Origin of the sequence: Frondihabitans sp. PhB161, from assembly GCF_003814635.1 — a bacterium.
Lineage (GTDB): Bacteria > Actinomycetota > Actinomycetes > Actinomycetales > Microbacteriaceae > Frondihabitans.
On record NZ_RKQW01000003.1, the window covers coordinates 286,532 to 401,874 of the forward strand.

The 115,343-nt window shown below is 67.8% G+C and carries 104 protein-coding genes, 5 tRNA genes and 1 pseudogene (2 of these 110 running past the window's edge); 28 read left to right on the forward strand and 82 right to left on the reverse strand.

Going from position 1 to position 115,343, the window contains the following annotated elements; translation table 11 throughout:
- The 4 genes from rpsA to polA form a co-directional block, all read right to left on the reverse strand.
- A protein-coding gene (gene rpsA / locus EDF39_RS13335) for a 30S ribosomal protein S1 (protein WP_055957825.1) crosses the window boundary here: on the reverse strand, window positions 1-966 show its 5' portion. 486 nt of this gene lie to the left of the window's left edge; 966 of the gene's 1,452 nt are visible here — the first part of the coding sequence; the start codon lies at window positions 964-966; its stop codon lies off the left edge, out of view.
- Between the two features lie 216 nt (window positions 967-1,182).
- Window positions 1,183-2,886 carry a DUF885 domain-containing protein gene (locus EDF39_RS13340; protein ID WP_123943842.1) on the reverse strand — a complete coding sequence of 568 codons (1,704 nt, stop codon included), beginning with the start codon at window positions 2,884-2,886 and terminating at the stop codon, window positions 1,183-1,185.
- A gap of 36 nt (window positions 2,887-2,922) precedes the next feature.
- Window positions 2,923-3,234, reverse strand: coding sequence for a PTS lactose transporter subunit IIB (locus EDF39_RS13345; protein WP_055957831.1), 312 nt, complete (start codon window positions 3,232-3,234; stop codon window positions 2,923-2,925).
- Between the two features lie 133 nt (window positions 3,235-3,367).
- Window positions 3,368-6,055 carry a DNA polymerase I gene (gene polA, locus EDF39_RS13350; protein ID WP_123943844.1) on the reverse strand — a complete coding sequence of 896 codons (2,688 nt, stop codon included), beginning with the start codon at window positions 6,053-6,055 and terminating at the stop codon, window positions 3,368-3,370.
- Between the two features lie 158 nt (window positions 6,056-6,213).
- Here polA and EDF39_RS13355 point away from each other — a divergent pair, with 158 nt between their 5' ends.
- Complete coding sequence (locus EDF39_RS13355) at window positions 6,214-6,567, forward strand: hotdog fold thioesterase (RefSeq protein ID WP_123944235.1); 354 nt, start codon at window positions 6,214-6,216, stop codon at window positions 6,565-6,567.
- Between the two features lie 200 nt (window positions 6,568-6,767).
- Here EDF39_RS13355 and EDF39_RS13360 read toward each other — a convergent pair whose 3' ends face one another.
- Both EDF39_RS13360 and EDF39_RS13365 read right to left on the reverse strand, forming a co-directional pair.
- Window positions 6,768-7,373 carry an ANTAR domain-containing response regulator gene (locus EDF39_RS13360; RefSeq protein WP_123943846.1) on the reverse strand — a complete coding sequence of 202 codons (606 nt, stop codon included), beginning with the start codon at window positions 7,371-7,373 and terminating at the stop codon, window positions 6,768-6,770.
- Window positions 7,374-7,458: 85 nt separating this feature from the next.
- Window positions 7,459-7,540: transfer RNA gene (locus EDF39_RS13365), tRNA-Leu, on the reverse strand.
- Between the two features lie 323 nt (window positions 7,541-7,863).
- Between EDF39_RS13365 and EDF39_RS13370 the strand changes: the two genes are divergently transcribed.
- Window positions 7,864-8,067 (forward strand): cold-shock protein, encoded by a 204-nt coding sequence (locus EDF39_RS13370; protein WP_055957839.1) that lies wholly within the window; start codon window positions 7,864-7,866, stop codon window positions 8,065-8,067.
- Window positions 8,068-8,174: 107 nt separating this feature from the next.
- Here EDF39_RS13370 and EDF39_RS13375 read toward each other — a convergent pair whose 3' ends face one another.
- The 22 genes from EDF39_RS13375 to EDF39_RS13475 form a co-directional block, all read right to left on the reverse strand.
- Window positions 8,175-8,798, reverse strand: coding sequence for a hypothetical protein (locus EDF39_RS13375; protein ID WP_123943848.1), 624 nt, complete (start codon window positions 8,796-8,798; stop codon window positions 8,175-8,177).
- Window positions 8,799-8,927: 129 nt separating this feature from the next.
- The gene (pyk, locus tag EDF39_RS13380; RefSeq protein ID WP_055957844.1) at window positions 8,928-10,373 is read right to left on the reverse strand and encodes a pyruvate kinase; all 1,446 of its coding nucleotides are present in this window, start codon (window positions 10,371-10,373) and stop codon (window positions 8,928-8,930) included.
- A 132-nt stretch (window positions 10,374-10,505) separates the two neighbouring features.
- A complete protein-coding gene (locus EDF39_RS13385) occupies window positions 10,506-11,963 on the reverse strand; it encodes a glutamate synthase subunit beta (RefSeq protein WP_123943850.1) in 1,458 nt (485 codons plus the stop codon).
- Complete coding sequence (gene gltB, locus EDF39_RS13390) at window positions 11,956-16,527, reverse strand: glutamate synthase large subunit (protein WP_123943852.1); 4,572 nt, start codon at window positions 16,525-16,527, stop codon at window positions 11,956-11,958. Before gltB ends, EDF39_RS13385 begins: the two co-directional genes overlap by 8 nt.
- A gap of 350 nt (window positions 16,528-16,877) precedes the next feature.
- Window positions 16,878-17,894 (reverse strand): prolipoprotein diacylglyceryl transferase, encoded by a 1,017-nt coding sequence (lgt, locus tag EDF39_RS13395; protein WP_370275188.1) that lies wholly within the window; start codon window positions 17,892-17,894, stop codon window positions 16,878-16,880.
- Window positions 17,895-17,993: 99 nt separating this feature from the next.
- Window positions 17,994-18,794 carry a tryptophan synthase subunit alpha gene (trpA, locus tag EDF39_RS17630; protein WP_055957852.1) on the reverse strand — a complete coding sequence of 267 codons (801 nt, stop codon included), beginning with the start codon at window positions 18,792-18,794 and terminating at the stop codon, window positions 17,994-17,996.
- Window positions 18,791-20,020 carry a tryptophan synthase subunit beta gene (gene trpB / locus EDF39_RS17635; protein WP_199726212.1) on the reverse strand — a complete coding sequence of 410 codons (1,230 nt, stop codon included), beginning with the start codon at window positions 20,018-20,020 and terminating at the stop codon, window positions 18,791-18,793. Before trpB ends, trpA begins: the two co-directional genes overlap by 4 nt.
- The gene (trpC, locus tag EDF39_RS13405; RefSeq protein ID WP_123943854.1) at window positions 20,020-20,793 is read right to left on the reverse strand and encodes an indole-3-glycerol phosphate synthase TrpC; all 774 of its coding nucleotides are present in this window, start codon (window positions 20,791-20,793) and stop codon (window positions 20,020-20,022) included. Before trpC ends, trpB begins: the two co-directional genes overlap by 1 nt.
- Window positions 20,794-21,060 (reverse strand): DUF6704 family protein, encoded by a 267-nt coding sequence (locus tag EDF39_RS13410; protein ID WP_055961830.1) that lies wholly within the window; start codon window positions 21,058-21,060, stop codon window positions 20,794-20,796.
- A 61-nt stretch (window positions 21,061-21,121) separates the two neighbouring features.
- Window positions 21,122-21,754 carry a Trp biosynthesis-associated membrane protein gene (locus EDF39_RS13415; RefSeq protein WP_055957863.1) on the reverse strand — a complete coding sequence of 211 codons (633 nt, stop codon included), beginning with the start codon at window positions 21,752-21,754 and terminating at the stop codon, window positions 21,122-21,124.
- A 41-nt stretch (window positions 21,755-21,795) separates the two neighbouring features.
- Window positions 21,796-23,337, reverse strand: coding sequence for an anthranilate synthase component I (locus EDF39_RS13420; RefSeq protein ID WP_123943856.1), 1,542 nt, complete (start codon window positions 23,335-23,337; stop codon window positions 21,796-21,798).
- On the reverse strand, window positions 23,330-23,722 hold the full coding sequence (gene hisI, locus EDF39_RS13425) for a phosphoribosyl-AMP cyclohydrolase (RefSeq protein WP_055957868.1): 393 nt from the start codon (window positions 23,720-23,722) through the stop codon (window positions 23,330-23,332). Before hisI ends, EDF39_RS13420 begins: the two co-directional genes overlap by 8 nt.
- A 45-nt stretch (window positions 23,723-23,767) precedes the next feature.
- Window positions 23,768-24,559, reverse strand: coding sequence for an imidazole glycerol phosphate synthase subunit HisF (gene hisF, locus EDF39_RS13430; protein ID WP_233573127.1), 792 nt, complete (start codon window positions 24,557-24,559; stop codon window positions 23,768-23,770).
- Window positions 24,560-24,572: 13 nt separating this feature from the next.
- Window positions 24,573-25,412 carry an ATP phosphoribosyltransferase gene (hisG, locus tag EDF39_RS13435; protein WP_123943860.1) on the reverse strand — a complete coding sequence of 280 codons (840 nt, stop codon included), beginning with the start codon at window positions 25,410-25,412 and terminating at the stop codon, window positions 24,573-24,575.
- Window positions 25,413-25,469: 57 nt separating this feature from the next.
- Window positions 25,470-25,733, reverse strand: coding sequence for a phosphoribosyl-ATP diphosphatase (locus EDF39_RS13440; protein ID WP_055957877.1), 264 nt, complete (start codon window positions 25,731-25,733; stop codon window positions 25,470-25,472).
- Window positions 25,734-25,738: 5 nt separating this feature from the next.
- Window positions 25,739-26,419 carry a ribulose-phosphate 3-epimerase gene (gene rpe, locus EDF39_RS13445; RefSeq protein WP_123943862.1) on the reverse strand — a complete coding sequence of 227 codons (681 nt, stop codon included), beginning with the start codon at window positions 26,417-26,419 and terminating at the stop codon, window positions 25,739-25,741.
- A 110-nt stretch (window positions 26,420-26,529) separates the two neighbouring features.
- Window positions 26,530-28,095, reverse strand: a complete 1,566-nt coding sequence (locus EDF39_RS13450; protein ID WP_123943864.1) for an RsmB/NOP family class I SAM-dependent RNA methyltransferase — start codon at window positions 28,093-28,095, stop codon at window positions 26,530-26,532.
- The gene (gene fmt, locus EDF39_RS13455; RefSeq protein WP_123943866.1) at window positions 28,092-29,051 is read right to left on the reverse strand and encodes a methionyl-tRNA formyltransferase; all 960 of its coding nucleotides are present in this window, start codon (window positions 29,049-29,051) and stop codon (window positions 28,092-28,094) included. The genes EDF39_RS13450 and fmt overlap by 4 nt, the downstream gene beginning before the upstream one ends.
- Before the next feature lie 45 nt (window positions 29,052-29,096).
- A complete protein-coding gene (locus EDF39_RS13460) occupies window positions 29,097-31,196 on the reverse strand; it encodes a primosomal protein N' (protein WP_123943868.1) in 2,100 nt (699 codons plus the stop codon).
- A 26-nt stretch (window positions 31,197-31,222) separates the two neighbouring features.
- Window positions 31,223-32,452, reverse strand: a complete 1,230-nt coding sequence (gene metK / locus EDF39_RS13465) for a methionine adenosyltransferase (protein WP_123943870.1) — start codon at window positions 32,450-32,452, stop codon at window positions 31,223-31,225.
- A gap of 232 nt (window positions 32,453-32,684) precedes the next feature.
- Window positions 32,685-33,671, reverse strand: a complete 987-nt coding sequence (locus tag EDF39_RS13470; RefSeq protein WP_123943872.1) for an aldo/keto reductase — start codon at window positions 33,669-33,671, stop codon at window positions 32,685-32,687.
- A gap of 194 nt (window positions 33,672-33,865) precedes the next feature.
- Window positions 33,866-34,327, reverse strand: coding sequence for a MerR family transcriptional regulator (locus EDF39_RS13475; RefSeq protein WP_370275189.1), 462 nt, complete (start codon window positions 34,325-34,327; stop codon window positions 33,866-33,868).
- A gap of 176 nt (window positions 34,328-34,503) precedes the next feature.
- Between EDF39_RS13475 and EDF39_RS13480 the strand changes: the two genes are divergently transcribed.
- Entirely contained in the window at window positions 34,504-36,006 is a 1,503-nt protein-coding gene (locus EDF39_RS13480) for a SulP family inorganic anion transporter (RefSeq protein ID WP_123943874.1), read from the forward strand.
- On the opposite strand, the gene EDF39_RS13485 is transcribed toward EDF39_RS13480, so the two are convergent.
- Window positions 36,003-36,401, reverse strand: coding sequence for a hypothetical protein (locus EDF39_RS13485; RefSeq protein ID WP_055957905.1), 399 nt, complete (start codon window positions 36,399-36,401; stop codon window positions 36,003-36,005). The two genes, EDF39_RS13480 and EDF39_RS13485, sit on opposite strands and share 4 nt — an antisense overlap.
- A gap of 141 nt (window positions 36,402-36,542) precedes the next feature.
- On the opposite strand from EDF39_RS13485, the gene EDF39_RS13490 reads away from it, so the two are divergent.
- Entirely contained in the window at window positions 36,543-36,848 is a 306-nt protein-coding gene (locus EDF39_RS13490; RefSeq protein WP_123943876.1) for a hypothetical protein, read from the forward strand.
- Between the two features lie 57 nt (window positions 36,849-36,905).
- Window positions 36,906-37,199, forward strand: a complete 294-nt coding sequence (locus EDF39_RS13495) for a hypothetical protein (RefSeq protein WP_123943878.1) — start codon at window positions 36,906-36,908, stop codon at window positions 37,197-37,199.
- 112 nt (window positions 37,200-37,311) lie between these two features.
- On the opposite strand, the gene rpoZ is transcribed toward EDF39_RS13495, so the two are convergent.
- The 9 genes from rpoZ to pyrR are packed head-to-tail and all read right to left on the reverse strand — an operon-like array spanning window position 37,312 to window position 47,235.
- Complete coding sequence (gene rpoZ, locus EDF39_RS13500; protein WP_055957913.1) at window positions 37,312-37,578, reverse strand: DNA-directed RNA polymerase subunit omega; 267 nt, start codon at window positions 37,576-37,578, stop codon at window positions 37,312-37,314.
- An 8-nt stretch (window positions 37,579-37,586) separates the two neighbouring features.
- Window positions 37,587-38,510, reverse strand: coding sequence for a guanylate kinase (gene gmk, locus EDF39_RS13505; protein ID WP_055957916.1), 924 nt, complete (start codon window positions 38,508-38,510; stop codon window positions 37,587-37,589).
- Window positions 38,498-39,382 carry an orotidine-5'-phosphate decarboxylase gene (gene pyrF / locus EDF39_RS13510; protein WP_123943880.1) on the reverse strand — a complete coding sequence of 295 codons (885 nt, stop codon included), beginning with the start codon at window positions 39,380-39,382 and terminating at the stop codon, window positions 38,498-38,500. The genes gmk and pyrF overlap by 13 nt, the downstream gene beginning before the upstream one ends.
- The gene (carB, locus tag EDF39_RS13515) at window positions 39,379-42,672 is read right to left on the reverse strand and encodes a carbamoyl-phosphate synthase large subunit (RefSeq protein ID WP_123943882.1); all 3,294 of its coding nucleotides are present in this window, start codon (window positions 42,670-42,672) and stop codon (window positions 39,379-39,381) included. The genes pyrF and carB overlap by 4 nt, the downstream gene beginning before the upstream one ends.
- Window positions 42,672-43,853: a glutamine-hydrolyzing carbamoyl-phosphate synthase small subunit gene (gene carA, locus EDF39_RS13520; RefSeq protein ID WP_123943884.1), complete on the reverse strand. Its 1,182-nt coding sequence runs from the start codon at window positions 43,851-43,853 to the stop codon at window positions 42,672-42,674. Before carA ends, carB begins: the two co-directional genes overlap by 1 nt.
- Window positions 43,850-44,353 carry a hypothetical protein gene (locus EDF39_RS13525; RefSeq protein WP_123943886.1) on the reverse strand — a complete coding sequence of 168 codons (504 nt, stop codon included), beginning with the start codon at window positions 44,351-44,353 and terminating at the stop codon, window positions 43,850-43,852. The genes carA and EDF39_RS13525 overlap by 4 nt, the downstream gene beginning before the upstream one ends.
- The gene (locus tag EDF39_RS13530) at window positions 44,350-45,708 is read right to left on the reverse strand and encodes a dihydroorotase (RefSeq protein WP_123943888.1); all 1,359 of its coding nucleotides are present in this window, start codon (window positions 45,706-45,708) and stop codon (window positions 44,350-44,352) included. The genes EDF39_RS13525 and EDF39_RS13530 overlap by 4 nt, the downstream gene beginning before the upstream one ends.
- Window positions 45,709-45,721: 13 nt before the next feature.
- Entirely contained in the window at window positions 45,722-46,672 is a 951-nt protein-coding gene (locus EDF39_RS13535) for an aspartate carbamoyltransferase catalytic subunit (protein WP_123943890.1), read from the reverse strand.
- A complete protein-coding gene (gene pyrR / locus EDF39_RS13540) occupies window positions 46,669-47,235 on the reverse strand; it encodes a bifunctional pyr operon transcriptional regulator/uracil phosphoribosyltransferase PyrR (RefSeq protein ID WP_123943892.1) in 567 nt (188 codons plus the stop codon). The genes EDF39_RS13535 and pyrR overlap by 4 nt, the downstream gene beginning before the upstream one ends.
- A gap of 111 nt (window positions 47,236-47,346) precedes the next feature.
- Between pyrR and EDF39_RS13545 the strand changes: the two genes are divergently transcribed.
- Entirely contained in the window at window positions 47,347-47,976 is a 630-nt protein-coding gene (locus tag EDF39_RS13545) for a hypothetical protein (RefSeq protein ID WP_123943893.1), read from the forward strand.
- 120 nt (window positions 47,977-48,096) lie between these two features.
- Here the strand turns inward: EDF39_RS13545 and EDF39_RS13550 are convergent, their stop codons facing one another.
- From EDF39_RS13550 to EDF39_RS13580, 7 genes are all read right to left on the reverse strand, one after another.
- Window positions 48,097-48,666 carry a suppressor of fused domain protein gene (locus tag EDF39_RS13550; RefSeq protein ID WP_123943895.1) on the reverse strand — a complete coding sequence of 190 codons (570 nt, stop codon included), beginning with the start codon at window positions 48,664-48,666 and terminating at the stop codon, window positions 48,097-48,099.
- Window positions 48,663-49,004 (reverse strand): DUF2185 domain-containing protein, encoded by a 342-nt coding sequence (locus tag EDF39_RS13555; protein WP_055957939.1) that lies wholly within the window; start codon window positions 49,002-49,004, stop codon window positions 48,663-48,665. The genes EDF39_RS13550 and EDF39_RS13555 overlap by 4 nt, the downstream gene beginning before the upstream one ends.
- Before the next feature lie 186 nt (window positions 49,005-49,190).
- Entirely contained in the window at window positions 49,191-49,634 is a 444-nt protein-coding gene (locus EDF39_RS13560; RefSeq protein ID WP_055957942.1) for an OsmC family peroxiredoxin, read from the reverse strand.
- 43 nt (window positions 49,635-49,677) lie between these two features.
- Window positions 49,678-50,118, reverse strand: a complete 441-nt coding sequence (locus EDF39_RS13565; RefSeq protein WP_123943897.1) for a MarR family winged helix-turn-helix transcriptional regulator — start codon at window positions 50,116-50,118, stop codon at window positions 49,678-49,680.
- 135 nt (window positions 50,119-50,253) lie between these two features.
- Window positions 50,254-50,670: a transcription antitermination factor NusB gene (nusB, locus tag EDF39_RS13570; protein WP_055957945.1), complete on the reverse strand. Its 417-nt coding sequence runs from the start codon at window positions 50,668-50,670 to the stop codon at window positions 50,254-50,256.
- A 14-nt stretch (window positions 50,671-50,684) separates the two neighbouring features.
- Window positions 50,685-51,248 (reverse strand): elongation factor P, encoded by a 564-nt coding sequence (gene efp, locus EDF39_RS13575; RefSeq protein WP_055957947.1) that lies wholly within the window; start codon window positions 51,246-51,248, stop codon window positions 50,685-50,687.
- Window positions 51,249-51,388: 140 nt separating this feature from the next.
- Window positions 51,389-52,195 (reverse strand): dienelactone hydrolase family protein, encoded by an 807-nt coding sequence (locus tag EDF39_RS13580; protein ID WP_123943899.1) that lies wholly within the window; start codon window positions 52,193-52,195, stop codon window positions 51,389-51,391.
- Window positions 52,196-52,248: 53 nt separating this feature from the next.
- Between EDF39_RS13580 and EDF39_RS13585 the strand changes: the two genes are divergently transcribed.
- Complete coding sequence (locus EDF39_RS13585) at window positions 52,249-52,755, forward strand: hypothetical protein (protein ID WP_123943901.1); 507 nt, start codon at window positions 52,249-52,251, stop codon at window positions 52,753-52,755.
- Between the two features lie 28 nt (window positions 52,756-52,783).
- Here EDF39_RS13585 and EDF39_RS13590 read toward each other — a convergent pair whose 3' ends face one another.
- The 10 genes from EDF39_RS13590 to EDF39_RS13635 form a co-directional block, all read right to left on the reverse strand.
- Window positions 52,784-53,350, reverse strand: a complete 567-nt coding sequence (locus EDF39_RS13590) for a type II 3-dehydroquinate dehydratase (RefSeq protein WP_055957957.1) — start codon at window positions 53,348-53,350, stop codon at window positions 52,784-52,786.
- Entirely contained in the window at window positions 53,347-54,474 is a 1,128-nt protein-coding gene (gene aroB / locus EDF39_RS13595; RefSeq protein WP_123943903.1) for a 3-dehydroquinate synthase, read from the reverse strand. The genes EDF39_RS13590 and aroB overlap by 4 nt, the downstream gene beginning before the upstream one ends.
- Entirely contained in the window at window positions 54,471-54,986 is a 516-nt protein-coding gene (locus tag EDF39_RS13600) for a shikimate kinase (RefSeq protein WP_123943905.1), read from the reverse strand. Before EDF39_RS13600 ends, aroB begins: the two co-directional genes overlap by 4 nt.
- Window positions 54,986-56,203: a chorismate synthase gene (aroC, locus tag EDF39_RS13605; RefSeq protein ID WP_123943907.1), complete on the reverse strand. Its 1,218-nt coding sequence runs from the start codon at window positions 56,201-56,203 to the stop codon at window positions 54,986-54,988. The genes EDF39_RS13600 and aroC overlap by 1 nt, the downstream gene beginning before the upstream one ends.
- Window positions 56,204-56,254: 51 nt before the next feature.
- Complete coding sequence (gene mltG, locus EDF39_RS13610) at window positions 56,255-57,682, reverse strand: endolytic transglycosylase MltG (protein ID WP_123943909.1); 1,428 nt, start codon at window positions 57,680-57,682, stop codon at window positions 56,255-56,257.
- A 3-nt stretch (window positions 57,683-57,685) separates the two neighbouring features.
- Complete coding sequence (gene ruvX, locus EDF39_RS13615) at window positions 57,686-58,201, reverse strand: Holliday junction resolvase RuvX (RefSeq protein ID WP_123943911.1); 516 nt, start codon at window positions 58,199-58,201, stop codon at window positions 57,686-57,688.
- Window positions 58,202-58,203: 2 nt separating this feature from the next.
- Window positions 58,204-60,864: an alanine--tRNA ligase gene (gene alaS / locus EDF39_RS13620; RefSeq protein WP_123943913.1), complete on the reverse strand. Its 2,661-nt coding sequence runs from the start codon at window positions 60,862-60,864 to the stop codon at window positions 58,204-58,206.
- 61 nt (window positions 60,865-60,925) lie between these two features.
- Window positions 60,926-61,108 carry a hypothetical protein gene (locus tag EDF39_RS13625; protein WP_123943915.1) on the reverse strand — a complete coding sequence of 61 codons (183 nt, stop codon included), beginning with the start codon at window positions 61,106-61,108 and terminating at the stop codon, window positions 60,926-60,928.
- A 136-nt stretch (window positions 61,109-61,244) separates the two neighbouring features.
- Complete coding sequence (gene rpsD / locus EDF39_RS13630; protein ID WP_055957982.1) at window positions 61,245-61,874, reverse strand: 30S ribosomal protein S4; 630 nt, start codon at window positions 61,872-61,874, stop codon at window positions 61,245-61,247.
- Window positions 61,875-62,079: 205 nt separating this feature from the next.
- Window positions 62,080-63,534: a replication-associated recombination protein A gene (locus EDF39_RS13635; protein WP_123943917.1), complete on the reverse strand. Its 1,455-nt coding sequence runs from the start codon at window positions 63,532-63,534 to the stop codon at window positions 62,080-62,082.
- A 123-nt stretch (window positions 63,535-63,657) separates the two neighbouring features.
- Between EDF39_RS13635 and EDF39_RS13640 the strand changes: the two genes are divergently transcribed.
- From EDF39_RS13640 to EDF39_RS13650, 3 genes are all read left to right on the forward strand, one after another.
- Window positions 63,658-64,437: a peptidylprolyl isomerase gene (locus EDF39_RS13640; RefSeq protein WP_123943919.1), complete on the forward strand. Its 780-nt coding sequence runs from the start codon at window positions 63,658-63,660 to the stop codon at window positions 64,435-64,437.
- Window positions 64,438-64,543: 106 nt separating this feature from the next.
- Window positions 64,544-65,773, forward strand: a complete 1,230-nt coding sequence (locus EDF39_RS13645; RefSeq protein ID WP_055957990.1) for a DUF349 domain-containing protein — start codon at window positions 64,544-64,546, stop codon at window positions 65,771-65,773.
- Window positions 65,774-66,062: 289 nt separating this feature from the next.
- Window positions 66,063-66,587, forward strand: coding sequence for a hypothetical protein (locus tag EDF39_RS13650; protein ID WP_123943921.1), 525 nt, complete (start codon window positions 66,063-66,065; stop codon window positions 66,585-66,587).
- 265 nt (window positions 66,588-66,852) lie between these two features.
- Here the strand turns inward: EDF39_RS13650 and EDF39_RS13655 are convergent, their stop codons facing one another.
- The 15 genes from EDF39_RS13655 to EDF39_RS13725 form a co-directional block, all read right to left on the reverse strand.
- Complete coding sequence (locus EDF39_RS13655) at window positions 66,853-69,174, reverse strand: bifunctional (p)ppGpp synthetase/guanosine-3',5'-bis(diphosphate) 3'-pyrophosphohydrolase (RefSeq protein WP_084815866.1); 2,322 nt, start codon at window positions 69,172-69,174, stop codon at window positions 66,853-66,855.
- 113 nt (window positions 69,175-69,287) lie between these two features.
- Window positions 69,288-69,641, reverse strand: a complete 354-nt coding sequence (locus tag EDF39_RS13660) for a rhodanese-like domain-containing protein (protein ID WP_123943923.1) — start codon at window positions 69,639-69,641, stop codon at window positions 69,288-69,290.
- Window positions 69,638-70,618, reverse strand: coding sequence for a protein translocase subunit SecF (gene secF / locus EDF39_RS13665; RefSeq protein WP_055957999.1), 981 nt, complete (start codon window positions 70,616-70,618; stop codon window positions 69,638-69,640). The genes EDF39_RS13660 and secF overlap by 4 nt, the downstream gene beginning before the upstream one ends.
- Window positions 70,618-72,432, reverse strand: coding sequence for a protein translocase subunit SecD (gene secD / locus EDF39_RS13670; RefSeq protein WP_123943925.1), 1,815 nt, complete (start codon window positions 72,430-72,432; stop codon window positions 70,618-70,620). Before secD ends, secF begins: the two co-directional genes overlap by 1 nt.
- 91 nt (window positions 72,433-72,523) lie before the next feature.
- On the reverse strand, window positions 72,524-72,952 hold the full coding sequence (gene yajC / locus EDF39_RS13675; RefSeq protein ID WP_055958002.1) for a preprotein translocase subunit YajC: 429 nt from the start codon (window positions 72,950-72,952) through the stop codon (window positions 72,524-72,526).
- Between the two features lie 81 nt (window positions 72,953-73,033).
- On the reverse strand, window positions 73,034-74,056 hold the full coding sequence (gene ruvB, locus EDF39_RS13680; protein WP_123943927.1) for a Holliday junction branch migration DNA helicase RuvB: 1,023 nt from the start codon (window positions 74,054-74,056) through the stop codon (window positions 73,034-73,036).
- A gap of 8 nt (window positions 74,057-74,064) precedes the next feature.
- Window positions 74,065-74,676 carry a Holliday junction branch migration protein RuvA gene (gene ruvA, locus EDF39_RS13685; RefSeq protein WP_055958010.1) on the reverse strand — a complete coding sequence of 204 codons (612 nt, stop codon included), beginning with the start codon at window positions 74,674-74,676 and terminating at the stop codon, window positions 74,065-74,067.
- A complete protein-coding gene (gene ruvC / locus EDF39_RS13690) occupies window positions 74,673-75,293 on the reverse strand; it encodes a crossover junction endodeoxyribonuclease RuvC (RefSeq protein WP_055958013.1) in 621 nt (206 codons plus the stop codon). The genes ruvA and ruvC overlap by 4 nt, the downstream gene beginning before the upstream one ends.
- A gap of 48 nt (window positions 75,294-75,341) precedes the next feature.
- Complete coding sequence (locus EDF39_RS13695) at window positions 75,342-76,103, reverse strand: YebC/PmpR family DNA-binding transcriptional regulator (RefSeq protein WP_055958016.1); 762 nt, start codon at window positions 76,101-76,103, stop codon at window positions 75,342-75,344.
- Window positions 76,104-76,178: 75 nt separating this feature from the next.
- Window positions 76,179-76,817 carry a pyridoxal 5'-phosphate synthase glutaminase subunit PdxT gene (pdxT, locus tag EDF39_RS13700; protein ID WP_233573129.1) on the reverse strand — a complete coding sequence of 213 codons (639 nt, stop codon included), beginning with the start codon at window positions 76,815-76,817 and terminating at the stop codon, window positions 76,179-76,181.
- A complete protein-coding gene (pdxS, locus tag EDF39_RS13705) occupies window positions 76,807-77,709 on the reverse strand; it encodes a pyridoxal 5'-phosphate synthase lyase subunit PdxS (RefSeq protein ID WP_055958023.1) in 903 nt (300 codons plus the stop codon). The genes pdxT and pdxS overlap by 11 nt, the downstream gene beginning before the upstream one ends.
- Window positions 77,710-77,729: 20 nt before the next feature.
- Window positions 77,730-78,299, reverse strand: coding sequence for an HIT domain-containing protein (locus EDF39_RS13710; protein ID WP_233573130.1), 570 nt, complete (start codon window positions 78,297-78,299; stop codon window positions 77,730-77,732).
- A 2-nt stretch (window positions 78,300-78,301) separates the two neighbouring features.
- Window positions 78,302-80,299 carry a threonine--tRNA ligase gene (gene thrS / locus EDF39_RS13715; RefSeq protein WP_123943929.1) on the reverse strand — a complete coding sequence of 666 codons (1,998 nt, stop codon included), beginning with the start codon at window positions 80,297-80,299 and terminating at the stop codon, window positions 78,302-78,304.
- 56 nt (window positions 80,300-80,355) lie between these two features.
- Window positions 80,356-81,447 carry a sorbosone dehydrogenase family protein gene (locus tag EDF39_RS13720; RefSeq protein ID WP_123943930.1) on the reverse strand — a complete coding sequence of 364 codons (1,092 nt, stop codon included), beginning with the start codon at window positions 81,445-81,447 and terminating at the stop codon, window positions 80,356-80,358.
- Between the two features lie 146 nt (window positions 81,448-81,593).
- The gene (locus tag EDF39_RS13725) at window positions 81,594-82,964 is read right to left on the reverse strand and encodes a M23 family metallopeptidase (RefSeq protein WP_123943933.1); all 1,371 of its coding nucleotides are present in this window, start codon (window positions 82,962-82,964) and stop codon (window positions 81,594-81,596) included.
- A 90-nt stretch (window positions 82,965-83,054) separates the two neighbouring features.
- Here EDF39_RS13725 and EDF39_RS13730 point away from each other — a divergent pair, with 90 nt between their 5' ends.
- Window positions 83,055-83,351, forward strand: coding sequence for a hypothetical protein (locus EDF39_RS13730; RefSeq protein ID WP_123943935.1), 297 nt, complete (start codon window positions 83,055-83,057; stop codon window positions 83,349-83,351).
- Between the two features lie 188 nt (window positions 83,352-83,539).
- On the forward strand, window positions 83,540-86,983 hold the full coding sequence (locus EDF39_RS13735) for a BTAD domain-containing putative transcriptional regulator (protein WP_123943936.1): 3,444 nt from the start codon (window positions 83,540-83,542) through the stop codon (window positions 86,981-86,983).
- On the opposite strand, the gene EDF39_RS13740 is transcribed toward EDF39_RS13735, so the two are convergent.
- Complete coding sequence (locus EDF39_RS13740; protein WP_123943937.1) at window positions 86,980-87,408, reverse strand: hypothetical protein; 429 nt, start codon at window positions 87,406-87,408, stop codon at window positions 86,980-86,982. The genes EDF39_RS13735 and EDF39_RS13740 overlap by 4 nt on opposite strands.
- 259 nt (window positions 87,409-87,667) lie before the next feature.
- Here EDF39_RS13740 and EDF39_RS13745 point away from each other — a divergent pair, with 259 nt between their 5' ends.
- Window positions 87,668-89,719, forward strand: coding sequence for an acyl-CoA dehydrogenase (locus EDF39_RS13745; RefSeq protein ID WP_123943938.1), 2,052 nt, complete (start codon window positions 87,668-87,670; stop codon window positions 89,717-89,719).
- Between the two features lie 26 nt (window positions 89,720-89,745).
- On the opposite strand, the pseudogene EDF39_RS13750 reads toward EDF39_RS13745, so the two are convergent.
- The 3 genes and pseudogenes from EDF39_RS13750 to EDF39_RS13760 form a co-directional block, all read right to left on the reverse strand.
- Window positions 89,746-90,580, reverse strand: a pseudogene (locus EDF39_RS13750) (ABC transporter permease).
- Window positions 90,577-91,593, reverse strand: a complete 1,017-nt coding sequence (locus EDF39_RS13755; protein ID WP_123943939.1) for an ATP-binding cassette domain-containing protein — start codon at window positions 91,591-91,593, stop codon at window positions 90,577-90,579. The pseudogene EDF39_RS13750 and the gene EDF39_RS13755 overlap by 4 nt, the downstream one beginning before the upstream one ends.
- Before the next feature lie 158 nt (window positions 91,594-91,751).
- Window positions 91,752-92,048: a DUF4193 family protein gene (locus EDF39_RS13760; protein WP_055958050.1), complete on the reverse strand. Its 297-nt coding sequence runs from the start codon at window positions 92,046-92,048 to the stop codon at window positions 91,752-91,754.
- Window positions 92,049-92,210: 162 nt separating this feature from the next.
- Between EDF39_RS13760 and EDF39_RS13765 the strand changes: the two genes are divergently transcribed.
- Together EDF39_RS13765 and EDF39_RS13770 are read left to right on the forward strand one after the other, a co-directional pair.
- Window positions 92,211-93,641: a serine hydrolase gene (locus tag EDF39_RS13765; RefSeq protein WP_123943940.1), complete on the forward strand. Its 1,431-nt coding sequence runs from the start codon at window positions 92,211-92,213 to the stop codon at window positions 93,639-93,641.
- A 38-nt stretch (window positions 93,642-93,679) separates the two neighbouring features.
- Window positions 93,680-94,792 carry a glycosyltransferase family 4 protein gene (locus EDF39_RS13770; protein ID WP_123943941.1) on the forward strand — a complete coding sequence of 371 codons (1,113 nt, stop codon included), beginning with the start codon at window positions 93,680-93,682 and terminating at the stop codon, window positions 94,790-94,792.
- Between the two features lie 191 nt (window positions 94,793-94,983).
- Here the strand turns inward: EDF39_RS13770 and EDF39_RS13775 are convergent.
- The 3 genes from EDF39_RS13775 to EDF39_RS13785 form a co-directional block, all read right to left on the reverse strand.
- Window positions 94,984-95,058: transfer RNA gene (locus tag EDF39_RS13775), tRNA-Val, on the reverse strand.
- 53 nt (window positions 95,059-95,111) lie between these two features.
- Window positions 95,112-95,185: transfer RNA gene (locus tag EDF39_RS13780), tRNA-Cys, on the reverse strand.
- A 23-nt stretch (window positions 95,186-95,208) separates the two neighbouring features.
- A tRNA-Gly gene (locus tag EDF39_RS13785) sits at window positions 95,209-95,280 on the reverse strand.
- A 179-nt stretch (window positions 95,281-95,459) separates the two neighbouring features.
- Between EDF39_RS13785 and EDF39_RS13790 the strand changes: the two genes are divergently transcribed.
- From EDF39_RS13790 to EDF39_RS13810, 5 genes are all read left to right on the forward strand, one after another.
- Window positions 95,460-95,532, forward strand: a tRNA-Val gene (locus EDF39_RS13790).
- A 294-nt stretch (window positions 95,533-95,826) separates the two neighbouring features.
- Window positions 95,827-96,903 carry a methionine ABC transporter ATP-binding protein gene (locus EDF39_RS13795; protein WP_123943943.1) on the forward strand — a complete coding sequence of 359 codons (1,077 nt, stop codon included), beginning with the start codon at window positions 95,827-95,829 and terminating at the stop codon, window positions 96,901-96,903.
- A complete protein-coding gene (locus tag EDF39_RS13800) occupies window positions 96,900-97,637 on the forward strand; it encodes a methionine ABC transporter permease (protein ID WP_233573131.1) in 738 nt (245 codons plus the stop codon). The genes EDF39_RS13795 and EDF39_RS13800 overlap by 4 nt, the downstream gene beginning before the upstream one ends.
- Before the next feature lie 42 nt (window positions 97,638-97,679).
- Window positions 97,680-98,597 (forward strand): MetQ/NlpA family ABC transporter substrate-binding protein, encoded by a 918-nt coding sequence (locus EDF39_RS13805; protein WP_123943945.1) that lies wholly within the window; start codon window positions 97,680-97,682, stop codon window positions 98,595-98,597.
- A 70-nt stretch (window positions 98,598-98,667) separates the two neighbouring features.
- Complete coding sequence (locus EDF39_RS13810) at window positions 98,668-100,092, forward strand: LLM class flavin-dependent oxidoreductase (RefSeq protein WP_123943947.1); 1,425 nt, start codon at window positions 98,668-98,670, stop codon at window positions 100,090-100,092.
- A 143-nt stretch (window positions 100,093-100,235) separates the two neighbouring features.
- Here EDF39_RS13810 and EDF39_RS13815 read toward each other — a convergent pair whose 3' ends face one another.
- Complete coding sequence (locus EDF39_RS13815; protein WP_123943949.1) at window positions 100,236-101,231, reverse strand: NADP-dependent oxidoreductase; 996 nt, start codon at window positions 101,229-101,231, stop codon at window positions 100,236-100,238.
- Between the two features lie 629 nt (window positions 101,232-101,860).
- Between EDF39_RS13815 and EDF39_RS13820 the strand changes: the two genes are divergently transcribed.
- The gene (locus EDF39_RS13820) at window positions 101,861-102,370 is read left to right on the forward strand and encodes a hypothetical protein (protein ID WP_123943951.1); all 510 of its coding nucleotides are present in this window, start codon (window positions 101,861-101,863) and stop codon (window positions 102,368-102,370) included.
- Window positions 102,371-102,496: 126 nt separating this feature from the next.
- Here the strand turns inward: EDF39_RS13820 and EDF39_RS13825 are convergent, their stop codons facing one another.
- Both EDF39_RS13825 and zapE read right to left on the reverse strand, forming a co-directional pair.
- Window positions 102,497-103,771, reverse strand: coding sequence for an ammonium transporter (locus tag EDF39_RS13825; protein WP_123943953.1), 1,275 nt, complete (start codon window positions 103,769-103,771; stop codon window positions 102,497-102,499).
- A gap of 251 nt (window positions 103,772-104,022) precedes the next feature.
- Entirely contained in the window at window positions 104,023-105,078 is a 1,056-nt protein-coding gene (zapE, locus tag EDF39_RS13830) for a cell division protein ZapE (RefSeq protein ID WP_123943955.1), read from the reverse strand.
- A 192-nt stretch (window positions 105,079-105,270) separates the two neighbouring features.
- Here zapE and EDF39_RS13835 point away from each other — a divergent pair, with 192 nt between their 5' ends.
- The 7 genes from EDF39_RS13835 (at window position 105,271) to EDF39_RS13865 (ending at window position 112,847) form a co-directional block, all read left to right on the forward strand.
- On the forward strand, window positions 105,271-106,194 hold the full coding sequence (locus tag EDF39_RS13835) for a sulfurtransferase (RefSeq protein WP_123943957.1): 924 nt from the start codon (window positions 105,271-105,273) through the stop codon (window positions 106,192-106,194).
- Window positions 106,191-106,658 (forward strand): SufE family protein, encoded by a 468-nt coding sequence (locus EDF39_RS13840; protein WP_055958077.1) that lies wholly within the window; start codon window positions 106,191-106,193, stop codon window positions 106,656-106,658. Before EDF39_RS13835 ends, EDF39_RS13840 begins: the two co-directional genes overlap by 4 nt.
- A complete protein-coding gene (locus tag EDF39_RS13845) occupies window positions 106,655-107,401 on the forward strand; it encodes a dihydrofolate reductase family protein (RefSeq protein ID WP_055958081.1) in 747 nt (248 codons plus the stop codon). Before EDF39_RS13840 ends, EDF39_RS13845 begins: the two co-directional genes overlap by 4 nt.
- A gap of 169 nt (window positions 107,402-107,570) precedes the next feature.
- Entirely contained in the window at window positions 107,571-108,149 is a 579-nt protein-coding gene (locus EDF39_RS13850) for a DUF3000 domain-containing protein (RefSeq protein ID WP_233573132.1), read from the forward strand.
- Window positions 108,139-109,413 (forward strand): HRDC domain-containing protein, encoded by a 1,275-nt coding sequence (locus EDF39_RS13855; RefSeq protein WP_370275190.1) that lies wholly within the window; start codon window positions 108,139-108,141, stop codon window positions 109,411-109,413. The genes EDF39_RS13850 and EDF39_RS13855 overlap by 11 nt, the downstream gene beginning before the upstream one ends.
- 90 nt (window positions 109,414-109,503) lie before the next feature.
- Window positions 109,504-110,709: a thiolase family protein gene (locus tag EDF39_RS13860; protein ID WP_123943959.1), complete on the forward strand. Its 1,206-nt coding sequence runs from the start codon at window positions 109,504-109,506 to the stop codon at window positions 110,707-110,709.
- Window positions 110,706-112,847 carry a 3-hydroxyacyl-CoA dehydrogenase NAD-binding domain-containing protein gene (locus EDF39_RS13865; protein ID WP_123943962.1) on the forward strand — a complete coding sequence of 714 codons (2,142 nt, stop codon included), beginning with the start codon at window positions 110,706-110,708 and terminating at the stop codon, window positions 112,845-112,847. Before EDF39_RS13860 ends, EDF39_RS13865 begins: the two co-directional genes overlap by 4 nt.
- An 83-nt stretch (window positions 112,848-112,930) precedes the next feature.
- On the opposite strand, the gene dxs is transcribed toward EDF39_RS13865, so the two are convergent.
- The gene (gene dxs / locus EDF39_RS13870) at window positions 112,931-114,901 is read right to left on the reverse strand and encodes a 1-deoxy-D-xylulose-5-phosphate synthase (protein ID WP_123943963.1); all 1,971 of its coding nucleotides are present in this window, start codon (window positions 114,899-114,901) and stop codon (window positions 112,931-112,933) included.
- 128 nt (window positions 114,902-115,029) lie between these two features.
- A protein-coding gene (acnA, locus tag EDF39_RS13875) for an aconitate hydratase AcnA (RefSeq protein ID WP_055958097.1) crosses the window boundary here: on the reverse strand, window positions 115,030-115,343 show its 3' portion. Its footprint extends 2,509 nt past the window's final position; the window shows 314 of its 2,823 coding nt (coding positions 2,510-2,823); its start codon lies beyond the right edge, outside the window; its stop codon occupies window positions 115,030-115,032.

The following is a 115,343-nucleotide window of genomic DNA, read 5'->3' on the forward strand; positions in this document are numbered from 1 at the left end:
GACGAGACCCTCGATGCCGTCGGCGACGCGAACGAACGCACCGAACGGAACGAGCTTCGTGACCTTGCCGGGAGCAACCTGACCGATGGCGTGCGTACGAGCGAAGACCTGCCACGGGTCTTCCTGGGTGGCCTTGAGCGACAGCGACACGCGCTCGCGCTCGAGGTCGACCTCGAGGATCTCGACGGTGACCTCTTGGCCCACCTCGACGACCTCGGAGGCGTGCTCGATGTGCTTCCAGGAGAGCTCGGAGACGTGGACGAGACCGTCGACGCCGCCCAGGTCGACGAACGCACCGAAGTTGACGATCGACGACACGATGCCCTTGCGGACCTGGCCCTTGTGGAGGTTGTTGAGGAACGAGGTGCGGCTCTCGGACTGCGTCTGCTCGAGCAGCGCGCGACGCGACAGGACCACGTTGTTGCGGTTCTTGTCGAGCTCGAGGATCTTGGCCTCGATCTCCTGGCCGAGGTACGGCGTGAGGTCGCGCACGCGGCGAAGCTCGATGAGCGACGCGGGCAGGAAGCCTCGGAGACCGATGTCGACGATGAGACCGCCCTTGACGACCTCGATGACCGTTCCGGTGACGACGCCGTCGGCGTCTTTGATCTTCTCGACGTCTCCCCAGGCACGCTCGTACTGAGCACGCTTCTTGGAGAGGATCAGGCGGCCTTCTTTGTCTTCCTTCTGGAGGACGAGGGCTTCGACCGTGTCGCCGACGTTGACGACCTCGGTGGGGTCGACGTCGTGCTTGATCGAGAGTTCGCGAGAGGGGATGACACCCTCGGTCTTGTACCCGACGTCGAGGAGAACCTCGTCGCGGTCGATCTTGACGACGGTGCCCTCGATGAGGTCTCCGTCGTTGAAGAACTTGAGAGTCTTTTCGACCGCGGCAAGGAAGTCTTCAGCAGATCCGATGTCGTTGATGGCGACCTGCTTGGGTGCCTTGGTCGTTACGATTGTCATGTAGTGGTTGCTCCGTTTTGGGCATTTCTCGGGCCGCATCTCGCTGACATGGATCGACCGGAGTCGGCGTGCCAGGGGTGTGTGAGAGTGCAGCGTGCGGATGATTCGACGCAGTTTGCGCCCAGCGAGTCTAACGGCTAGTCGGCCCCTCGATCAACCTGCGGCGCGCGGGATGTCAGTGAGCGCCGTGAGAAGTGGCCGAGCGCGCGCCCGACGTCAGCCGAGGAGCGCTCGGCGCAGCGTGTCGAGGCCTACTCCCCCGAGTGCGAGGGCCTCGGAGTGGAATCGACGAACGTCGAACGAGTCGCCCTCGCGCCGTGCCCGCTCGGCCCGCAGATCTTCCCAGACCCTCTGGCCGACTTTGTATGAGGGAGCCTGCCCCGGCCAGCCGAGATAGCGGTCGATCTCGAATCGCAGGGTCGCTTCGGCCTCGTGCGCGTTGTCCATCAGGAATGCGAGGGCCTTGGCGTGGTCCCACACGCCGCCGGCCTCGCGAGATGGTGTGCCCGGGAACTCCTTGCCGAGGTGCACACCGAGGTCGATCACGACTCGTGCGGCCCGCATGCGCTGGCCGTCGAGCATACCCAGCCGGTCGGCGGGGTCGGCGAGGTAGCCGAGTTCGTCCATGAGGCGCTCCGCGTAGAGCGCCCAGCCCTCGGCATGGCCCGAGGTGCCGGCGATCGATCGACGGTAGGTGTTGAGCGACGCTCTGTTGTAGACGGCTTGGCCGAGCTGCAGGTGATGTCCCGGCACGCCCTCGTGGTAGACCGTCGTCTTCTCCCGCCAGGTCGTGAATCGCGTCGTGCCGACGGGAACCGACCACCACATGCGGCCGGGCCTCGAGAAATCGTCACTCGGGCTGGTGTAGTAGACGCCGCCGTCTTTGGTCGGGGCGATGCGGCACTCGAGCGTGCGAATGGCCTCGGGAATGTCGAAGTGGGTCCGGCCCAGTTCGTCGACCGCCCTGTCGCTCGTCTCTTGCATCCAGCTCTGCAGAGCAGCGGTGCCGTGCAGGCTGCGGGAGTCGTCAGCGTCGAGCACTTCGATGGCGCGCTCGACCGTGGCCCCCGGCTCGATCATCTGGGCGATCGCCTCCTGCTCGGCGGTCATGCGCGCCAGTTCGACTCGACCCCACTCGTAGGTCTCGTCGAGGTCGACGGTGGCACCGAGGAAGCGTCGCGAGTGGAGCTCGTAGGCCTCGCGACCGACTCCGTCGTGCTCGGTGGCAGCCGGAAGCAACTGCTCGACGAGGAATGCGCGGAAGCGGAGGTAGGCAGCCGCCGCACTGGCGGCGTTCGCCGAGAGCTCGTCGCGCAGCGCCTCCGACACCGGCTCTCCCGATTCGAAACGAGGATCCGCGGCGAAAGTCGAGAAGAAGCCGTCCGGGGCCGTGTTGCGCACGCACTGCTCCGCCACCGCCTCGACCTGGCGCTTGGCGGGGACGACGCCCTCGTCGATGCCGTGCACGAGCGTGATCGTATAGCCGTGGAGGGCTGTCTCGACCTCGGCCAGGCGACCGGCGACGGCCTTCCAGTGGGCCTCGGTCGCCGTGGGCATCAGGTCGAAGACGTCGCGGATGCCCTGCGCCGGGGACGCGATGACATTGAGGTCGCGAAGCTGCAGGCGTCGCTCGTCGTACTCGAGGTCAAGTTGGAGCGAGGCGGTGAGATCGTCTTTGGTCACTCGGTCGACATCATCGGCGGGCTCGGTCGCCCCGAGTTCGGCGAGAGTTTCACGGACGGCCGCTACATACCGAGCCTGGCCTTCTGGTGAGTAGTCGGCGTAGCGGTTGGGCCCGCCCTCGCGCCCGAGCCAAATGGCCCAGTCGGGACTGAGGTCGACCAGAGTGTCGACCCATCGCTCGGCGATGGCATCGATGGGGGTACTCGAACGGACGGGGGCGGTGGCGTCGGTGCTCATGTACCGAGCCTAGCCAGGGCCTCCCCCATCGGCTCTCTACAGCTCGATCGACGAGCCCGACTGGATGGCCTCGACCAGGCGGGTGACGGCCGGATCGCCCATGAACAGTTGGAATGGGACGACGGGAGTGCCCTCGGGAGCAGCCTGTCGGGCGCGTGCGGCGAGGTTGTTCTGCGTGACGACGACGTCGGTGTCAGCGGGGATCTCATGAACGGCGGAGTGCGAGACCTCGACACCGCTCTTCTTCAACTGCTTCTTGAGCGTGGTCGCGAGCATGATGCTCGAGCCCATGCCGGCGTCGCAGGCGACCACCAATTTCTTGACGTGTGCTCCATCGAGGGTGGCCACGGTAGCTCCTAGGTCGGCGGCGGGGATTACCCAATGATGCTCCGCGCGAGGGTGTGGTGCCCACGAGGCCGGAGGCACGTCGGTCGAGACGCACGGAGCAGTGCCCGAGCCCCTGGGCTCGGGCAGCGGTCAGTCAGTGCGCGGCGGCATCCCAGCTCTCGCCGAGGCCGACCGAGACGTCGAGGGGAACACGGAGCTCGGCCGCCGACCCCATCCGGCGCCGAACGACGTCTTCGACTATCTCGGCCTCCCCCTCGGCGACCTCGACGATGAGTTCGTCGTGCACCTGGAGCAGCACCCGCGACTGCAGCTCGCGCTGGTCGATCTCAGAGCGGACGCCGAGCATGGCGCGCTTCATGATGTCGGCGGCGGAGCCTTGGATCGGTGCGTTCAAAGCGGCGCGCTCGGCGTTCTCACGCAGCACGCGGTTCGACGACTTCAGGTCGGCGAACGGGCGCCGACGCCCGAAGATCGTCTCGGTGTAGCCGTCGTCGCGGGCCTGCTCGACGACGTTGCGGAGGTACTCGCGCACCGCCCCGAATCGCGAGAAGTAGTCGGTCATCAACTGCTTCGCCTCGGCGGTCTCGATACGCAGCTGCTTCGACAGCCCGAAGGCGCTCAGCCCATAGGCGAGGCCGTACGACATGGCCTTGACCTTGGTGCGCATCGCGGGGCTGACTTCAGAGGGCTCGACGCCGAAGATGCGGGCCCCGACGAAGCGGTGCAGGTCTTCACCCTCGGTGAACGCGGTGATGAGGCCTTCGTCGCCCGAGAGGTGCGCCATGATGCGCATCTCGATCTGCGAGTAGTCGGCCGTCAGGAGCGTCTGGTAGTCGGGACCATGCTGGAACGTGGCCCGGATCTCGTGGCCGACCGCGGTCTTGACCGGGATGTTCTGCAGGTTGGGGTCGATCGACGAGATTCGGCCGGTGGTCGTGCCCGTCTGGTCGTAGGTCGTGTGGATGCGGCCGTTGTCGTCGATCGCCTTGTCGAGGGTGTCGATGATCTGGCGCAGCTTCGTGGCGTCGCGATGCTTGAGCAGCAGCCCCAGGAAGGGATGGGGGTGCTTTTCTTGCAGGTCGGCGAGGGAAGCGGCATCGGTCGAGTAGCCGGTCTTCATCGAGCGGGTCTTCGGCATGTCGAGCTGTTCGAACAGCACCTCTTGCAGCTGCTTGGGCGAGCCGAGGTTGACCTCACGGCCGATGACCTCGAATGCCTCGGCCGCGAGCGTCGCCGCCGTGTCGGCGAGGCGTGCAGAGAGGGCTCGAAGAGCGGGGCGGTCGGTCGCCACGCCCGTGAGCTCCATATCGCCGAGCACCGGAACGAGCGGAAGCTCGAGGTCGCGCAACACGCCCCGGGAGCCCTCGTCGAGCAGCTCGTCGAGCTCCGCGGAGACACGCAGGGCGAACCACGCCTCGGCAGCGGCACCGCCGGCGTCGTCGGCGGGTACGAGTTGGTCGGGGTCGGCGACCGGCATGCGTTCGGCCAGGTGCTCGTAGACCAGGTCGGCGAGTGCGAACGAAGTACGCCCCGGTCGCAGGAGCCACGCGGCGATGCGCGGGTCGCCGACGAGGCCGGTTAGGGTGAGACCGACTCGCTTGAGCGCCTTGTACGCGCGCTTGGCGTCGTGCACGACCTTGGGTGAGTCGGCGTCGAGCCACGCCTCGAGAGCCACGTAGTCGCCTCGGCCCGCCGCCCAGGGGATGTAGACCGAATCGTCGCTGGCCGCGATGCCGAGGCCGGTGACTGTGCCGTCACTGCCGTACTCGACCGACACGCCGACCGGCGGTTTGTCGGCGGCGGCGTGGGTGCGCAGCCAGTGCGCCAGCTCTTCGTCGACGAGTGTGCGAACGACCGGGACGACGGGGCCGGAGGGTGCCTCGGGCTCGGCGGCGACGCCTGCGGTGGGAGCCGAGGATCCGGCGGCACCGCCCTCGGCCAACGCGACCACGCGCTCGAGCAGCGTGCGGAACTGCAGTCGATCGAACACCTCGCGCACGGCGGGCACGTCAATCGGGCGTCGCTCGAGATCGTCGGGGCCGACCGGCAGATCGACGTCGGTGACGAGACGGTTGAGTTTGCGGTTGCGGACGGCGCGGTCGTACTGCTCGCGGAACTTGTCGCCGACGACGCCCTTGATCTCGTCGCGGTGCGCCACGACCTCGTCAAGAGAGCCGAACTGGTTGATCCACTTCACGGCCGTTTTCTCGCCGACCTTGTCGACGCCGATCAGGTTGTCACTCGTCTCGCCGACGAGGGCCGCGACCTCGGGGTACTGGTGGGGTTCGATGCCGTAGCGCTCGAACACCTTGTCGCGGTCGTAGCGCGTGAGATCGGTGACGCCGCGGGCCGAGGGGTAGAGCAGTGTGACGTCGTCGTTGACCATCTGGATGGCGTCGCGGTCACCCGAGACCACGAACACCTTGTAGCCGCCGGACGACCCCCGGGCGGCGAGGGTGGCGAGGATGTCGTCGGCCTCAAAGTCTTCTTTGGTGATCGTGGTGATGCCCATCGCGTGCAGCGCCTCTTCGAGCAGAGGGATCTGACCGACGAACTCGACCGGAGTCTCGTTTCGGGTGCCCTTGTACTCGGGGTATTCACGCGTGCGGAACGAATACCGGGAGATGTCGAAGGCGACCGCCAAGTGAGTCGGCTTCTCGTTCTTGAGCAGGTTGAGCAGCATCGAGATGAAGCCGTGGATGGCGTTCGTGTGCTGGCCGTCACGATTGACGAAACTGTCGATGGGCAGGGCGTAGAAGGCCCTGAAGGCCAGGGAATGACCGTCGATTACGAGAAGGGTAGGCTTTTCTGAGCTCGGCACCCCGTCAGCCTAGCCGCCCCCTCCGACACTCGTCTTGGCCTCGGATCCTGGGCTCTTTTCCCTCTCGCCGCCCTGGAGAAATCGTGACCGACCAGCCGTTCAGCCCCGCCGCCCTCGCCTTCCTCGACGGCCGCGGCGCCGGCGAGCTCGCCGAGAAGATGGGCATCGAGATCGTTGCGCTGAGCGCCGAGCACGCGGTCGCCACCATGCCGGTCGACGGCAATCGGCAGCCGGTCGGCATCTTGCACGGCGGGGCTCACGTCGTGCTCGCCGAGTCGCTCGGGTCGATGGCTGCGAGCGTCCACGCCGGGCCGGGCCGCATCGCCATGGGCATCGAGCTCAACGCCTCGCACAGCCGAGCCGCCTCGGCGGGCGTCGTCACGGGCACGTGCACAGCGATCCACCTGGGCCGCACGCTGACGACGCACGAGATTGTCATGACCGACGAGGAGGGGCGGCGCCTCTCGACGGTGCGGATCACCAACATCCTTCGCGATGCGCGTACGTCTTAGGCGGCAGCCGCCTGGAGCCTTAGCCGCGCCTCCGTTGCAAATGTGAAGGAGAAACCTCGGCGAGCTGACGAATTCATAGGGATCTGCGGGAGCGAGGGCGAGAATCTCCTTCAAATTCGAAGGAGAGGGGCGGGCACGTAGAAGCGGCCGGCTCCCAGAGGGAACCGGCCGCCGCGGTGAGTACAGCTACTTCTTGACGCTTACTTCTTGACGCTGAGCTGCTCGATGATGGCCTGGGCGACATCGTGCATGGTGAGACGGCGATCCATCGACGCCTTCTGGATCCAGCGGAAGGCCTCGGGCTCGGTGAGACCCATCTTCTCGTTCAGCAGGCCCTTGGCGCGATCGACGAGCTTGCGCGTCTCGAAGCGCTCGACCAGGTCGGCGACCTCGGCCTCGAGGGTGATGATCTGCGTGTAGCGCGAGAGAGCGATCTCGATCGCGGGCAGGAGGTCGTTGGGGGTGAACGGCTTGACGACGTAGGCGAGGGCGCCGGCCTCGCTGGCGCGCTCGACGAGCTCCTTCTGGCTGAAGGCGGTGAGAAGAACCACGGGAGCGATGTGATGTTTCGACAGTGTCTCGGCCGCGGAGATGCCGTCGAGCTTGGGCATCTTGACGTCCATGATCACCAGGTCGGGACGAAGTTCGGTGGCCAGTGCGACCGCAGTCTCGCCGTCGCCCGCCTCGCCGACGACCTCGAAGCCGTTGTCGCGAAGGATCTCGACGATGTCGAGACGGATGAGTGACTCGTCTTCGGCGACGACTACTCGGCGGGGAGCTGCTGGTGTTGCTTCTAGGTCACTCACGATTGGAATCCTACCGGTCTGTTCTGAGGAGGGGGCTCGCATCGTCGCGATCCCGACCGGAGCCTCGGTGGAGACGCGGCCAGGGTGCGAATGGCGGGACTCGAACCCGCAAGCCGTGAGGCAGAGCATTTTGAGTGCCCCGTGTATGCCAATTCCACCACATTCGCGCAGTCGTCGATCCTAGCGGACAGGTCGCCGTCGCTGGTGTTCGCGCCCTCGCCTCGAGGCCGGACGGCCCAAAAGAATCACTTTCTTCGCGACTTTGTGGCTGGAATCCCCCCGCGAGTCATCGTCCTGGGCTACGGTTGTCAGTACTGGTTGTTGTGTTACGCATTTGTACTTCGCGATGGGGCACGCGGCATCGGTTCGTCTTTCAGGCGAAACGGTCGTCCGAGTCTTATCGTTCTTAGAGGGAGCGGACCAAAAAAGCACCGCGACGAGAGATCCCACAGGTAAGGGATCGAACACCTCTGATTGAAGGAATAGAAAAATGGCAACAGGCACCGTGAAGTGGTTCAACTCCGAAAAGGGCTTCGGCTTCATCACCCCCGACGACGGATCCACTGACGTGTTCGCGCACTTCTCTGCGATCTCCGGCGACGGCTACCGCAACCTCGAAGAGAACCAGAAGGTCGAATTCGAGACGGCTCAGGGCAACAAGGGCCTCCAGGCCGAGAACATCCGCGTTCTCTAAGACCCCCGCACTTCGAAAGACCCCGTCTGCTTCGGCAGGCGGGGTCTTTTCGCGCGCGCCAGCTCTTTGCGCGCGCGACAGCCTGTTCTAGTGGCGCGGAGACGCGTTCAGCGCGGAGTGGCCAACCCGAGCAACTCGGCAACCGGCTCGAAATCGTGTCGCGCCGTGATGTACGCCAACTCGGCCAGCGCACCCGCTGCGGCCGCGGTCGACGTCGTCGCCCCCGTCGACGACGGTGTCGAGACCCGAGGATCCGGCACGAACGGCGCATCATCCCGCGCAGCGAGGGCGGCTCGATACCGCTTGGTCACGACGCTCCACAGCACGAGCTCGTCGGCCGTGGCATCGTCGGGTGCCCCGCGAGCGACGTCTCCCGGGATCTCGACGGCGGGAAGCCGGACCACTTCGGGCTCGGGCTTCCGGCCGAGACACGCCTCGCGGATCCCGTAGGCGCTGGCGAAACCGACCAGGCCGCCGAGAATGAACATCATGAGCAGCGCAACAGGGTCGGCCAGATTGGACGACCTGATTGCCGAGGCATCGATCAGGATGCCACCGGCTACTCCCCCAACCACGACGCTCCAGTGGATGCGAGGGCGGCGGTGGTGCGGTGAACGCGGACGGGCCCAGCTGGCCTGAGTCTCGGCGACGTCGTGCCCGGTGTCGGAGGGGACGGCGTAGAGCCGTGCGCCGACCGCGAAGCATCCGGGATGCGAGCCGTTGATCGCCATGGTGACGATCCTAGGATCGGGTGAGCGGTGGGATCCTCGATTCTCAGCAGGAACACGGCCCCGAAGCAGTCGGACCGACAAAGAAGGCCGGCACCTCCGAAGAGGTGCCGGCCTTCTGGGTCGAGACGACTAGTCGCGGGCGTACGCCGGAGCCGCGCCAGCATGCGCGTCGCCCACCCGGTGGACGCGGAGGTCGTTCGTCGACCCCGAGATCCCGGGAGGGGAACCGGAGATAACGATGACCTTGTCGCCGGTCTCGGCGAGAGTGTTGCCCAGTAGGACGTCGTCGACCTGGCCGAACATCGCGTCGGTGTGTGTGACCGGGTCGACGAGGTACGACTGGACGCCCCAGCTCATCGCCATGCGACGGCGGATCGCCTCGTCGGTCGTAAAGGCGACGATCGGGATCGCGTGACGCAGACGCGCCATGCGGCGAACGGTGTCGCCACCCTCGGTAAAGACGCACACGTAGCTGGCCTGCACGAATTCGGCGACCTCGGCCGCAGCCAGCGTGATAGCGCCACCGAGGGTTCGCGGCTTGGTGCCGAGCGCGGGAATGCGCTCGAGGCCGTGCTCTTCGGTCGAGGCGACGATGCGAGCCATGGTCTGCACCGTGATGACCGGGAACTCGCCCACGCTGGTCTCACCCGACAGCATGACTGCATCGGCTCCGTCGAGAACGGCATTCGCGACGTCGGAGGTCTCGGCGCGGGTCGGGATGGGCGAGGAGATCATGGACTCGAGCATCTGCGTCGCGACGATGACCGGCTTCGCCATGCGGCGGGACAGCTCGACTGCGTGCTTCTGCACGATCGGGACCGCTTCGAGCGGGAGCTCGACGCCGAGGTCGCCACGGGCGACCATGATGCCGTCGAACGCGTCGATGATGGCCTCGAGGTTGTCGACGGCCTGGGGCTTCTCGATCTTGGCGTAGACGGGAACCTTGCGGCCCTCCTCCGCCATGATCTCGGCGACTCGATCGATGTCGTCGGCATTTCGCACGAACGACAGGGCGATGAAGTCGGCGCCGAGCTTGAGGCCCCAGCGCAGGTCGGCCTCGTCTTTGTCGGAGAGGGCGGGCACGTTGACCGCGACCCCGGGCAGGTTGATGCCCTTGTTGTTCGAGACCGTACCGGCAACGACGACCTCGGTCGTGACGACGGTGCCGTCGGTGTCGAGCACCCGAAGCTTCACCCGGCCGTCGTCGACGAGGAGCGGGTCGCCCGCGGAGACGTCTTGAGGGAGACCCTTGAAGGTCGTTCCGCAGATCTCTTTGGTGCCGAGAATGTCTTCGGTCGTGATCTTGAAGATGTCACCGACGGCCAGCTCGTGCGGCCCATCGGAGAACTTGCCCAGGCGGATCTTCGGACCCTGGAGGTCGACCAGGACGGCGACGGCGCGGCCCGAATCGGCGGCCGCCTGGCGGACGTTGTCGTAGACACCCTGATGGACGTCGTATGTGCCGTGGCTCAGGTTCATCCGCGCGACGTCGACCCCGGCATCGATGATGGCCCGGATGTCTTCATAGCTCGAAGTCGCCGGCCCGAGGGTGGCGACGATCTTTGCACGTCTCATTTGTTCCTTCGTTGGAGGTGGCTGCGTCGGTGGAACTGATGCACGCAGGTGACGGTCGAGGCCGAGTCGCCAGTTTATTCCCGCAAAGCGGCTGGAATCTAACCGGCGGATGGCTGGAGGGCGAGCAATCGGCTAGAGAGACAGAGCCCGGTCGGTCGGCTTGACCGGCGAGGGCAGAGAAGTCGCACCCTCGAGGTACTTGTCGACGGCGGCCGCCGTGGCGCGGCCCTCGGCGATGGCCCACACGATGAGCGACTGACCGCGTCCGGCGTCACCCGTGACGAACACGCCCGGCTGGCTGGTCTCGTACGACACGTCGCGCTCGATCATGCCGCGGTCGGTGAAGGGCATCTCGAGCTGGCCTTCAAGGGCCTCGCGCTCCGGACCGGTGAAACCGAGTGCGAGCAGGACCAGGTCGGCCGGGATCTCGCGCTCGGTGCCGGACTTCGGCACGCGGCGGCCGTCGACGAACTCGGTCTCGGCCACGCGGATGGCCCGAACCTCGCCGACGTCGTTCGAGAGGAACTCGACCGTGGAAGCGAGGTACTCCCGCTCGCCACCCTCTTCGTGAGCACTCGCGACCTCGAAGAGCGTCGGCTGCATCGGCCAGGGCTGGCTGTCGGGGCGCTCCGACGGAGGCTGCTGGCCGATAGCGAGGTTGGTGACGCTGAGCGCGCCCTGGCGGTGCGCGGTGCCGATGCAGTCGGCACCGGTGTCGCCGCCGCCGAGCACGACGACGTGCTTGCCCTCGGCCGAGATCTGATCGCCGAGCGAATCGCCGGCACCGATCCTGTTCTGGGCCACGAGGTACTCCATAGCGAAGTGGACGCCGGGCAGGTCGCGGCCCGGGATCGGCAGGTCTCGGGGAACGGTCGCCCCGGTGGCTACGATCACGGCGTCGTAGCGAGCGCGGAGGTCATCCCAGGCGATGTCACGACCGATCTCGACGCCCGCGCGGAAACGGGTGCCTTCTGCTCGCATCTGAGCGAGACGGAGCTCGATCTGCTTCTTCTCCATCTTGAAGTCGGGGATGCCGTAGCGGAGGAGGCCGCCGATGCGGTCGTCGCGCTCGTAGACGGCGACGGTGTGGCCTGCGCGGGTGAGCTGCTGAGCCGCAGCCAGGCCGGCAGGGCCGGAGCCGACGACGGCGACGGTCTTGCCGGTGAGACGCTCGGGCGGGTGCGGGGTGACCCAGCCGTTCGAGAAGGCCTGATCGATGATCGAGACCTCGACCTGCTTGATCGTGACCGGCGGCTGGTTGATACCCAGCACGCAGGACGATTCGCAGGGCGCGGGGCAGAGTCGACCCGTCCACTCCGGGAAGTTGTTCGTCGCGTGCAGACGCTCGATGGCCTGGCGGCCCTCACCGCGCCACATGAGATCGTTCCACTCCGGGATCAGATTGCCGAGGGGGCAGCCCTGGTGGCAGAACGGCACGCCACAGTCCATGCAGCGACCCGCCTGACGGCGCAGTTCGCCGCTCTCCTGCTGCTCGTAGACCTCTTTCCAGTCCATCAGCCGGACAGAGACGGGACGACGCTGGGGAAGCTCGCGCTTCTGGACCTTCAGAAAACCTTTGGGGTCAGCCACCGGTCACCTCCATGATTCGATTCCAGACCTCGTCACCGTCGAGGTCGAGGCCCTCGGCAGCAGCGGTCTTACGGGTTTCCATGACAGCGGCGTAGTCGCGAGGCAGCACCTTCACGAACTCCTCCGCGGACTTCTCGATGTCGACGAGCAGCTTCTCGGCCACCGGCGATCCGGTTTCGGCGAGGTGCTGACGAAGGAGATCCTCGAGGATCTCGATGTCCGCACTTCCGAGCGGCTGGAGCAGCAGCTCGCCGGCCGTCAGCGAGTCGTCGTTGACGTTCTCGCGGCGGAGACCGCGCACGTAGGCGGTACCGCCCGACATGCCGGCGCCGAGGTTGCGGCCGGTCTCCCCGAGGATGACGGCGAGACCGCCCGTCATGTATTCGAGCGCGTGGTCTCCCACGCCCTCCACGACGGCGCTGGCGCCCGAGTTGCGGACCAGGAAGCGCTCCCCCACGATGCCGCGGATGAACATGCTGCCCTGGGTCGCGCCGTAGCCGATGACGTTGCCGGCGATGACGTTGTCTTCGGCCGGGAAGCTCGCCTCCTCGGGCGGACGCACGATGACCGTGCCGCCGGAGAGGCCCTTGCCGACGTAGTCGTTGCTGTCGCCGACGAGTCGCAGCGTGATGCCCGCCGGAAGGAAGGCACCGAGCGACTGCCCGGCGGATCCTCGGAGGGTGATGTCGATGCTGCCCGCGGGGAGGCCGTGCTCGCCGCGCTGAACGGTCACCTCGTGGCCGAGCATCGTTCCGACGGCACGCTCCGTGTTGCGGATCGGGAGGTCGAGCGCGATGGAGCCGCCGGTGGCGATGACATCGGCGGACGCGGCGATGAGCTGGTTGTCGAAGTGCTTCTCGAGCTCGTGATCCTGCTGGACGAAGTTGCGGCGCGGCTCGTCGTCGGCGAACACCGGGCCGACGAGCACGGGAGAGAGGTCGAGCCCCGACGCCTTCCAGTGGTCGATGGCGCGGTCGACGCCGAGCAACTCGTGGTGGCCGATCGCCTCGTCAAGCGAGCGGAAGCCGAGCTCGGAGAGGTACTCGCGCACCTCCTGTGCGAGGAACTCGAAGAAGTTGACGACGTGCTCGGCCTTGCCGGTGAACCGGGCGCGGAGCTCGGGGTTCTGCGTGGCGACACCGACGGGGCAGGTGTCGAGGTGACAGACCCGCATCAGGATGCAGCCGGACACGACGAGGGGTGCGGTCGCGAAACCGAACTCCTCACCACCGAGCAGAGCGGCGACGATCACGTCGCGACCCGTCTTCATCTGACCGTCGACCTGAACGACGACCCGGTCGCGCATGCCGTTCATCATGAGCGTCTGCTGCGTCTCGGCCAGGCCGATCTCCCACGGGGTTCCCGCGTGCTTGAGCGAGTTGAGCGGGCTGGCACCGGTGCCACCGTCGTGGCCGGAGACCAGGACGACGTCGGCGAGAGCCTTGGTCACACCCGCGGCGACGGCGCCGATGCCCGATTGCGACACGAGCTTCACGTGCACCCGAGCGGTCGGGTTGGCGCGCTTGACGTCGAAGATCAGCTGCTTGAGGTCTTCGATCGAGTAGATGTCGTGGTGCGGCGGCGGCGAGATGAGGCCGACACCGGGCGTCGCGTGACGAGTGCGGGCCACCCAGGGGTACACCTTCGACGGTGGCAGCTGACCGCCCTCGCCGGGCTTGGCACCCTGAGCCATCTTGAGCTGGATGTCGGTCGCGTGCGTCAGGTACATGCTCGTCACACCGAACCGCCCGGAGGCGACCTGCTTGACGGCGCTGCGACGCTCCGGGTCGAGGAGACGGTCGACGTCTTCGCCGCCCTCACCGGTGTTCGACTTGCCGCCGAGGCGGTTCATCGCGATCGCCAGCGTCTCGTGAGCCTCTTTCGAGATGGAGCCGTAGCTCATCGCACCCGTGGAGAAGCGCTTGACGATCGACTCCACCGACTCGACCTCGTGGAGGGGAACAGTCGGGCGGGCGTGTGTGCGGAGAGTGAAGAGACCGCGGAGCGTCATCAGCTGCTCGGCCTGGTCGTCGACCATCTTCGTGTACTCGCGGAAGATGTCGTAGCGCCTCGTGCGAGTCGCGTGCTGCAGGCGGAACACCGTCTCGGGGTTGAAGAGGTGCGGCGGACCCTCGCGGCGCCACTGGTACTCGCCGCCGGTCTGGAGGCGCTCGTGAGCGGGGCTCGCACCGTCGGCCGGGTAGGCGCTGAGGTGACGCTCGGCGTTCTCGGCCGCGATCACGTCGACGCCGACACCGCCGAGGCGGGTCGAGGTGCCGGTGAAGTAGGTGTCGATGAACTCCTGGCTGAGGCCCACGGCCTCGAACGCCTGGGCGGCCGCGTACGACGACACGGTCGAGATGCCCATCTTCGACATGATCTTGAGCACGCCCTTGCCGAGCGCCTTGATCACGTTCTTGACGGCCTGCTCCGGCGACATTCCGGTGATCATGCCGCTGCGGACGAGGTTCTCGCAGGTCTCCATCGCCAGGTACGGGTTGATCGCCGACGCACCGTAGCCGATGAGGGTCGCCACGTGGTGGACCTCGCGCACGTCGCCGGCTTCGACGATCAGGCCGACCTTCATGCGGTTCTCAGTGCGGATGAGGTGGTGATGGACCGCCGCGAGCATGAGCAGCGACGGGATCGGCGCGAACTCCGCGGTGGAGTCGCGGTCGGACAGCACGATGAACTCCGAGCCCTCGGCGATCGCCTCGTCGACCTCGGCGCAGAGGGCCGCGATGCGGTCCTCCATCGCGCGCGGACCCTGGTCGACGCGGTACAGACCACGAAGAGTTGCGGTCAGACGCGAGCCGGGTGCGGGATCGATGTGCTGGATCTTGGCGAGCTCGTCGTTGTCGATCACCGGGAAGTCGAGGATCACCTGGCGGGCGTGCTCGGGCGTGGCGTCGAGCAGGTTGCGCTCCGGGCCGAGCCCGAGCTTCAGCGACGTCACGACGGATTCGCGGATCGAATCGAGCGGCGGGTTCGTCACCTGGGCGAACTGCTGGGTGAAGTAGTCGAACAGGAGGCGCGGACGATCGCTGAGCACCGCGATGGGGGTGTCGCTGCCCATCGCGCCCAACGGCTCTGCACCGGCCTTGGCCATCGGGGTCAGCAGGATCCTGACCTCTTCTTCGGTGTAGCCGAACGTGCGCTGGCGGCGCGTGACCGACGCCGGCGTGTGCACGATGTGCTCGCGCTCGGGGAGGTCTTTGAGGTGGATGCGACCCATCTCGAGCCACTCGCCGTACTCCTCGGACGAGGCGAGCTGCTGCTTGATCTCGTCGTCTTCGATGATGCGGCCGGCCTCGGTGTCGACCAGGAACATCTTGCCGGGGCGCAGACGGCCCTTGCGCACGATCTTCGACTGGTCGATGTCGGGCAGCACGCCGATCTCGCTGGCGAGCACCACGAGTCCGTCGTCGGTGACGAGGTAGCGACCGGGGCGGAGGCCGTTGCGGTCGAGGGTGGCACCGGCAAGCGAACCGTCGGTGAAGGTAATCGCCGCTGGGCCGTCCCATGCTTCCATGAGCATCGAGTGGTACTCGTAGAAGTCGCGGAGCACCGGGTCGATGCCGACCTGGTTCTCCCATGCCTCGGGAACCATCATCATGATCGCGTGCGGCAGCGAGCGACCGGTCAGGCTGAGGAGCTCGACCACCTCGTCGAACGAGGCCGAGTCGCTGTTGCCGGGCGTGACGATGGGCAGCAGCGGGGTCACGTCGCCAATGAGCTCGGACTCGAGCTGCGACTGCCGGGCACGCATCCAGTTGCGGTTGCCGCGGACCGTGTTGATCTCGCCGTTGTGCGCGATCATGCGGAACGGCTGCGCAAGGGGCCACGACGGGAACGTGTTCGTCGAGTAGCGCGAATGCACGATCGCCAGCTTAGAGGCCACCCGCTCGTCGGAGAGGTCGGGGTAGAACGGCTCCAGCTGGAGGGTCGTGACCATGCCCTTGTAGACCATGGTGCGGCTCGAGAGCGACGTGAAGTAGGCGCCGAGCTCGCGTTCGGCACGCTTGCGCATGCGGAACGCGAGGCGGTCCAGGGCGACGCCTTCGACGTGGTCGGAGCCGTGCGCGGCCGCGACGAAGAGCTGCTCGAAGGCCGGCATGGCGTTGCGAGCCAGGGTGCCGAGCTCGCCGGAGCGCACGGGGACGTCGCGCCAGCCGACGACCCGGAGGCTCTCTTCGACCACGATCTTCTCGATCGCCGCCTGAAGGGTCTTCCGCTCGTCGAAGTCGGTGGGGAGGAAGGCGATGCCGACCGCGTAGTGACCCGCCTCGGGCAGGTCGAACTCGACGACCTCGCGGAAGAAAGCGTCTGGAACCTGCATCAGGATCCCGGCACCGTCGCCCGTGCCGGCGTCCGAGCCGACCGCCCCGCGGTGCTCGAGGTTGCGCAGGGCCCCGAGCGCGGCATCGATGATGTCGTGGCCCGGGGTGCCGCGGAGCGTGGCGACCATGGCCAGGCCGCAGGCGTCTTTCTCCTGGGCAGGGTCGTAGAGACCCTGGGCGGCGGGAATGGTGCTGAAGGTCTGGTGCGCTGGCGTGAGAGCCATGTCGATCCGTCCTCACGATGTGGGACTAGTCGTGACTGACTAGTAGAGGAAAACTTACGCAGGGCGGGGCGTCGCTGGCCCGATTCGCTGGCACTCGGCAGAAAACCGAGTGGGTGTGGCAGGCGCCGGGGGCTCGGGGTCGTGGCCTTCGGGGCGTCTCGTCGCGGTGGGTCTAGAGAGACCTACGTGGACGTCTCGGCGATCTGTGTGCGGATCGGAGAGGTGGAGCGGATGCTGGTGCCGCTGCTGTGATGCGGCTGCCAGTGGTGCGGGGTGGTGCTGGTGCGGTGCTGCAGGGTTGCTTGGTGCAGGAGTGCTTGTCTTACAGGGTGCGGCCGGCAGGAGCCTGGTCAGGCTTTGACGGTATCGCTGTCGCTGGTGGCGGCGGTCGCGTCGGCGTCGTCGGCGGCGGTCTCGTCTACGGAGTCTAGCTCAGCGTCGTCGCCCTCAGCGGTGTCGGCGTCGGCGCGAGTGTCGACGTCGTTCGGCCCGCGGCCGGGGACGTAGGCGCTCGGCACCATACCGGTGTGGTTTCGGCTCTGCCACGCAAAGATGATGATGCCGAGGATGACGGCAGCCACGGCGGCCCAAACGTTGGTGCGGATACCGAAGAAGAGCTGGCTGTAGTCGGTGCGAATCGACTCGAACCAGGCGCGGCCGACGCCGTACCAGATGAAGTAGAGGGCGAGCGTCTTGCCCCACTCGAGCTTCACGTTGCGGTTGATCAGCAGGATCACGGCGAGGCCGAAGAGGTTCCAGATGATCTCGTAGGCGAACGTCGGGTGGAACAGCGTGCCGGCGGGCAGGCCCACGGGGTACGCGGCGTTGGTGGTCTCGATCTCGAGGCCCCAGGGCAGCGTGGTCGGGGTGCCGAACAGCTCGTGGTTGAAGTAGTTTCCGAGGCGGCCAAACGCCTGCGCGAGCATCAGACCGGGCACGAGTGCGTCGGCGAAGACGGTGAAGCGGAGGCCGGTCTGGCGGCATCCGAGCCAGGCGCCGAGAGCACCGAAGATCAGCGCGCCGAAGATGGCGAGGCCGCCCTCCCAGATCGCGAAGACGCGCCAGAGCGGCTGGCCGTTGAAGTAGTCGTCGGGGTGCGTGACCACGTGGAAGACGCGCCCGCCGACGATGCCGAACGGCACGCACCAGATGGCCAGGTCGATGATGATCCAGCGCTCGGCACCGCGACGGTTCAGCCGGTAGTTGGTGACGAGGACCGCCGCGACGATGCCGAGCAGAATGCAGATGGCGTACGCGTGGATCCGAAGGCTAAAGGGAATCGACGCACCGAACGTGTCGTTGATCCACCCCGTGAGGTCGAAGTACTGCCACGAGGCGGACGGGCTCGGAATGCTCAGGGGCAGCAACGTTCAGGTGCCTTTCGTGGGGAAACAGGGGCCGGACCGAAGGATCCGTCACGGCCGAAACCGGGGTGTTCGTGCGGTGTCGTGCGACGAACCCCGCCGCTACGAGACTCTACTGCCCGAAGCGAGGTCGCTCGACACGGCAGCGAGTCGCTCGAGGCCACCCTCGGCGAGGGCACGGACGAAAGCGGAGCCGATGATGGCGCCATCCGCGTAGGCGAGGACTTCACGCACCTGCTGGGCGGTGGAGATGCCGAGGCCCACGCAGGCATTGTCGACCCCGACGGCCCGCAGGCGTGCGACCAGAGTGGCCGCGGCCGAGTCGACGTCGGAGCGGGCACCCGTGATGCCCATGGTCGAGACGGTGTAGACGAAGCCCCGGCTCGCCTCGACGGCCTGCTTCAGGCGTGTCTCGGAGGACGAGGGGGCGGCGAGGAAAACCCGGTCGAGGTCGGCGGCGGTGGCCGCAGCCATCCATTCGGAGCCTTCGTCGGGAATGAGGTCGGGGGTGATGAGCCCGGCTCCCCCGGCGGCGGACAGCTCGTCGGCGAACCTCTGAGCGCCGAACTGCGCCACGGGGTTCCAGTACGTCATGACCAGCACCGGCGTCTTCACCTGCGACACGATCTCGCGGACGGCGGGGAACGTGTCGCGAACGCGGTACCCCTCGGCGAGAGCACGCTGGGTGGCCGCCTGGATGACCGGGCCGTCCATCACCGGGTCGGAGTAGGGCAGACCGAGCTCGAGCACGTCGACCCCGTTGTTCGCCAGGGTGACGGCGGCGTCGATGCTCGTCTGGATGTCGGGGAACCCGAGGGGCAGATAGCCGATGACGGCACCCGACCCGGCGTCTTTCCGGGCGTGGATCGCCGCGCCGACCTTGCTGGTGGTGGAGTCGATCACAGTTGCACCGCCCCGTCGTCGACGATCTCGCCCTCGAGCAGACCGAAGTAGCGGCTCGCGGATGCCACGTCTTTGTCGCCTCGCCCACTCAGCGACACCAGGATCGTCGCATCGGGCCCGTGCTTGAGCCCGAGTTTGATCGCTCCGGCCAGCGCGTGAGCCGACTCGATCGCGGGGATGATGCCCTCGGTGCGGGTGAGGAGGCGGAAGGCCTCCATCGCCTCGGCATCGGTGATCGGCTCGTAGTGCACGCGGCCGATCTTGGCGAGCCAGGCGTGCTCGGGGCCGACCGCCGGGTAGTCGAGCCCGGCCGAGATCGAGTGGCTCTCGACGGTCTGGCCGTCGTCGTCTTGCATGAGGTACGACTTCGCGCCCTGGAGCACGCCGGTCTTGCCGAGCGTGATCGAGGCGGCGTGGCGCCCACTCTCGATGCCGTCGCCGCCCGCCTCGAAGCCGTAGAGCTCGACCGAAGGGTCGTCGAGGAACGCGTTGAAGATGCCGATGGCGTTGGAACCGCCGCCGATGCACGCCGTGATGTAGTCGGGGAGCTTGCCGGTGAGTGCCAGCACCTGCTCGCGGGCTTCTTCGCCGATGATCTTGTGGAAGTCGCGGACCATCGTCGGGAAGGGGTGCGGGCCGGCGACCGTGCCGAGCACGTAATGGGTCGTCTCGACGCTGGCGACCCAGTCGCGGAGGGCGTCGTTGATCGCGTCTTTGAGCGTGCGCGAGCCGGTGGCGACCGACACGACTTCGGCGCCGAGGAGGCGCATGCGGGCGACGTTGAGCGCCTGGCGCTCGGTGTCGACCTGGCCCATGTAGACCACGCATTCCATGCCGAAGAGCGCTGCGGCGGTGGCCGTCGCGACCCCGTGCTGGCCGGCACCGGTCTCGGCGATGAGGCGGGTCTTGCCGAGCCGTTTCGCGAGGAGCGCCTGCCCGAGCACGTTGTTGATCTTGTGAGAGCCGGTGTGGTTCAGGTCTTCGCGCTTCAGGATGACGCGTGCGCCGCCGGCGTGCTCCCCGAAGCGGGGCACCTCCGTGATGATCGACGGACGACCCGTGTAGGTCTTGTGCAACTCGGCGAGCTCGGCCTGGAAGGACGGATCGACGGCGGCCGCCTTGTAGGCCTCGTCGAGCTCATCGAGGGCTGCGACGAGAGATTCGGGCACATAGCGCCCGCCAAACTCGCCGAAATACGGACCAACTACATCGTGCAGGGTGGTCATCAGACCTCCAGGAAAGTGGTGAGGGCGTCGACAGGGTCGCCGTGGACTACGAGAGCCTCGCCGACCAGGACGACGTCAGCCCCCGAACGGCGGTAGTGAGCCACGTCGGCCGGCGACTTGACGGCGGACTCGGCGACCCGCACGACACCCGAGGGGATGCTGCCGGCAAGCGAGCCGAAGAGGTCTTGGTCGAGCTCGAACGTGGTGAGGTCGCGAGCATTGACGCCCAGGACGGTGGCCCCGGCATCGAGACCGCGAACGACCTCGTCGGCGGAGTGCGTCTCAATGAGGGCCGTCATGCCCAGCTCGAGAGTGAGCTGGTGGAGTTCGACGAGCTTCTGCTGCGGCAGGCCCGCGACGATGAGGAGCACGAGATCGGCCCCGGCGGCTCGTGCCTCGAACACCTGGTACGGCTCGGCGATGAAGTCTTTGCGGAGCACCGGCACCGAGACGGCCGCGCGGACAGCGACCAGGTCGGCCAGGGTGCCCTTGAACTTGCGCCCCTCGGTAAGGACGCTGATGGCGCTCGCGCCACCGGTCTCGTACGAGTGCGCGAGGGAGGCAGGGTCGGCGATCTCGGAGAGGGCACCGCGAGACGGACTCGCGCGCTTCACCTCGGCGATGATCTTCACGCGGTCGGCTGGCTGGAGCGCAGCACGGGCGTCGAGGGCTGGAGTCTGGGCGAGCGCAGCGCGTTCTACGTCAGCGAGGGAGACGAGAGAACGGCGCGCTTCGGCGTCGGCGAGAGCGCCGGCGTAGAGGTCGTCGAGCACTTACTGGTGAGCCTTCGGAACGTAGCGGGCGCCGCCGACGCCGTAGCCCATCTTTTTGAGGACGAGGCCGACGAGGGCCCCGATCACGATGAACCCGGCCGCGATCCAGACCACGATCGGCACATCGGCGCAGAAGGCGATGGTGCCGACGGCGAATGCGACGAGCATGATGACGACGGCCGTCCAGGCGGCCGGCGAGTTGCCGTGCCCGTCGGAGTCGCTGTCGTGGCTCGCCTCGGCGGCCTTGCCGGCCGACGCCTTCGTCACATGGTTCGTGCTCTCGATACTCACGGTGCTCCTTGAAATGCTGGGGGTACGAGCCCCGAGTCTATCGGTTGTCGCTCGGGTCATCCTCGCGGCGAGCTGTCGGATCTGCTCCCGTCGAGAGAGTGTCCCAGGCCACGACCGGATCGGTGGTGCCGTTCTCGTCGACGAGGCGGACGGCCTGATAGCGACGGGTGGAGGCGGGCCAACGCTTCGAGGTGAGGATGACCGCCACGCCGAGCGCCGCCATGGCAACGCCCGCGAGGAGTGCGACCCAGGGCCAGGCGGTCATCGAGTGGCTCTGGACGATGTCACGGACGGACGAGTCGCCGTCGACGCCGGTCACCTTCGTGATCGCGTGGGCCGCAGCGCCGATGGGGTCGGAGACCGCGAGGATCGCGGACAGGGCGACGCACCCACCCAGGAGGATCTCGAGGACCCCCAGGATGACGCGGAACACTGGGCCCGCAATCGTGATCGCCCCGAAGAGGGCGAGCCCCGCCAACGCCAGCGCCGACAGGGCGGGCGCCGCTGCGCTGCCGTCGGCCACCACCCGCACGGTGCCGCCGCTCGGGCTCGTGACGGTCGAGTTGACCCAGGTCTGCGTGTACGTGAGCAGGGTGAGACCGGCCAGAGCCAGTCCGGCGAGGATCGACGGGAGCTTGGTCGAGCGGGTGCGTTGAGGAGTGATTGTCATGACGCTGCCTGTCTGGCGTCGGCCTGGTCGACCGGCACGGATCAGTGAAGGGTCGTCATGGCGTTGGCCACGGCGACCGCTCGAAGGGGTGCGGCGGCCTTGTTGCGGGCCTCCTGGTTCTCGGACGCGGGATCGGAGTCGGCCACGAGGCCGGCGCCGGCCTGGACGCGGGCGATGCCGGGCTGGAGAAGAACGGTTCGGATGGCGATCGCGACGTCGGCGGATCCTGCGAAATCGAAGTAGCCGACCACGCCGCCGTAGACACCGCGCTGGGCGGGCTCCAGGGCGTCGATGATCTCGAGGGCTCGGGGCTTGGGCGCCCCGGAGAGCGTGCCGGCCGGGAAGGTCGCGCGGAAGGCGTCGATGGCGTTGCGGCCCGGGGCGAGGTCGCCCTCGACACTCGAGACCAGGTGCATGATGTGGCTGAAGCGCTCGACGTGCATGAACTCGGTGACCTCGACGCTGCCCGGCACGCAGACCTTGAGGAGGTCGTTCCGGGCGAGATCGACGAGCATCAGGTGCTCGGCGCGCTCCTTGTCGTCGCTCTCGAGCGCGGTCGCGAACGCGAGGTCTTCTTCGGGGGTCGCGCCGCGTGGCTTCGAGCCCGCGATCGGGTGGGAGTAGGCGCGAGAGCCCTGGACCTTGACCAGGGCCTCGGGGCTGGAACCCACGATCTGATACGGAACGCCGGCGCTGTCTTCGAGACTGACCAGGTACATGTACGGGCTCGGGTTGAGGGTTCGCAACACCCGGTACACATCGATGGCCGGCGCCGTCAGCTCGTGGTCGAAGCGCTGCGAGATCACGACCTGGAACACGTCGCCGTCGTGGATGAACTGCTTCGAGCGAGCGATGGCCTCGGCGTACTCCGCATCGGTCGACCGGCGCACCGGCGACGGCTCAAGAGACATGTCGACCTGGGCGAGGTGCGCGGGGCTCGGCCCGGCGAGCTTCGTCTGCAGGGCATCGAGCTGCTTCTGCGCGGTCGTCCACAGCGTCTCGCCGTCGTTGGTGCCGTCGTTGAGGGCGGTGGCGATGAGCAGCGCCGTGCCCGTGCGGTGGTCGAGCACGATCAGCTCGGAGACGAAGCTCAGCGCCTGAGCCGGCACGTCGAACTCGGCGGGTGGCGCATCGGGCAGATTCTCGAGCTGCCGCACGGCCTCCCAGCCGATAAATCCGACGAGACCACCGGTGAGCGGCGGGTGGCCGGGGATCACGGGGGTCTTCCAGCGGTCGTGGAGGTGAGACAGGACGTCGAGCGGAGCACCCGAAGCGTCACCCAGCGCCCGTTCACGCGACACGCCGTAGTCGATCCACTCGGTCTGGATCGAGGATCCTTCTCGCGTCGTGACTCCGCTCGTGGTCAGAACACCGAACGACGAGACGCCGATGAACGAATAGCGCGACCAGATGCCGCCCTGTTCGGCGGACTCGAGCAGGAACGTACCGGGACGGCCGTCGGCGAGCTTGCGGTAGATGCCGACCGGGGTCTCTTCGGCGGCGAAGAGACTGCGAACGACCGGGATGACCCGGTGGCCGTCGAGGAGTGCGTCGAATTCGGCGCGGGTGGTGCTGTCAGACATGCGGAGAGCCGATCGAGGAGGAGCCGGTCGCGGGAACGAGGGGGTCGACGTCGAAGCAGGCGTGCTCGCCGGTGTGGCAGGCGGCGCCGATCTGCTCGACGATGACGAGCAGGGTGTCGCCGTCGCAATCGAGAGCGGCGCTGCGCACGAACTGGGCGTGACCCGAGGTGTCGCCCTTGCGCCAGTACTCTTGGCGCGAGCGCGACCAGAACGTGACCCGACCCTCGGTCAGCGTGCGACGGAGCGCCTCGGCGTCCATCCAGCCCATCATCAAGACGTCTCGGGTGCTCTCTTCTTGGATGATCGCCGGCAGCAGCCCCTTCGCATCGAAGGCGGCCCGCTCGACGACGGGCTCGACGGTCTCGCGGGTGAGCTGCTCGGTCATGGTGATCCTTCGATTGGTGAGGCGCACGGTGCCCCGGCCGCCCGGTCAGCGGACGATGGCACCGGATTCTGCGAGGGCCGACTTGACGTCGCCGATCGTCAGCTCTCCATTGTGGAACACACTGGCCGCGAGCACCGCATCGGCGCCGGCCTGAATCGCTGGGGCGAAGTGGTCGAGCCGCCCGGCGCCACCCGACGCGATGACCGGCACGGCGGCGTTCTCGCGCATCAGGGTGATGAGCTCGAGGTCGAAGCCGCGCTTCGTGCCATCGGCGTCGATCGAGTTGACCAGCAGCTCTCCGGCCCCTCGCTCGACAGCCTCGCGGGCCCAGGCGACCGCGTCGAGAGTGGTCTCGCGCCGACCGCCGTGGGTGGTCACGACGAAGCCGGACGGCGTGGCGGGCGATCGCTTGACGTCGAGCGAGAGGACGAGTGCCTGGGCGCCGAACCGGTCGGCGATCTCGCCAAGGAGCTCCGGGCGGGCGATCGCGGCGCTGTTGACGCCGACCTTGTCGGCTCCGGCACCCTGGAGGCGCGCGACGTCGTCGGTGGAGCGCACTCCCCCGCCCACGGTGAGTGGGATGAAGATCTGCTCGGCGGTCTGGCGGACCATGTCGTAGGTGGTGCCTCGACCCTCGACCGACGCGGTCACGTCGAGGAAGGTGATCTCGTCGGCACCTTGCTCGTAGTAGGTGCGCGCGAGCTCCACCGGATCGCCCGCGTCGCGCAGGTCGAGGAAGTTCACGCCCTTCACGACACGGCCGTCGGCCACGTCGAGGCAGGGAATCACCCGGATGGCGAGGGTCGAGTCACCCGAGGCATGCGTTCGGTGAGTCACGGTCGCTCGCCCGTCACAGTCTCGCGGCGTGGATGGGGCTGACCAGGATCGCTCGAGCCCCGAGGTCGTAGAGGGCATCCATGATCTGGTTCGTGTCGGTGCGCGGCACCATGACGCGGACAGCAGCCCACTCCGGGTCGTGGAGAGACGAGACCGTCGGCGATTCGATGCCCGGAGCGACCTTGGTCGCCTGGTCGAGCAGGCGCACGGGGAGGTCGTAGTCCATGAGGACGTACTGGCGCGCGACCAGCACACCCTGGAGGCGACGCTGCAGGACGTCGAGGCCGGCGATGGACTCGTCGGAGGCGATCAGCACGGCCGTCGACTTGAGGATCACCGGGCCGAAGGTCTCGAGACCGGCCGCCCGAAGGGTCGTACCCGTCTCGACGACGTCGGCGATGGCATCTGCCACGCCCAGCTGAACGGCGCTCTCGACGGCGCCATCGAGGCTGACGAGCTCGGCGGTGACGCCGTTCTCCCGTAGGAACTCGCGGACGAGGCCCGCGTAGCTCGTGGCCACGCGGACGCCCTCGAGGTCGGACAGTTCGTGGTACTTGCCCGCGGGGCCGGCGAAGCGGAAGGTCGACGAGCCGAAGTCGAGGCTGGTGACCTCGCGCGCCGGCGAACCCGAGTCGAGCAGCAGGTCGCGGCCGGTGATACCGACGTCGAGGGCACCCGAGCCGACGTAGGTAGCGATGTCGCGGGGACGCAGGTAGAAGAACTCGACGCCGTTGCGCTCATCGGCGAGGTAGAGCGACTTCGGGTCGCGACGACCGGTGTAGCCGGCCTCAGTAAGCATCTGGCTGGCGGTCTCGGAGAGCGAGCCCTTGTTGGGTACAGCTACGCGGAGCATGAGTCCGATTTCTCTAGAAGTGTCGGGGCCGGTGGGGCTCGGAACGTCGAGCCGGGCTTAGAGATGTCGGTAGATGTCGGCCGGGGTGAGGCCCTTGGCCAGCATGAGCACCTGCAGGTGGTACAGCAGCTGCGAGATCTCTTCGGCGGTGGCGACGTCGCCCTCGTACTCGGCAGCCATCCACACCTCAGCGGCCTCCTCGACGATCTTCTTGCCGATCTGATGCACTCCGGCGTCGAATTCTTTGACGGTGCCGGAGCCCTCGGGGCGCTCCGTGATCTTGGCGCTGAGCTCTGCAAACAGGTCGTCGAACGATTTCACGACGCCTACGCTACCTGGCTCGCGCTCGCGCGGAGCGCGGCGATGCGGTCGATGGGCTCCGGGGTACCGGCCGGACCATAGACGGAGGATCCCGCGACGATCGTGTCGGCACCGTTCTCGACGGCGGTCACGATGGTCTCGGCGGTGATACCGCCGTCGACCTCGAGCCAGATCTCGCGGCCGGACGCATCGATGGCTTCGCGAGCGGCTCGGAGCTTCGGCATCGTCTCGCCCATGAACGACTGCCCGCCGAACCCCGGCTCCACGGTCATGACCAGGATCATGTCGATGTCGTCGAGGAGGTCGAGAACGGGCTCGATCGGGGTGCCCGGTTTGATGGCGACGGCCGCCCGGGATCCTGCGTTTTTGATCGCCTTGGCGACGGCACGGGGATCGGGTGCCGCCTCGATCGAGAACGTGACGGAGAAAGCGCCGGTCTCGGCGTACTTCGGGGCCCACCGCAGCGGGTCGTCGATCATCAGGTGGACGTCGAGGGGCAGCGGGCTCACCTGCTGGATGCGCTCGACGATGGGCAGGCCCAGCGTGAGGTTCGGCACGAAATGGCCGTCCATCACGTCGACGTGCACGAGGTCGGCCGTCGAGATGCGACCGAGGTCGCGCTCGAGGTTGACGAAATCGGCCGAGAGGATGCTGGGGCTGATGCGAATGGGGTGATTGCTGGGCACCCGTCAAGCCTATCGGGCGGTCTGCGGCACGACTTTTCGGGCAGGACGCCGCTTTTCGGCGGTGTTTGCCCGCAAAGCGGTGTCGGCCCGCGCGGACGGCGAGACGCGAGCTAGGCGCGCTTGCGCAGCAACGCCACGAACATCGCGTCGGTGCCGTGTCGGTGCGGCCAGAGCTGCGCGAACGGCCCGGCACCGAGGTCGAGCTCGGCGACCGCCACGCTCTGCAGCACCTCGGTGGCATCGATCGTGTCGATCTGCGTACCGCCGTCGCGAGCCCAGCGCTTCAGACCGGACTCGACGACTCCGCGGGTCTCGGCCGTGTGCGGTGAGCAGGTCACGTAGGCGAGCGTGCCACCGGGCGCGAGCGCGGCGAGGGCCGACGAGAAGAGCTCGGACTGCAGCCCGGTCAGCTCGGCCACGTCGCGCGGCTGCTTGCGCCATCGGGCTTCGGGGCGTCGGCGGAGTGCGCCGAGGCCGGTGCAGGGGGCATCGAGAAGGATCCGCGCGTACGTCTCGGGCTCGGACACCCCGATCTCGGTGGCGTCGCCCTGCCTGACCTCGACGAGCTCGGGTACGGAGGCCGTGGCGGCCGGCGACGACGAACCCGCCGCTCGGGCTGCGGCGGTGACGGCGGCGAGGGCCTGCTTGACCAGACCGACACGACCCGGGACGAGCTCGTTGGCAGTCAGTCTCGCACCGCCGACGGCGGCCTCGGCCGCGAGCAGAGCCGCCTTGCCGCCGGGTCCCGCGCACATGTCGAGCCAGCGCTCCCCCGGCTTGATCGGCTTCAGGCGCGAGAGGGCGAGGGCGGCGAGTTGTGAACCTTCATCTTGCACTCGAACCGTGCCGGATCGGACGTCGGCGAGGCTTGCGGGGTCGCCGTGCGGTGCGGTGAGAGCGACGGGCGAGAACCGGCCCTCCTCGACACCCTCGACGGCGCCAGGGTCGGCGAGGCCGGGCAGGGCCACGAGGCTGACGCGGGCAGGCTCGTTGTCGGCTTCGAGCAGGGTCTCGAGCTCGTCGGCGCGACCCTCCGCCGCGAGAGCCCCGCGAAGGGCACGAACCACCCATTCGGGATGCGAGTAGCGAGCGGCCAGGGCATCGTCGGGGCTCGTCGTCCCGGCCAGCACCCGGGCGAGCCACTCGTCGGGGGTCGAACGCGAGACGGTTCGCAGCACGCCGTTGACGAATCCCGTGCCCGAGCGACTGCCGACCTGACGCGCCAGTGAGACCGACTCGTCGACGGCGGCGTGCGGAGCGACCCGGGTCGCGAGCAGCTGGTGTGCCCCGAGACGGAGCACGTCGAGAAGGGCCGGATCGATTTGATCGGTCGGCCGGCGAGCGGCGATCGAGAGGACACGGTCATAGTAGCCGGACATGCGCAGGGTGCCGTAGGTGAGCTCGGTGGCGAGCCCGGCGTCTTGGGGCGACAATCCGGCTCGCACGATGCGCTGCGGCAGCAGGAGGTTGGCGTAGGCGTCGTCGTGCTCGACCGCGCGGATCACGTCGAGCGCCACCTGTCGGGCCGGCTGGACGCGCGGCTCGACGCGCGGGGTGCGCTCGGAGCCGCCGCGCGGGCCGGTGCGGTTCGGTCGACGGCGGCCTGCTCCGTCGTGGTTTGCCCTTGGGTGGTTCGCCCCGGAGCGGTTCTCGCCGGAATCGCGCTGTTCGCTCACGAGGCTGCTCCTGCCCGGTCGAAGGCCAGCGAGTCTCTGTCGGGCACCCCGCGCAGCCAATCGGCGGCCCCCATCGGCTTCTTGCCGGACGGCTGCACGGTGATCAGCTCGAGCGGCTCGGTCGAGGTTCCGACCAGAACCCGTCGACCGTCGAGAAGGATCCGCCCCGGCGCCACTTTGCTCGGCGCCCCCTCGGCGCTCGGCCCCGCTTCGGGCACCCGCAGCTCGAGCACCTTGAACCGGGCACCATCGAGCAGAGCGTGCGCCCCCGGCTCGGGCGTGACGCCGCGCCAGCGATTGTGGAGGGCGGCTCGGCCGTTGGTGAAGTCGAGCAGCCCGTCGTCGAGAGCGAGTTTGGGCGCGAGCGTGACGGGACCCGTCTGCTTGGTGCGGGTCGGGGATCCTGATGCGATCTCATCGACGACCTGCGTTAGCAGCAGAGCGCCCGAGATGGCCAGCTCGCCGAGGAGCTCGCCCGCCGTCTCGTCGCCGCGGAGAGGCTTGTGGATCGTGCCGAGGAGCTCGCCGGCGTCGAGTTCGGGCACGAGCTGGAAGACGGTTGCCCCGGTCTCGGCATCGCCCGCCATGAGGGCGCGCTGCACCGGTGCGGCACCCCGCCAGCTCGGCAGGAGGGAGAAGTGCAGGTTGATCCAGCCGTGGCTCGGGGTCGAGAGCAGCGGCTCGCGGAGGAGGGCGCCGTACGCGACGATGACTCCGAGGTCGGCCCCGGTGGCTCGGACCGCGGCGGTGATCTCGTCGGTGATGCGGCGGGCCTTAAGCACGGGGATGCCGAGTTCGACGGCGGCGTCGGCGACAGGAGTCGGGGTGAGCACGCGCTTTCGGCCCTGGGGCGTGTCGTCGCGGGTGAGGACGGCGACGATGTCGTGCTGACCGGCGGCGAGAGCTCGGAGGGAGGGAACAGCGGCGGCGGGGCTACCGGCGAAGACGAGGCGCAATTCGAGGCTTTCGAGTGGTGATCGGGGTGGGACGGGCGACTGAAATCAATCGGAGAAGGGCTCGACGTCGTCGAACCGCACTCTGAGTGTAGGAGCGGGCGTGCGGCGGTTCGTGTTGCGGGCATCGCCGGGGCGCAGATCGCGCGGTGGTTTGCGGCGGTCGGTCGCAGCACGGATCACCCGACCGCGGAGGATCGATGCGACGTCGTGCCCGTGCGCGTAGTCGAACCGGACGATGGCGCGAACGGTGCCGCCCTCGACGTCGACGGGGCCGAGGGTCTCTTTGCGGATCGATTCGGGGAGGGCCTCGAGAGCGGTCTCGACGGTGTCGGTGCGACCGGTGACCGTGGCGACGCGCACCGACGGCGGAAATCGGAGCTGCCGTCGATCGGCCAGCTCGGACGAGGCGAATCGGGCGAGGTTCCAGGTCGCCATGGCGGAGGCGATCGTGCCGCCGACCCCGACGAGGAAGATCGGGGCGCGATGGCGGGCGAGGGCGATCGCGTCGGCCCACCAGCGCACGCAGTCTTCGGCCACGCGCAGACTCTCGCGGGCCAGCATCCGCTCGCCGTCGAGCAGGAGCACGGCCCGGTAACCACCCGGCGCGATCGGTTCGGCGCCGCGCGTCGCGACGACGATGGCCGACTCGTCGTCGACCTCGAGCACCGGCCGCGACCCGTCGGAGACGATGACGCGCACGCCCGGGAACGCCCGCCCGAGCTCGTCGGCGGTTCGACCCGCGCCGGTGCCGACCGACCGCATCATCGTGTTCTCGCACGTGACGCAGTGCCAGCCGACCGCGAGGGCACCGCACCAGGCGCACGCCGGCGTCGCGTCGGCGCTCTTCTTCTGCAGCGGCCCACTGCAGCGCAGACACCGCGCCGTATCGCCGCACTCGGTGCACGCCAGCCGAGGCGCATACCCGGGGTGCGCCACCTGCACGAGCACGGGACCGTGCTCGACGGCGTTCCGGGCCTCGAGATAGGCCGTCGACGGGATGCGCGCGTTGGCCGCGAAGCCGTCGCGGGAACCCTGCTGGGTAGTGGGGATCACGTGCGGTTGATACCGAGGATCCGGTAGCACCTCGCTCAGCCACCCGATCTCGACCAGTCGCTGTACGTCGGTGGAGCGCGCGTGGCCCGCGAAGACCAGGGCCGGGTGCTGCTGCTCGTAGCGGAGCAGGGCGGTGTCGCGGGCATGGGCGTAGGGGGTCAGCGGCTCGGAGAAGAGCGGGTCGCCGTCGTCCCATAGGGCGATCAGCCCGAGTGTGGTCGACGGGGCGAGGAGCACGGAGCGGTTGCCGACGATGACCAGGGCCTCGTCACCCCGCGCCCGGAGGAGGGCGCGGTAGCGGTCGGGGTTCGACTGCTTGGAGTCGAGCCGCACGATCGTCTCGGGCGGTAGTACGGCCTCGAGGGCCGAGACGAGTTGCTCTTGATCGCGGTAGTCGGGAACGGCGAGGATGGCCGATTCGCCATCCGCCACCGCGACGGCGGCCAGCTCGGCGAGCGTGACGGCCCAGCGGCCGACCCAGCGCGGCGGCAGGCCCGGCACCGCGGGCAGCTCGACCACGAGCGGCACCGCGTCGAGGGCGAGACGGGCCCGGCCGCGCACGGCGGCGACGAGGTCGACCGAGCGGTAGCCGGTGATGCCGCGGGCGGCCACATCGTCGGGCTCGGGGGCCGACACGTTGTCGGTGCTGCCTGTCTCCGCCTTTGCCGTTGCCGTTGCCGTTGCGTCTTCGGTCTCTGCCTCCGCCTTTGCGTCGGCAATCGCCCCACGCGCGGCGAGCCACGCCTTTTCGACCCGCACCTGTCGGGTAGGCACGGCGAGCCGAAGCACGTCGCTCGCTGACCCGCCGGCGCGATCGGCGAGCGCGCGCGCCAGACGCCAGACCTCGGGTGCCAGCACCGGCACCTCCGAGATGAGCTCTTCGATCTCGCTGAGGCTGCCCTCGTGCTCGGAGCCGTCGGCCATTTCGATCACGAACGCGTCGGCCATCCGCCCGGCCGAGCGCAACGGCACCTTGACGCGCATGCCGGGGCCGACCGTGCCGACCAGCCGTTCGGGCACGGCGTAGTCGAACAGGCGGTCGAGCTGCGGCAGCGGAGTGTCGACCAGCACCCGCGCGACGGCCCGTGACATGCGTGACTCGCCTTCGACGATGGTCTCTAGAGGCCTGCCGCGGCTCGGAGGGCATCGACGCGGTCGAGTGCCTCCCAGGTGAAGTCGGGGAGGTCGCGACCGAAGTGCCCGTAGGTCGACGTCGCCCCGTAGATCGGTCGGAGAAGGTCGAGATCGCGGATGATTGCGGCGGGCCGGAGGTCGAACACCTGGCCGATGGCGTCGATGATCGTCTCGTCGGGCACATGACCGGTGCCGAAGGTCTCGACATAGAGACCGACCGGTGCGGCGCGGCCGATCGCGTAGGCGATCTGGATCTCGAGACGTTCGGCGAAGCCAGCGGCAACGGCGTTCTTCGCCACCCAGCGCATCGCGTAGGCGGCCGACCGGTCGACCTTCGACGGGTCTTTGCCCGAGAACGCGCCGCCTCCGTGACGCGAGGCCCCGCCGTAGGTGTCGACGATGATCTTGCGGCCGGTCAGACCCGCATCGCCTTGGGGGCCGCCGATCTCGAAGCGCCCGGTCGGGTTGATGATGAACTTCGTTGCGGAGGTGTCGAGACCGGGCGCCTCGGCGGCGAGGACCGGGCGGATGACGTGCTCGATCACGTCGCGCTCGAGCTGCTCCATCGAGACGCTCGGCGAGTGCTGCGTCGAGAGCACGACGGTGTCGACCGTCTTCGGTGTGTAGCCGTCGTAGCCGATCGTGACCTGCGTCTTGCCGTCAGGACGCAGGTAGTCGAGCACCGCGTCTTTGCGGACTGCCGTGAGGCGCTCGGCGAGACGGTGCGCGAGCCACACCGGAATCGGCATGAGCTGCGGGGTCTCGGTCGTGGCGAACCCGAACATGATGCCCTGGTCGCCGGCACCTTGCGAGTTGAGGGCGTCGTCGGTCGAGCCCGCACCCGTGCGGGCCTCGAGGGCATTGTCGACGCCCTGAGCGATGTCGGGCGACTGTGCCCCGATCGACACCTCGACGCCGCAGGTGCGGCCGTCGAAACTCACCGACGAGTCGTTGTAGCCGATGCCCGTGATGAGGTCGCGCACGATCGTGGGGATGTCGACGTAGCCCGTCGTCGTGACCTCGCCCGCGACGTGCACCAGACCGGTCGTGACGAGCGTCTCGACGGCGACCCGGCTGTGCGGGTCGACCTCGAGGAGCGCGTCGAGGATGCGGTCGGAAATCTGATCACAGATCTTGTCGGGGTGCCCCTCCGTCACGGACTCGGACGTGAAGAGGCGGAGGCTACCGGTGGTGCTGGGGCTGCTGGAGGACACGGATTCCCTAAGACGAAAGCGGTGGAGATGCCGTTCGATTCGGCGTTTGCAACTCTAGCCGGGGGTGGCGACACTCCCCCGGTCGCGTGACGACGTGTGAACGAGATAGCGGTTGTGGAGACGCGGTGGCCGGGCCGGGGCAGAGCGGCTCACACAGCGGAAGAGACGGAAGCCGAGGATCCGGCCCGCGGATCCTCGGCTTCCGTCTCGTGGCGGTTCGCCCCGAACTGGCTCAGCGGCCGATCGGCGACATGTCGGGGTAGCGGTCACCCGACGCTGCCGGCAACGCCGAGAGGCGTGCGACCTGATCGGCGCTCAGCGTGAGGTCGGCGGCACCGAGATTCTCTTCGAGTCTCGTCACGCGCTTCGTGCCCGGGATCGGCACCAGATCGTCGCCCTGCGCGAGCAGCCAAGCGAGGGCCACCTGGGCGGGAGTGCCATCGACCTCGCCCGCCACCTGACGGACCTCGTCGACGAGACGCATGTTCGTCGCGAACGCCTCCTCCTGGAACCGGGGGTTCGCGAGACGGAAGTCGTCGGAGTCGAGGTCGGACGGCTTCGTGATCGCCCCCGTCAAGAAGCCGCGGCCGAGCGGAGAGTACGGCACGAGGCCGATCCGGAGCTCGCGCAGGGTGTCGAGGACGTCGCCCTCGGGGTCGCGGGTCCAGAGGGAGTACTCGCTCTGCAGGGCAGTGATCGGGTGGACGGCGTGCGCTCGCCGGATCGTCGCCGCACTCGCCTCGGATAGCCCGATGTGCCGGATCTTGCCCTCCTCGACGAAGCCTGCGAGCTGACCGATGACGTCTTCGATGGGCACGTCGGGGTCGACGCGGTGCTGGTAGTAGAGATCGATGTGATCGGTGCCGAGGCGTCGGAGGGACCCCTCGAGGGCCACTCGGATCGAGCCGGGGTCGGAGGTGATGTGACGCTCGGTGCTCGGGGTCGACTCCCCCGGCGTATGGCGCAGCAGGCCGAACTTCGTGGCGATGACGACGTCGTCGCGGCGATCACCGAGAGCCTTGGCGAGCAACTCCTCGTTCGAGTACGGGCCGTACGCCTCCGCAGTGTCGAACAGGGTGACACCGAGGTCGATGGCGCGGTGGATGGTGCGGACCGATTCGTCGTCGTCGGTGCCGGCGCCCGTGTAGAAGGCGCTCATTCCCATGGTGCCGAGGCCGAGTGCTCCGACCTTGAGGTCGCCCAGTGTGCGGGTCTGCATATGTCTCCTCTTTGTCTGGCGGCGTCGGGTGTAGCTGCCGCCCCATCGAGCTTGCTCCCGATGGGGCGGATCTGCGCTCAGCCTCGCCCGAGTGCGACGCCGGCGTGCGTCGAGTGACGTGAAATGCCCGCGGCTGGGCGGGCAGCCTCGCAAGTGGCGGCACTCAGGCGGCAGGATCCGACACGCTGCGGGCGCTACTGCGCTTTGAGTAGCTCGATGAACTCGTCCGCCATGCTGATCTGCTCCTCGAGCTTCGCTCGCCGAGCGGTCGCCTGCTCGATGAAACCGTCGAGCGCTGCGCGGGCCTCGCCGGCTCCACCTGCTGCTGCTGCTGTTTCTTCGTCTGCTCGTGCTCCTGCTCCGGTGCCAGAGCCGGCCTCGGATCCGCCGAGGCGGTCGACGACCCGCAGAAGCTCGGCCATCTCGTCGAGACTGAACCCCAGGGGCTTCATGCGGCGGATGACCATGAGCCTCGAGAAGTCGCGCTCGGTGTAGAGGCGGAAGCCGCCCTCGGTGCGCCCCGACGGCGTGAGGAGCCCGACCTCGTCGTAGTGGCGAATCGTGCGGAGCGACATCTGTGACCGGTCGGCCATCTCTCCGATGTGCATCGTTGCCACGACCTCTTCGGCCGTCATCTCAGTAGCCACCGTCACCATCCTCGTCGCTCAACCCTTACGTTACGGTAGGGTTGAAGAAAGGGCCGCGAATACACCGGCCCTCTCGATCTTCCCACTCCTCGCAGATCACTACGGCGTGGGCTCACGCGCAACGGGGCGCGCCTCCGTCTTATCAATCGCTCTCCCGAGAGAGCCGACCACGCAGGAGCCGCCCCATGGCCTCAGCTTTGCCCTCAGTCCGCCCGGCCACCAAGCCGATCACCGTGCTCAGCGCCCTGCGCTCGCCGCAGCAGCTCTCCCGCGAGGTCCTCGCGGGCATGGTGACGACCCTCGCCCTCGTGCCCGAGGTCATCTCGTTCTCGATCGTCGCCGGGGTCGACCCGATGGTCAGCCTCGTCGCGTCGATCGTGCTGGCCCTCACGATGTCGATTCTCGGAGGTCGGCCGGGTGTGATCACGGCCGCCGCCGGATCCGTCGCCCTCGTCATTGCCCCGCTGGTGCACGACCATGGCGTGAAGTACGTCTTGCCGACCGTCATCCTCGCCGGCATCGTGCAGATCGTCTTCGGCTTCGCGGGGCTCGCACGACTGATGCGGTTCATCCCCCGCTCGGTCATGGTCGGGTTCGTCAACGCGCTCGGTGTGCTGATCTTCACCGCGCAGGTGCCGCACGTGCTCAACGTGCCGTGGCTGGCCTATGTGCTGTTCGCTCTGACCTTCGCCATCATCTTCATCGTGCCGCGGTTCACGCGGGTCGTCCCCTCGCCGCTGATCGCGATCGTGGTCGTGACGGCGATCGTCATCGTCGCGAAGCTCGTCGTGCCGGATGTCGCCGACGAGGGCCCGCTCACGGGCCAACTTCCCGGTATCACGCCGTTCCTCGTGCCGCTCAACCTCGCGACCCTCCAGTTGATCTGGCCGACAGCTCTGAGCGTGGCATTCGTCGGACTCATGGAGACCCTCCTCACCGCCAAGCTGGTCGACGAGATGACCGACACCCCGTCGCACAAGGGGCGTGAGTCGTGGGCACTCGGCGTCTCGAACATCCTCGCCGGTTTCTACGGCGGCATCGCAGGCTGCGCCATGATCGGCCAGACGGTCTTGAACGTGAAGACCGGTCGCGCTCGCACCCGCATCTCGACCGTCGTCGCCGGGGTCTTCCTCCTGGCCCTCGTGACGGGATTGAGCTCGATCATGGGCCAGATCCCGATGGTCGCCCTCGCCGCCGTCATGATGGTGGTCGCCGTCACAACGGTCGACTGGCACAGCCTCAAACCCTCCACGCTCCGCCGAATGCCTCTTCCTGAGACACTCGTCATGGGGCTGACGGTGGCGGTCGTCGTCGCGTCGAACAACCTCGCCTACGGAGTGCTCGTCGGAGTCGTGCTCGCGATGGTCCTCTTCGCCCGCCGGGTCGCGCACGTCATCAGCGTCGAGCGCACGGAGTCGGCCGATGGCTCAGCCGTTCACTACGACGTCACCGGGCCCCTCTTCTTCGGCAGCAGCAACGATCTCGTCGATCGGTTCTCGTACAGCGAGGATCCCGCAACCGTCACCATCGACCTGAGTCGTGCGCAGATCTGGGACGCCTCGACCGTCGCCTCCCTCGACGCGATCGAGACGAAGTACCGTGACCACGGGATCGAGGTCGGTTTCGACGGCCTGGATCAGCGGAGCACGCTGTTCCACTCTCGGCTGACGGGGCGGTTCGGGGCTTAGAGAGCGGTGGCGGGCTGCTCGAGTACTTGACGAATTGCCTCGAATAGCTTCCGCACGTCAGGGGCGATCCACGGTGGCGAACTCGGCTTGCGAAAGCCTCCGGCCACGATCACATGGCTGCGCGCCGTGACGCGCGAGACGGTGGCCGAGCTAGAGAACTCGAGCTGCACGCCCCCGTAGTGGAAGGCCAGAAAGCCCTTCGGCACCAGAAAGGCCTGCTCGTCGTCGAGGCTCGTCGTGGTCAGAGTTGGTGCGCCGGCTGCTGCCAGAGCTTCGCGAATCACCTGTGGCCAGCTCTCGATGCACCCCTCCGCGGCAAGCACTGCAACGACGGTGCGGTCGTCCACACGAGTGACACCGAACTCGGTGACGCGGTATCCGCCAGTGTCGCTCACGCTGTGACCATACGCCGCCTCGCGGCTTCGCCATGAGGTGATCGTCCACGATCTGCTGATGTTCGGGGCCGAACATCAGCACATCGTGGACACTCGCTGCCCGGGCGACGCTACGGTGGACCGCAGACGGAGGGAGACGAGATGACCGAGTTCAGCTGGACGCTGCTCGAACTCGTCCTGCCCCTCGACATCTGGCTGCGGACCGATCTGCACGCCCTGCCGCACCTCGCTCTCGGACTACTGGTCCTAGCCGTCGTCGGAGCGATCGCGATCGCGATCGTCGTGCACGGGGCCACGAAGTACCCGGCGATCGACGTGCCCGTGGCGGGCGCCCCCGAGGCACGCCGACCCCGTGAGCGGCGTCGGCGTCAGCAGGCACGCCGGGAGGCCCCGTGCGGTGGGGCTGGGGCGCGTGCGCCCGGATCCTGGGCTCTTCGTACCCGCTGAAGCCTGCCGGTACGAAGACTCCCGTTCGAGTCCGCATCGCACCAGTAAGGCAACCGCATGCCCATTTCACGCCCGATTCGCCCGTTCGCGCAACTGCGCCAACTCTTCCACACCGTGACCGAGAAGCTCTGGCTGTTCTCGGGCTGGACCTGGGTCGCCGCCGGGTCTCTCGTCGGCTTCGAGGTGTTCGAGATCATCTTCACGAGCTTCGCCCTCGCGCCCGAGCTGCTACCCGTTGTGCTCGTCGCGATGGCCCTCGCTTATGTCTGGCGCGAACGTCTCGCGTCGTTTCGACAGCACCTCAGGATCCGCCGCCGCGCCGCAAGGGTCGCCCGGCACGCGGCACCGTGAGACCTCAGAATCAGCCCGGCGGCGCCGCTGAAACCCGTCGATTGTGAGGTCTCGCCGCGCCACGCAAAAGCGGGCCGCCCCTAAGGGACGACCCGCTTGAGAAGGGAAGGTGTTACTCGGCGACGACCGCGAGGGGCTTCGACGTGAGCTTGTCTTCGTTGATCTCTTTCATCGCGACGGAGAGAGGCTTGTCGTCGATGGTCGAGTCGACGAGCGGCCCCACGTTGTCGAACAGCGAACCCTCGTGGAGGTCGGCGTAGTAGTCGTTGATCTGACGCGCGCGCTTCGACGCGAAGATGACGAGTGCGTACTTCGACTCGACCTTCGAGAGCAGGTCGTCGATGGGCGGGTCGATGATGCCCTTGTTCCTGTCGGCCATGGTGCCTCCTAAGCTTTCGGATGCCTCGTGGCACGAGCGGCCGCGGGCATTGCCATCAAGTCTACGACCTCTCGGGCCGCTTCGCTGACGTCGTTGTTGATGACTTTGTGGTCGAACTCGTCTTGCGCGGCCAGCTCGACCTTGGCGGTCTCCAGGCGACGCTGCTGTTCGGCGGTGTCTTCGGTGCCGCGGCCGATCAGTCGGCGAACGAGTTCGTCCCACGTCGGGGGCAGCAGGAACACCAGCACGGCCTCGGGCATGACGGCGCGCACCTGACGGGCACCCTGGATGTCGATCTCGAGCAGGACGCTCTGACCCTTGTCGAGAGCGGCGTCGATCGGGGGCCGCGGCGTGCCGTAGCGGTGCGAGTTGTGCACGGTGGCGTACTCGAGAAGTTCGCGGTCGCGGATCATCCGGTCGAACTCGTCGTCGGTGACGAAGTAGTAGTGCACTCCGTCGATCTCGCCCGGGCGCGGTTTTCGCGTCGTGGCCGACACCGACAGGTGAACGTCGTAGTTCTCGCGGATGTAGCTCGAGACGGTGCCCTTACCGACGGCGGTCGGCCCGGCGAGCACGACGAGCTTCGATTTGAGGCGCCCACGGGCCTCCCGCTGCGAGAGCCAGTCCCCCAGGATCACGCGCTGGCGCACACCCAGACCGCCGACTCGCTTGGAGTCGGCGATGCCGAGCTGCTCCATGATGCGCGCGACACGGGTCGGCCCGATGCCGGGGATGCTCGTGAGGAGCTCGCGCACTCGTAGGGTCGCCTCGGGCGCGGTGACCTCGCCGGCCCAGGCGGCGTCGGCGACGTCGAGCGCGGTGCGACGGCGCTCCGAGACGTCGTGCTTTACCTCGGCCCGGGCGCGGCGAGCGGCGACGGCAGCTTTCGCGGCGGCGGCGCGGTCGACGGGCGGCGGCGTCATGCGAGGCATGCGGTCACCTCGTCGGAAGCTCGTCGAGCGGCGTCGCGAACACCCGAAGGGCCGGACCCGAGGATCGACCGCGACGCCGAGACCAGCACGCTGGCGGCGGCGGGGCCGAAGAGGCTCTTCACATCGCCGTACCGGGCTCCCTGCGCACCGAAGCCGGGAGCGAGGATGGGGGTCGACGCCAGCTGATCGAGGGCGATGCCGTAGTCGGCGAGGTCGAGAGTCGCGCCCAGCACAAGACCGACGTCGCCGAGGTCGGCAGCTATCGGCGCGACGCGGGAATCGCCCTGGTCAGAGGCGGAATTGTCGTTCAGCACATCGTTGACGATACCGGCTGCGACCGTCTTGCCGCTCGCCAGGCGCGCCGTCTGGGTGAGGCGGGCCTCCGGGTTCGACGTCGCGGCCAGAACGAAGACGCCGCGACCGGTCTCCCGCGCCCGCCGCAGGAAGCCGGCGTTGGCGCCGAGCCCCTGATAGGCCGCGCAGGTCAGGGCGTCGACGCGCAACGGCGAGTCGCCGGCGAACCAGGCGTCGCCGTACGAATCCATCGTCGTGCCGATGTCGCCGCGCTTGGCGTCGCCGATCACGAGGAGGTCGGTGTCGCGAGCCGCCTGCAAGACGTCTTCGAGAGCGGCGAAACCCTGCGAGCCGTACCGTTCGTAAAAGGCGACCTGCGGCTTGACGATGCCGACGGATCCTGCGGTCTGTTCGATCACGGTCAGCCCGAACGACCGAACGCCCTCCGCCGACACCGGGAGCCCCCACTCCTCGAGGAGGAACGGGTGCGGGTCGATGCCGACGCAGAGGTGGCCGTAGCGGTCGAACGACGCCGCCAGGCGGCTGCCGAACGACTCACCGCCGGCGGCGTCGCTCACAGCGCGGCAGCCCGGTCGAGGCCCGCCTGACGCTCCACTGCATAGTCTTGAAGGCTCGTCACGTCGTAGCCCGTGTGGATCGACTCGATGGAGGCGACAGCTGCCTGCAGCTGCGCCATCGTGGTGAAGAGGGCCTTGTCGGCCGCCACCGTCGCCGCGCGGATCTCGTAGCCGTCAGCCCGGCCGCTGGAGCCCGACGGCGTGTTGATGACGATGTCGACCTCGTCGCGGTTGATCAGGTCGACCACGCTCTCGCCGCCCTCGGAGTACTTGCCGACGATGCGCGTGGTGATGCCGTTGCGGATCAGGACGGTCGCCGTGCCCTCGGTTGCCGTGATCTCGAAGCCGAGCTGCTGCAGGCGGAGAACCGGGAGCACGATCGCGCGCTTGTCGCGGTCGGCAACGCTGACGAAGACCACGCCGGAGGTTGGGAGCCCGCCGTAGGCCGCCGTCTGGCTCTTCGCGAACGCGAGCGGGAAGTTGCGGTCGATGCCCATCACCTCACCGGTGGAGCGCATCTCGGGGCTGAGCACGCTGTCGACGACCTGGCCCTCCTTGGTGCGGAAGCGCTTGAACGGGAGCACGGCCTCCTTGACGGAGATCGGCGAATCGAGCGGCACATCGGAGCCGTCCTGGACCGGAAGGAGGCCCTCCTCGACCAGAGAGCGGATGGACGCGCCGACCATGATGCGCGAAGCGGCCTTGGCCAGCGGGATGCCGAGCGCCTTCGAGACGAAAGGCACCGTGCGGCTGGCGCGCGGGTTGGCCTCGAGCACGTAGAGCACTCCGGCGGCGATGGCGAACTGCACGTTGAGCAGGCCGGAGACTCCGATGCCCTCGGCGATCTTGAGGGTAGCTTCGCGGACCCGATCGATCTCGCCCCGACCGAGCGTCACCGGCGGAAGTGTGCAGCTCGAGTCGCCGGAGTGGATGCCGGCCTCTTCGATGTGCTCCATGATGCCGCCGACGTAGAGCTCGGTGCCGTCGTAGAGCGCGTCGACGTCGATCTCGACCGCGTCGTCCAGGAAGCGGTCGACCAGCAACGGCTGGCCGTGGCCGATGACGACCTCGTCGCGGGTGCGCTCGAAGTAGTCGGCGAGAAGCTCGGACGAGTAGACGATCTCCATGCCGCGTCCGCCGAGCACGTACGACGGGCGGACGAGGACGGGGTAGCCGATCTCGTCCGCGACGGCCACGGCGCTCTCGAAGTCGGTTCCGGTGCCGTTCTTCGGGGCGAGGAGACCGGCCTCGTCGAGGATCTTGGAGAACAGACCGCGCTCTTCAGCGGAGTCGATCGCGTCGGGGCTGGTGCCGAGGATCGGCACGCCGGCCGCCGCGAGGCCCTGGGCCAGGCCGAGAGCGGTCTGGCCGCCGAGCTGCACGACGACACCCACGAGCTCGCCCGCCTGGCTCTCGGCGTGCACGATCTCGAGGACGTCCTCCAGCGTGAGGGGCTCGAAGTACAGCCGGTCGCTGGTGTCGTAGTCGGTGGAGACCGTCTCGGGGTTGCAGTTGATCATGATCGTCTCGAAGCCCGCATCGGACAGGGCGAACGAGGCATGCACGCAGGAGTAGTCGAACTCGACGCCCTGCCCGATGCGGTTCGGGCCGGAGCCCAGGATGATCACCTTGCGGCGGTCGGAGGGCACGACCTCGGTCTCGAAGTCGTACGACGAGTAGTGGTACGGCGTCGTGGCGGGAAACTCCCCCGCGCAGGTGTCGACGGTCTTGTAGACCGGGCGGAGGCCGAGGTAATGGCGGTGGTCGCGGATGTCGTGTTCGAGACGACCGCGGAGCTCGGCGATCTGTGCGTCGCTGAAGCCGTGGTCTTTCGCCTCTTCCATGACCTCGTACGAGAGCTCGTCGGCTGCGGCCACCCGCTCGGCCACCTCGTTGATCAGTACGATCTGATCGATGAACCAGGGGTCGATCTTGGTCGATTCGAAGACCTGCTCGGCGGTGGCGCCGGCGCGGAGGGCCTGCTGCACCGTGACGATGCGGCCGTCGGTCGGGACGCTTGCGAGTTCGAGCAGGGCGGCGACGTCTCCGGGCTCGCCCTTCCAGTGGAAGCTCGAGCCGCGCTTCTCGAGCGACCGGAGCGACTTCTGGAGGGCCTGCGTGAAGTTGCGGCCGATGGCCATGGCCTCGCCGACGCTCTTCATGGTGGTGGTGAGGGTGGTGTCGGCGGCCGGGAACTTCTCGAAGGCGAACCGCGGCACCTTGACGACGACGTAGTCGAGCGTGGGCTCGAACGAGGCCGGGGTGACCTTGGTGATGTCGTTCTGGATCTCGTCGAGGCGGTAGCCGATGGCGAGCTTCGCGGCGATCTTGGCGATCGGGAAGCCGGTGGCCTTCGACGCCAGGGCGCTGGAGCGCGAGACGCGGGGGTTCATCTCGATCACGATGATGCGGCCGTCGGCCGGGTCGATCGCGAACTGGATGTTGCAGCCACCGGTGTCGACGCCCACGCGACGGATGATGTCGATGCCGATGTCGCGGAGCTTCTGGTACTCGCGGTCGGTGAGGGTCAGCGCCGGGGCGACCGTGATCGAGTCGCCGGTGTGCACGCCGACCGGGTCGAAGTTCTCGATGGAGCAGATCACGACGGTGTTGTCGGCCGTGTCGCGCATGAGCTCGAGCTCGTACTCCTTCCAGCCGGTGATGCTCTCTTCGAGCAGGACCTCGGTGGTCGGGCTGGAGTGCAGGCCGTCCGAGACCATGCGGGTCAGCTCTTCGGGCGTGTGGGCAAAGCCCGACCCGAGGCCGCCCATGGTGAACGAGGGGCGGACGACCAGTGGGTAGCCGAGATCGTCCGCAGCGGCGAGGGCTTCGTCGACCCGGTGCACGATGTGCGAGCGCGCGACATCGGCACCCGACTCGAGCACGAGTTCTTTGAAGATCTGGCGGTCTTCGCCCTTCTGGATCGCTTCGACCTTCGCGCCGATGAGCTCGACGCCGTGCTTGGCCAGGATGCCGGCCTCGTCGAGCGCGATCGCCGCGTTGAGGGCGGTCTGGCCGCCGAGGGTCGGGAGCACCGCGTCGGGGCGCTCCTTGATGATGATCGACTCGAGCACCTCGGAGGTGATCGGCTCGATGTAGGTCGCGTCGGCGAAGTCCGGGTCGGTCATGATCGTCGCCGGGTTCGGGTTGACCAGGATGACGCGCACGCCCTCTTCGCGGAGGACGCGGCAGGCCTGCGTGCCCGAGTAGTCGAACTCGGCCGCCTGGCCGATGACGATCGGGCCGGAGCCGATGACGAGGACGGAGTTGATGTCGGAACGCTTGGGCATCAGTTGCTTTCCTTGGGGTCGGCCTGGACGGCGTCGGCCGTCGATGAGCGCTCGATCACGAGAGCGCGGAACCGGTCGAAGAGATGGTTGCTGTCGTGGGGGCCGGCAGCGGCCTCGGGGTGGTACTGCACCGAGAAGGCGGGGATGTCGAGGGCGCGCAGGCCCTCGACGACGTTGTCGTTCAGCGAGAAGTGGCTGACTTCGACGCGGCCGAAGCCGGCGGGCGAGTCGAGCACTCCGTCGATGGGGGCGTCGACGGCGAAGCCGTGGTTCTGGCTGGTGATCTCGACGGTGCCCGTGGTCTTGTCCCACACCGGCTGGTTGATGCCGCGGTGGCCGAACGGAAGCTTGTACGTGCCGAAGCCGAGGGCGCGACCGAGCAGCTGGTTGCCGAAGCAGATGCCGAAGAACGGTGTTCCGTCGCGGAGGGCGCTCTGCAGCAGTTCGACCTGGGAGTCGGAGGCCGACGGGTCGCCGGGGCCGTTCGAGTAGAAGAGCGCATCGGGCGCGAGGGCCTTGAGCTCGTCGACCGTTGTCGACTGCGGCAACACCATCACGTCAAAGCCGCGCTCCGAGAGGTAGCGGACCGTCGAGGTCTTTACGCCGAGGTCGAGCACGGCCAAGGATCCGACACGGTCGCCGACCGCAGGAACGTCGTACCGCTCCCGCGTGGAGACCTGGCCGCTGAGGCTGAGCCCGCGCATGTCGCGGCCGTTCTTCACGATGGCGAGTTGCTCGTCGTCCGGGAGCCCGGCCTCGTCGCCCGAAAAGATGCCGGCCTTCATCGACCCGACGTCGCGGAGACGGCGGGTGATGGCGCGGGTGTCGACCGAGCGGATGCCGACGATGCCGTCGTCGGTGAGCTGCTCGTCGAGACTGCCCTGGGCGCGATAGTTCGACACGACGCGGCTGGCGTCGCGGACGACGAAGCCGGAGACCCAGATTCGGCTCGACTCGGGGTCTTCGTCGTTGACACCGGTGTTGCCGATGTGCGGCGCCGTCATGACGACGATCTGCCCGGCGTACGACGGGTCGGTGAGGGTCTCCTGGTAGCCGGTCATGCCGGTGGCGAAGACCGCCTCGCCGAGGGTGCGCCCGGTGGCGCCGTAGGGGCGACCGACGAAGCGGGTGCCGTCTTCGAGAACGAGGACGGCCGTGTTCGCGGTGGACGAATCTGTCACGAGGTTTTCTCTCCAGTGCTGATGAGGGTGCTGATCGCGGCGACGAGTTCTCGGGGATCGTCGGAGTCGCGGAGATAGGTGTCGACGTCGAGGTCGCCGAGGCGCCAGCCGAGCTTGATCAGCCCGTCGGTCTCGACGACTCGATCGATGGTCCAGGTCGAGCGGCCGACATCGCGCAGGTCGGCTCGGGCGATGAGGATCGGCGGCTCCCCCGCGATGTCGAGCACGACACCGTCGGGGTGGACGCTGACGACGGCGCGGCCACGGAAGCCGAGGCCACCGACCACGATCCGATCGAGCCGGTCGGAGGCTTTTGTCGTGGCGACGTAGAACAGGTCGTGCTCGGCGAGGAGCTCGCCGAGTTCGGCGGAGGCCGGTGCCGGGGTCGGACGGGTCACGTCGGCCTGTCGTCGTCGTCGCGCGAGCCAGCCCGCGCGCATCCAGAAGTAGATGCCGACGGCCGCGACGAGGAACCCGGCGCCGATAAGCCAGCGGATCACGGAGCGCCGACCAACGCGGCGGCGTGCGCGGAGACCGTCTCGGTGTCGACGACGGCGCCGTCGAGCACGGTCGCGTAGCCGCCGTGGAATGTGGCCACGACTCGCCCCGGCAGCTCGCGCTCGAGGTAGGGCGAGTTGGTGCTCTTGCCGGCGAGGTCGTCGATCGAGAAACTCCTGCTCACACTTCGATCGTAGAGCGTGATCTCGGCCGGCGAGCCCACTCCGATCGGCTGACCCTGTCCGCTTACCTGCCCGATACGGGCGGGAGCGGCCGAGAGCACTCGCTCGACGCCCGCCCAGTCGAGGAGGCCGGTGTCGACCATGGTCTTCTGGACGACGCTCAGCGCCGATTCGAGGCCGACCATGCCGTTGGCCGCGCCCGCCCACTCGCACGACTTCGCCTCGGCGGTATGCGGAGCGTGGTCGGTCGCGACGATGTCGATGGTGCCGTCGGCGAGGGCGCCACGGAGAGCTTCGACGTCTTCGCTGCGGCGGAGCGGCGGGTTGACCTTGTAGCGGGCGTCGTAGGTCGAGACCAGGTCTTCGGTGAGCAGCAGATGATGCGGAGTCACCTCGGCGGTGACCTCGAAGCCCCGCGACTTCGCCCAGCGGACGACCTCGACGCTGCCCGCGGTCGAGACGTGGCAGATGTGAAGGCGGGCGCCGACGTGGTGCGCGAGCAGCACGTCGCGAGCGATGATCGCCTCTTCGGCGACGGCCGGCCAGCCGCCGAGCCCGAGCGTCGCGCTGAGTTCGCCCTCGTTCATCTGCGCACCCTCGGTGAGGCGCGGCTCCTGGGCGTGCTGGGCGAGCACTCCCCCGAAGCCCTTGATGTATTCGAGGGCTCGGCGCATCAGCAGTGGATCGGCAACGCAGAGCCCGTCGTCCGAGAAGACGCGGACGGCCGCGCGCGAGTTCGCCATCGCGCCGATCTCGGAGAGGTGGGTGCCCTTCAGCCCCTGCGAGACGGCTCCGATCGGCCGCACGGTGACATAGCCCGCGCGATCGCCGAGAGCTTGCACCTGCTCGACGACACCGGCGGTGTCGGCGACCGGTGACGAGTTCGCCATCGCGTTGACGGCCGTGAAGCCACCCTTCGCGGCGGCGCGCGAGCCGGTCAGAACCGTCTCACTGCCCTCGAATCCGGGTTCGCGCAGGTGGGTGTGGAGATCGACGAGGCCCGGCAGCGCAAGAAGGCCGTCGGCGTCGATGACCGTGGCGGCGGCCTCGGACAGGTTCGTTCCGAGCGCCTTGACGGCTGGGCGGGACGCGGTGCCGCTGGATCCTGGTCCGAGAAGGATGTCGGTGGTGCGCCCGTCGCTGAGGGTCGCGCCCTTGAGGAGGTAGTCGTTCATCGTTGGTCTCTTCTCAGTTCGTGACGCCGGCGGCGAGGGTCAGATAGAGCACGGCCATGCGGACGGAGACGCCGTTCGTGACCTGCTCGAGTACGGTCGATCGGGGCGAGTCGGCCGCCTCGTCGCTGATCTCGAGCCCGCGGTTCATCGGCCCGGGGTGCATGACGAGGGTGTGCTCGGGCAGCCCGTGGAGGCGTTCAGCGCTCAGGCCCCAGGAGCGGGCGTACTCCCGGCCGTTGGGGAAGAACGCGTCGTTCATGCGCTCCTGCTGGATGCGCAGCATCATCACGACGTCGGGTTTCACCCGCGCGAGCGCCTCGTCGAAGTCGTAGAAGACGTCGGCGTCGAAGGCGGCGACGCCGTTCGGCAGCAGCGTCGGCGGGGCCACGAAGGTGACGTGGGCGCCGAGGGTCTTCAGCAGCCAGGCGTTCGATCGGGCTACGCGGGAGTGCAGCACGTCGCCAACGATCATGACCTTGACGCCGTCGAGGTCGCGTCCGCGACCGGAATCGCCGAGGATCCGGCGGCGCATCGTGAACGCATCGAGCAGGGCCTGTGTCGGGTGCTCGTGGGTGCCGTCGCCAGCATTCACCACGCCGGCATCGACCCAGCCGCTGGTGGCCAGTACGCGGGGTGCGCCCGATGCCGGGTGCCGGATCACTATGCCGTCGGCGCCCATCGCGGCCAGCGTCTGCGCGGTGTCTTTGAGTGACTCACCTTTAGACACGCTCGACCCCTTGGCCGAGAAGTTGATCACGTCGGCGCTGAGGCGCTTGGCCGCGGCCTCGAACGAGATGCGCGTGCGGGTGCTGTCTTCGAAGAAGAGGTTGACGACCGTGATGCCGCGCAGCGTCGGCAGCTTGCGCACCTCGCGGGTCGAGACGGCCGCCATGTCTTCGGAGATGTCGAGGATCTGGATGGCCTCGTCGCGCGACAGGTCGGCAGTGCTCAGGAGGTGCTTCACGACGCGCCCCCTTCGCTGCGGGCGTCGGTTCGCTCGTCGGCGATCGCCACCTCGTCGAGGGCGTCGACCGGTTCGAGCCGGACGAAGATGCGCTCGGCTGTCGAGGTCGGGAGGTTCTTGCCCACGTAGTCGGCGCGGATCGGCAGCTCACGGTGACCGCGGTCGACCAGGACGGCGAGCCGCACGGCTTTGGGACGGCCGATGGCGCTCAGCGCGTCGAGGGCTGCACGGATCGTGCGACCGGAATAGAGCACGTCGTCGACGAGCACGACGGTCTTGCCGTCAATACCGCCGCTTGGCACGGTCGTCGGCCTGGGCGCACGGGTCGGCTGCCGGCGGAGGTCGTCGCGGTAGAGCGTCGCGTCGATGGCCCCAACGAGAACGGCCTGGCCGCTGATCGACTGGAGGACCTCGCCGATGCGATCGGCGAGAACGACGCCGCGAGTGGGAATACCCATCACGACGAGATCGTCAGCGCCACGGTTGCCTTCGAGGATCTCGTGGGCGATGCGCGTGAGCGCGCGGGTGATGTCAGCCTGACTCAGCACGGTGCGTGTGCTCAATCGGACCTCCCTTCTCCGTCTCTCTGGACGGCTCTTAAAGGTGGGTCGTAAGAACGTGTCCAAGCCTAGCGGTCTCGGCGGGCCGGGGACGTCGGGCGGTAGGGTCCCCTCGTGACGTCCGCGAGCGAAAAGGGCACCTGGTTCGAATTCGACAGGTCGGCGTTTAAGGCGCTGCTCGCTCGGCAGGGTCGTCTCTTCGTAGGGTTGATGGTGGTGGCGAGTCCCCTTCTCGTCTTCAACCCCCGAGAGCGATTCGACACCTCCCCGTGGGACTTCGTTCCTCTGGGTGTGGCCTTGGTGATCTCCGCGGCGATCATGGCGGGTTCCGCGTTTCTCCTCATCGCAATCATCGGGGCGACCGACCGTCGGGTCGCGATCGATCTAGCCGGCCGCCGGGTCCGCGTAGGATCCCGTGTTCTCGGCTTCGACGTCATCGACACGGCGTCGGTGGTCACTCCGACGAGCGACCCTCGGCAGGCCTTATCGATCCGCTTCGGCCAGGGCCGATCCCCTCGTCGTCGAGCCACGATCCTGCTTCTCCGCGACGACCACGAAGTGCTCTCGGACGAGGCGAAGAGGGTGCTGCTGGCGGCTCTGGCCCAGTGTCCGCTTGTTCGGCCCACAAGTCCGTATGATCCGAACGGCCGGTTCGCTTCGGCCAACTTCCCGGGAACTCTGGATCAGAAGGATGCCCTTGACTTCGTCACGCATCCTCGGCGCGTCCGCGACTCGCTCGGCTGAGGCGTGCCGGCAGAGAAAAACCCTCGCGACCGGCAATTGAGGACTTTCGGGGAGGCGATGGAACCGCCTCCGCGATGAATTCAGTTATCGTCGCCGTCGCCGTGGTCTCGAACGCGCCGGTCAGACCGCGGACGCGCGCATGAGGTCGTAGAGGTCGATATCGTTCGCCTCGAAGACGTCGATCAGGGCGTCCGCGTCGTTCGCTTCGAAAAACGTGAATTCGGCGTCGGTGATCGGTATCGCCATCAGCCACTCGATGTGGGTCTCGTCGCCGACGAGGGGTTCGAAGTCGCCCGCCCATCCGAACGGGTACCAGATGAGCGCGTGCGGCGTCGTGACGTCTTGCCCGTAGCCTTCGAAGACCCGCGGGAAGACGCGCTTCGGCTGGATCTGGAAGCGGTCGTGGGCCAGATTGAACGCACACGTAGACAGACCGCCCGAGAACGCGGTCGTCGAGTCGGCAGCGATGCCGACGACTTCGACTCGAAGATGCCGCGGGCCGATCACCGTGTCGTTGTCGAACGCGCTCATGCCGATCGTGGAGTACGAGATGAGTCCGGGTCGGGGTGACGGTGTGCAGCTCAGGATCTCGACCGAGTGCGCTTCAGACTCGTCGGAGAACTTCACGACCCGGGGTGTACCGCCGAAGATTCCGGCGGCCGTTCTCGCGATCGTGCGGAGGTCGGTCACGGGAGGTACGGCAGCGCGACCTCTTCGCGCGTCGTGTTGTCGACGAACTTCCGGGCCCCGCTGGGCTCGATGACGAAGGTGAGATCGGTGCCGACCGGAAACCCGTAGATGGCGATGACGGCGGGCTCGATTTCCGCGACTGCATTGAAGTCGGCGACCCTGATGTTGCCGGGCGTGTTGATGAAGGTCTCGTTGTCGTCTTGCGACAGGAATCTCCAGCCGTTGTCTTCGGGCGCGACCGGTGCCTCGCGGAAGGCCCAGCCGAGCGGGCTCGAGCCATCGAGGATGCGAGTCGATGCGAGCGAATCGCCCGCATGCCTGATGAATTCAGTGGTCACGGAGGTACTTCTCCATTCGGGCGACAGCTGCGGTGCGGTACGGCACCTTCCCCTAGCTCCAACCTAGGCGCGCGTCGCCGATTCCGAAAGCGGCGGGTTCGGTGCTGCACACAGCAAAGCGGCGGCGACGGCGGTCCGAAGACCACCGTCGCCGCCGCAAACGAGCGTGCGCGCGGGGCGCCGCTCCTAGTTCTCGAGCTGGGCGTCGAGCGTGATCTCGACTCCGGTCAGCGCCTTCGAGACGGGGCAGGTCGCCTTCGCCTCGGCGGCGGCCTTGGCGAAACCGTCGGCGTCGACGCCCGAGACCTCGCCGCGCACGGTGAGGTGGATGCCGGTCAGCTTGAAGCCGCCGTCAGCCTTGTCCGGGCCGAGGGTGACGTCGGCCTTGACGTCGAGAGCCTCGACGGTGCCGCCGGCGGCACCGAGGATCGCCGAGAACTGCATGGCGTAGCACGACGAGTGAGCGGCGGCGATGAGCTCTTCGGGGCTGGTGGCTCCGTTGGCGTCGTCAGCCGCACGCTTCGGGAACGACACGTCGTAGGTGCCGATCTTCGACGAGCTGAGTTCGACCTGGCCGGATCCTTCTTCGAGGCTTCCGTTCCAGGCGGTGCGAGAGGTGCGAGTGGGCATGATTTCTCTTTTCTTGAGGGGTGGGAATGCGGAGTCGGAGAAGTCAGGCGGCCTGGCGGACGTGCGCCGCGACCGTGGCGATCTGCTGCTGCAGGAAGTGAAGGGCCTCAGGATCCAACCCGGTCGCCTGGCAGATACCGTCTTGGATCGAGGCGGTCGCGCCCCGCAGCTCGCTGCCACTCGCGGTGAGTGACACCTCGACGACACGCTCGTCGCCCGGCGTGCGGGTGCGCGTGACGTGGCCGGAGGTCTCGAGGCGACGGAGCAGGGGCGACAGCGTGCCGGAGTCGAGGTTGAGTCGGTCGCCGAGGTAGCCGACGGTGACGGGCCCCTCTTCCCATAGCACGAGCAACACAAGGTACTGGGGGTAGGTGACGCCGAGAGGCTCGAGCAGATCGCGGTACCGCGCCGTCAGCGCCCGCGACGCGCTGTAGAGCGCAAAGCAGATTTGCTCGTCGAGCAGGGGCGTCGGTGCGGTGGGCATGACGATCACGGTAGCACATTGCGCGCAATAGTGTCGTGCACAACTAATCGTCCCGGCAAAACGCCGAGTGCCGCCAGATGCTCTCGCCCGGGCTGGGCGGAGAGCATTCGGCGGCACTCGGCGTGAGCGGCCTCGCTAGGACGCGGTCGTGGTCGCGATCCGGCCCAGTAGGCCGTTAACGAAGCTGCCCGAATCGTCGGTCGACAGGCTCTGCGCGAGCTCGACGGCCTCCGAGATCGCCACGGCGTCAGGGATGTCGTCGTTGTGCGTAAGCTCCCAGATGCCGATGCGCAGGATGGCCCGATCGATCGTGGGCATCCGGGCCAGAGTCCAGCCCTGCGAATACGTCTCGATCAGCTCGTCGATCTCGGGGCGATTCTCGATGACGCCCTGAACGATGTCGCGCGCGTAGCCCCAGCTCGAGTTGCGCTCGGGGGTGTCGAGCGCACGCTGCGTCTCGGCGACGAGTGCGTCGTCGATCGAGATCTGGCGGATGTCGGCGACGTAGAGCACGTCGAGGGCGCGCTTACGCGCTTTGGTGCGAGCACTCATTGTGGAGGCGCGACCTAGTCGTTGACGCGGCCGAGGTAGCTGCCGTCGCGCGTGTCGACCTTGACCTTGGTGCCGGTCTCGAGGAACAGCGGCACCTGGATCTCGTAGCCGGTCTCGACGGTGGCGGGCTTGGTGCCGCCGGTCGAGCGGTCGCCCTGGAGACCGGGCTCGGTGTAGGTGACCTCGAGGACGACCGACGCGGGAAGCTCGATGTACAGCGGGTCGCCGTCGTGCAACGCCATCTGCACGTTCTGGTTTTCGAGCATGAAGTTCTTTGAGTCGCCGACGATCGTGGCGGGCACGTTGATCTGGTCGTAGTCGGTGGTGTCCATGAACACGTAGCCGTCGGCCTCGGCATACAGGTAGGTGTATTCGCGGCGGTCGACATTGGCGAAGTCGATCTTGGTGCCGGCGTTGAACGTCTTGTCGACGACCTTGCCGCTCATCACGTTCTTCATCTTGGTGCGGACGAACGCCCCGCCCTTGCCGGGCTTGACGTGCTGGAACTCGATGACGTTCCAGAGCTGGCCGTCGAGGTTGAGAACGGCGCCGTTCTTGATGTCGTTGGTAGTCGCCATGCGAGGAATCCTTTGAAGATGAGAGAAAAGTGGCTGGTGCACGGCACCCCGAGGGATGCGGCACGTCGGCCGGATTCGGCCATCGACAAGTGTAGCCGACGCTCGGATCCCTGACACGGGAGCGAGCGCTCGGCAAGCATTCAGGGGGTGAGGCGCTCCCGGAGGAACCCCACCACGCGCTCGCGCGCCGCCAGCGCGGGGTTGCCCGGCGCCTCGCGCACCTCGCTCGTGATCACCGAGTGCGCGTTTTTCGAGAAGCCGCCCTCGTTGCCGGGCGAGGAGTCGAGTTCGATCATCTCGAACGCGTCGCCCAAGCGGTTCTTCAGGGTCGCGAAGCGCGCGGCCTGAGCGGCGCGGTCACCCGAAAATCGCAGGCCGAGCGCGCAGACCTCGCCGGCAGAGGCCCGGGCGGCCACGCGGTCGAATTCGGCAGGCGAGAGGCCTGGATCCTTGGCCCGCGCCTTTCCGAGAGGAAACGGAACGGAGGGCTGGCTCAGCACGGACGCCGAGACGGAGTCGTCGACAGCCGCCGCGAGAGCGAAGCCGCCGGTGAAGCACATGCCGATAACGCCCACCCCGGTGCCGGGCGTGCGCGCCGCGAGGTCGGCGGCCACCGCCCGCAGGTAGTCGGTGATCGGCCGGTGCGCACCGACTGCGAAGGCTCGAAACTCGGCCGCAACGCAGAGACGAGCGACGACGCCCAGGACGTAGCCCGTGGTCGGCGCACGGCCCGGTTCGCCGAAGGGCGAGGGCACGACGACGGTGAAGCCCTCGTCGACGAGGTGGTCGGCGAGCCCCAGTACCTCGGGCGTGATGCCCGGCACCTCGGGGATCAACACGACGCCCGGGCCGGAGCCCTTCTCGTAGCAGTCGTAGGTCAGCCCGCCCCCGGTGAAGGGCGCAACAGCCCAGCCGTCGAGCGTGGACACGGGAGCGGAAGGCGTCATGCGGCTCATCGTAAGCCGGATGGGTACGGTGTCGTCATGGGAGTCCACAGGTCGTGAGCGACGACGAGCCCTACGTCCCGTTGAACCGTCGCCCGAACCCCGACCTCGTCTCGTACGGGCAGACCAACGACGACTCCCCCGGGTTCACCACCGGCCTGTGGACCACTGAGGCCCTCCTGTCCGCCGTGGTCCTCGGCGGATTCACCGTGCTGAGGCCCCTCGGCGATCTCGTCAACGTCGTCACGGCGCTCGCCTCGATGCTGCTGTTCGTGGCTCTCTACGCGATCATCCTTCGGGGTCGGTTGCGAAAGCCGTCGAGGTCGGGTTCGAGATACGTCGTGCGGATCCTCGCCGTCGTCCTGGTGCTCGCAGCAGTGGTGGCGACGACGCTGCTCGGAGTGCGTACCGCCGCGGGAACGCCGACGGGTGAACTCGTGCTCCCGGCCGTCGGCACCTGGGTGCTCGGTCAGGCCGCGCTCGTGGCGGCGTACTTCTCGCGAATGTTCCGAAGTCTCGCCGAAGGCGCCGACCCTCGCCGTCGCACTTCGGGGCCGTCGTAGCGTCACCTCGGAAGCCTCCGCCGAGGCTCTAGCGGTGCGCCTGCTCCAGCGTGCCCTGCTGCTGCTCGGCGACGTGCTGCTGGTTGGCGTCGTCCTCGTGCTTGACGGCGTCCTGCCGGCTGGCGACGTCCCTCCGGTCGGCGACGCGCGCCCCCGCGGCGGCGACCGCGAACCGGTAGGAGTCGAGGCCGAACCCGGCGATGATGCCGGTCGATACGGCGGAGATGACGCTCGACTGCCGCGACTCCCCCTGCGATACCGGGTTCGTGAGATGCGCCTCGATCACCGGCAATCCGGCCTCGACGACCAGCGCGGCCGCGTCGCGCAACCCGTACGAGTAGCTGGTGAAGGCGGCGGGATCGATCACGACACCCCAGCCCCGGTCGGCAGCCTCGTGAAGCCACGAGATCAGTTCGGCCTCGTCGTCGGTCTGCCGAGCCACGACGATGATCGACGGATCGACGGATTCCAACGCGACCAGGAGGCCCGCCGCAGTCCCCGACGACACCGAGTGCGCCGACGGATACCGCGAGTCGGGCCCGCCGACCTCGGGTGCGGTGACGACGAGCACTGTTGCGTGAAGGGCGGTCGTCACGACCCGATCTCCTGGTAGGCCGCGAACAGCAGGCTGGAGTCGGGCGCCTCGAGCACGGTCGGCCGGGCCGTGTCGTCGAGCACGATGAAGCGCAGCATTCCGGCCCGGGTCTTCTTGTCGCGCTGCATCGTTGCGAGCAGCGTGTTCCAGCGGCCGGTCGGGTAGCTGATCGGCAGACCGAGAGACACGAGGATCCGGCGGTGCCGATCCACGACCTCATCCGACAGGCGCCCCGCCAGCCGCGACAGCTCGGCGGCGAACACCATGCCGACCGAGACAGCGGCTCCGTGCCGCCACTGGTAGCGCTCGGCGTGCTCGATGGCGTGGCCGAGCGTGTGCCCGTAGTTGAGGATCTCGCGGAGCCCGGCCTCGGTGAAGTCTTCGCCGACGACGCGCGCCTTGAGACCGATCGCGAGTTCGACGACGCGCCGGAACTCCGGGGTCGACGGGTCGACGACGCGGTCGACGTCGGCCTCGACGATGTCGAGGATCTCCGGCTCGGCGATGAACCCCGCCTTGACGATTTCGGCGAAACCGGCGAGGACGTCGTTGCGCGCAAGGCCGTCGAGCAGATCGAGGTCGACGAGCACGCCGGCCGGGGCGTAGAACGAGCCGACGAGGTTCTTGCCCTCGGCGGTGTTGATGCCGGTCTTGCCGCCGATCGACGCGTCGACCATGCCGAGCACCGTGGTCGGGATCTGTACGAGCTGGACACCGCGGAGCCAGGTGGCCGCGACGAATCCGGCGAGATCGGTCGTCGCTCCGCCGCCGAGGCCGATGACGGCATCGGTCCGGGCGAAGTCGGCCTGGCCGAGGATCTGCCAGCAGAAGGATGCCACCTCGACGCGCTTGCCGGCCTCGGCGTCGGGGATCTCGGCGATGAGCGCCTCGAAACCGCGGGCCAGCAGCGACTCGCGGAGGGCCGTGGCCCGGGCGCCGAGCGGCGGGGCGTGCACGATGAGGATCTTTTTGGTCTGCGGGCCGAGGAGGTCGGGCACCTCCGCGACGACGCCGCGACCGATTCGCACGTCGTAGGGTGAGGCGCCGGAGACGGAGATGACGGTCGTCGGCGTACCCGCCGTTGACGTCTCGGCGGTCTGATCGGTCTTTGGTGCGTCGGTCATGAAGGCTCCGTTTCGACCCACGCCACGATGTCGTCGACGACGTGCGAGAGGGGTCTGTTCGAGGTATCGAGGGTGAGGTCGGCGAGCGAGGCGTAGATGGGGGCGCGCTCGGCAGCGATGCGCTTCCACGCCGCAATGCCGCCGTGGTGAAGGAGGGGACGGTCGGATCCTCGGATTCGGGATTCGACTGCCTCGGGAGTGACCGTCAGGAGAACGACCCGCTCGTCACGGAGTCGGACGCGGGTGCCCTCGTCGAGAACCGCCCCACCACCCAGCGACACCACGACGGTGCCCGCGAGGGCAGAGGTCACCGCGTCGCGCTCCAGTTCGCGGAACCCGGGTTCGCCGAGCGACTCGAACAGGGCGGGAATCGGGCCGTGCTCCTTGACGATCTCTTTGTCGGTGTCGACGAAAGCACGACCGAGGCGTTTGGCGACCCGGCGGCCGACGCTGGTCTTGCCGGCCCCCATCGGGCCGATCAGCACGACCGGGCGGTGACGCTCTTCCGACATCAGAACTGGGTCGCGGGGGCGCCGCTCTCGGTCGTCGTCGTGAGGAGCTCGGGAATGGCCGCCAGGTAGTTGGTCATGTTGCGGCTCGTCTCGTCGATCGAGTCGCCGCCGAACTTCTCGAGCACGGAGTTGGCGAGGACGAGAGCGACCATCGCCTCGGCGACGACGCCGGAGGCCGGAACCGCGCAGACGTCAGAGCGCTGGTGATGGGCGCTGGCCGTCTCGCCGGTGGCGACGTCGACGGTCGCGAGAGCGTGCGGCACGGTCGCGATCGGCTTCATGCCGGCACGGACGCGAAGCACGGTGCCGGTCGACATGCCGCCCTCCGTGCCTCCGGCGCGATCGGTGTCGCGAGAGATGCCACGACTCGTCTGACGCAGTTCGTCGTGCGCCTCGGATCCGCGGCGGGTGGTGGTCAAGAAGCCGTCACCGACTTCGACGCCCTTGATCGCCTGGATGCCCATGAGGGCCGCGGCGAGCTGTGAGTCGAGACGGCGATCCCACTGCACGTGCGAGCCGAGGCCGGGCGGGAGGTTGTAGGCGAGCACCTCGACGACACCGCCGAGAGTGTCGCCGGCCTTCTTCGCATCGTCGACCTCCGCGACCATCAGGGCCGACGTCACGGGATCGAAGCAGCGCAACGGGTCGCCGTCGAGCGCCTCGAGGTCGTCGAGTGTGGGCAGGGGCCGACCCTCGGGCACGCGGACGGGTCCGATCGAGAGAGTGTGGCTGACGAGCTCGATGCCGAGCTCGGCCAGGAACGACTTCGCGACAGCACCGAGGGCGACCCGGGCCGCGGTCTCGCGGGCACTGGCACGCTCCAGGATGGGGCGAGCGGAGTCGAAGCCGTACTTCTGCATGCCGACCAGGTCGGCGTGACCGGGTCGGGGCCTGGTCAGCGGCGCGCTGCGACCGCGGGATGCCTCGCTCACCTCGACCGGCTGGGGGTTCATGACCTCTTCCCATTTCGGCCATTCGGTGTTGCCGACGCGCAGCGCGATGGGACTGCCGATGGTGCGCCCGTGGATGACACCACCCGAGATGTGCAGCTCGTCTTGCTCGAACTTCATGCGCGAGCCGCGGCCGTAGCCGAGCTTGCGGCGCGCAAGGTCGCTCTGGATGTCTTCGAGGAACACCGGCACACCGGCCGGGATTCCTTCGAGAACGGCAATCAGTTCGGGGCCATGAGACTCACCCGCGGTCAACCATCGAAGCATGTGTCGATTGTTCCACACGCGACGGTTGCCCCGTCGCGAGGCTCCCCCGGCTTACTGGTACTCGGGGTGGGCCCGCAGCCACGACTGGAACTGCGTCACGGCCTTCTGGTGCTCGGCATAGGTGGTCGAGAACACGGTCTCGCCGCTATCGAGGTCGACGGTCACGAAGTAGACCCACGTGCCGGTCGCCGGCCTGACGGCGGCCTCGATGGCGATCTCACCGGGGTTCGAGATCGGCCCGACGGGCAGACCCTTGTGCACGTAGGTGTTGTATTCGTTGCTCGCGTCCGCACGCTCGGCGTCGGTCGTCGTGACCCGGTCGGTCGTGCCTGCGCCATACGCCACGGTCGCGTCGGACTGCAGCAGCATTCCGTCGTCGATCCGGTTCTGGAACACCCGCGCGACCTTCGGGTAGTCGGCCGCGAGACCGGCCTCTTTTTGAATGAGCGACGCGAAGATGACCGTGCGCTCCCACTTCGATTCGGGCACCCCCGCGGCGGTGAGACGCTTCTTCATCTCGTCGACCATGTCTTGCAGGTAGGCGTGAGCGGTCTTGTTCGGTTCGAGCTCGTACGTCGCGGGGAACAGGTAGCCCTCGAGACTCGTCGCATTCGACGGCAGATCGAACGACTTGTAGTCGGCCGCGGCCTTCTTGACCTTGGCGATCGGGATCTTCGTCGCGCTGGCCGTCAGACTGATGATGCCCTTGAGGGTCGTGCCCTCGGGGATCACGATCTTGGTGGTGATCCGGGCCGACGTCGACTGGAGACGGTCGATGGCCGACTGGGCGCTCATGTGCTCGAACATCGAGTAGGTGCCGGGCTGGAACGAGATCTCTTTGTTCGCCAGCAGCAGGCTGTAGGTCGCGGCCGACGTCTTCGTCACACCGGCCTTCGCGAGCTTCGACGCGATGGTCTCGCCGATATCACCCGAGACGATCGTGAACTCGACCTTGGTGCCATTGCCTGACCCGGCGTAGTCGTCGTCGGGCTCGCCGCCGAACAGCGACTGGATGCCGGGGGCGTACTGCTTGTAAAGGGTCGAGATGACGGCTCCACCTCCGCCGACGACGATCAGGAGAACGGCGATCAGGATCCAGGTGCCCGGCTTTCGCCAGCGAGATCGTCGACGCTCGACCGGTGCCGTCGGTGGGGGTGCCGCAGCCTCCGCTGTCGCCTGCGGTGCTCGCTTCGAGCGTTCGGTCTTGCGGGGAGCCGCGCGTCCGCGTCGACGCTCCTCTTCTTCGCGCCGAGCTCGGAGGTCGCGCCGCGACGGGCCGGGATCGGCCACTGCGGGAGTCACAGGAGGGGTCTGCCCACTCGGCGAAACCTGTCCGCTCTGCGCCGCGCCGCCCTGCAGGGGATGGCCGCGCTGCTCCGGCTCGTCGGCCGTCTCTCCCGATCGCCGCGACGTCGTCGTCGTGCGCTTCTCGGAGGGGGTGCCGGCAAAGATGTCGTCCCAGGAGGGTTCGTCTGCCACGTTCTACCGTTTCTCGTCGGAATTCGTCGTCACGGGAACAAGGGAGCCCGGTGGACGTCCGCTCGATCGTTCCAGGTCGATGGCGTGCTGCACGATTATAACGGCGGCCACCTGATCGATCACGGACCGCTGCTTTTTCGACGATCGACCCGAGGCGCGGAGGGCCGACGACGCAGTCACCGTCGAGAGCCGCTCGTCGACGAGACGGACTGGCCGAGGATCCGCGCCCCGCGCCAGACGCTCCGCGAACTCGCGCGCGTCCGACGTCGACGGGGTGTCGCCGCCCGACAGCGACAGGGGCAGGCCCACCACGATCTCGATCGCGTCGAGCTCGGTGGCGTGCGCCAGAATCGTCTTTACGTCGTCGCCGGCAGCCCCGGTGTCTTTCGGGCTACCCGAGCGCGTGACCGTCTCGATCGGCGTGGCGATCAGACCGTCGGGATCGGTGCGCGCGACGCCGATGCGGGCTTTGCCCACATCGACGCCGATCCGCGCCCCGCGGCGGAACCCCGTATCGATGATCAGGACCTGAGCGCTTCGACGATGGCGGTGAGTGCGGCCGGGATCGCCGACACATCGGAGCCTCCGCCCTGAGCGAGGTCGTCTTTACCGCCTCCACCACCACCGAGGATGCCGGCCGCGGTGCGGGCCAGGAGGCCGGCCTTGGCGCCGGCGTCGCGCGCCGGGGCGTTGGTCGCCACGATGACCGCTGGCTTGCCCGACACGTCGGCCGCGAGTGCCACGACGGCGGGAACCGAGGATCCGAGACGCTCGCGAACGTTCGTCGCCAGACTCCGCAGTTCGTCGGCCGACTTCACCTGACCGACGTGTTCTGAGACAACGCGCAATTCGCCCACGGCCGAAGCCTTCTCGACGAGTGCGGGAACGCGCGTCTGGAGGGCCGCCGCTTCGAACTCGGCGATCCGTTTCTCGGCCGCCTTCAACTGACCGGCGAGGTCGGCGATGCGATCGGGAAGCTGCTCGCGCGGCGTCTTGAGCGAGGAGGTCAGCTGGTTGACGAGCGAACGCTCGGTGGCGAAGTCGCGGAAGGCGTCGACGCCGACGAGCGACTCGACGCGGCGGTTGGTCGATCCGATCGATGACTCACCGACGAGGTTGATCAGACCGATCTGCGACGAGTGCGACACGTGGGTGCCGGCGCAGAGCTCGCGCGACCAGGGGCCGCCGATGTCGACCATGCGCACCTCCTCGCCGTACTTCTCGCCGAACAGGGCCATGGCTCCGGCCGCGCGCGCTTCGTCGAGCGGGAGGATGCGAGTCGTGACCTCGAGGTCGTCGCGGATCTTGGAGTTGGCGATGTCTTCGATCTCGCTGCGGGTGCCCGCCGACAGGGGGTTCGACCAGTTGAAGTCGAGGCGCATGTAGCCCGACTTGTTGTACGAGCCGGCCTGGTGCGCCTCGGGGCCGAGCACCTGCCGCAGGGCGGCGTGGATGAGGTGCGTCGCCGAGTGCGCCTGCGTTGCTCCGCGACGGTACGTGGGGTCGACCACACTGGTGGCGGCGTCGCCGACACCGACCTCACCGGATCGCACCTGCACGCGGTGGCTGATGAGGCCCTTGACGGGCTTCTGCACGTCGAGCACCTCGAGGTCGAACCCGTTGCCGACGATGCTGCCCGCATCGGCCTCCTGGCCACCCGACTCGGCGTAGAGCGAGGTCTCGGCGAGGATGACCTCGGCGATGTCGCCGGCCACGGCTCGATCGATTGACTCGCCCCCGACGATCAGGCCCAGGATGCGCGACTCGGTGTTGAGGAAGTCGTAGCCGGTGAAGACCGTCTCGCCCTGGGCTCGAAAGGCCGAGTAGACGCTGAGGTCGGCGAGGGCCGTCTTGCGCGACTTCGCGTCGGCCTTGGCGCGGGAGCGCTGCTCCTGCATCAGGGTGTCGAACGCGGTGCGGTCGACGGTGAGGCCGGCCTCTTCGGCGATTTCGAGGGTGAGGTCGATCGGGAACCCGAATGTGTCGTGGAGAAGGAAGGCGGTGTCGCCCTTGAGTTCCTTCTTGCTGGCGGCGACGGTCTGGTCGACCGCCTCGTCGAGAATCGCGGTGCCGGAGGCCAGGGTGCGGAGGAAGGTCTCCTCCTCGGCGAAGGCGAGGCGCGAGATGCGGCTGTAGTCGGTCTCGACCTCGGGGTAGGCGGCCTTCATCGCGTCGCGCGAGGCGGCGAAGAGCTCGGGGAAGGTCGCGCCTTCGACACCGAGCAGGCGCATCGAGCGCACGCTCCGTCGGAGGAGGCGGCGCAGGATGTAGCCGCGGCCCTCGTTCGACGGGGTCACGCCGTCGCTCATGAGCATCAGCGCGGAGCGGACGTGGTCGGCGATGACGCGCATGCGCACGTCGTCGTCGTGGTCGGCGCCGTAGGCCCGAACGGAGAGCTCGGCGGCACGGTCGAGCACGGGGCGAACCTGGTCGATCTCGTACATGTTGTCGACCCCCTGCTTGAGGAAGGCGACTCGTTCGAGACCCATGCCGGTGTCGATGTTTTTGTTGGGCAGCTCTCGCACGATGTCGAAGTCGACCTTCGAGCGCACGTTGTCGATCTGGTACTGCATGAACACGAGGTTCCAGATCTCGACGTAGCGGTCGTCGTCGGTGGCGGGGCCGCCGTCGATGCCGTAAGCGGGGCCGCGGTCGAAGAAGATCTCGGAGCAGGGGCCGGCAGGGCCCGGCTGGCCGGTGTGCCAGTAGTTGGTGTCTTTGTCGAGACGCTGGATCTTCTCGTCGGGGAGGCCCGCGATCGACTTCCAGAGGGCGATGGCCTCGTCGTCGTCTTTGTAGACGGTGACCCACAGGTCTTTCTGGTCGAACCCGAGCCCGCCATCGGCCTCCGGGGTCGTCAGCAGCTCCCACGCGTAGGTGATCGCCTGCTCTTTGAAGTAGTCGCCGAACGAGAAGTTGCCGTTCATCTGGAAGAAGGTGCCGTGGCGCGGCGTCTTACCGACCTCTTCGATGTCGTTGGTGCGGATGACCTTCTGTACGCTCGTCGCCCGCGGGTACGGCGCCGGCACCAGGCCGGAGAGATACGGGATGAACGGCACCATGCCGGCCACGACGAAGAGCAGGCTGGGGTCGTCGCTCACGAGCGAGGCGGACGGCACGACGGTGTGCCCACGGTCGCCGAAGTACTTCAGCCAGCGGTTGCGAATTTCAGCGGTCTGCATGGTGGTCTCTCAGATCTGGTGTGTCGGAGTCGCTGGTGCGTCGGATTCGAGGCGCGACGGATCAGTCGCGATCGCGCAGTTCGGCTTGGCGGCTGCGATAGCCATCGGCCACGGCCGTGGAGAAACGCGTTAGGCGGCTGTCGAGACCCGTGAAGAACTCCCGACCGGCCGGTGTCTGGTTGACCTTGTGGGCCACGACGAAGCCCAGGGCGGTGCCGACGAGCAGGAAGAACAGGGATTTCACGGTTGGAGCTCCTTCGAATGGACTGCCGTCAATCCTACCGAGATGCAGAAAGGGAGCAGACCGCGCGAGGCGGGCTGCTCCCTGTCTGTGGAGAGGCTCTCCCTGTGGAGGAGGAGAAGCCGGGTGAAGAAAGGGTCTAGCGGGCGGCGTAGTACTCGACGACCAGCTGGACTTCACAGGTCACGGGGACCTCGACGCGCTTCGGGCGACGAACGAGCTTCGCCTGCAGCTTGTCGATCTCGACCTCGAGGTACGCGGGAAGCTTGGGGAGGACGTCCACGTGACCACCGGCGGCGGCGACCTGGAAAGGCTCCATCGACTCCGACTTCGGCTTGACGTGCATCATCTGGCCCGGCTTGACGCGGAACGAGGGACGGTCGACGAGCTTGCCGTCGACGAGGATGTGACGGTGAACGATCATCTGGCGAGCCTGAGCCGTGGTGCGGGCGAAGCCGGCACGCAGGATCAGCGCGTCGAGACGCGTCTCGAGGAGCTCGACGAGGTTCTCACCGGTCAGGCCCTTGGCCTTGCGGGCCTCTTCGAAGACGATCTTGAGCTGAGCTTCGCGGATGCCGTACTGGGCACGCAGACGCTGCTTCTCGCGGAGACGGACGGCGTAGTCGCTGTCGGTCTTGCGCTTGGTGCGGCCGTGCTCACCGGGAGCGTAAGGACGCTTCTCGAGGTAGCGGGCGGCCTTCGGGGTCAGCGCGATGCCGAGGGCACGCGACAGACGGGTCTTGCTGCGGGTACGTGACTTAGTGGACACGGTTCCCTTCCTTGTCGAAAATGGAAATGAAATGAGCGTCAAGCGCGCGAGCGCCGGCGTTCGTAACAAGAGGGGTGATCGCCGCGGTGGTCGACCGGCTACAGGTCGTCTCACCTTGATCAGGACGTCTTCCGCAGCCGCGCTTCGACGCCCTGAATACAGGCAACCGTACAAGCTTACATGGAGAGAGGGACGAGTGGGAGCATTAGTGCCCCCGCGTGATTCTCCGCAGCTTCTCGAGCCTGGCCGTCACGTCTCGCTCGTTGCCGTTGCTCGTGGGGTCGTAGTAGCTGCGCCCCACCAGCTCGTCGGGGAGGTACTGCTGCTCGACGACGCCGAACTCGGAGTCGTGGGCGTACTTGTAGCCCTTGCCGTGGCCGAGCCGTTTGGCGCCCGGGTAGTGCGCGTCGCGCAGGTGCTTCGGCACGCGGCCGGCTTTGCCGGCTCGCACGTCGGCGATGGCCTGATCGATGCCGAGGTAGGAGCGGTTGGATTTGGGAGCGGTCGCGAGGTAGACAACGGCCTCAGCCAACGGGATGCGGCCCTCGGGCATGCCGATCATCTGCACCGCATCGGCCGCGGCCATCGCGATGAGGAGGGCCTGCGGGTCGGCCATCCCGATGTCTTCTGCGGCCGAGACGATGATGCGCCGGGCGATGAACCGAGGATCCTCCCCGGCCTCGATCATCCTGGCCAGATAGTGGAGTGCGGCGTCGACGTCGCTCCCCCGCACCGACTTGATGAAGGCCGAGATGACGTCGTAGTGCTCGTCGCCGTTGCGGTCGTATCGGAGCAGGGCCCGATCAACGGACTGGGCGACGAGCTCGGAGGTGATGAGCGGGGCCGAGCCGGACTGCGGGTCGGTGTCGTCGCGGGGCCGGGCTGGATCCTTGTCGTCGTCTCCGTCGTCGGCCTCCTCGGCCTCCTCGTCGTCGTCTTCGTCGAGGTCGTCGACCGAGCCCGCAGCGGCCTCGACGTCGGCCATTGCCCAGGCGGACTGCGCCGACGCCTCGAGGGCCGTCAGCGCACGGCGGGCATCGCCCGAGGCGAGACGCACGATCATCGCGAGGGCGTCGTCGTCGAGAGTGACGCTGTCGTCGAGGCCCCTGGGGTCGCGGACGGCGCGTCGCACCAGCTCGGCGAGGTCGTCGTCGCTCAGCTGCTCGAGGGTGAGGAGAAGCGACCGGGAGAGGAGCGGTGTGATGACGGAGAACGAGGGATTCTCGGTCGTCGCGGCGATGAGGATGATCCAGCCGTTCTCGACCCCGGGAAGCAGAGCGTCTTGCTGCGCCTTGGTGAAGCGGTGGATCTCGTCGAGGAACAGGACGGTCGTCGTGCCGTAGAGATCGCGGTTGGTGAGCGCCTTCTCCATCACCTGGCGGACGTCTTTGACACCCGCAGTGACGGCCGAGAGCTCGACGAACTGTCGGCCCGAGCTGTGGGCGACCGCCTGCGCGAGAGTCGTCTTACCCGTGCCGGGCGGACCCCACAGGATTACCGAGACGGCACCCGACTCGCCGGAGGTGTCGGACGCCAGCTGCACCAGCGGCGAACCCGGTCGCAGCAGGTGCTTCTGGCCGGCGACCTCGTCGAGGCTGGTGGGGCGCATGCGGACGGCCAGAGGGGTGGAACTCTGCCGCACGCGCGAAAGCGGGCTCATGAGAACTCATGCTAGACCGGACCCCCGACACCGCCTGCCGTGGTCGGAGCCGCTCCTCCGTTACAGTTCAGGCTGAACCTGCTTCACGCTCCTCCGGGGGCGCCAGCTCATTCTGGAGGATCCGTGGCACCGAGCAAGAACGACCGTGAAGCCCGTGAGCGGCTGAGGCGCTACACCGCCCGTCAGCAGGTCTACGGGGTGCAGACCAAGCGTCGGTTCCGTGACAACGTTGCGGCGATCATCGCCGTCGTGCTCGTGGGCGCTCTCGGAACGGGCGCGCAGATCGTCTACTCCCGGGGTGGGTTCTCCCCCGCATCGACGGCAGCTTCGTCGCCGTCCGCTTCGGCGTCTGCCGCCTCCGCCGTGCCGTCGAAGAGCATCGCCGAAGACCGCACCTGGACGGGCTCGCTGAAGCTCAACTCGAACGTGACGCTGGGCATCGAACTCGACGGCGCAAAGGCGCCTCAGGCGACCAGCGTGCTCGTGACCCTGATCAAGAAGAACTTCTACGAGGGCACGCACTGCTGGCGGATGAGCAACGGCAACGGCGCCAAATTCCTCCAGTGCGGTGCGACCAAGGCCGATGGCACGGGCGACGACGGCTACCAGTTCGGCCCTCTCGAGAACGTGCCCTCCGACTCCGAGTACAAGACCGGCGTCATCGCCATGGCGCGGGCCTCGACGGCCGACTCCCAGGCCACGCAGTTCTTCATCGTCTATGGCTCCACGACCCTCGACGGGACGACCGGCGGTTACACGGTGGTCGGCAGGGTGACCTCCGGCCTGTCGTCGATGGAGAAGAACATCACCGATAAGGGCCTGACCCCCGCAGATTCGGCGAATAGCCCGACGGACGGCGCGCCCAAGGTCGCGACGACGATCACCGCCGCCACCATCAAGTAGCTTCATTCCAAGGCTCCGCCCAGGCTTCGCGTCTGTGCAATAGGCTGAACATCCATCGCCAGAGGCTGATGGACCTCACCGACGAGACACGCAGCAAGGTGGAATTGTGGCTACGAACGATCAGGCGCCCTGGGGCCGAGTCGATGACGACGGGACGGTCTACGTCCGACAGGCCGATGGCGAACGCGCCGTCGGCCAGTACCCCGACGCGACCCCCGAAGAGGCACTCGCCTACTACGAACGCAAGTTCACCGAGCTCGCCGGTCAGGTGACGCTCCTCGAGCAGCGCGTCAAGCGGGGTGCCAGCGCCTCCGACGTCTCGAAGGCGGTCGGCCACCTCAAAGAGGCCTTGGCCGAGCCCAGCGCCGTCGGCGACATCGATGCCCTGCGCACTCGAGTCGCCGCTCTCGACACGACGGTCGTCGAACTGACCCAGCAGCAGAGCGCTGAAGCGCAGGCCGCTCAGGCGGAGGCCGTCGCTTATCGCACGGCTCTCGTCGTCGAAGCCGAGGCATTGGCGGCTCAGGATCCCGCGCGGGTCCAGTGGAAACAGGTCACCGCGTCCGTCGACGACATCTTCTCGCGCTGGCAGAAGCACCAGCAAGACGGCCCGCGCATTCCCAAGGGCGAGGGCAACGACCTGTGGAAGCGCTTCCGGGCCGCCCGCTCGACGATCGACACGCACCGGAAGGCCTTCTACGCCGAGCTCGACTCGGTGCACCGTGACGCCCGAAGCCGCAAGCAGGCTCTGGTGGAGCGAGCCGAAGAGCTGGCGCCGAAGGGTGCCGACGGCATCCCCACCTACCGCCAGCTGCTCGACGACTGGAAGCGCGCCGGCCGCGCCGGCAAGAAGTACGACGATGCTCTCTGGGCCCGATTCAAGGCTGCCGGCGACGTGCTCTATGGGGCGAAGACCGCCCTGGTCGCGCAAGACGAAGAAGAGTACAGCGCCAACCTCGAAGCGAAGAACGCCCTGCTCGACGAGGGCCAGGCGATCCTCGCGCTCACCGACCGGGTTGCGGCTCGCGACGCCCTGATCTCGCTGCAGCAGCGCTTCGACGACATCGGTCGGGTTCCGCGCGAGCAGGTCCGTCCCGTCGAAGACCGCCTCCGCAAGATCGAGACGCACGTTCGCACCCTCGACGAAGAGTTCTGGCAGAAGAACAACCCGGAGCGCAAAGCTCGCTCGGAGGGCCTCGCAGGCCAGCTGCAGAGCGCCATCGCGAAGCTCGAGACCGAGCTCGAGGCGGCACAGGCCTCGGGCGACAAGCGCGCGATCAAAGACGCTCAGGAGGCGCTCGACGCCCGTCGCGTCTGGCTGGACGCGCTCGGCTAGACCTCACCATCGTCTCGGGCCCTGCTAATCGGCACAGACCCTCGCGATCGGCTCAGACCCTCGTTGTCGGCTCAGACCCGTGTCCTAGGACGCGGGTCTGTGCCGGTTAGGCGGGTCTGCGCCGTCTTCAGGGGTCTATGCCGTCTTGAAGGGTCTGTGCCGATCGGGCCGTCGTGGGCGACTCGGCGGGCGCGCGGGCCGGGCCTCCACCGCGCCGGGGCGGCCAGCGGCTCTCCACAGATCGGGGTTGCCGCGGATCCTCGTCGTCTCGTTCGTCGAGGCTGGAGCCATGACCACCTCGCTTCCGTCCGTTCTCACCACCGCTGAGCTCCCCTTCGTCGAGTTACAGGCCGCCGCCCTCGACGGAGACGTGTTTCCCCTCGACCGGGCGTTCTGCTCGATCGCCGAATTCGATGTTCCGTGGCGGCGGGCGCTGGCGCTCGCGCCGCGAGTGACTCCGGCAGCGGTCGCGGTGCGCCTGACGGCGGCCTGGGTCTGGGGCGCAATTGCCGAAGCGCCGTGGGAGGCGGAGGTCTTGACGCACGGGCATCGGGTGCGCGACTTCGCTGACGAGATCGTCGACTTCGGGCCGATCCGGGTGACCACGCCGGCTCGCACGCTCGTCGACCTCGCGCGCGCCGACGTGTGGGACGCCCGGGTGGCGCTTGCGGCCCGTCGGCTCGCTGAAGAGCACCACCTGACCGCAAACGACATCCGCGCCGTGCTCTCGCGATCGACGCATCTGCCGTACCGGCGGCGAGCGGAGGATCGGCTCGGCGGGCTGGGCCTCACCGTGCGCCGCGACTGTGCCTGACGGCGGGCCGCGACTGTGCCTGACGGCGGGCCGCGACTGAGCCTGACGGCGGGCCGCGACTGTGCCTGAATTCAGGAACGGTCGGGCGCGGATCCTGAACAAAGAAGTGCCGAGGCCCAAGGCTCCTGACTGACGTGCATCAGAGGCCTGCTACTCCTTCGTCGGGGAGCGCGACTCCTTAGTTCAGGAGCCCAAGACCCTACGAGCCCAAGAGCCCGCGAGCCCAAGACCCAGTGAGCCCAAGGATCCGCGACACCGCGCTCGCTCAACCCCCGCTGACGCGATAGACGTCGTAGACCGCGTCGATCCGCCTAACCGCATTCAGCACCCGGTCGAGGTGGGTGGTGTCGCCCATCTCGAACACGAACCGGCTGAGGGCCAGACGCTCGGACGAGGTCGAGACCGTTGCCGACAGGATGTTCACGTGATGCTCCGAGAGCACCCGCGTGACGTCGGAGAGGAGGCCCGACCGATCGAGCGCCTCGATCTGGATCTGCACGAGGAACACGCTCTTGGAGGAGGGCGCCCACGAGACTTCGATCATTCGCTCGGGCTCGTTCATCAGGCTCTGCACGTTGTGGCAGGAGGCCTGGTGGACGCTGACACCCTGACCACGGGTGATGAAGCCCACGATCTGGTCGCCGGGCACCGGGGTGCAGCACTTGGCGAGCTTGACGAGAATGTCGGGTGCGCCCCGCACGAGCACGCCCGAGTCGCTGTTGCGCAGGGGTCGCTGACGACCCTTCGACGGGAACTCGAGGTCGAGATCGGTGTCGTCGTCGGTCTGCGTCTGCACGGCGGACAGGATCTTCTCGATCACCGACTGCGTCGAGATGTGCCCCTCGCCGACAGCGGCGTACAGAGCCGTGATGTCGTCGTAGCGCATCGTCGCCGCGACCTCGGCGATCGAGTCTTGACTCATGAGCTTCTGGAGCGGAAGGTTCTGCTTGCGCATCGCTCTCGCAATGGCGTCTTTGCCCTGCTCGACCGCCTCGTCGCGGCGCTCTTTCGTGAACCACTGCTTGATCTTGTTGCGGGCACGCGGGCTCTTGACGAAGGCGAGCCAGTCTTGGGAGGGGCCCGAGTCGGGATTCTTCGAAGTGAAGACCTCGACCACGTCGCCCGACGTGAGGGTCGACTCGAGGGGCACCAGGCGGCCGTTGACCTTGGCCCCCATCGTGCGGTGCCCGACCTCGGTGTGCACGGCGTAGGCGAAGTCGACGGGCGTCGCTCCCGAGGGCAGGCCGATGACCTTGCCCTGCGGCGTGAAGACGTAGACCTCTTTCGCCCCGATCTCGAAGCGGAGGCTGTCGAGGAACTCCCCCGGGTCGGCGGTCTCGGCCTGCCAGTCGGAGATGTGGGCGAGCCACGCCATGTCGGTCTCGGTCTTGGGGTCGCTCAGGTTGTCGCGGCCGCCGTTCATCCGCTGCTTGTACTTCCAGTGGGCGGCCACACCGAACTCGGCACGCTGGTGCATCTCGTGGGTGCGGATCTGGATCTCGACCGGACGGCCCTTGGGTCCGATCACGGTCGTGTGCAGGGACTGGTACAGGTTGAACTTCGGGGTCGCGATGTAGTCCTTGAAGCGACCGGGGATCGGGTTCCAGCGCGCGTGGATCGAGCCGAGTACCGCGTAACAGTCGCGGAGCGAGTTCACCAGCACGCGGATGCCGACCAGGTCGTAGATCTCGTCGAACTCGCGACCGCGCACGATCATCTTCTGGTAGATCGAGTAGTACTGCTTCGGTCGGCCGACGACGTCGCCGCGGATCTTCGACGACTTGAGGTCGCTCTTGACCGCGTTGATGACGTTCTGCACGAACTGCTCGCGCTGCGGGGTCCGCTGCTTGACCAGACTGTCGATCTCGACGTAGAGCTTGGGGTGGAGCACCGCGAAGCTGAGGTCTTCGAGCTCCCACTTGATCGTCTGGATTCCGAGGCGGTGGGCCAACGGAGCGTAGATCTCGAGCGTCTCGGTCGCCTTGCGGCTGGCCGACGAGGATTCGACGAAACCCCAGGTGCGCGCGTTGTGAAGGCGGTCGGCGAGTTTGATGACGAGCACGCGGATGTCTTTCGACATCGCGACGACCATCTTGCGGACGGTCTCGGCCTGAGCGCTGTCGCCGTACTTGAGCTTGTCGAGCTTGGTGACGCCATCGACGAGCATGGTGATCTCGTCACCGAAGTCGCGACGCAGCATGTCGAGCGTGTAATCGGTGTCTTCGACGGTGTCGTGCAGCAGGGCCGCCGCGATCGTCTTCGCACCGATGCCGAGGTCGGCCAGAATCTGAGCGACTGCCACCGGGTGGGTGATGTACGGCTCACCGCTCTTGCGGAACTGACCGGTGTGGGCGCGCTCGGCAACCGTGTAGGCGTGTTCGATAATCGAGAGGTCGGCCTTGGGGTGATGCATGCGGACCGTCTTGATGAGCCGGTCGACGGCACCCGCCGGCTGACTCCGCGAGAAGAGGCGGGGCAGCAGAGTGCGCAGTGAGGCCGTGGAGGCTCCCCCACCCTGCGGCGCTGAACCCGGGCGGCCCGGATCGCCGGGCGCGGGAGACTCGGTCGTAGAGATCTCTGTCGTCATCAGCGCCCACTCTCGTCAGTGCATATGTTCAGCAGTGCATCTGTTCAGCTAGCGGACCCGGTCACGAAAGCTCTCGCCCGACTACCGCATCTGTTCAGGATAGTCGGTCGAGGTCAGCCGACTGACGGCTCGGCACCGTTCTCGCTCGTCAGTTCGCCCTCGGCGTGCTGCCAGGCCACCATGCCGCCGAGCACGTTGACGGCGTCGTAGCCGTTCTGACGGAGGGCGTTGGTCACCTGGGCGGAACGACCGCCGAGATGGCAGACGACGAGGATCTCGCGGTTGTCGGGGACCTCCGACACGCGGACGCCGATCTCGGACATCGGCAGCAGGTGCGCGCCGGGAGCATGGCCGGCATCCCACTCGTGCTGCTCGCGCACGTCGAGGAGGTAGGCGCCGTTCTCGACAGCGCTGACAGCCTCCGCGGCATCGATCTCAGTGCGCTGGGCGGATCCTTCGGTTGTCATGCGGTGACCTCGGCTTTCGCCTTCTTCTCGTCGGACTTCTTGATCAGCGTCTCGTGACCTCGGATCTGTGCGTAGACCGGCGCCGCGATGAAGATCGTGGAGTAGGTGCCGACCAGGATCCCGATGAACAGCGACAGGGAGATGTCGCGCAGGGTGCCCGCACCGAGCAGAACCGATCCGATGAAGAGGATTGCTGCCACGGGCAGCAGGGCGACGACCGAGGTGTTGATCGAGCGGACGAGCGTCTGGTTGACCGCGAGGTTGACCGATTCGCCGAAGGTGCGAGACGAGCCGTTCTTGTCTTCGGAGTTGTTCTCGCGAATCTTGTCGAAGACGACGACCGTGTCGTAGAGCGAGTAGCCGAGGATCGTCAGGAACCCGATCACCGCCGCCGGCGAGACCTGGAAGCCGAGGATGCCGTAGACGCCCGCCGTGATCACCAGGTCGTGGATGAGCGAGATCATCGCGGCCGCCGCCATCTTCCAGGTGCGGAAGTAGATGGTCATGAAGATCGCGGCCAGGATGAGGAAGATCACGAGCCCGCGGATGGCCTGTGTCGTGATGTCGCCACCCCAGGTGGCGCCGATGAAGCTTGTTGCGACGTTCTTCTCGGGCACGTCGTACGCCTTGGCGAGGTCGAGGCCGAGGGCGTCTGTCTGACGCGTAGTCAACTCGTTCACCTGCACGCGGACGATGTCACCGCCGACGATCGAGACGAGGGGTGTGGCGTCGGATTTAAATGCCGTCACGGTATCGATGGCGGTCTCTTGCTTGGGGTCGGTAACCCCCGAGATCTGGTACTCGGAGCCGCCGGTGAAGTCGATGCTGAACTGGAAGCCGCCACGCGCGAGCGGGATGAGCACGGACGCGAGCACCAGGATGATCGCGATGCCGTACCAGATCTTGCGTCGGCCGACGATATTGACCGAACGAGCCCCCGTGTAGAGGTCGTTACCGAACTGGGAGAAGCTGGCCATCAGGAATCCTTCTCGGACGTGGTGCCGGACTGGTCGTTCGTGGGTGCGGTGCCGTTGGTCGGCCCGGTGCCGCTAGTGGGGCCGGTGCCGTTCGTCGGCGCCGTGTCGTCCGCCTCGGCCCTGCGGCGCTCGGCGATCGTCTGACGCTTCTCTGCCTCCTTGCCGCCGGCGCGCTTGCGACCCGCTGCGAGGGGCTCGCGGAAGTGCGCACGACCGCGGTAGACGGCACCGAGGGCATTGGGATCGAGCCCGCTGAACTTGTGGCCGCCGCCGAAGTAGCGGGTGCCGGCGAGCAGGCGCAGCATCGGGTGGGTGAACAGCACCACAACGATGACGTCGATGAGGGTGGTCAGCAGCAGGGTGAGAGCGAAACCCTTCACGTTGCCGACCGCGAGGATGTAGAGGGTGACGGCGGCAAGGAAGTTGACCGTGTCGGACGCGAGGATCGTGCGGATCGCGCGCTTCCAGCCGTGCTCGACGGCCGACTCGAGAGGCCTGCCGTCTCGAAGCTCGTCTCGGATGCGCTCGAAGTAGACGATGAACGAGTCGGCGGTGATACCGATGGCCACGATGAGGCCCGCCACACCGGCCAGCGACAGGCGGTAGCCGTCGTGCCAGGAGAGGAAGTCGATCGTGAGATAGGTGATAACACCGGAGATCGCGAGCGAGAGGACGGTCACGAAGGCCAGTGCCCGGTATTGGATCACCGAGTAGATGATGACCAGGATGAGGCCGATCAGACCGGCGATCAGGCCGGAGAGGAGCTGGGTCGTGCCGAGCGTTGCCGAGATGACCTCGTTGCTCTGGACCTCGAAGTTGATCGGGAGGGCGCCGAATTTGAGCTGGTCGGCCAGGGTCTTCGCGGAGTCGGAGGTGAAGTTACCGGTGATCTGGGCCGAGCCGTCGGTGATCGCCGAGTTGGTCGACGGGGCGGTGATGACGGATCCGTCGAGCACGATCGCGAACTGGTTGCGCGGTGCGGTCAACGAGACAAGACGGCTGGTGACGTTCTTGAACTCCGTCGTGCCCTTGCCATTGAAGTCGATGTTGACTGCCCACTGGCCGGTGCTGTTGCCCTGCGAGTTAGTGGCGAGGCCCGACGTCGCGTCGCTGATCGTCGAGCCTTCGACCTCGACGGGGCCGAGGATGAACTTCGAGACCTGACCGCTGTCGTCGGTGGAGCAAGTGACCAGCGGCTCGTCGTCGGGGGCGTTCGTCACGTCGTCGGGAGCGGCGCAGTTGTAGTTCGTGTAGAGGTCGGCGAGACGCTCCGAGATCCAGCTGACGTCAGAGGCGTCGGTCGGCTTCGCGGTCGGGTTCGCATCGAGTGTCTTGCTCGGCGTGTACGGCGTGGCCGACGCTGAGGCCCCGACCGAGCTGGCGGTCGCGGCCTCGGTGTAGAGGACGGGACGGAACGTGAGGCGAGCAGCGGACTCGATGCGGTTCAGCTGCTCTTCGCTCGGCTTGCCGGGCAGCGACACGACGATGTTGTTGCGCCCCTGAGTGTTGATCTCGGCCTCGGTCACACCGTTCGCGTTGATGCGCTGACGAATGATCGACACGGCCTGGTTCAGCTGGTCGGACGAGACCGTGGCACCGCTCTGGAGCTGTGCCTGGAGGGTGATCTGCGTGCCGCCCTGGAGGTCGAGCGCGAGCTCGGGAACGAAGCTGGCGTTGCCCCACCACCCCGTGTCGTCGCCCGTCGTCTTGTGCAAGATCGTCGCCGCCCCGTTGAGGGCTGTGATGGCGGCGATGATCACCAGCAGCCAGGTCAGGGAGCGAAGGGCCTTCTTCGCGGGCGTCGATCGTGCCACGGAGGAACTCTGCTTTCTCATGCGAAGAGGGCGTGCCGAGGCGAGCCCTCATCGGGTGGGGATCCGGCCGAACGGCCGGGATCGAGACGGATCAGGACTTGTCGGTGCCGGTCGACGGCGTTCCGTCGGTGTTCGGGTCGACGCGCTCTCCGAACGAGGGCTCGTTCGAGGTGATTGCGGTGTCTTTGTTGAGGCTGTAGCGGGGCTGGTCGGACGAGGATCCGACGATGCCGGTCTCAGTCGCGGGAACCTCGGCCACCACGGGCTCGACGATGCGGCCGAGGGTCTGGCGGTGCACCTTGATGATGGTGCCGGGCGCAATCTCGACCTCGGCGACGTTCTCGGCGTCGTCGATCGACACGAGCGTGCCGTAGATGCCGAACGTCAGCATGAGCTCAACGCCGGGGACCATCTTGGTCTGGAGTTCGGCCTGCTCGTTCTGGCGCTTGCGGCGGTTGCGGAAGATGAAGAAGATCAACACCACCAGGAGGACGAGCATGATCGCGGTAGGTGCATCCATGAAATTTCTTCTTTCGCGTGGTGAGATGAGGTGGTTGTCGTCGCGTGAGTTCAGACACGACCGCTGAGAAGCCTCCGGCGATTATAGGCCATCACCAAAAAGCCCCTCTGACTGCCGGGCGAGGCCGAAGTGCCGCCAGGCCTCAGGCGTGGCGATCCTTCCCCGCGGCGATCGGGTGAGCAGCCCCACTCGCACCAGGAAGGGTTCGACGACGGATTCGATCGTGTCGGCCTCTTCGCCGACCGACACGGCGAGCGTGTTCAACCCGACAGGGCCCCCGTCGAAGCGAGTGAGGATCGTCTCGAGGACGGCCCGGTCGAGCCGGTCGAGGCCGAGGGCGTCGACGTCGTAGAGGTCGAGGGCGCCTCGGACAGTACCGAGGTCGGCGCGCTGGCCGTGCACCAGGGCGAAGTCGCGGACGCGACGGAGCAGGCGGTTCGCGATGCGCGGGGTGCCTCGACTGCGACCCGCGATCTCGCGGAGAGCCACGCCCTCGATGTCGATCTCGAGCAGCGACGCGGCCCGGCGGATGACCTCTTCGAGCTCGGATTCGTCATAGAACTCGAGGTGCGCCGTGAATCCGAAGCGGTCGCGCAGCGGGTTCGGCAGCAGCCCGGATCGCGTCGTCGCGCCGACGAGTGTGAAAGGCGAGAGTTCGAGCGGAATGCTGGTCGCCCCGGCCCCTTTGCCGACCATGATGTCGATGCGGTAATCCTCCATGGCGAGGTACAGCATCTCTTCCGCTGCCCTTGTCATTCGATGGATCTCGTCGATGAACAACACTTCGCCGGGCACGAGCGACGACAGAACCGCTGCCAGATCGCCGGCGTGCTGGATGGCGGGGCCGCTCGACATGCGCAGCGGGCGGTTGCTCTCGTGCGCGACGATCATCGCCAGCGTCGTCTTGCCCAGACCGGGCGGGCCGGCCAGCAGGATGTGGTCGGGGGTGCGCCCCTGTATGGCCGCCGCGCGGAGCAGCAGCTCGAGCTGGCCGCGCACCTTCGACTGCCCGACGAATTCGGTCAGCGACTTCGGCCGGAGGGCGCCCTCGAAGGCGAGCTCGGCATCGTTCTCGAGATCGGGGCGAGTGAGATCGTCGCTCATGCGGGCGCTCAGCGACCGGCGCCGGAGCGCTGCGGCCCGAGGCGGGTGAGGGCGGCGCGGAGCAGCGCGGGCACGGCGGTCGTCACCGAGGCGTCGGCCGTGTCGACCACGTCGTCGATCGCGGCTTGCGCGTCGCGCTCCGACCAGCCGAGGCCGATGAGGGCGATCAGCACGTCGGAGGCGGTGGTCGATTTTGCCGTGACGGTCGGCGCCTGCATGCGCACGTCGAGCTTGCCGGTGAGCTGCACGACGATGAGCTTCGCCGTCTTGGGACCGATTCCTGAGACTCGACGGAACGCCGCGTCGTCTTCGGTGGCGACGGCGGAGGCGATCTGGGTGGGCGTGAGGTGGCCCAGCACGCCGAGGGCCGACTTCGGGCCGACGCCGGTGACGCCGCGAAGCAGGTCGAAGATCTCGAGCTCGTCGGGAGTCGTGAAGCCGAAGAGCGCTAGGTCGTCTTCGCGCACGATCAGCGTCGTGAAGAGGTGGGTATTCGAGCCGATGGGGAGGGAGAGCGCAAGCTGCGGCGTGACCGAGACCTTGAGCCCCACTCCCCCGACCTCGATCACCACGGTCGAACCGGATGCGGCGGCGACGGAACCGCGGAGGCTGGAGATCATCCCTTCAGCCTAGGAGCGCGCATCGACTTCTCGGCGTCACGCCACGCACGCTGAGCCGGAGTGAGTGCGCCCGGGGTGGGCGTGGTCGCAGAAAGACGGGAAAGCGACGAGGATCCGGCGGGCGTGCTTGCTCCCGGGGCGTTTCGGCGCCACGCATGGCAGATCGCCAGCGCCAGCGCGTCGGCCGCGTCGGCGGGCTTCGGCACCTCGTCGAGGCCGAGCAGCCGGGCCACCATGGCGCCGACCTGCTTCTTGTCGGCCGAGCCGTAGCCGGTCACGGCCGCCTTTACCTCGGACGGTGTGTGCAGGGCTACCGGGATGCCGCGTTCGGCGGCGGCGCGCAGGGCGAGTCCGCTTACCTGCGCGGTGCCCATCACCGTGCGCACGTTGTTCTGCGCGAAGACGCGCTCAATTGCCATCGCGTCGGGGCGGAACTCATCGACGAGTGCCTCGATGCCACGGCCGATGATCATCAGCCTCTGCTCGAGTGGAGCGTCGGCGGCCGACCGGATCGTGTGGACGGAAACGAGCTTCGGGACGCGATTCGCGGCGACCTCGACGATGCCGACACCGCAGCGGGTGAGGCCGGGGTCGACCCCCAGCACACGAAGGGTCATCGGAGCCCGGTCGTTCGCACGCCCGGGCTCACCACGATCGTCGCCCGCTTATTCGTCGTCGTCGAGCTCGGCCTGCACGTCGGCCGTCACGTCGATGTTGCTGTAGACGTTCTGCACGTCGTCATCGTCGTCGAGGGCGTCGATGAGACGGAACACCTTGCGAGCGGTCTCGGCGTCAGCCTCGACCTTAAGGCCGGGCACGAACTCGATGTCGGCGGCGTCGTAGTCGATGCCCGCCTCCTGGAGAGCGGTGCGCGTGGGAACGAGGTCGCTGGGGTCGGTCTGGATCTCGAAGCCAGCACCCTGGTCGATGACGTCTTCGGCACCGGCGTCGAGTACGGCGCCCATCACGTCGTCTTCGGTCAGATCGCCCGACTTCATCACCGTGATGACGCCCTTGCGGGCGAAGTTGTAGGCCACGCTGCCCGGGTCGGCCATCGTGCCGCCGTTGCGCGACATGACGGTGCGGACGTTGGCGGCCGCGCGGTTCTTGTTGTCGGTGAGGCACTCGATCATGAGCGCGATGCCGTTGGCGGCGTAGCCCTCGTAGATGATCGTCTGGTAGTCGACGGCGTCACCAGTGAGGCCGGCACCGCGCTTGACGGCGCGGTCGATGTTGTCTTTGGGGACGGAGGTCTTCTTGGCCTTCTGGACGGCGTCGACGAGGGTCGGGTTGCCTTCGAAGTCGGCCCCGCCCATCTTGGCCGCGACCTCGATGTTCTTGATCAGCTTCGCGAACGACTTCGCGCGGCGACCGTCGACGACGGCCTTCTGGTGCTTGGTTGTTGCCCATTTAGAGTGGCCGGACACGGTGGCTCCTTCGCTTACTTTTGCTGCCGTGTCTTCTCGACACGAAAATCTCGATAAGTGTAACGGCCGCCCTCGTCAGGCGCGGCGAGCACGCACCTTCTCGACGAAGTACTCGTGAAAGCGGTAGTCGTGAGTCATCTCCGGGTGGAACGACGTTCCGAGCAGGTTGCCCTGCTCGACGGCGACGACGCGGCCGTCCGCCAGAGTGCCGAGCGGGCTCGCAAGGGGGCCGACCTCGTCGACCACCGGAGCGCGGATGAAGACCGCGTGCACCGGCTCTCCGTCGAGCACCGGCACGTCGAGGTCTTCTTCGAACGAGTCGCGCTGCGAGCCGAAAGCATTGCGCCGCACGGACACGTCGAGGCCCCCGAGGGTCTGCTGCCCGGCCATCCCGTCGAGGATCCGGTCGGCCAGCATGATCAGACCGGCGCACGTCCCGTAGACGGGCAGCCCCGAGGCGATCGCCGCTTTCAACGGCTCGGCAAGCTCGAACGTGCGCGAGAGCTTGTCCATGACGCTGGATTCACCGCCGGGGATGATCAGGCCGTCGATCTCGTCGAGTTCGGCGGCACGCCGGACGGTCACCGCCTTCTCGCCGAGCGACGAGACGACGTGCAGATGCTCGCGGAAGTCACCCTGGAGGGCCAGGACGCCGATCGTGAGTGGGGATCCTTCGTGTGTCACCGTGGTGTGGACGCCCGCGCTACCAGCCACGCTCGGCGAGGCGGTGGGGTGCGGGGATGTCGGCGACGTTGATGCCGACCATGGCTTCGCCCAGACCGCGAGAGGCCTCGGCCACGACCCTGGCGTCGTCGAAGAACGTGGTCGCCTTGACGATGGCGGCGGCGCGCGCCGCCGGGTCGCCCGACTTGAAGATGCCGGATCCGACGAAGACGCCGTCGGCACCGAGCTGCATCATCAGCGCCGCGTCGGCGGGGGTGGCCACGCCGCCGGCGGTGAAGAGGACGACGGGGAGCTTGCCGGTAGCTGCGACCTCGCGCACGGTCTCGATCGGAGCCTGCAGCTCTTTCGCGGCGACGTAGAGCTCGTCTTCGCGAAGGTGGCGGAGGGCCGCGATTTCTTTCGTGATGGTGCGGATGTGCTTGGTCGCCTCGGAGACGTCGCCGGTGCCGGCCTCGCCCTTGGAGCGGATCATCGCGGCGCCCTCGGTGATGCGACGGAGCGCCTCGCCGAGGTTGGTGGCGCCGCAGACGAAGGGAACGGTGAACTTCCACTTGTCGATGTGGTTGACGTAATCGGCGGGGCTCAGCACCTCGGACTCGTCGATGTAGTCGACGCCGAGCGTCTCGAGGATCTGCGCCTCGACGAAGTGGCCGATGCGGGCCTTCGCCATGACCGGGATGTTCACGGCCTTGATGATCTCGTCGATCATGTCGGGGTCGGACATACGAGCGACGCCGCCCTGAGCACGGATGTCGGCGGGAACACGCTCGAGAGCCATGACCGCGGTGGCACCGGCGTCTTCGGCGATGCGGGCCTGCTCGACATTGATGACGTCCATGATGACGCCGCCCTTGAGCATGTCGGCCAAGCCGCGCTTGACGAGAGAGGATCCGGTAGTCGAGGTGGGGGTGCTGTCGCTCATAATCGCCTAGCTTACGGGGTTCACGCCGGTGCGTCCGGGCCCATAGGCCAAGCCCGAGAGACCGCGTCGCGCACGTCGCCGAGCAGGTGGGTGACCGCTTTGGTCTCGGCGACGATCGGAAAGAAGTTCGAGTCGCCCGCGTAGCGGGGCACGACGTGCTGGTGCAGGTGCGCGGCGATTCCGGCGCCACCCACGCTGCCCTGGTTCATGCCCAGGTTGAAGCCCTGCGCGTGCGAGACCTCGGTCAGCACCCGCATGGCGATCTGAGTCAGCGAACCGATCTCGGCGACCTCGTCGGGAGTCGCCTCGTCGTAGGTCGCGATGTGCCGGTAGGGGCAGACGAGCAGGTGACCCGGGTTGTACGGGAACAGGTTGAGCAGGACGAAAGCGTGCTGGCCGCGCGCGACGATGAGGGCTTTCTCGTCGGACTCCCCTGGGGCCTCGCAGAACGGGCACCCGCCCTTGCCGCCCGGTCCGTTCTCGACGTAGACCGCCCGGTGGGGCGTCCAGAGACGTTGGAAGGCATCGGGCGCCGCCGCGAACGAGCGGGACGACTCGGCGTTCTCGTGCTCGTTCGCGGCGTCGGTCACCGTCAGACCTGCGCCTTCGTCTCGATGGCCTCGACGATCTTGGCGATCGCGTCGGCGACCGGGATGCCGTTCTCCTGCGACCCGTCGCGGTAGCGGAAGCTCACCGAGCCCGCGGCACGATCTTCTTCGCCCGCGATGAGCTGGAAGGGCACCTTGGCCTTCGTGTGCGTGCGGATCTTCTTGGGCATCCGATCGTTGCCGTGGTCGATCTGCACCCGAACGCCCGCGGCCCGGAGCTGGGCGCCGATGCTGTCGAGGTAGTCGCCGTACTCGTCGGCCACGGGGATGCCGACGACCTGGACGGGAGCGAGCCACACGGGGAACGCCCCGGCGTAGTGCTCGGTGAGCACGCCGAAGAAGCGCTCGATGGAACCGAACAGGGCTCGGTGGATCATCACGGGTCGCTGGTGCGAGCCGTCGGTGGCCGTGTAGTCGAGATCGAAGCGTTCGGGAAGGTTGAAGTCGAGCTGCACCGTCGACATCTGCCAGGTGCGGCCGATCGCGTCGCGGGCCTGCACCGAGATCTTCGGGCCGTAGAACGCGGCGCCGGCAGGGTCGGGCACGAGCTCGAGCCCCGTCTCGCGGGCGACCTGGGCCAGGGTCTCGGTCGCCTCCTCCCAGGTGGCGTCGTCGCCGACGTACTTCTCAGGATCTTTCGTCGAGAGCTCGAGGTAGAAGTCGTTGAGACCGTAATCCTTGAGCAGCGACAGCACGAACCCGAGCGTGTTCTTCAGCTCGTTCGCCATCTCCTCGCGGGTGGTGAAGATGTGCGCGTCGTCCTGCGTCATGCCGCGGACGCGCGTGAGGCCGTGGATGACGCCCGACTTCTCATTGCGGTACACGGTGCCGAACTCGAAAAGACGGAGGGGCAGGTCGCGGTAGGACCGGCCCTGCGAGCGGTACACGAGGATGTGCATCGGGCAGTTCATCGGCTTGAGGTAGTAGTCGGCGCCCTGGCGGACGATCTCGCCCTCCTCGTTGCGTGCCTCGTCGAGGTGCATCGCCGGGAACATGCCGTCTTTGTACCAGTCGAGGTGACCGGAGGTCTCGTACAGGTTCGACTTCGTGATGTGGGGCGTGTAGACGAACTCGTAGCCCTCCTGCTCGTGGCGCTTGCGCGAATAATCTTCCATCTCGCGGCGGATGATGCCGCCCTTGGGGTGGAAGACGGCTAGGCCGGAACCGAGCTCGTCGGGGAACGAGAAGAGGTCGAGTTCGGCGCCGAGCTTGCGGTGGTCGCGCTTGGCCGCCTCCTCGAGGCGCGCGAGGTGCTCGCGCAGCTCGTCTTTCGTGGCCCAGGCGGTGCCGTAGATGCGCTGCAGCTGCTTGTTCTTCTCGGAGCCGCGCCAGTAGGCGGCCGCGTTCCGCATGAGCTTCCAGCCGTTCTGGATGAGCCTCGTCGACGGCAGGTGCGGGCCACGGCAGAGGTCGCGCCAGAGGACGTCGCCGGTCTTCGCGTCGACGTTGTCGTACACGGTGAGCTCGGCGCCGCCGATCTCGACCGCCTCTCCGGCATCGCCCGCGGCCTGGTCGAGGCCTCCACCGCCCTTGAGGCCGATCAGTTCGAGCTTGTACGGCTCGTTGGCCATCAGCTCGCGAGCCTCGTCTTCGGTGACCACGCGGCGCACGAAGCGCTGGTTCGCCTTGACGATGCGCTCCATGACCTTCTCGATGGCCTTGAGGTCGTCTGGAGTGAACGGCTCGGCGACGTCGAAGTCGAAGTAGAACCCGTCGGTGACGGGCGGGCCGATGCCGAGCTTCGCCTCCGGGTTGATCGACTGGACGGCCTGCGCCATCACGTGCGCGGTCGAGTGACGCAGGATTTCGAGACCCTGCGGCGAGTCGATCGAGACCGGCTCGGCGACGATGCCGGGCTCGAAGGTCGTGGCCATGTCGAACAGCGCGCCGTCGACGCGGACCGCCACGATGCTGCGGTCGGGGAACAGGTCGAAACCCGTGGCCGTCTCGGTGACCTCTCGCGGTTCGAGGGGATTACTCACGGGTGCGACGGCATCTGACACGGGTGTTCCTTTGCTTTCAGGGGGTTTCGACCAGTTTACCGACCGGGAAGCGGCACCGAGACGAGACGGTCGTCGGAGTCTGCGGGCGCGCCACGGCCATCGGTGTTGCTGGTGAGGATCCAGAGGGAGCCGTCGGATCCTTCGCTCACGTCTCGAAGACGGCCGAGTTCGCCCTCCAGGCTGGATGTGACGGAGATGTCGTCGCCCGGCGCGATGGTCCAGAGTCGTTCGCCGCCGAGGCCGGCCAGGTAGAGGTGGTCGCCGATCGCGGCGAGTCCACTCGGGCTGGCCTCGTCGGTGGTCCAGGTCACTTTGGGGTCGGTGTAGTCGTCTCCGCCGCCCGTGCCCTCGACCTCGGGCCAGCCGTAGTTGTTGCCGGCCTCGATGAGGTTGAGCTCGTCGAACTCGTTCTGCCCGAACTCGCTGGCCCACATCCGCCCGTCATCGCTCCAGGCGATGCCCTGCGGGTTACGGTGGCCCATCGACCACACCAGCGAGTCGTCGAACGGATTCCCTGCGGGGACATCGCCGTCAGGGGTCATGCGCAGGATCTTGCCATTGAGCGAGTCGCGGTCCTGGGCCGCCGTCGGGTCGCCCGCGTCGCCGACCGTGGCGTAGAGCAGACCGTCGGGACCGAAGGCGATGCGGCCGCCGTCGTGATTGGACGCCTTCGCGAGACCGTCGAGGATCGTCACCTGTGACGACAGACCGTAGGATCCCGCGGCACCGGTGAGCGCGACCCGCACGATGCGGTTATCGGTGGCGGTGGTCTCGTAGGCGTAGAGCCGATCGGGGTCGGCCGGGTCGAGCGCCAGGCCGAGCAGGCCGCCCTCCCCCTCGTGTACAACGCCTTCGATGACACCCACGTCGCGCTTCGAGCCGTCGGCTTCGACTTCGACGACGGTGCCATCGTCACGCTGGCTGATGAGGATCGAGCCGTCCGTCGTGCGGACCATCGACCAGGGGGCTTCGAGTCTGGTGGCGATGTCGGTGATGGGTGTCGTGGTGCCCTTGCTGTCGCCGGTGCTGTCGCGTTCGCCGCGCGATGCATCGGAACCGCCGCTGCATCCGGAGAGCAACAGCGCGGTGAGAGCAGCGGGCAGAATCGCGAGTCGTCGTCGGTTCATGCGGCCATCGTGCCCCGCCCGGCTGAGCGTCGCGCGCGTCGCCGCGTCGGCGAGACTCCACAAATGGCCCATCACCCCGGCGCGGACGGACCACTTGGGGAGTCTCGCGACACGGGGTGCGTGAGCGAGCGGAGAGAAAGAGAGAGCTAGCGGGAAGCCAAGTACGCCATCGGATCGGTGGCCACACCGTTGAGTCGGATCTCGAAGTGGAGGTGGCATCCCGTCGACACGCCCGTGTTGCCGACCCCGGCGATGTTCTGCCCGGCGCTGACCGTCTGCCCGGCCTGCACGTAGATGCCGCTCGTGTAGAGGTGGCCGTAGGCGCTCGAGACGCCGTTGCCGTGATCGATGATGATCATGTTGCCGTAGCCGCCCGAGGGCCCGGCGTAGCTGACCGTGCCCGCGTGCGTCGCGTAGATCGGAGTGCCGCAGGAGGCGGAGAAGTCGGCGCCGGAGTGCAGGCGGTAGTCGTGGTAGACGGGGTGGTACCGGTAGCCGTACGCCTGATAGAAGCTGTACGCGGTGATCGGTTTCGTCCAGCCGGATCCTGCGCCCGGGTTGGGGGCGCTGCTGCCGCCACCGGTCGAGGGAGCCGGCGTGGAGGGGGTGGACGGAGTCGAGGGGGCCGCCGGTTGAGCCGCTGCCGCAGCAGCCTGGGCGGCCGCTGCATCGGCTGCCGCCTTCGCTGCCGCTGCCTCACGGGCCCGCGCTGCCGCAGCTGCCCGCGCTGCTGCTGCCGCGCGCGCTTTGACGCCGTCCTGGTAGCCGTCTTCGATCGACAGCCGGTCGTTGCGCAGGGTCGCGAGCTGCGCCTTCATCACGCCGAGGTTGTCTTGCTGCTCCGCCTCGGCCGAGGAGGCCGCTGCCGTCGCCGCGGCGGCCCGCTCGAGGGCTTTCTGAGAGGCGTCGGCGAGGCGGGTCCGCTCCGTCTTGGCCAGCTTCGCCTGCGCGGCGAGGGCTTCGGCGGTGTTCGTCGCCTTCTGGGCCTCGTCGTAGAGCTTGTCGACCTGGTCGCCGATCTTCGCCGACATGCTGAGGCCCTTGAGGAATTCACCCGGCTTGCTCTCGCCGAAGAGCAGGTGGGTGGTCATGTTGCTGCTGCCCGGCCGGGCAAGCGTCGCTGCTATCTGCCCGACTGCAACTCCGAGTTCATCCGCCTGCTTCTGGGCCTTCTTCTGCTCGGCGACGACTTTGTCGTACTTGCCGGCGGCGAGGTCGAGCTCGTCTCGGGCGTTTTGAAACTCCTCGCCGGCTTTGTCGGCGGCGGCCTGAGCCGTGGCCGTCGCCTGCTCGAGCTCGGCGATGAGCGAGGTGAGCGAGCCGATCTGCTTGTTCTTCGCCCCTTCACTGCCGCGGGCCTGCTCGACGTCGTCCCAGCTCGGATACGCGTCGGCCTCGGCGGGCGCGGCGACGAATAGCGGGAGTGCGAAAGCGAGCGCGAGGGCCCCCACGCTGATGCGACGGCGGGTGTGCGAGAGGGGGGCGCGCTGCGGCGGCGCGGAGAAAGACCGAGTCATGACAGGTGTGAGCGTTGCAGATGTGACTGGTGTGACGCAAGGGGCAGACGCGAAGTGGGGCCGTCACTGAGACCGGTCGAGGAGTCTAGGTTGGTCTCTCAGATGTTCACGCTCACCCTTCCTCCCCTCGTCCACGACGCCGCAGCCGGTCGTGATCTCGCATCTGCCGTGCCCGACGAAGCGGCGGCCCACGTCGAAATCGACGCCAGTCTCGTGGCTCTGGCGGATCACGCTTTCGTCGGCGAGCTCCTCGACGGGCTCCTCGAACGCGGGCTCGAAGTGCTCGTGGTCGGGGGCGCGGCCGACGACCTCCAGGAGGCGTTCGTCGCCTCGGCTCGGGGGCGCGAATTCGGTGAGCTCTGGTTCGCCACCGACACGGCGGCCTGACCCTCCTCGGTACGCCGGGGTTGTCTCATACCAATTTGAGAGCAATCCTGGCCAGTAGGAGCGTGCGCCGGGCTTTTCGGCTCGAATCGCTCGCATAGTGGCGGCCGCCGAGGCGCTCACCCACTCAGCCACGTGAAGATACATCGCCGATGTATCGCTGAGACAAGCGGGGTCACTAGACTCAGCGAGTGCCCACGCCCGGTGTTCCCGTCGTCTCCGTCGGTGTGCTCGGGCCTCTTCGGGTGGCCGGTGCCACGGCCGCAGCCGAGACCGTCTCGCCCGCCGGGCCCCGCGCGAAGACACTCGTCGTCGCGCTGACACTCGCAGGAACCGACGGGGTCACGTCCGCCCGCCTCATCGACGATCTCTGGGGTGACGAGCCGCCCGTCTCGGCGAAGGCCGCGCTCCAGACCCTGATCTCTCGCCTTCGCCAGGCAGTCGCTCCGGGCGTTATCGTCTCGACCCCGACCGGCTACCGTCTCGGCGACCCTCGGGCGAGCGACCTCCAGGTGGCTCGTTCGCTTCTTACAACCGCGAGGATCCGGCCCGGCGCCGATCCGGCCACCGTGACCTCTCTCACCGGCGAAGCCCTCCGCCTCTGGCGGGGAGCGCCCGGCTCCGACCTCGAGCCCGGACCGGTGAGCGACGAGCTGACTCGCGTGGCCGCCGCCCTCCGAGCGGATCTCCTCCGTGTCGCGGCTTCCGCTCGATGCGATCTCGGAGACACGGTCGGAGCCCTGGAGGCCCTCGACGAGTTGGCCACCGACGCGGTGGGTCTGGAGCACGAAGACCTGGTCGTGCTCCGGATGCGGATCTTGAGGGGAAGCGATCGCCGCACCGAGGCGCTCCAGGTCTTTGCGTCGTACCGGAAGCGTCTCGCCGATGAGCTCGGCACGGGCCCATCGAACGCCCTCGTCGCGCTGAACGCCGAGCTGCTTGCCGCCGAGGACGATCCGCTCGACGATGGTCGCGCTCAGCGGGGGCCCGTCGAACCAGCCCCGAGCGCCGCCGCACCGGCTCGCCGGGGTGCGCACATCGCACTCGGCCTCCGCTCGGCCCCGAACGAACTGCTCGGCCGGTCGTCCGACGTCGACCGGATCGAGGCCCTGCTCGAGCACGCCCGACTGGTCACGATCCTCGGCCCGGGCGGGCTCGGCAAGACGCGGCTGGCTCAGGAGGTGGCGCATCGTGCTGCCGGGCAGTGGCCCCGCGTCGCCGTCGTCGAGCTGGCCGGCGTGCGGGACGGGGAGGACGTCTTGCTCGCCGTAGCGAGTGCCCTTGGGGTGCGCGAGGTGAGTGCGCCGCGGATTCGGCTCTCGGATCCTGGTGTCGGACCGGTCAGAGACCGACTCGTCGCCGTTCTCGCCGAGATGTCGACCCTGCTCGTGCTCGACAACTGCGAGCACGTCGTCGATGCCGCGGCCAGCCTGGTGTCGGAGTTGCTCGCCGAGACGTCCGAGCTGAGAGTCGTCGCCACGAGCCGCTCCCCGCTCGCGATCGGCGCCGAGACGGTGCACCCGCTCGGATCGCTGCCGAGCGACGGCGCGGCCGTGTCGCTGTTCGAGCAGCGGGCGAGGGCGGCTCGGCCCGGCGTGCTGCTCCCCCGCGACGTCGTCTTCAGGCTCTGCGATCGGCTCGACGGCCTGCCACTCGCGATCGAGCTCGCTGCGGCCCGGGTGCGGTCGTTGTCGGTCGACGAGATCGAACGGCGTCTGGGCAATCGCTTCGCCCTGCTCACCTCGGGTGACCGGTCGGCGCCCGAACGGCACCGGACTATCACGGCCGTGATCGACTGGTCGTGGAACCTCCTCGGCGACGATGAGCGAGTGCTACTGCGACGACTGTCGCGGTTTCCGGACGGCTTCTCGGCCGACGCCGCCGAGCTGCTCGGTGCGGCGCAGGGTGCATCAGATGGTCGGCCGAACGACCGGGTCGTCCTAGGCCCGGGCGATATCGGGCTCGAACCGGTGGCGGTCGCCGACGCCCTCGACGGCCTCGTCCGCCAGTCGCTGCTCGGCGCCGCCGACGAGCCCGGCACCGGGCGGCTCCGCTACCGGATGCTCGAGACGGTGCGCGAATTCGGTGACCTCCGACTCGCCGAAGCGGCCGAGGAGGAGCTCGTCAGCGACGGCATGTTCGCCTGGGCCGAGGCCTTCTCCCGGTCGATCCGGTCGAGCCTCGACGGCGCCGACCAGGTGCGGAGTTTCGCTCTTATGGCCGCCGAGCAAGACGACCTCGTCTTTGTGCTGCGGCAGGCCCTGGCTCAGGAACGACGGGGTGTCGTCGCCACGGCCTTCGCCGCGCTCGGCTACTACTGGTCGCTGGCAGGCAACCACGCCGAGGTGCAGGCCTTCGCGCCCGAGGTGATCCGGATGCTCCGCTCTGCGCCGGTCGAAGCCCGCTACCGCGACCCCGAGATCCTCTCCGCCTCGATCGCCGGCAGCCTCCTCGCCTTCGGGGACCGCCGGTCGGGGCTGCTCGCGGTGGCGCGCCTCCGGAGCCTTCGGGCAAGCGGCCCTGCGCAGGATCCTCGCCTCGACGCTCTCTCTGGCCTTTTCTTGGCGACCGTCGTCGACCCGCTCGCATTCCGTCGGCGCCTGAAGGAGGCCCTCGCATCGGGCGACGATGTGATCGTCGAACTCGCCACCGCGATCGACGGCCAGACCGCTGAGAACGAGGGGCGGGTCGGTGACGCGTTCCGTCTGGCGCTCCGAGCGCACGAGAGCGCCGTCGCGAACGGCCACGTCTGGACGATCGGGACCACCGCCTCGTCGCTCGCCGAACTCGCAAGCCAGTCGGCCGACCCGGAGGCGGCCCTCGGCTGGTCAAATGTCGCACGAGAAGCGCTCGAGAGCCTTGGAGCCGCCGGCGACCTGCAGGAGGTCGCCTTCCGGCGGGCCATGGCGGAGCTCTCGCTCGGACGGTACGGCGCGGCGCGGCGGTACTTCGAGGGGGTGCTCGTCGACGAAGAGAACCAGGGCGAGGATCCGGGTGGCTCACGCCTCATGAGCAGGGTCGGCCTCGCCGAGGTAGCTCTGGCCGAGGGGCAGGCCGACGAGGGCGTCCGTCTCTACGACGAAGCGCTGGCGATCTTCCGAGGGGAACAGTCGCGGTCGCGGTCGCCCCTCGCCCTCCTGGTGGCTGCTGCTGCGCTGGCCGCGCACGTGCGCGGGGGCGCGGCGTTCGGTGGTGGGCTGTCGCCCAGCGCGTCGGCTCCGTCGCGTGCTCCATCCTTGGCGAATCGGCTCCGCACCCGGCTTCTGGCGACGCACCGTCTCTCGGGGGCGTTCGAGGACGTCCCTATCGCGGGGGCTGCCGTTTTTGCGCTGGGCGTGTGGATCCTCGGCTCGTCGTCCGGCTCATCGTCTGGGCCTGCGTCCGGTTCGTCGTCGGAGTCGGCCGCCGAGCAGTGGCCCACGTCGCTCGGACTGCGGCTGCTCACGCTCGCCGAGACGATGCAGGGGCGGCAGGAGGTGCCGTCACTCGTGCGCGCAGATGCAGTTGCCGGAGTGACGGATCGGTTCGGCGCGGAGACGGTGGAGGCCGCGCGGTCGTCGGCGGCGCTTCTCACGCCGTCGGAGGCCTACGCCGAGGCGCTGGAGCTGCTCGTCGATCGTCGGTTGCGCGCCTAGCGCGGTGAGGTCGCCGGTGCCTCGCCGATCGCGGTGGTGCCCGTGGTGTCTTTCGCGTCGGACTCGTCGATCGCGTCCGACTCGTCTTCCCTTTCGAGCTCGAGGTCCTCGAGGTCGTACGAGTGAGTCGTGGAGGCGGGGATCTCGCGTGCCTGGGCGGCTCGCCACGTGATGGACATGGACGTCAACGCCAAGAGGGCCCCGATGACGCCGGCCGCGATCAAGAGGCCGCCGACCGTGCTGCCCGACTGGGCGGCGAAGAGCTTGGGGTAGTCGGCTGTGCCCGAGGCGTAGACCGCGGCCTCCTTCGCGTTCGACTGGGTCATGAGGAGGTAGCCCCCCGCCGCGACGACGAGCGACACCAGCCACAGGACCATGCGCGGAATGTTGATGCGGGCAAAACGGCTGGAGGAGCTGAGCGACATGACGACTTTCGATGGGGGGACGATCCGGTCCGGATCACAGCGAACCTACGGAGGCCGCCTTGGCATCGCTTATGAGTGGGCTCGGGGTCGTCGATGAATGCGTGTGCCGGGAACAGCAGCTGCCCCCGACCTGGAGGAATCCGACAAACGCACGCCCGGCGAGACCGACAACGTGTGTAGCGGCCCACGGGTGATTTCGACACCGTCGCGGAGGGTTCTACCGTGAGCCCAGAACCCCACCGGAACGGAATCAACGCTGATGACACGTCTCGAAGAAACCACTGCGCGCGCAACCACACCTGCAGCGGCGCCCACCACGCCTCCGACCACCGCGGCCGACACCCTCGACACCGCCTGGCTCGGCGAGTACCTGCTCGGACGGTGGTCCGAGGCGCGCAAGCACTCCCGCGAGCTGCTGCGCGACGACGCCTTCCACCGGCACGCCGACCTCACCCTCGCCGAACAGCGCGAGCGATGCTTTGGCCAACTGCATCAGCTGCTCGAACGCGGGGCAGTCCTGCGCGCGTTCCCGACGCACCTGGGGGGAAGCGACGACCACGGCGGCAACATCGCCGCGTTCGAAGAGATCGTCTCCGCGGATCCTTCGCTTCAGATCAAGGCGGGCGTGCAGTGGGGCCTCTTCGGCTCTGCCGTGATGCACCTCGGAACCGAGTACCACCACGAGACCTTCCTGCCCGGCATCATGAACCTCGAGGTGCCGGGGGCCTTCGCCATGACCGAGACCGGCCACGGCTCCGACGTCGCATCGATCGGCACCACCGCGACGTACGACGCCGACGCCGAGGAGTTCGTGATCCAGACGCCGTTCCGCGCCGCCTGGAAGGACTACCTCGGCAACGCCGCCGTTCATGGCCGGGCCGCCGTCGTGTTCGCGCAGCTCGTGACGCAGGGCGTCGAGCAGGGAGTCCACGCCTTCTACGTGCCGATCCGTGACGACAACGGATTCCTGCCGGGAGTCGGCGGCGAAGACGACGGCCTCAAAGGCGGCTTAAACGGCATCGACAACGGCCGACTTCACTTCGACGGGGTGCGAGTGCCGCGCACGAACCTCCTGAACCGCTACGGCGACGTCGCCCCCGACGGCAGCTACAGCTCGCCCATCGCGAGCAAGGGCCGCCGGTTCTTCACCATGATCGGCACGCTCGTGCAGGGGCGGGTCTCGCTCGACGGCGCGTCGGTGGTCGCGTCCAAGCTGGCGCTCCACATCGCGATCACCTACGGCACCCAGCGTCGGCAGTTCACCGCCGCCGACCCGACGAGCGAGGTGGTGATCCTCGACTACCAACGGCACCAGCGTCGCCTGCTCCCCCGCCTCGCAACGACCTACGCGATGTCGTTCGCGCACGAGAAGCTCCTCGCCGCGTTCGACGGCGTCTTCTCGGGCGAGCACGCCACCGACGCCGACCGGCAAGACCTCGAGACCCTGGCCGCCGCCCTCAAGTCGCTCAGCACCTGGTCGGCCCTCGACATCCTGCAGGAGGCCCGCGAGGCCTGCGGCGGTGTCGGATTCCTCGCCGAGAACCGCCTCACCCAGCTCCGAGCCGACCTCGACGTCTACGCGACCTTCGAGGGCGACAACACGGTTCTGCTGCAGCTCGTCGCCAAGCGCCTGCTGACCGACTACTCGAAGAAGTTCACCGGCGCCGATCCCCGCCGGGTGGCGACGCTCGTCGCTGGCCAGGTCGGACAGGCATCGGTGGACCGCTCCGGCTTACGACGCCTCGCCCAGACCGTCACAGACCGAGGATCCGTCGGCCGCGCCGTGGGGCACGTCCGCGATGCCAAATCGCAACGCCAGCTCCTCACCGGCCGGGTCGAGACGATGATCGCCGGTGTTGCGGCGAAGCTGCGCCCCGCCGCCAAGTCGGCGTCGGGAAAGCCCTCGCCCGTCGAAGCAGCCCGCCTGTTCGACCAGAACCAGGACGAGCTGATCGAGGCGGCCATCGCCCACGCGGAGCTGCTCCAGTGGGAGGCCTTCACCGAGGCGCTGGCGGGTGTCCCCGATGAGGCGACCCGTCGGATCCTGACCTGGCTTCGCGATCTGTTCGGCCTCGGGCTGATCGAGAAGCATCTTGCCTGGTACCTGATCCACGGGCGGTTGTCGGCGGCCCGCGCCACGGCCGTCACCGACTACATCGACGATCGCCTGCTGCCACGGCTGCGCCCGCACGCGCTCGGCCTGGTCGAGGCCTTCGGGTTCGCACCCGAGCGCGTGCGGGCGCCGATCGCGTCCGGGGCGGAGCAGCAGCGCCAAGACGAGGCCGCCGCCTACTACGCCGCCCGTCGCTGACGGGAGCGGACGCGGGAGCGGTCGCGTCAGGCCTTGCGCATGTAGGCGCGCACGGTCAGTGGGGCGAAGATCGCCACCACGACCCCGGCACCGAGCAGCGCCAGCCAGAGGTTGCCCGTGATCGCACCGGTGTTCGCGAGGTCGCGGACCCCCGACACGAGGTGCGAGACCGGGTTGCCCTCGGCGAACCACTTCAGCCACGACGGCAGCGTGCCGGTCGGCACGAAGGCGTTCGAGAGGAACGTCAGCGGGAAGAGCACCAGGAACGAGATGCCCTGCACGCTCGATGCGCTTCGAGCGACGACACCGAAGAACGCGAAGATCCAGCTGAGCCCAGGCGCAGACGATCACGAGAAGCCCGGCCAGAACGACGAAGCCGAAGCCGCCGCCCGGACGCCAGCCCAGGATGAATCCCATGGTCAGGGTGAGCGTCGTCGCGATCGCGTAGCGCACGGTGTCGGCGAGGAGCGCACCGGCGAGAGGGGCGATCCGAGCGATCGGCAGCGACTTGAATCGATCGAACACGCCCTTGTCCATGTCTTCGCGCAACTGAATGCCGGTGACCACGGAACCGGTGATGACCGTCTGGACGAGGATCCCGGGGATGATCAGCGGCAGGTAGTCCGCGATGCTTCCGGCGATCGCCCCGCCGAACAGGTACGTGAACATCAGCGTGAAGATGATGGGCTGGATCGTGACGTCGATGAGCTGCTCGGGAGTGCGGCGGATCTTGAGCAGCCCGCGATAGGCCATCGTGAACGAGTGGCGGATGGTCTGCGAGACGCTGACGTGGTTCTTGAGTGGGCGACCGGCCGGGCCGGTGAGACGCGGAGTCGCGCTGGTGGGGCTGAGGGTGGTCATGCGTTCACCGCTTCTTTCGGGGAGGTGTTGGCGGCGGCAGCGCCGTCGGCTGGTGCGGCATCGGCGTCGACGCCGTGCCCGGTCAGGGTGAGGAACACCTCGTCGAGCGTCGGCTTCTGAACGCTCATCTCGGTGAGGTGGATGCCGCGCTCGCGGAAGGCGACGAACAGGTCGGTGATCCGGTCGGGGTCGGTCATCGGCGCGGTGATGCGACCGGCTTCGGGCGAGACGGCCGCCGAGACCCCGAGCACGCTTCGAATGAGGTCGCGGGCGGGTGCGACGTCGGCGGATGAGGCGAGCCGGAGCTGCAGCGACGATTCGCCCACCGACGACTTGAGCTCCTCCGAGGTGCCCTCGGCGACGACCCGACCTGTGTCGATGACCGCGATGCGATCGGCGAGCTGGTCGGCCTCCTCGAGGTACTGCGTCGTGAGCAGCACCGTTGAGCCCTCGGTGACGAGGCGCCGGATGGTGTCCCACATCTGCGAGCGGGTGCGCGGGTCGAGCCCGGTGGTCGGCTCGTCCAAGAAGATCAGCGGCGGCTGGGCGATGAGGCTTGCGGCGAGGTCGAGACGACGACGCATTCCGCCCGAGAATTTCGCGAGCGGCCGGCTGGCGGCTTCGGTGAGGCCGAACTCCTCGAGCAGCTCGGTGGTCTTGGTCCGGGCATCGCGACGCGACAGGCCGAGCAGTCGGGAGAAGATGATGAGGTTTTCGGTCGCCGACAGCTTCTCGTCGACCGACGCGAACTGCGCGGTGACTCCGATGAGTTGCCGCACGACCTGCGCCTCGTTGACGACGTCGTGGCCGAAGATCGTGGCCGATCCGCCGTCGGGCCGCAGAAGCGTGGCGAGCATGCTGATGGTGGTCGATTTGCCGGCGCCGTTCGGGCCGAGCACTCCGTAGACGGTGCCGGCGCGGACGCTGAGGTCGACGCCGTCGACCGCGCGGTTCTCGCCGAAGACCTTGACGAGCCCGTGGGCTTCGACGGCCCAGTCGCTTGAGGTGGTCATGTCTGACCTTTCGTGAAAGAGGGGGATGAGGATCCGAGGTGACCGGCTTTCGTTGCCGGCCACAGGGATCCTGCGCTCCCCCGCTTTCACGGGGCTTTCACACCCTTGCGCGCCTCTGTCTGGAGGCGCTCGCCTCTGTCAGGAGGCGCCTGTCTTTCTTACGACGCGCACTCGATGCACACGGGGCCGAGCTTGGTCTCGTGATCGAGCTGGGCGCGCGGGCGTACGAGGAAGCACTCGACGCAGGTGAACTCGTAATCCTGCATCGGCAGCACGACGACGTCGAGAGCTTCGTCGACGTCGGCGGCGTCGAGCTGGAACCCGCCCGAGGCGTCGCCGTCGTCGAGGTCGGCGACGAGGCCGACCTTCTGGGGAGCTCGCTCCTTGAACGCCTGCATCGAGTCGTTACCGTCGTCGTCGGGGGCGTTGCGGGGTGCGTCGTAGTCGGCAGCCATGGTGTTCTCCTGCAAATGTGTCGCGGCTTGCAACCCGCGCGGATCTGGTGGTCGCCGTAACTATAGGCGGCATCTTGCCCTCAGCCGAACCATGTTCGCCAACGGCTGTAGTGCGTGTCGGAATCGAGGGCCGTCTCGGGGCCGCAGCGCTAGCGTGAGGGTGTGATCACTGACGCTCTCCCCCGCACCCGCCCGTCCGCCGTCGGCATCGATGCGGCCGGCATCGCCGCTCTCGTCGATGCCCTCGAATCGACGGCCGGCGTCGAACCGCACAGCCTCATGGTGCTGCGCCACGGGCAGGTGGCCGCCGAAGGGTGGTGGGCGCCGTACAGCGCCGAACGCCAGCATCTGCTCTATTCGATCAGTAAGAGCTTCACCTCGACCGCCGTCGGATTCGCCATCGCCGAGGGTCTTTTCTCGCTCGACGACACCGTCATCAGCCACTTTCCTGAGCTCGATGCCGAGATCACGGATGAGAAGAGCCGCAGGATCCGGGTGCGTCACCTTCTCGCCATGGCCAGCGGTCACCGCGAGGAGACGGTGGCGCGGGCGTATTCGATCGACCCGGTCGATCTCGTGCGCGGATTCCTGCTCATGCCGCCCGACGAAGAGCCGGGCACGCTGTTCTGCTACAACCAGCCGTGCACGTTCACCCTCGGGGCCATCGTGCAGCGCCTCAGCGGCCAGTCGCTGACCGACTACCTGCGCCCGAGGCTGTTCGATCCGCTCGGCATCGGCGAGGTCGGCTGGCAGACCGACGCGTCGGGGCGTCAGCTCGGCTTCAGCGGCTTTTACGCACCGACCGTGGCGCTCGCCAAGCTCGCGCAGCTGTATCTGCAGCGCGGCATGTGGGAGGGCGAGCAGATCCTGCCCGCTTCGTGGGTCGACGACGCGACGGTGTCGCACATCGACAACTCGAACCACGGCGACAAAGACTGGGGTCAGGGTTACGGCTTCCAGTTCTGGATGGCGCGACACGGCTACCGCGGCGACGGGGCCTATGGGCAGTTCGCCGTGGTGCTGCCGGAGCACGACGTGGTCATCGCGATCACCGGCCAGACCCCCGACATGCAGGCCGTGCTCGACGCGGTCTGGAAGAACCTTCTGCCCGCCATTGACGGTTCTATGCCCTCTGCGGAGGCCGACGATGCTCTGGCCGAGCGGCTCGCCGGGGTCGAGCTGCCCGTGGCCTCCGCCCCATCGACGCGCGTCTCGGGTACCTTCACGCCCGGGGCGGGCAACCGTCTCGCAACGCTCACCTCGGTCGCCTACCTGCCGGGCGGGCTCGGTCTGGAGGGTGGGCACGCCTTGCCGAGTGACACGGGCGAAGGATCCGACACGGTCGAGCTGGTCGACCGCGGCGAGACCCTGCGCGCCACCGTCGGCGTGGGATCCTGGGCTCTCTCGGAGGCGGTGGCCGTCGCTGCCTCCGACGGGCCGAACGGCACCGTGCGCCTCGATGTGATCTTCGTCGAAACTCCCCACCGGCTGATCGTGACGCTCGACCCGGTCTCGTCGACGTTCGCGGCGGAGTGGCAGACCGAGCCGCTCGACGAGGCACCTCTCGTGCGCCGCCGAATGCCGCGCGCCTAGCTCAGCGTCTGACTGTATATCGCGTGTAGGATACCGGGGTGCAAAGTCGAGCCAGCGTGATCAGAGTCGTGCCGGAGCTCCGTGCCGTGCACCTCGAACGGCAGCGGGTCGGGGTGCCGGCCGAGGTGATCTACTTCGGGGCGAAGTACGATCTCGGCGACTCGCTGTCGGGTGCCGTGGGCAATGCCTTGGCTGGGAGTCGATTCACCCGGGTGACCCGGTTCGGAGCCCTTCGGCAAATGATTACGACGTCGGCCACTCGGCTCGAAGTCTTCGAGCCGCTCTGGATCCGCCTCTGGCCGACCCACTTCGCCCTGGTCGCTTCCTTTCGGCTCGCGGGACTCCTCCGACGTAGACACCGCGAGATCGGCACCTACGCGATGGAGAACAGCTCGCTCGCGACGCTCGTCGCGGGTGATCGGACGCCGCCGCGGATCCTCGTCTCGGGTATCGGTCTGCTGATCGGCCTCACGGCTCGCCTGACGCTGACCCGGATCGCCTTCGCGAGCGAGGCGTCCGCCGACGTCTATCGACGTCTGCCGTTCGTCGAGGGCATTCCCCGTCGGGTCGGGCTCGAACTACCCTCCGCCGGCCCGGGGCAGCCTGGATCGCCGCTCAGCGCGGTGTTTCTGGGCGTGCTCGACGAGCGCAAGGGCGTCCGGCTGCTGCTCGAGGCCTGGGAGCTCGTCGAGTCGCGGGTTCCCGGAGTGCGACTCACCGTGATCGGCGGCGGCCCACTCGGTGACGTCGTCGACGCGTGGGTGCGTGCGTCTCCGCAGACTCGGAATGCACGCGGCTCGCTCCCCCGCGACGAAGCCACCGAGATCGTCGGTCGCTCGTCTGTGCTGGTCGCTCCCTCAGTGCCCGAAGGCCGCTGGCGAGAGCAGATCGGCCTGCCGATCAAGGAAGGCCTGGCGGCAGGGCTGACCATCGTCACGACCGACCAGACCGGCCTTGCCGGGTGGCTGCGCGCTCACGGGCACGGCGTCGTGCCGGTCGACGCCGGGGCGTCGCTGCCCGGGCATCTGGTGGAGGCCCTGGCTGAGCGGCTCGTGGCGGCCATTCGTTCGCCTCTCGACCGTGAGCTCGTGCGGGCGTCGCTCCCCAAGCGCGACGGCCGGCTCGACGCCGACGCCTGGCTGAACGCCTAGGGCGCTCGGCGGTCGTAGTCGCGTTTTGCACGTTTAGTCGCGAAATGCCGCGACTAAACCTGCGAAAAGCGACGAGATGCGGCGCCCACCGTCACGATGGGCGGCGAGGTGGCCACGGCAGCCATACGGTGCGTTTCGGGCCGCGGCCTCTCGGGAAAAGCAAAAACCCCCGACGAATCGGGGGTTTGTGGTGGTGAGCGATACTGGGATCGAACCAGTGACCTCTTCCGTGTCAGGGAAGCGCGCTACCGCTGCGCCAATCGCTCATATGTATTCAGTTGTCCGTCTGAGGCTTTGAAGAGACTCAAACCGGTGGATCTGGAGGTGGGGACGGGATTTGAACCCGCGTGAACGGCTTTGCAGGCCGGTGCCTCGCCTCTCGGCCACCCCACCCTGATCGGGTGAGCTTTCACTCGAGCGGATGACGAGATTCGAACTCGCGACCCTCACCTTGGCAAGGTGATGCGCTACCACTGCGCCACATCCGCAAAGTGTCTGACGTACGACACCTGGTTGTTGTTTCTTCCGCATCTCTGCGACCTCAGGAACTCTATCCGATGGTTTGCCCGAAGTACAAACTGAGATTGATTCGTGTCTCGACGAGCCTCTCGGAGGGCCGACGAATAGGTTCGAACTCGATTCATCCAGTAGTATCGACGAGTCCCACGGGCGATTGGCGCAGTTGGTAGCGCGCTTCCTTCACACGGAAGAGGTCATCGGTTCGAGTCCGGTATCGCCCACTGTATTTATTGTTCGCCTTCCAAGCACGGTGTCCACTGTTCGCCCTTCGGACGAAACGCCCGTGACTTCTCCGGGCGAGGCCGCCATTTTGCGAGCGATCCGGAGTCGTAGGGGCCTGACACGCGGCGATCGTGAGGCAGGCGCCGCGGATCACTCTCAAATTCGCACCACACCGTTGCGAAAGAAAACAGCGCTGCGCCAGACCACACCCGCAGTCGCGTCACAGAGCGTCACACCCCGTCACCCCGCGACGTACAGCGGTGCGGCGCCTCGAGACGCTCTACCGTCGCCGCATGATCCGAATCGACCAGCTCAGCAAGGTCTACGAGCACGGTGGCACCCGTTCCGTCGTGCTCGACCGCCTCGACTTCGAAGTCGGCCCGCGCGAGATCGCCGCTGTGGTCGGCAAAAGCGGTGCCGGCAAGTCGACGCTCGCGCAGTGCGTCACCCTTCTCGAACGACCCACCTCGGGGTCCGTCGTCGTCGACGGCGTCGACCTGACCGCGGCGTCAGAGAAGGGTCTCCGCACCGCTCGCCGGGCGATCGGCACGATCTTCCAGTCTGACGGCCTCTTCTCCCGTCGAACGGCCGCCCAGAACGTCGCGCTCCCCCTCGACTACCTCGGAGTCACCCCGGCGGAGTCGAAGGCGCGAGTCGCCGAGCTGCTCGACCGGGTCGGTCTCAGCGACAAGGCTGACCACTACCCGCACCAGCTCTCGGGTGGGCAGAGGCAGCGAGCCGGTGTGGCGCGCGCTCTGGCGCTCCGCCCCCGGATCCTGCTCTCCGATGAAGCCACCTCGGGTCTCGACCCCGAGTCGACCCGCTCGATCCTCGGGCTCCTCCGTGAGCTGCGCGATGATCTCGACCTGTCGATCCTGCTGATCACCCACGAGATGGACGCCGTGCGCGAGATCGCCGATACCGTCGCCCGTCTCGAGGTCGGCCGGTTCACCGAGTCGGGCCGGGTCGTCGACCTGCTTCAGGATCCGACATCCCGTCTCGGCAACGACCTCCAGCCGCACCGCGCGTCGGCTCATGCGGCCGACGGCCAGGAGTCTCTCGTGGTCACGTACGGGCGCGCCGATGTGCCCACCGACTGGCTGGTGCGCGCGTCCGCCGAGCTCAGCGCCCCTCTGGCGCTGCTCGGGGCGGCGGTCGAGGTCGTTGACGGCGTGACCGTCGGAACGGTCACGGTGGGGGTGGTGGGCGATGTCGAGCGGGCCCGACGCGTCCTCGCCGAGCTGGGGCTGCTGCCCCGGGGCCCGGTCGGCGCCGCAAGCGCCGAGCCCGAGCGGGGTGCCGCCGGATCCTCGGTTTCGGAATCGAACGACACGGCGCCCCTCGACCCGACCCTGGAGGTCGTCGCGTGAGCAACTCGAATCTCGTTCCCGTCGATCAGATCGCGGGCCTCGTGCTGCCTGCCCTCGGCGACACGATCGTCATGGTCGGCATCACGATGGTGGTCGTCGTGGCTGTGGGGGTGCCGATCGGCGCCCTGGTGCACAACACCGGCCGCGGGGGTCTGTTCGAACAGCCGCTCGTGCACACGCTGACCGGCTGGATCGTGAGTCTCGGGCGGAGTCTGCCGTTCCTCATCCTGATGGCCGCGATCATCCCGTTCACGCGGCTGGTCACGGGCACGAACATCGGCATCGCCGCGGCCGTCGTGCCCATGTCGGTTGCGGGCATCGCCTTCTTCAGCCGCATCGTCGAGAACGCGCTGCGCGGAGTCCCACCCGAGTTCTCGCGGGTGGCTCGCGCTGCCGGGGCGTCGAGGCTGCAGGTGATCCGGACGGCACAGCTGGCCGAGGCGCTGCCCTCGATCGTCGGCGGCTTGACGATTAACACGATCGCGATGATCGAGTACTCGGCGATCGCCGGCACGATCGGCGCGGGCGGCATCGGCTACGTCGCCGTCACCTACGGCTACCAGCGCTTCGACACGCGGGTGATGCTCGCGACCATCGTGATCCTCGTCGTGCTCGTCGCTCTGGTGCAGTTCGCCGGCGATCGGCTCGCCCGTCGTCTGACGCCGCGGCTCCGATTCGCCAGCAGGGTCTCCCGCGACGTTCCTCCGGCCCGGCGTTCGCGCGTCGCCGCCTGACCCTCCCTTTTCACGCCCCTCTCACCCGAAAGCAGCACAGCCATGTCTTCCTCCGACACCACTCCCCCCACGTCAGGCGGCCCCGACCACGGCTTCACCCTGACCAAGCGCCGCCGCTGGCCCTACGTCGCGGGAGCGGCCGTGGCCATCGTCGCCGTGGCAGCGGGCCTGACCGTTCCGCGCCTTCTCCCCGAGGCCAGTGCCAACGACACGAAGGGCGCCACGCTCTACGTCGCCACCGCCGAGGGCAACGCCGCCGAAGAGGCCCTCGTCGACTACGTCGCGAAAGAGGTCGCCCCCGACTACGGCATCAAGGTCGCCTTCAAGGGCCTCTCCGACTCGACCACCTTGAACCGCGCCGTCAGCGAGGGCGAGGTTGCAGGCACGGTCTACCAGCACAAGCTCTGGCTGAGCCAGGTGTTGAAGGCGAACCCCGACTTCAAGGAGACCGCGGCTACCCCGGTCTTCCGCTGGGGATTCGGCCTGTGGAGCTCGAAGTGGAAGACGGTCGACGCCATTCCCGACGGCGCTACGATCTCGCTCTACTCCGATCCCGCGAACGAAGCGCAGGGGCTCTGGATCCTCGACCGTGCCGGTCTGATCACCCTCAAGCCGGGTATCGACAAGGGTTACGCGACCCAGGACGACATCGCCTCGAACCCGAAGCACCTGAAGTTCACGCTGCTCGACTTCGCCGCCCAGTCACGCTCGCTCGACGACCTCGACGCCGCCGTCGGCTACACCGAGTACTACCTCGCCGCGGGCATCCCGGTCTCGAAGCAGATCTACGCCCCCGCCGCCCCCGACCAGTTCGCCGGGCAGCTGACCGTCGGCACCAAGTACGCGAAATCGGACAACGTCAAGAAGCTGATCGCGGCGTTCAAGGATCCTCGAGTCCAGACGTTCCTGAGCACCGACTCAAAGGTCAAAAACATCCTCCTGCCGGTCGACGCGAAGTAGCGCCTACGCGCGTGTGACACCGCGTTACGGACGCCCTGACAAACCGCCCCAACCCACGGAGGATGAGACCATGACCCGACAGATCCGCTTCAACGCCTTCGACATGAACTGCGTCGCCCACCAGTCGTCCGGGCTGTGGCGCCACCCGAGCGACCGCTCGAGGCACTACAACGACATCGACTACTGGACGAACCTGGCGAAGCTGCTCGAATCGGGCACGTTCGACGGCCTGTTCATCGCCGATGTGCTCGGCACCTACGACGTCTACGGCGGCAACAACGTCGCGGCGATCCGCAATGGGGCGCAGATTCCGGTCAACGACCCGGTGCTGCTCGTCTCGGCCATGGCGGCGGTCACGAAACATCTCGGTTTCGGCGTGACCGCGGGCACAGCTTACGAGCACCCCTACCCGTTCGCCCGACGCATGTCGACGCTCGATCACCTCACGAAGGGGCGCGTCGGCTGGAACGTCGTGACCGGCTACCTGCCGAGCGCGGCGCGCAATATGGGCCACGAGGATCAACTCGAGCACGACGCCCGCTACGACGTCGCCAGTGAGTACCTCGACGTGCTGTACAAGCTGTGGGAGGGGTCATGGGAAGACGACGCCGTCGTCGAAGACCGCGAGGGTGGCGTGTTCACCGACCCCGCCAAGATCCACGAGATCGGTCACCGCGGCGAGAACTACACGGTGCCCGGCATCCACCTCTCCGAACCGTCGATTCAGCGCTCCCCCGTGATCTACCAGGCTGGGGCCTCTCCCCGCGGCGTCGCCTTCGCCGCAGACAACGCCGAGGCGATCTTCGTGTCGGCTCCCACGGCGGCCGTGCTCAAGGCGACGGTCTCGAGGATCCGCGACGCCCTGGAGAAGGCCGGCCGCGACCGCTACTCGGCCAAGATCTACACCCTGCTCACGATCATCACCGACGACACCCACGAGAAGGCCGTCGCCAAGCACGAGGACTACCTCCGCTACGCCAGCGAGGAGGGGGCTCTCGTCTTCATGTCCGGCTGGACCGGCATCGACCTCTCGGAGTACGACCTCGACCAGCCGATCGGCGACGTGCAGGGCAACGCGATCCAGTCGGTGATCGAGAACTTCAAGGAGTCGGCGAAGCTCGACGGCCGGGAGTGGACTGTGCGCGACATCGCGCGGTTCGGCGCCATCGGCGGACTCGGGCCGATCTTCGTCGGCTCAGGATCAGAGGTGGCCGACCATCTCGAACAGCTTGTCGCCGAGACGGACGTCGACGGGTTCAACCTCGCGTACGCCGTCTCGCCGGGCACGTGGGAAGACGTCATCGAGCATGTGATCCCCGAGCTGCGGGCCCGCGGCGCCTATCCGACGGAGTACGTGGAGGGGTCGCTCCGAGAGAAGCTGTTCGCGCGCGGCGACCGGCTGCCCGAGGAGCACCGCGGCGCGTCGTTCCGGCTCAGAGGCTCGCGTTCGACGTCGACCGGCTCTGTGGCCGACAAGGCATCTGTCGACGCCTGACGCCCGACGCCTGACGTCTGACGTCTGACGTCTGACGTCTGACGTCTGACGCCTGACGCCAGCCGCGAGACGTCGTGCGGACCCACGGACGTGCCGCGGCACGTCCGCGAGTCCGTGCGACGTCTCGCGGCGGACGCGCGGCCTCAGGCCGAATGCACGTCGCGCGCCTTGCCCGACAGGTACCAGCTCGATCGCGCTCCGCTCTCAACGGGTTGCATGCCGACGACCACCTTGCCGCGCGAGTGCTTCTCGCCCAGGTCGGCGAACGCCTGCACGATGTAGTCGAAGGGGTAGAACCCGGAGATGAGCGGTTGGATCCTGCCCTCTTCGATCATCGTTGCGAGCTCGCTCAAGATCATGGCCGGTTCGGTGTCGTCGCGGTCGACCGTGATAAAGCGCATCTCGGTCTCGAGGCGGTCTTCGCTCGACGAGAAGCGGCTGGGGATCACCTTCAGCGACTTCGCCAGGGCTGGGTTGTCGCCGCCGAAGTTGTCGATGAAGGCGGTGACGGGGCCCTTCGCGGCTTCGCGGATGCGCTCTTCGAGGCCGTCGCCGTACGTGATCGGGATCACGCCGATCGAGCGGAGGTAGTCGTGGTTGCGCGGGCTGCAGGTGCCGATCACGCGGGCCCCGGCGACCAGGGCGAGCTGGCACTCGAGGTGCCCGACGCCGCCGGCAGCTGCGGTGACCACGAGGACGTCGTCGGAGCCGAGAGCGAGCCCGCGGACGACGTCGTAGGCGGTGGCACCGGCGAGGTACAGGCCCCCCGCGATCTCCCACGAGACACGCTGGGGCTTCGGCACCACGGCGGTGCGGGGCACGGCGATGTAGGTGGCGTGGGCTCCTCCGCCGACGGCGTGGCCGATCACTTCGGCGCCGACTGACAGGTCGCGAACCGCTCTGCCGCGCTTCTTGACGATTCCGGCGAAGCAGGATCCTTGATTGGCCGGAAACGCGAGCGGCAGGCGACTCTGGAAGTCGCCCTGCCGGATGTAGTTCTCGATGTGGTTGAGGCCTGCGGCGACGATCTCAACCACCACTTCGTCGTCGTCGGGGACGGGGAGCTCTTGGGCGACGAAGTGGAGCTCGTCGACGTCGCCGTAGCGATCGAACTGAACCATTTTACCTGAGCGAGCCATGACGACCTCCTGGTTCGGCCCCTCATCGGGCCTTTGCTCGATCGTGCTCCTTTTCGGCGGTCTGTGTGCGCCGGGCTGGAGTGATTTGCTTCTCCTCCACAGCTGACGCGACCGGGTGTGTACCGCACAGAACGCAGGATCCGGCCCGCGGTCATCGGCCACGTGACGACGCTTGAGGCATGCCTGCACCGCCTTCCCTCATCCTCCGGTCCTGCGACTTCGAAGCTTCAGGGCTCGACTCGCGCTCCCTCCGCCGCGCGACCGAACGCGGCACGATGGCTCGAGTACTCCCTGGCGCCTACCTCAACGCCTCGACCTGGGCGGCCCTCTCGGCGCGCGAGCAATACGTCACTCGCATTCACGCCAGTGTTGTTCGACTCCGAGGCCCGGTCGCCGTCTCGCATTGGTCTGCTGCCGCGGTCTGGGGTTTTCCGGTGCCGGATGACTGGCCACGCGAGGTCCAGATCGTCGATCCGGCGCGCTCGACAACCAACCGGATCCCGTCCCTGCTGCGGAGGCCGGGGGTAGTCCGTTCGGGTGACAGGATCGACTGGGAAGGAATAGCCGTTACGACACCCTCGAGAACGGCGGCCGACCTCGCACTGACCAGCCCCTTCGATGAGGCGGTCATGGTGTTCGATCACGGCCTGCGGGTCGGCCTCTTCGCTAAGGAAGAGGTTGCCGAGCATCTGGCCCGGCGGCCAGACGCGCGGCGTTCGAAGTCGGCACATGCTGCCCTCGACTTTGCGACGCCTCTGGCCCAGTGGCCGGGCGAGAGCTTCAGCCGCGTCGGGATGCTGACGCGCGGGTTCGAGATGCCCTCCCTGCAAGTGCCGTTTTACGACGAATGGGGCAAGATCGGCGACGCGGATTTCGGCTGGCGCTCCGTTCTCGCCCTCGGCGAGTTCGACGGTCAATGGAAATACACCGATCCGCGCTTCATGGCCGGCCGGACTGCGCCCGAGGTGATCCGCGACGAGAAGCGACGGCACGCCCGATTTGCAGCTCACCCCGACGTGCGCACGATCATCCGATGGGATTACAGCGTCGCCCGAAATCCCGACGAACTCGCACGGCGCTTAATCGCCGGCGGTGTTCCGCGGCTAAACCCTCGCGATCGGCTTTCGAGGCGGTCCTAGGCCCAACTCGCACGCCGGCCGGGAGGGTCTTTGCCGATCGCGAGGGTTTGTGCCGTGCCCGACGGCCCCCGACGCAACAAGGCCCCCACCCAATGGGCGAGGGCCTCGTATGAAGCGGCTGAGGCGCTAGGCGCGCTCGTCGAGGAGCACGTAGCCCTCCTCGCCGTGCACGGCCGTGTCGATGCCGGCGACCTCGTCTTCGCTCGTGACGCGGAAGCCCATGGTCTTCTCGATCACGAGGCCGATGACGAAGGCGAAGACGAACGAGTAGACCATGACAACGACGGCCGCGAGAGCCTGGACGCCGAGCTGGTGAAAGCCGCCACCGAAGGCGAGGCCGACGTCGTTCGCGAAGAAGCCGATGTAGAGGGTTCCGACGAGACCACCGACGAGGTGGACGCCGACGACGTCGAGCGAGTCGTCGAAACCGAGCTTGAACTTGAGGTCGATCGCGATTGCACAGATGGCACCGGTGAGGATTCCCAGCACGATCGCCCAGAACGGCGTGAGGGCGGCGCACGCCGGAGTGATGGCGACGAGACCGGCGACGGCACCCGATGCGGCACCCACAGAAGTGGCCTTGCCGTCTTTGACCTTCTCGACGATGAGCCAGCCGAGCACTGCGGCGGCGGGAGCGGCGAGGGTGTTGACGAACGCGAGGGCGGCGACGCCGTCGGCAGCGAGCTCCGAGCCGGCGTTGAAGCCGAACCAGCCGAACCAGAGGAGGCCGGCACCGAGCATCACGAAGGGAGGGTTGTGCGGCTTGTAGGCGCCCTTGGCGAAGCCGACGCGGCGGCCGAGCACGAGTGCGAGAGCCAGACCGGCGGATCCTGCGTTGATGTGGACCGCGGTACCGCCGGCGAAGTCGATCAGGCCGAGACCGGCGAGCCAGCCGCCGTCGACGACCGAGCCGTCTTTGCCGAGAGTGAAGTTGAAGACCCACGAGGCGACCGGGAAGTAGACGATCGTGGCCCAGACGCCGGCGAAGACCATCCAGGCGCCGAACTTGGCACGGTCGGCGATCGCACCCGAGATGAGGGCCACAGTGATGATGGCGAACGTCGCCTGGAACGCGGCGAAGGCGAGCTGGGGGAAGGCAGCCTCCTGGCCGATCAACGAGTTGAGGCCGAACATGGCCGGGTCGAAGCCGAGGAACCCGTCGATGCCGATGAACGTGTCCGTTCCGGCGGAGCCGCTGGGGCCGTTCGAGAAGGCGATGGAGTAGCCGTACAAGACCCACAGGACGGCGATGAGGCCGATTGCGCCGAAGCTGAGCATCATCATGCTGATGACGCTCTTGGCCTTGACGAGGCCACCGTAGAAGAAGGCGAGGCCGGGGGTCATGAGCAGGACCATGGCGGCCGTGATCAGGATGAAGGCGGTATTGCCTTGGTCGAGCATCTGGTGTCACCTCTCAGTTGTGCAGTGCAGGGTGTCCCGGACCGAACGACGCTGGAAAGTGCAGGGGCGACGACCAGTGCTGACTCGGGATACGGCTCATACTGGCGTCCCGACGTTTCGGTTCGTGCGCACGTATGTTTCCCGGATGTAACACGGTTCGCCCGTTTGTAAACAACACGTTTCGCGAATCTGGCCTTTGGGCCCGAAGGTGCCGTGAGAGCGCGAAGCGCTAGGAAAGCGGGAGCCGGGGCCTAGAGAAGCGTGAGCGCGACCAGTCGCGACATGGCGCGGAGGTACTTCTTGCGGTAGCCGCCCGCCAGCATCTCGGCGCTGAAGACCTCGTCGAGCGCGAGCCCCGAGGCGATGACGCGCACCTGGGCGTCGTACAACCGGTCGACGAACGCGACGAAGCGGAGCGCCTCCGTCTGATCATGGAGGGGGCCGACGTCGCGGAGAGCGACCGTGTCGATGCCGTCGATCAGCTTCACGTACTTCGACGGGTGCACCGTCGACAGGTGTTCGACGACGGCCTGGAAGTCGTCGACCGACACGACGCCCCGAGCGGATGCAATCGCACGGTCGAGCTCCCCCGTCACGATCGCGTGCGCCTCGATCTCGCGGCGTCGATAGTCGGTGCCGTCGATGCGCAGGGTGCGGAAGCGATCGCTCAGCGCCTGGATCTCGCGCAGGAAGTCGGCTGCGGCGAAGCGGCCCTCCCCTAGAGCGTTCGGCGGAGTGTTCGATGTCGCGGCAATCCGGGCTCCCTGGTCGGCGAGTTCGCCGAGGAGTCTCGTCATGATCATCGTGTCGCCCGGGTCGTCGAGCTCGAACTCGTCGATGCAGATGAGAGTCGCGCCTTCGAGCTGCGCGACCGCTCCCCGGTAGCCGACCGCGCCGACGAGGGCCGTGTATTCGATGAAGGTGCCGAAGTATTTCGTGCCCGAGCCGGCTGCCCCCGGGGTCTGGTGCCAGAGCGCCGCGAGCAGGTGGGTCTTTCCGACGCCGAAGCCGCCGTCGAGGTAGAGACCGAGCTTTTTCGGCACGGTCACCTTGCGGCGGAAGAAACCGGCCCGCGTGGGTGTGGCCTGGTCGCCGAAGGTGCGGACTGCCTCGACCGCCTCCGCCTGCGACGGGTAGCCGGGGTCGGGGCGGTAGTTGTCGAGCGAGGCGCCGTCGAACTGACGGGGAGGAACGAGGTGGGCGACGATCTCAGCGGCGGTGATGGAGGGAGAGCGGTCGGTGAGAGAGACGGTGTCTCGGATCCTGGTGTCCGCCTCGCCCGCGGTGGGGCTGCTCTCGTCGGTCATCCGGCGGCGCCGTCCTCTCCGTGTCAGATTTGTGTCAGAGTTTTGCGCGGGCTCCGCGCGGCATACATGGCGCCCGTCTAGCGTTGTCGACGGAGACGGCGAAAAAACACTGCCGCCGCAGACGGCGAAGTGAAACTCTACGCCGCACGCCGTAACCGTACGTGTCGCCTCCGGGCGACGTCTGGAGGAACCATGCCTGTCGATCGCGATCCGTCCGCTCAGTTCAGCGACTACGCCCACCCCGAGCGCCTCGTCTCGACCGAGTGGCTCGCCGAGAAGCTCGCCGGCGACCCTGCCGCACGGGCCGGCCTCGTCGTCGTCGAGTCCGACGAAGACGTCCTGCTCTACGAGACCGGCCACATTCCCGGCTCGGTCAAGGTCGACTGGCACACCGATCTCAACGACCCCGTGCAGCGCGACTACATCTCGGGTGAGAAGTTCGCCGAGCTGATGAGCGAGCGCGGCATCTCGCGCGACTCGACCGTCGTCATCTACGGCGACAAGAACAACTGGTGGGCCGCCTACGCCCTCTGGGTCTTCACGCTCTTCGGCCACGAAGACGTGCGCCTGCTCGACGGCGGTCGCGCGAAGTGGGAGGCCGAGGGCCGCGAGTACACCCTCGACCAGCCCGCGATCACCCCGGTCGAGTATCCCGTCCCCGAGCGCGACGACACCGGCATCCGCGCCTACAAAGAAGACGTGCTCGCCCACTTCGGCAGCCCGCTGATCGACGTCCGCTCCCCCGAGGAGTACAACGGCTCGCGCACGACCGCTCCCGCCTACCCCGAGGAGGGCGCCCTGCGCGCCGGTCACATCCCGAGCGCGCAGAACGTGCCGTGGGGAAAGGCCGCTGCCGACGACGGAACCTTCAGGCCCCTCGCCGAACTCGACGCGATCTACCGCGACGGCGCCGGCTTGAAAGACGAAGACGAGGTGGTCGCCTACTGCCGCATCGGCGAGCGTTCCAGCCACACCTGGTTCGTGCTGCACCACCTGATGGGCTTCGAGAACGTCCGCAACTACGACGGCTCATGGACGGAATGGGGCTCCGCCGTGCGCGTGCCAATCGTCACGGGTGCCGAGCCCGGTGAGGCTCCGGCGGCTGCCACCCGATGAGCACGGTTCCGACGAGCAACGGCGAAGGATCCAGCCCGGCCCTCCCCGAGGCCCTGGCCGAGATCCAGCGTGACTTCCTCGACCTCTCCGTGAAAGACCGCCTGCAGCTCCTCCTCGAGTTCTCGAACGAGCTGCCGGGGCTGCCGGAACGCTATGCGGATCATCCCGATCTGCTCGAGCAGGTCGTGGAGTGCCAGTCGCCGGTGTTCATCTTCGTCGAGGTGACGGACGGCCTCGTCCACCTGTATGCGACCGCACCGCGCGAGTCGCCGACGACTCGTGGCTTCGCGTCGATCATCGCGCAGGGCCTCGAGGGTCTGACGGTCGACGAGGCGCTCGGCGTGCCCGATGACTATCCGCAGACCATCGGTCTCGTGGAGGCCGTGAGCCCGTTGCGGATTCGAGGCATGACTGCGCTGCTCGGGCGGGCCAAGCGGCAGATTCGCGAGAAGACCGCCGCGTGATCCTGCGCCTTCTGCACCGGTCGAGAGAAGCCGGCCCCGATGTCGCCACGCGTCTCGAGGTCGGCGCCGACGACACGCACGAGGTGCTGAAGGGCTGGTACGCGCCGCCGACGACGCCGTGGCTCCGGCTCAACCTGATCGCCGCCGTGTCGGGTGACGCGGCGGGCACCGACGGAACCTCCGACACTCTCAGCAACCCGGCCGACCGGGCCATCCTGCGGGCCATCCGCGATGTCGCCGACGCCGTCATCGTCGGGGCGAAGAGTGTTCGCGCTGAGGGGTATCGGGTGCCGTCCACCGCAAAGCTGGTCGTCGTGACGAGCTCGGGCGACCTCAGCGGCCACCGCATCGACGCGGAGCGCGCCGATCGGGTCGTCGTCATCTGCCCCTCGTCGGCCGTGGCACGCGTCACCGAGTCGCTCGGCGATTCGCTCTGCGGGCTCGCGACCATCCTGGTCGCCCCCGACACCGAGGGTCGTCTGGCCCCGGCCGCGATCGTCGAGCGCCTCCACGCCGAGGGGCTGCGCTCGCTCGTCTGCGAGGGCGGGCCGTCGCTCGCCGGGCAGTTTTTACACGACCGTCTCGTCGACGAGCTGTGCCTCTCGACCTCGCCGATCGTCATCGGCTCGGGCCTGCCCGTCTTCGGCACCGAACGGTTCGATGCGTCGGCTCTTACTCTCGATCAGCTGCTCATCGACGACCAGTCGTCGCTCTACGCTCGCTGGAAGGTGCAAGCCTCCTGAGCTCAGGCGACTCGACCGACACGGCAGGGGTCGACAAGAATGCCCGGTCGTGCGCCGGCTGGCCCTGAGCGACCGAGGTCACCTACGGCGTGCCTCTGAGCCACGGTTCTGCCGGGAGCCTAATCTTCATCTCGTGTCCGATACTCCCTCACGTCCTCAGGAACCGGCTGTGACCGGCCCCCGGGCCTTCGTCGAGGCCGTGGAGGCCATTCGCGCCATCGACGCGCGAGACGACCTCGTCGTGACGGAGATCCCTGCCCCGAGTGGGCTGGCCCCGTCGGCCTTCGCCCTCGCCGCTGACGTCGTCGGCGTCGGCGAGAACGCCGACCCCGAGCTCGGCACCGGACGTTTCATCGTCCTCTACGACCCGGAAGAGCCCGAGCCCTGGGGAGGACCCTGGCGCATAGTCAGCTTCGCTCAGGCGCCGCTCGAGACCGAGATCGGCCTGGACCCGTTCATCGCCGACGTCGCCTGGAGCTGGCTGATCGAGTCGCTCGGTGCCAACGGCGCGGCCTACTCGTCGGCCTCGGGCACGGCGACGAAGATCCTGTCGAGCGGCTACGGCGAGCTCTCGTCCCAGAGCGACGGGGCGCTATTGGAGCTCCGCGCGTCCTGGTCGCCGAGCGATACCGACCTCGCCCCGCACGTGCGGGCCTGGGCCGAGCTCATCTGCACCCTCGCCGGTCTCCCGCCGACCGCGGAGGGCGTCACGCTCCTGGCCTCTCGAAGGGTCGGGCGTGACAAGTAGGATCGAAGAAGAAACCCCGCCCCAGGAGGCTCCCGTCGACCACGTTCCCGCCGCCGACGACGACCACGCGTTCGTCGACGTCATCACGACCCGCGAGGCCTACCTCGACGCCATCGACGCCATCGCGAAGGGTCACGGCCCTGTCTCTGTCGATGCCGAGCGTGCCTCCGGCTACCGCTACTCGCAGCGCGCGTATCTGATCCAGGTCTTCCGCCGCGGTGCCGGGGTGTTCCTCTTCGACCCGCCGGCTCTCGGATCCTTGCGTGAACTCAACGACGTCATCAAAGACGAGGAGTGGATCTTCCACGCCGCCTCGCAAGACCTCGCCTGCCTCCGTGAGGTCGACCTCGACCCGGTGCGGATCTTCGACACCGAGCTGGGTGCCCGCCTGGCAGGTCTCCCCCGAGTCGGGCTCGGCGCCGTCGTCGAAGAGCTCCTCGGCATCCACCTGGCAAAAGAGCACTCGGCCGCCGACTGGTCGACGAGGCCGCTCCCCCAAAGCTGGCTCGTCTACGCCGCCCTCGACGTCGAGTTGCTCGTCGACCTCCGCGACGCGATGTACGACGTGCTCGTCGAGCAGGAGAAGGTCGAGATCGCCGAGGAGGAGTTCCAGGCGACCCTGCGACGCGAGGCCAAACCTCCCCGCCAGGAGCCGTGGCGTCGCACGACGGGTCTCTCCACCCTGCGTGGGCAGCGTGCTCTCGGCCTCGTTCGCGAGCTGTGGGAGGCGCGAGACGACTACGCCCAAGAGGTCGACACCGCTGCTGGTCGCCTCCTTCCCGACTCGTCGATCATCGCGGCCGTTCGCGAGAACCCCGCCACGAAGCGCGATCTCGGCGCTCTGAAGTCGTTCGTCGGTCGAGCGAGCCGTACCGAGCTGGGCCGCTGGTGGGCCGCTCTCGAACGGGGCCGCGCGTCGACCGATCTTCCCTCGCTCCGCGGGCCGTCGACCGACCAGCTCCCCCCGCCCCGCTCGTGGGCCGACCGCAATCCCGAGGGTGACGCCCGCTACAAGGCCGCTCGGCCGCGCCTTCAGCACATGTCCGAGGCGATGTCGATCCCGGTCGAGAACCTCCTCACTCCCGACCATCTGCGACGAGTCGCGTGGGAGGCGCCCGAGGTTCTCGACCTGGCCCACATCGGCGAAGGTCTGCGCGAGGCCGGTGCGCGCGAGTGGCAGATCGCGGCCACGGCCCCCGCCATCCTGCAGGCCTTTGTCGAGGCTCACCAATCGTTCACGCAGGGCTCCGAATCGGCTTCGTAGATAAGCGCAGTCGATTACTGGCCCACAGGTGCCGCTTCTAGGATCGAGCCGTTGGCGTCTGCAACAGGCGCAGTCGATTCAGGAGGCAATGTGGCCATCAGAACAGAAGTCGTCTTCGTCGACGGGGTTCGCACCCCGTTCGGGCGAGCCGGCGAAAAGGGAATGTACTGGCAGACCCGGGCCGATGATCTCGTCGTCAAGGCCATGCGGGGGCTGCTCGACCGCAACCCGGGTCTCGACCCAGCCGACATCGACGACGTCGCCATCGCCGCGACGACGCAGACGGGCGATCAGGGGCTCACTCTCGGCCGCACGACGGCCCTGCTGGCGGGATTGCCCCGATCCGTGCCGGGGTTCGCGATCGACCGCATGTGCGCCGGAGCGATGACGAGCGTCACCTCCGTCGCGGGTGCCGTCGCCTTCGGCGCCTACGACTTCGCGCTGGCCGGCGGCGTCGAGCACATGGGCCGCCACCCGATGGGCTTCGATGCCGACCCGAACCCCCGCTTCGTGGCGGAGAAGCTCGTGAGCGGCGAGGCCCTCAACATGGGCAACACTGCCGAGCGCATTCACGATCGGTTCCCGTCGCTGACCAAGGAGCGCTCCGACCACTTCGCGTTCCGGTCTCAGCAAAAGCTCGCTCAGGCCTACAGTGACGGTCACATCCAACCCGACCTCGTTTCGGTCGCCGTCCGCTCCGCAGCCGGATGGGGGCTCGCCGACCGCGACGAGGCTCCTCGACCCGAGACGACTCTCGAGGGTCTCGCGACGCTCCGCACACCCTTCCGTCCGCACGGACGCGTCACTGCCGGCAACTCCTCCGGCCTCAACGACGGCGCCACGGTCTCGCTGATCGCGTCAGAAGACGCAGCCAAGCGTGCCGGTCTGGCGTCCAAGATGCGGCTCGTGAGTTTCGCCTTTGCCGGAGTCGAACCCGAGATCATGGGAATCGGTCCCGTTCCCTCGACCGAGAAGGCTCTTCGCAAGGCCGGCCTCACGATCGACGACATCGGCCTTTTCGAACTCAACGAGGCGTTCGCGGTGCAGGTGCTGTCGCTCCTCGATCACTTCGGCATCGACGACGACGATCCGCGGGTGAACCCGTGGGGCGGCGCCATCGCGGTCGGCCACCCGCTGGCCTCCTCGGGGGTCCGCCTGATGATCCAGCTCGCCCGCCAGTTCGAGCTGCACCCCGAGGTCCGCTACGGGCTCACGGCCATGTGCGTCGGCCTCGGTCAAGGCGGAAGCGTCATCTGGGAGAACCCGCACTTCGACGGAAAGAAGAAGACCAAGTGACCGACACCTCGCTCCTTCTCGAACTCTCGCGCGACGAGGTCGTCACGCACTCGTACGTGCGCGATGTGGCTCTGCCCTCCGGCGGCATCCTGACTCTGGTCACTCTCGACAACGATCGCGACCACCGGCGCCCGTCGACGCTCGGGCCGGTCACTCTCGTCGAGTTCTCCGAGACGCTCGATGCCCTCCGGGCCCGTGCGGCTTCCGGAGAGATCCGGGCGATCGCCGTCACCGGCAAGCCCTACTTTCTCGCCGCCGGCGCCGACCTTTCGAAGGTCGGCCAGATCCCCTCGCGCGAGGCGGGCCGGCAGATGGCCCGGCTCGGCCACGACGCTCTCGGCAAGCTTCACGATGCCGGAGTGCCTACGTTCGTGTTCATCAACGGGCTCGCCCTCGGCGGTGGTCTCGAGATCGCCCTCAACGCCGACTACCGTTCGGTCGACTCGGCAGCACCGGCCCTCGCATTTCCCGAGGTGTTCCTCGGCATCATCCCGGGCTGGGGCGGCGCCTGGCTCTTGCCGAACCTGATCGGCATCGAGAACGCCCTCAAGGTGATCGTCGAGAACCCTCTCAAGAACAACCGCACGCTGAAACCCGGACAGGCACTCGAACTCGGAATCGCCGACGTGATGTTCGGCTCGGCCGCCTTCCTCGAAGACAGCATCCGCTGGGCAGACGGCGTCATCAGCGGGGCGGTCAAAGTCGCCAGGCCCCACGTGCCGGGCAAGATCGAGCGTGCCGTCAAATGGGACGCGGCTATAGCGATCGCTCGTAAGACGGTTCAGAAGAGGATCGGCACGGTCGCGAAGGCTCCGTACGCCGCTCTCGACCTTCTCGCCGGGGCGAAGAAGGCCACCCGCGACGAGGGGTTCGCCGCCGAAGACGAAGCGCTGGCCGATCTCATCTCGGGCGACCAGTTCCGTGCCTCGATCTACGCCTTCGATCTGGTGCAGAAGCGCGCCAAGCACCCGGCCGGCGCGCCCTCCCCCGACCTGGCCCGGAAGATCACCAAGGTCGGCATCGTCGGCGCCGGGCTCATGGCCTCACAGTTCGCCCTGCTCTTCGTGCGCAAGCTCAAGGTTCCCGTCGTCATCACCGACATCGACGAGGCCCGTGTCTCGCAAGGTGTCAACGGCATCCGATCGTCCATCGACGAACTGCAGGCGAAGGGCCGCGTCTCGCCCGACGAGTCGAACCGCCTCAAGGCCCTGATCTCGGGAACAACCGATATCGCCGACTTCGCCGACTGCGACTGGGTGATCGAGGCGGTCTTCGAAGAGCTGGGCGTCAAGCAAGACGTCTTCTCGCGCGTGGAGGAGGTGGTGTCGGAGTCGTGCGTGCTCGCGACCAACACATCGTCGCTCTCGGTGTCGGCCATCGGATCGGTGCTCAGCGAACCCGCACGCCTGGTGGGTTTCCACTTCTTCAACCCGGTGGCCGTGATGCCGCTGGTCGAGGTCGTGAACACCCCCTCGACCGACGACGAGACGCTCGCGACCGCGATGGCCGTAGCGAAGACGCTGGGCAAGAACGCCGTCATCACAGCCGACGCACCGGGGTTCGTCGTCAACCGCGTGCTCGCAAAGCTGCTCGGCGAGGCGATGCACGCTGTCGAGACCGGCACACCCTTCGAAGTCGTCGATCGTGCGACGGCCCCGTTCGGACTGCCGATGACGCCGTTCGAGCTCCTCGAACTGGTCGGGCTGACGGTGGGCGCGCACGTGCTCGACACGCACCACGCCGCTTTCCCCGAGCGCTTCTTCGAGAGCGAGGCCCTGCACCGCCTCGCCGAGTTCGGTCACATCTTCGAGCGTGACTCGAAGGGCAACCGCAAGGGCTTCGACCCCAAGGCGGTCAAGCTGGTCGGCGGATCCGGGCCGGGCGAGAAGCGCGAAGCGCTGACCGAAGAGCAGCTCCGCATCCGCATCGAAGACGGCCTGGCCGACGAGATCGGTCGCATGCTCGACGACGGTGTTGTCGCGGCGCCCGAAGACATCGACCTCTGCTTGATCCTCGGCGCTGGCTGGCCGTTCCAGATGGGCGGCGCGACACCCTACCTTGACCGAGTCGGTGCGTCCGAGCGTGTTCGAGGCCGGGCGTTCCACGACCCGCTCATCCGCGGGGTCGGTGCGGCCTAGGCACCTGGAGCCTCCACACCAAAGTGCCCGAATCGGCGCCGATCATCAGATCGGACGGCGATTCGCGCACTTTGGTGTGCGGGCTACTCGGCGTCGGCCGAACTGCGCTGGGCCGACGTGATCGAAGCCGACGAGCCAGTCGACGGCGACGCCCCCTCGGGTCGGGCGACGGGCAGCTTCGACCCCAGCACCATGGCCGTGACGTCGCGCGCGACGGCCTGGGCCGTGAGGCCGGCCGCGTCGAAGATCTGAGCGCGCGAGGCGTGGTCGATGAACTCGTCGGGCAGACCGAGCTCCGTCACCGCGGTGTCGACGTCAGCGGCGCGCAGATCTTGACGCACGCGCGTGCCTATTCCTCCGACCCGCACACCGTCTTCGAGGGTGACGACGAGGCGGTGCTGGGCGGCGAGGTCGACGACGCTGCGGGGCACGGGAACCACCCAGCGGGGGTCGACGACCGTGGCGCCAATGCCCTGCGAGGCGAGTCGAGCTGCCACGTCGAGCCCCAGCCGGGCCATCGGGCCGACGGCCATGATGAGAACGTCGGGTCGGTCGCCACGAGCGAGCACGTCGACCCCGTCATCGAGACGTTCGACGGCGTCGATATCGTCGCCCGCTTCGCCCTTGGGGAACCGGATCACGGTGGGAGCGTCGGTCACGGCGACCGCTTCGCGGAGCTCTTCGCGAAGGCGGGTACCGTCGCGGGGCGCGGCGATGCGGATGCCGGGGACGACCTGCAGGATGGCGAGATCCCAGATGCCGTGGTGGCTGGGCCCATCGGGGCCGGTGACCCCTGACCGGTCGAGCACGAACGTGACTCCGGCCTTGTGCAGGCCGACATCCATGAGCACCTGGTCGAAGGCCCGGTTGATGAAAGTCGCGTAGAGCGCGACGACCGGGTGCATTCCACCAAATGCCAGCCCCGCGGCCGAGGCGACCGCGTGCTGTTCGGCGATTCCGACGTCGAGCACCCGCTTCGGGTACTTCTCGGCAAAGCGATGGAGGCCGACCGGGCGCAGCATCGCCGCGGTGATGCCGACGACGGTGCGATCGCGGTCGGCGATCGAGACGATTTCGTCGGCGAAGATGCTCGTCCAGCCCGGAGCGCTCGACGTCTCAAGGGCCTCGCCGGTTTCGGGGTCGATGTGGCCGACGGCGTGGAACTGGTCGGCGACGTCTTTGAGCGCGGGCTCGAACCCCCGGCCCTTCTGCGTGATGGCGTGCACGATGGCCGGAGCACCGTAGTTCTTCGCCTGCTGCAGGGCCTCCTCCATCGCCTTCTGATCGTGACCGTCGATCGGGCCGATGTACTTGATGTCGAGGTTCGAATAGAGGGCGTCGTTGTTGGTGAAGCGGCTGAGGAAGCCGTGGAGGCCGCCCCGGACGCCCCGGTAGAACGCGCGCGCCGGGGATCCTAGATGATCGAAAGCCGCTCTCGAGGAGACGTGCATGTCGCGGTAGGCCTGAGCGGTGCGCACGGAGTTTAAGAACCGGGCCATGCCACCGATGGTCGGTGCATACGACCGACCGTTGTCGTTCACGACGATTATCAAGCGGCGGGTGTTGTCGTCGCTGATGTTGTTGAGGGCCTCCCACGTCATGCCCCCGGTCAGAGCGCCGTCACCGACGACGGCGACCACGTGGCGGTCGCCATGACCGGTCAGGGTGAATGCGCGCGAGATGCCGTCGGCCCAGGACAGCGATGACGAGGCGTGCGACGATTCGACGATGTCGTGCACCGACTCGCTGCGCTGCGGGTAGCCGGCCAGGCCGCCCTTGAGGCGCAGGTCGGAGAAGTCTTGACGCCCCGTGACGAGCTTGTGCACGTACGACTGGTGGCCCGTGTCGAAGACGAAGGCGTCTTTCGGCGAATCGAAGACCCGGTGCATCGCGAGCGTGAGCTCGACCACGCCGAGGTTCGGGCCGAGGTGGCCTCCGGTCTTCGACACCTCTGTCACCAGGAACCGTCGGATCTCAGCGGCCAGCACGAGCATCTGCTCGTCACTCAGCCCATCGAGGTCGCGGGGCTCGTGGATCGTCTCGAGGAGGCTCATGTGTCTCGCTTTCCGGGGGCACGGGTATAACCCCACCTGAAGTTTAGGCTTCGTCGCCTGGCAACGGACGAACGCCCCACCCTCCCAGAATGGGGAGTGGCGGGGCGTCCGTCGGGAGGACTACTGACCTACACCAGCGAGCGGAGCACGTACTGGAGAATGCCACCGTTGCGGTAATAGTCGGCCTCGCCCGGGGTGTCGATGCGAACGACTGCGTCGAACTCGACCACGGCCTTGCCCTCGGCGGAATGCGCCGTCGGCTTCGCGACCACGTGCACCGTCTTCGGGGTCGTGCCCTCGTTGAGGGCGGTGAGGCCGGAGATGCTGATCGACTCGCTGCCGTCGAGCCCGAGAGACTCCCACGTCTCGCCCGCCGGGAACTGCAGCGGCACGACGCCCATTCCGATGAGGTTCGAGCGGTGGATGCGCTCGAAGCTCTCGG

Bases quoted from the DNA above. Each gene is read 5' to 3' on its own strand.
- EDF39_RS13840 (WP_055958077.1), top strand. From the start codon at position 106,191: ATGAGCACGGTTCCGACGAGCAACGGCGAAGGATCCAGCCCGGCCCTC.
- EDF39_RS13725 (WP_123943933.1), bottom strand. From the start codon at position 82,964: ATGACTCGGTCTTTCTCCGCGCCGCCGCAGCGCGCCCCCCTCTCGCAC.
- gltB (WP_123943852.1), bottom strand. From the start codon at position 16,527: ATGGCTCTCACGCCAGCGCACCAGACCTTCAGCACCATTCCCGCCGCC.
- hisI (WP_055957868.1), bottom strand. From the start codon at position 23,722: ATGACCGAGCAGCTCACCCGCGAGACCGTCGAGCCCGTCGTCGAGCGG.
- EDF39_RS13820 (WP_123943951.1), top strand. From the start codon at position 101,861: ATGGTGTTCGATCACGGCCTGCGGGTCGGCCTCTTCGCTAAGGAAGAG.
- EDF39_RS13420 (WP_123943856.1), bottom strand. From the start codon at position 23,337: ATGTCTGACAGCACCACCCGCGCCGAATTCGACGCACTCCTCGACGGC.
- EDF39_RS13795 (WP_123943943.1), top strand. From the start codon at position 95,827: ATGATCCGAATCGACCAGCTCAGCAAGGTCTACGAGCACGGTGGCACC.
- EDF39_RS13495 (WP_123943878.1), top strand. From the start codon at position 36,906: ATGCCCATTTCACGCCCGATTCGCCCGTTCGCGCAACTGCGCCAACTC.
- EDF39_RS13720 (WP_123943930.1), bottom strand. From the start codon at position 81,447: ATGAACCGACGACGACTCGCGATTCTGCCCGCTGCTCTCACCGCGCTG.
- gmk (WP_055957916.1), bottom strand. From the start codon at position 38,510: ATGCCTCGCATGACGCCGCCGCCCGTCGACCGCGCCGCCGCCGCGAAA.
- dxs (WP_123943963.1), bottom strand. From the start codon at position 114,901: ATGAGCCTCCTCGAGACGATCCACGAGCCCCGCGACCTCGATGGGCTG.
- EDF39_RS13460 (WP_123943868.1), bottom strand. From the start codon at position 31,196: ATGTCACGGGCCGTCGCGCGGGTGCTGGTCGACACTCCGCTGCCGCAG.
- ruvB (WP_123943927.1), bottom strand. From the start codon at position 74,056: ATGAGCGACGATCTCACTCGCCCCGATCTCGAGAACGATGCCGAGCTC.
- pyk (WP_055957844.1), bottom strand. From the start codon at position 10,373: ATGAGACGTGCAAAGATCGTCGCCACCCTCGGGCCGGCGACTTCGAGC.
- EDF39_RS13340 (WP_123943842.1), bottom strand. From the start codon at position 2,886: ATGAGCACCGACGCCACCGCCCCCGTCCGTTCGAGTACCCCCATCGAT.
- EDF39_RS13825 (WP_123943953.1), bottom strand. From the start codon at position 103,771: ATGCTCGACCAAGGCAATACCGCCTTCATCCTGATCACGGCCGCCATG.
- alaS (WP_123943913.1), bottom strand. From the start codon at position 60,864: ATGCAGACCGCTGAAATTCGCAACCGCTGGCTGAAGTACTTCGGCGAC.
- EDF39_RS13635 (WP_123943917.1), bottom strand. From the start codon at position 63,534: ATGAGCCCGCTTTCGCGCGTGCGGCAGAGTTCCACCCCTCTGGCCGTC.
- ruvA (WP_055958010.1), bottom strand. From the start codon at position 74,676: ATGATCTCCAGCCTCCGCGGTTCCGTCGCCGCCGCATCCGGTTCGACC.
- EDF39_RS13580 (WP_123943899.1), bottom strand. From the start codon at position 52,195: ATGACGCCTTCCGCTCCCGTGTCCACGCTCGACGGCTGGGCTGTTGCG.
- EDF39_RS13650 (WP_123943921.1), top strand. From the start codon at position 66,063: ATGACCACCTCGCTTCCGTCCGTTCTCACCACCGCTGAGCTCCCCTTC.
- EDF39_RS13805 (WP_123943945.1), top strand. From the start codon at position 97,680: ATGTCTTCCTCCGACACCACTCCCCCCACGTCAGGCGGCCCCGACCAC.
- trpB (WP_199726212.1), bottom strand. From the start codon at position 20,020: ATGACCACCCTGCACGATGTAGTTGGTCCGTATTTCGGCGAGTTTGGC.
- EDF39_RS13480 (WP_123943874.1), top strand. From the start codon at position 34,504: ATGGCCTCAGCTTTGCCCTCAGTCCGCCCGGCCACCAAGCCGATCACC.
- ruvC (WP_055958013.1), bottom strand. From the start codon at position 75,293: ATGACCCTTCGTGTGCTGGGGGTCGACCCCGGCCTCACCCGCTGCGGT.
- EDF39_RS13745 (WP_123943938.1), top strand. From the start codon at position 87,668: ATGACACGTCTCGAAGAAACCACTGCGCGCGCAACCACACCTGCAGCG.
- nusB (WP_055957945.1), bottom strand. From the start codon at position 50,670: ATGAGTGCTCGCACCAAAGCGCGTAAGCGCGCCCTCGACGTGCTCTAC.
- carB (WP_123943882.1), bottom strand. From the start codon at position 42,672: ATGCCCAAGCGTTCCGACATCAACTCCGTCCTCGTCATCGGCTCCGGC.
- EDF39_RS13600 (WP_123943905.1), bottom strand. From the start codon at position 54,986: ATGTCGGAAGAGCGTCACCGCCCGGTCGTGCTGATCGGCCCGATGGGG.
- EDF39_RS13370 (WP_055957839.1), top strand. From the start codon at position 7,864: ATGGCAACAGGCACCGTGAAGTGGTTCAACTCCGAAAAGGGCTTCGGC.
- EDF39_RS13810 (WP_123943947.1), top strand. From the start codon at position 98,668: ATGACCCGACAGATCCGCTTCAACGCCTTCGACATGAACTGCGTCGCC.
- EDF39_RS13530 (WP_123943888.1), bottom strand. From the start codon at position 45,708: ATGAACGACTACCTCCTCAAGGGCGCGACCCTCAGCGACGGGCGCACC.
- EDF39_RS13835 (WP_123943957.1), top strand. From the start codon at position 105,271: ATGCCTGTCGATCGCGATCCGTCCGCTCAGTTCAGCGACTACGCCCAC.
- pdxS (WP_055958023.1), bottom strand. From the start codon at position 77,709: ATGAGCGACAGCACCCCCACCTCGACTACCGGATCCTCTCTCGTCAAG.
- yajC (WP_055958002.1), bottom strand. From the start codon at position 72,952: ATGGATGCACCTACCGCGATCATGCTCGTCCTCCTGGTGGTGTTGATC.
- EDF39_RS13415 (WP_055957863.1), bottom strand. From the start codon at position 21,754: ATGACAATCACTCCTCAACGCACCCGCTCGACCAAGCTCCCGTCGATC.
- EDF39_RS13475 (WP_370275189.1), bottom strand. From the start codon at position 34,327: ATGGTGACGGTGGCTACTGAGATGACGGCCGAAGAGGTCGTGGCAACG.
- rpoZ (WP_055957913.1), bottom strand. From the start codon at position 37,578: ATGGCCGACAGGAACAAGGGCATCATCGACCCGCCCATCGACGACCTG.
- EDF39_RS13375 (WP_123943848.1), bottom strand. From the start codon at position 8,798: ATGGCGATCAACGGCTCGCATCCCGGATGCTTCGCGGTCGGCGCACGG.
- EDF39_RS13740 (WP_123943937.1), bottom strand. From the start codon at position 87,408: ATGTCGCTCAGCTCCTCCAGCCGTTTTGCCCGCATCAACATTCCGCGC.
- EDF39_RS13655 (WP_084815866.1), bottom strand. From the start codon at position 69,174: ATGACGACAGAGATCTCTACGACCGAGTCTCCCGCGCCCGGCGATCCG.
- secF (WP_055957999.1), bottom strand. From the start codon at position 70,618: ATGGCCAGCTTCTCCCAGTTCGGTAACGACCTCTACACGGGGGCTCGT.
- EDF39_RS13565 (WP_123943897.1), bottom strand. From the start codon at position 50,118: ATGCCCACCGCACCGACGCCCCTGCTCGACGAGCAAATCTGCTTTGCG.
- zapE (WP_123943955.1), bottom strand. From the start codon at position 105,078: ATGACCGACGAGAGCAGCCCCACCGCGGGCGAGGCGGACACCAGGATC.
- EDF39_RS13560 (WP_055957942.1), bottom strand. From the start codon at position 49,634: ATGCCCACTCGCACCTCTCGCACCGCCTGGAACGGAAGCCTCGAAGAA.
- aroB (WP_123943903.1), bottom strand. From the start codon at position 54,474: ATGACCGACGCACCAAAGACCGATCAGACCGCCGAGACGTCAACGGCG.
- EDF39_RS13815 (WP_123943949.1), bottom strand. From the start codon at position 101,231: ATGGCTCGCTCAGGTAAAATGGTTCAGTTCGATCGCTACGGCGACGTC.
- efp (WP_055957947.1), bottom strand. From the start codon at position 51,248: ATGGCGACTACCAACGACATCAAGAACGGCGCCGTTCTCAACCTCGAC.
- EDF39_RS13660 (WP_123943923.1), bottom strand. From the start codon at position 69,641: ATGACAACCGAAGGATCCGCCCAGCGCACTGAGATCGATGCCGCGGAG.
- EDF39_RS13355 (WP_123944235.1), top strand. From the start codon at position 6,214: ATGGGCATCGAGATCGTTGCGCTGAGCGCCGAGCACGCGGTCGCCACC.
- EDF39_RS13490 (WP_123943876.1), top strand. From the start codon at position 36,543: ATGACCGAGTTCAGCTGGACGCTGCTCGAACTCGTCCTGCCCCTCGAC.
- EDF39_RS13470 (WP_123943872.1), bottom strand. From the start codon at position 33,671: ATGCAGACCCGCACACTGGGCGACCTCAAGGTCGGAGCACTCGGCCTC.
- EDF39_RS13755 (WP_123943939.1), bottom strand. From the start codon at position 91,593: ATGACCACCTCAAGCGACTGGGCCGTCGAAGCCCACGGGCTCGTCAAG.
- EDF39_RS13760 (WP_055958050.1), bottom strand. From the start codon at position 92,048: ATGGCTGCCGACTACGACGCACCCCGCAACGCCCCCGACGACGACGGT.
- aroC (WP_123943907.1), bottom strand. From the start codon at position 56,203: ATGCTTCGATGGTTGACCGCGGGTGAGTCTCATGGCCCCGAACTGATT.
- hisG (WP_123943860.1), bottom strand. From the start codon at position 25,412: ATGCTCCGCGTAGCTGTACCCAACAAGGGCTCGCTCTCCGAGACCGCC.